The organism is Streptomyces sp. TAA040, from assembly GCF_000424845.1.
In genome coordinates this window covers 56070-171412 of sequence record NZ_KE384254.1, presented here as the reverse complement: position 1 = coordinate 171412, position 115343 = coordinate 56070, and the positions used below count along the sequence as shown (strand labels likewise).

At 72.1% G+C, this 115343-nt stretch carries 100 protein-coding genes and 9 pseudogenes (2 of these 109 cut by a window edge); 40 read left to right on the top strand and 69 right to left on the bottom strand.

Annotated elements, in window-relative coordinates:
• From cbiE to H300_RS28780, 5 genes are all read right to left on the bottom strand, one after another.
• Positions 1–1145, bottom strand: the 5' portion of a protein-coding gene (gene cbiE / locus H300_RS0122555; protein WP_028429181.1) for a precorrin-6y C5,15-methyltransferase (decarboxylating) subunit CbiE. 82 nt of this gene lie to the left of the window's left edge; only the first 1145 of its 1227 coding nucleotides appear in the window; the start codon lies at positions 1143–1145; its stop codon lies off the left edge, out of view.
• Between the two features lie 190 nt (positions 1146–1335).
• A complete protein-coding gene (locus H300_RS28785; RefSeq protein WP_037981578.1) occupies positions 1336–1980 on the bottom strand; it encodes a GNAT family N-acetyltransferase in 645 nt (214 codons plus the stop codon).
• A 115-nt stretch (positions 1981–2095) separates the two neighbouring features.
• On the bottom strand, positions 2096–2950 hold the full coding sequence (locus H300_RS0122545; protein ID WP_028429180.1) for a MetQ/NlpA family ABC transporter substrate-binding protein: 855 nt from the start codon (positions 2948–2950) through the stop codon (positions 2096–2098).
• A 68-nt stretch (positions 2951–3018) separates the two neighbouring features.
• Positions 3019–3690 carry a methionine ABC transporter permease gene (locus tag H300_RS0122540; protein ID WP_028429179.1) on the bottom strand — a complete coding sequence of 224 codons (672 nt, stop codon included), beginning with the start codon at positions 3688–3690 and terminating at the stop codon, positions 3019–3021.
• Entirely contained in the window at positions 3687–4733 is a 1047-nt protein-coding gene (locus tag H300_RS28780) for an ATP-binding cassette domain-containing protein (protein WP_051270296.1), read from the bottom strand. Before H300_RS28780 ends, H300_RS0122540 begins: the two co-directional genes overlap by 4 nt.
• A 497-nt stretch (positions 4734–5230) precedes the next feature.
• On the opposite strand from H300_RS28780, the gene H300_RS0122530 reads away from it, so the two are divergent.
• Both H300_RS0122530 and H300_RS28775 read left to right on the top strand, forming a co-directional pair.
• Complete coding sequence (locus tag H300_RS0122530) at positions 5231–5599, top strand: hypothetical protein (protein ID WP_028429178.1); 369 nt, start codon at positions 5231–5233, stop codon at positions 5597–5599.
• The gene (locus H300_RS28775) at positions 5592–6065 is read left to right on the top strand and encodes a hypothetical protein (RefSeq protein ID WP_486584012.1); all 474 of its coding nucleotides are present in this window, start codon (positions 5592–5594) and stop codon (positions 6063–6065) included. Before H300_RS0122530 ends, H300_RS28775 begins: the two co-directional genes overlap by 8 nt.
• A gap of 69 nt (positions 6066–6134) precedes the next feature.
• Here H300_RS28775 and H300_RS0122520 read toward each other — a convergent pair whose 3' ends face one another.
• The 3 genes and pseudogenes from H300_RS0122520 to H300_RS28770 form a co-directional block, all read right to left on the bottom strand.
• Positions 6135–6638, bottom strand: coding sequence for a GNAT family N-acetyltransferase (locus H300_RS0122520; protein WP_028429177.1), 504 nt, complete (start codon positions 6636–6638; stop codon positions 6135–6137).
• A 91-nt stretch (positions 6639–6729) separates the two neighbouring features.
• On the bottom strand, positions 6730–7248 hold the full coding sequence (locus tag H300_RS0122515; protein WP_028429176.1) for a sigma-70 family RNA polymerase sigma factor: 519 nt from the start codon (positions 7246–7248) through the stop codon (positions 6730–6732).
• Between the two features lie 50 nt (positions 7249–7298).
• A pseudogene (locus H300_RS28770) lies at positions 7299–8347 on the bottom strand (glycerophosphodiester phosphodiesterase family protein).
• Positions 8348–8579: 232 nt separating this feature from the next.
• On the opposite strand from H300_RS28770, the gene H300_RS0122505 reads away from it, so the two are divergent.
• Positions 8580–9296: a lysophospholipid acyltransferase family protein gene (locus tag H300_RS0122505; RefSeq protein ID WP_051270295.1), complete on the top strand. Its 717-nt coding sequence runs from the start codon at positions 8580–8582 to the stop codon at positions 9294–9296.
• Positions 9297–9362: 66 nt separating this feature from the next.
• Here H300_RS0122505 and H300_RS31690 read toward each other — a convergent pair whose 3' ends face one another.
• From H300_RS31690 to H300_RS0122435, 15 genes and pseudogenes are all read right to left on the bottom strand, one after another.
• On the bottom strand, positions 9363–9515 hold the full coding sequence (locus tag H300_RS31690; protein ID WP_158678434.1) for an aldo-keto reductase family protein: 153 nt from the start codon (positions 9513–9515) through the stop codon (positions 9363–9365).
• 61 nt (positions 9516–9576) lie between these two features.
• Positions 9577–9867 (bottom strand): aldo-keto reductase family protein, encoded by a 291-nt coding sequence (locus H300_RS31685; RefSeq protein WP_028429174.1) that lies wholly within the window; start codon positions 9865–9867, stop codon positions 9577–9579.
• Between the two features lie 61 nt (positions 9868–9928).
• Positions 9929–10219, bottom strand: coding sequence for a helix-turn-helix domain-containing protein (locus H300_RS30775; protein ID WP_158678433.1), 291 nt, complete (start codon positions 10217–10219; stop codon positions 9929–9931).
• A 259-nt stretch (positions 10220–10478) separates the two neighbouring features.
• Positions 10479–11951 (bottom strand): argininosuccinate lyase, encoded by a 1473-nt coding sequence (argH, locus tag H300_RS0122490; RefSeq protein WP_028429173.1) that lies wholly within the window; start codon positions 11949–11951, stop codon positions 10479–10481.
• 148 nt (positions 11952–12099) lie between these two features.
• Positions 12100–13296, bottom strand: coding sequence for an argininosuccinate synthase (locus H300_RS0122485; RefSeq protein WP_028429172.1), 1197 nt, complete (start codon positions 13294–13296; stop codon positions 12100–12102).
• Between the two features lie 128 nt (positions 13297–13424).
• Positions 13425–13952 carry an arginine repressor gene (locus H300_RS0122480; protein ID WP_028429171.1) on the bottom strand — a complete coding sequence of 176 codons (528 nt, stop codon included), beginning with the start codon at positions 13950–13952 and terminating at the stop codon, positions 13425–13427.
• 2 nt (positions 13953–13954) lie between these two features.
• The gene (locus H300_RS0122475; RefSeq protein ID WP_051270326.1) at positions 13955–15106 is read right to left on the bottom strand and encodes an acetylornithine transaminase; all 1152 of its coding nucleotides are present in this window, start codon (positions 15104–15106) and stop codon (positions 13955–13957) included.
• Positions 15107–15195: 89 nt separating this feature from the next.
• Positions 15196–16095 carry an acetylglutamate kinase gene (gene argB / locus H300_RS0122470; RefSeq protein WP_028429169.1) on the bottom strand — a complete coding sequence of 300 codons (900 nt, stop codon included), beginning with the start codon at positions 16093–16095 and terminating at the stop codon, positions 15196–15198.
• Positions 16092–17243 (bottom strand): bifunctional glutamate N-acetyltransferase/amino-acid acetyltransferase ArgJ, encoded by a 1152-nt coding sequence (gene argJ / locus H300_RS0122465; RefSeq protein WP_028429168.1) that lies wholly within the window; start codon positions 17241–17243, stop codon positions 16092–16094. The genes argB and argJ overlap by 4 nt, the downstream gene beginning before the upstream one ends.
• 73 nt (positions 17244–17316) lie before the next feature.
• Complete coding sequence (gene argC, locus H300_RS0122460) at positions 17317–18345, bottom strand: N-acetyl-gamma-glutamyl-phosphate reductase (RefSeq protein WP_028429167.1); 1029 nt, start codon at positions 18343–18345, stop codon at positions 17317–17319.
• Positions 18346–18688: 343 nt separating this feature from the next.
• Positions 18689–19914, bottom strand: a pseudogene (locus H300_RS32785) (iron chelate uptake ABC transporter family permease subunit); the annotation flags it as partial.
• A 333-nt stretch (positions 19915–20247) separates the two neighbouring features.
• Positions 20248–20340 (bottom strand): annotated as a pseudogene (locus H300_RS32780) (iron chelate uptake ABC transporter family permease subunit); the annotation flags it as partial.
• A 361-nt stretch (positions 20341–20701) separates the two neighbouring features.
• Positions 20702–21244, bottom strand: coding sequence for a DapH/DapD/GlmU-related protein (locus H300_RS0122445; RefSeq protein ID WP_028429166.1), 543 nt, complete (start codon positions 21242–21244; stop codon positions 20702–20704).
• A 226-nt stretch (positions 21245–21470) separates the two neighbouring features.
• Positions 21471–21629: pseudogene (locus tag H300_RS31295) on the bottom strand (helix-turn-helix domain-containing protein); the annotation flags it as partial.
• A gap of 166 nt (positions 21630–21795) precedes the next feature.
• Positions 21796–22572 carry a LysR substrate-binding domain-containing protein gene (locus H300_RS0122435; protein ID WP_028429165.1) on the bottom strand — a complete coding sequence of 259 codons (777 nt, stop codon included), beginning with the start codon at positions 22570–22572 and terminating at the stop codon, positions 21796–21798.
• A gap of 99 nt (positions 22573–22671) precedes the next feature.
• On the opposite strand from H300_RS0122435, the gene H300_RS0122430 reads away from it, so the two are divergent.
• From H300_RS0122430 to H300_RS0122405, 6 genes and pseudogenes are all read left to right on the top strand, one after another.
• Positions 22672–23076 (top strand): DUF5997 family protein, encoded by a 405-nt coding sequence (locus tag H300_RS0122430; RefSeq protein ID WP_028429164.1) that lies wholly within the window; start codon positions 22672–22674, stop codon positions 23074–23076.
• Between the two features lie 81 nt (positions 23077–23157).
• Positions 23158–23295 (top strand): annotated as a pseudogene (locus H300_RS32775) (DUF1707 domain-containing protein); the annotation flags it as partial.
• 797 nt (positions 23296–24092) lie between these two features.
• Positions 24093–24695, top strand: coding sequence for a beta-glucanase (locus H300_RS28750; RefSeq protein ID WP_051270324.1), 603 nt, complete (start codon positions 24093–24095; stop codon positions 24693–24695).
• 45 nt (positions 24696–24740) lie between these two features.
• Positions 24741–25412, top strand: coding sequence for a hypothetical protein (locus H300_RS0122415; RefSeq protein ID WP_028429162.1), 672 nt, complete (start codon positions 24741–24743; stop codon positions 25410–25412).
• Positions 25413–25751: 339 nt separating this feature from the next.
• Positions 25752–25973 (top strand): hypothetical protein, encoded by a 222-nt coding sequence (locus tag H300_RS0122410; protein ID WP_028429161.1) that lies wholly within the window; start codon positions 25752–25754, stop codon positions 25971–25973.
• An 86-nt stretch (positions 25974–26059) separates the two neighbouring features.
• A complete protein-coding gene (locus H300_RS0122405) occupies positions 26060–26266 on the top strand; it encodes a hypothetical protein (RefSeq protein ID WP_028429160.1) in 207 nt (68 codons plus the stop codon).
• Between the two features lie 140 nt (positions 26267–26406).
• Here H300_RS0122405 and H300_RS28745 read toward each other — a convergent pair whose 3' ends face one another.
• The 4 genes from H300_RS28745 to H300_RS0122385 form a co-directional block, all read right to left on the bottom strand.
• Complete coding sequence (locus H300_RS28745; protein WP_051270294.1) at positions 26407–27006, bottom strand: helix-turn-helix domain-containing protein; 600 nt, start codon at positions 27004–27006, stop codon at positions 26407–26409.
• Between the two features lie 160 nt (positions 27007–27166).
• The gene (locus tag H300_RS28740) at positions 27167–28477 is read right to left on the bottom strand and encodes an SPFH domain-containing protein (protein ID WP_051270293.1); all 1311 of its coding nucleotides are present in this window, start codon (positions 28475–28477) and stop codon (positions 27167–27169) included.
• Positions 28474–30228 (bottom strand): SPFH domain-containing protein, encoded by a 1755-nt coding sequence (locus H300_RS28735; protein ID WP_486584011.1) that lies wholly within the window; start codon positions 30226–30228, stop codon positions 28474–28476. The genes H300_RS28740 and H300_RS28735 overlap by 4 nt, the downstream gene beginning before the upstream one ends.
• Positions 30229–30382: 154 nt before the next feature.
• Positions 30383–31870: an aminotransferase-like domain-containing protein gene (locus H300_RS0122385; protein ID WP_051270292.1), complete on the bottom strand. Its 1488-nt coding sequence runs from the start codon at positions 31868–31870 to the stop codon at positions 30383–30385.
• Here H300_RS0122385 and H300_RS0122380 point away from each other — a divergent pair.
• A complete protein-coding gene (locus H300_RS0122380) occupies positions 31869–32870 on the top strand; it encodes a DMT family transporter (protein WP_028429158.1) in 1002 nt (333 codons plus the stop codon). The genes H300_RS0122385 and H300_RS0122380 overlap by 2 nt on opposite strands.
• A gap of 87 nt (positions 32871–32957) precedes the next feature.
• Here the strand turns inward: H300_RS0122380 and H300_RS0122375 are convergent, their stop codons facing one another.
• Positions 32958–34205, bottom strand: coding sequence for a family 10 glycosylhydrolase (locus H300_RS0122375; protein WP_051270291.1), 1248 nt, complete (start codon positions 34203–34205; stop codon positions 32958–32960).
• Positions 34206–34494: 289 nt separating this feature from the next.
• On the opposite strand from H300_RS0122375, the gene H300_RS0122370 reads away from it, so the two are divergent.
• From H300_RS0122370 to H300_RS28725, 7 genes are all read left to right on the top strand, one after another.
• The gene (locus H300_RS0122370) at positions 34495–35355 is read left to right on the top strand and encodes a 3-hydroxybutyryl-CoA dehydrogenase (RefSeq protein WP_028429156.1); all 861 of its coding nucleotides are present in this window, start codon (positions 34495–34497) and stop codon (positions 35353–35355) included.
• A gap of 871 nt (positions 35356–36226) precedes the next feature.
• Positions 36227–39925 carry a nitrate reductase subunit alpha gene (locus H300_RS0122365; RefSeq protein WP_028429155.1) on the top strand — a complete coding sequence of 1233 codons (3699 nt, stop codon included), beginning with the start codon at positions 36227–36229 and terminating at the stop codon, positions 39923–39925.
• 1 nt (position 39926) lies between these two features.
• Positions 39927–41471, top strand: coding sequence for a nitrate reductase subunit beta (narH, locus tag H300_RS0122360; protein WP_028429154.1), 1545 nt, complete (start codon positions 39927–39929; stop codon positions 41469–41471).
• A complete protein-coding gene (narJ, locus tag H300_RS0122355) occupies positions 41468–42259 on the top strand; it encodes a nitrate reductase molybdenum cofactor assembly chaperone (RefSeq protein ID WP_028429153.1) in 792 nt (263 codons plus the stop codon). Before narH ends, narJ begins: the two co-directional genes overlap by 4 nt.
• On the top strand, positions 42256–43041 hold the full coding sequence (gene narI / locus H300_RS28730) for a respiratory nitrate reductase subunit gamma (protein WP_051270290.1): 786 nt from the start codon (positions 42256–42258) through the stop codon (positions 43039–43041). The genes narJ and narI overlap by 4 nt, the downstream gene beginning before the upstream one ends.
• Positions 43038–43793 carry a vitamin K epoxide reductase family protein gene (locus H300_RS31680; RefSeq protein WP_486584010.1) on the top strand — a complete coding sequence of 252 codons (756 nt, stop codon included), beginning with the start codon at positions 43038–43040 and terminating at the stop codon, positions 43791–43793. The genes narI and H300_RS31680 overlap by 4 nt, the downstream gene beginning before the upstream one ends.
• Before the next feature lie 14 nt (positions 43794–43807).
• A complete protein-coding gene (locus H300_RS28725; protein WP_486584009.1) occupies positions 43808–44233 on the top strand; it encodes a GNAT family N-acetyltransferase in 426 nt (141 codons plus the stop codon).
• A gap of 204 nt (positions 44234–44437) precedes the next feature.
• Here the strand turns inward: H300_RS28725 and H300_RS28720 are convergent.
• Positions 44438–44977 (bottom strand): annotated as a pseudogene (locus H300_RS28720) (ATP-binding protein); the annotation flags it as partial.
• A gap of 698 nt (positions 44978–45675) precedes the next feature.
• Here H300_RS28720 and H300_RS28715 point away from each other — a divergent pair.
• The gene (locus H300_RS28715) at positions 45676–47463 is read left to right on the top strand and encodes a sensor histidine kinase (protein ID WP_078516233.1); all 1788 of its coding nucleotides are present in this window, start codon (positions 45676–45678) and stop codon (positions 47461–47463) included.
• An 88-nt stretch (positions 47464–47551) separates the two neighbouring features.
• Here H300_RS28715 and H300_RS30755 read toward each other — a convergent pair.
• The 3 genes and pseudogenes from H300_RS30755 to H300_RS28705 form a co-directional block, all read right to left on the bottom strand.
• Positions 47552–47908, bottom strand: a pseudogene (locus H300_RS30755) (pyridoxamine 5'-phosphate oxidase family protein); the annotation flags it as partial.
• Positions 47905–48630, bottom strand: a complete 726-nt coding sequence (locus H300_RS28710; protein ID WP_037981563.1) for a response regulator transcription factor — start codon at positions 48628–48630, stop codon at positions 47905–47907. The gene H300_RS28710 and the pseudogene H300_RS30755, both read right to left, overlap by 4 nt.
• A 205-nt stretch (positions 48631–48835) precedes the next feature.
• Positions 48836–49243, bottom strand: coding sequence for a pyridoxamine 5'-phosphate oxidase family protein (locus H300_RS28705; protein WP_037981560.1), 408 nt, complete (start codon positions 49241–49243; stop codon positions 48836–48838).
• A 358-nt stretch (positions 49244–49601) separates the two neighbouring features.
• Here H300_RS28705 and H300_RS0122310 point away from each other — a divergent pair, with 358 nt between their 5' ends.
• The 5 genes and pseudogenes from H300_RS0122310 to H300_RS30745 form a co-directional block, all read left to right on the top strand.
• Entirely contained in the window at positions 49602–50804 is a 1203-nt protein-coding gene (locus tag H300_RS0122310; protein WP_028429152.1) for a globin domain-containing protein, read from the top strand.
• A gap of 681 nt (positions 50805–51485) precedes the next feature.
• On the top strand, positions 51486–51758 hold the full coding sequence (locus H300_RS29590) for a molybdopterin-binding protein (RefSeq protein WP_028429151.1): 273 nt from the start codon (positions 51486–51488) through the stop codon (positions 51756–51758).
• A gap of 473 nt (positions 51759–52231) precedes the next feature.
• Positions 52232–53425 carry a nitrate/nitrite transporter gene (locus H300_RS0122300; RefSeq protein ID WP_199779248.1) on the top strand — a complete coding sequence of 398 codons (1194 nt, stop codon included), beginning with the start codon at positions 52232–52234 and terminating at the stop codon, positions 53423–53425.
• A gap of 13 nt (positions 53426–53438) precedes the next feature.
• The gene (locus tag H300_RS0122295) at positions 53439–53912 is read left to right on the top strand and encodes a hemerythrin domain-containing protein (protein WP_028429149.1); all 474 of its coding nucleotides are present in this window, start codon (positions 53439–53441) and stop codon (positions 53910–53912) included.
• A gap of 290 nt (positions 53913–54202) precedes the next feature.
• Positions 54203–54340, top strand: a pseudogene (locus H300_RS30745) (3-hydroxyacyl-CoA dehydrogenase family protein); the annotation flags it as partial.
• Here the strand turns inward: H300_RS30745 and H300_RS0122280 are convergent.
• The 8 genes from H300_RS0122280 to infC form a co-directional block, all read right to left on the bottom strand.
• A complete protein-coding gene (locus H300_RS0122280) occupies positions 54331–55488 on the bottom strand; it encodes a PP2C family protein-serine/threonine phosphatase (RefSeq protein ID WP_028429148.1) in 1158 nt (385 codons plus the stop codon). The pseudogene H300_RS30745 and the gene H300_RS0122280 overlap by 10 nt on opposite strands.
• Positions 55489–55709: 221 nt before the next feature.
• Complete coding sequence (gene pheT / locus H300_RS0122275; protein ID WP_028429147.1) at positions 55710–58244, bottom strand: phenylalanine--tRNA ligase subunit beta; 2535 nt, start codon at positions 58242–58244, stop codon at positions 55710–55712.
• Positions 58244–59389 (bottom strand): phenylalanine--tRNA ligase subunit alpha, encoded by a 1146-nt coding sequence (gene pheS, locus H300_RS0122270; RefSeq protein WP_028429146.1) that lies wholly within the window; start codon positions 59387–59389, stop codon positions 58244–58246. The genes pheT and pheS overlap by 1 nt, the downstream gene beginning before the upstream one ends.
• Before the next feature lie 138 nt (positions 59390–59527).
• Positions 59528–60655: an ATP-binding protein gene (locus H300_RS0122265; protein ID WP_028429145.1), complete on the bottom strand. Its 1128-nt coding sequence runs from the start codon at positions 60653–60655 to the stop codon at positions 59528–59530.
• Positions 60656–60760: 105 nt separating this feature from the next.
• Positions 60761–61624, bottom strand: a complete 864-nt coding sequence (locus H300_RS0122260) for a TrmH family RNA methyltransferase (RefSeq protein ID WP_028429144.1) — start codon at positions 61622–61624, stop codon at positions 60761–60763.
• Positions 61625–61798: 174 nt separating this feature from the next.
• Positions 61799–62182 (bottom strand): 50S ribosomal protein L20, encoded by a 384-nt coding sequence (gene rplT / locus H300_RS0122255; RefSeq protein ID WP_028429143.1) that lies wholly within the window; start codon positions 62180–62182, stop codon positions 61799–61801.
• A gap of 104 nt (positions 62183–62286) precedes the next feature.
• Positions 62287–62481 carry a 50S ribosomal protein L35 gene (gene rpmI / locus H300_RS0122250; RefSeq protein ID WP_028429142.1) on the bottom strand — a complete coding sequence of 65 codons (195 nt, stop codon included), beginning with the start codon at positions 62479–62481 and terminating at the stop codon, positions 62287–62289.
• Between the two features lie 119 nt (positions 62482–62600).
• On the bottom strand, positions 62601–63221 hold the full coding sequence (infC, locus tag H300_RS0122245) for a translation initiation factor IF-3 (RefSeq protein ID WP_078516231.1): 621 nt from the start codon (positions 63219–63221) through the stop codon (positions 62601–62603).
• Between the two features lie 421 nt (positions 63222–63642).
• Between infC and H300_RS28695 the strand changes: the two genes are divergently transcribed.
• The gene (locus H300_RS28695) at positions 63643–64101 is read left to right on the top strand and encodes a DUF1844 domain-containing protein (protein ID WP_486584008.1); all 459 of its coding nucleotides are present in this window, start codon (positions 63643–63645) and stop codon (positions 64099–64101) included.
• Positions 64102–64163: 62 nt separating this feature from the next.
• Here the strand turns inward: H300_RS28695 and H300_RS0122235 are convergent, their stop codons facing one another.
• Positions 64164–64901 carry an SseB family protein gene (locus tag H300_RS0122235; protein WP_028429140.1) on the bottom strand — a complete coding sequence of 246 codons (738 nt, stop codon included), beginning with the start codon at positions 64899–64901 and terminating at the stop codon, positions 64164–64166.
• A gap of 23 nt (positions 64902–64924) precedes the next feature.
• Between H300_RS0122235 and H300_RS28690 the strand changes: the two genes are divergently transcribed.
• A complete protein-coding gene (locus H300_RS28690) occupies positions 64925–65677 on the top strand; it encodes a serine hydrolase (protein ID WP_051270289.1) in 753 nt (250 codons plus the stop codon).
• On the opposite strand, the gene mycP is transcribed toward H300_RS28690, so the two are convergent.
• Positions 65643–66800 (bottom strand): type VII secretion-associated serine protease mycosin, encoded by a 1158-nt coding sequence (gene mycP / locus H300_RS0122225; protein WP_028429139.1) that lies wholly within the window; start codon positions 66798–66800, stop codon positions 65643–65645. The two genes, H300_RS28690 and mycP, sit on opposite strands and share 35 nt — an antisense overlap.
• A complete protein-coding gene (locus H300_RS28685; protein WP_158678430.1) occupies positions 66797–67699 on the bottom strand; it encodes a hypothetical protein in 903 nt (300 codons plus the stop codon). Before H300_RS28685 ends, mycP begins: the two co-directional genes overlap by 4 nt.
• A gap of 184 nt (positions 67700–67883) precedes the next feature.
• On the opposite strand from H300_RS28685, the gene H300_RS0122215 reads away from it, so the two are divergent.
• On the top strand, positions 67884–69098 hold the full coding sequence (locus H300_RS0122215; protein WP_028429138.1) for an alanine racemase: 1215 nt from the start codon (positions 67884–67886) through the stop codon (positions 69096–69098).
• A 108-nt stretch (positions 69099–69206) separates the two neighbouring features.
• Here H300_RS0122215 and H300_RS0122210 read toward each other — a convergent pair whose 3' ends face one another.
• The 4 genes from H300_RS0122210 to H300_RS0122195 all read right to left on the bottom strand — a co-directional run bounded on the left by H300_RS0122210 (position 69207) and on the right by H300_RS0122195 (position 73779).
• Positions 69207–69902 carry a DUF4142 domain-containing protein gene (locus tag H300_RS0122210; protein WP_051270288.1) on the bottom strand — a complete coding sequence of 232 codons (696 nt, stop codon included), beginning with the start codon at positions 69900–69902 and terminating at the stop codon, positions 69207–69209.
• Between the two features lie 141 nt (positions 69903–70043).
• Positions 70044–70799 (bottom strand): 3-oxoacyl-ACP reductase, encoded by a 756-nt coding sequence (locus tag H300_RS0122205; RefSeq protein WP_051270287.1) that lies wholly within the window; start codon positions 70797–70799, stop codon positions 70044–70046.
• A 134-nt stretch (positions 70800–70933) separates the two neighbouring features.
• On the bottom strand, positions 70934–72274 hold the full coding sequence (locus H300_RS0122200) for an aldehyde dehydrogenase family protein (protein ID WP_028429135.1): 1341 nt from the start codon (positions 72272–72274) through the stop codon (positions 70934–70936).
• A 107-nt stretch (positions 72275–72381) separates the two neighbouring features.
• The gene (locus H300_RS0122195) at positions 72382–73779 is read right to left on the bottom strand and encodes a glutamine synthetase family protein (protein WP_037981557.1); all 1398 of its coding nucleotides are present in this window, start codon (positions 73777–73779) and stop codon (positions 72382–72384) included.
• Between the two features lie 70 nt (positions 73780–73849).
• Between H300_RS0122195 and H300_RS0122190 the strand changes: the two genes are divergently transcribed.
• The 3 genes and pseudogenes from H300_RS0122190 (at position 73850) to H300_RS28675 (ending at position 76587) form a co-directional block, all read left to right on the top strand.
• Complete coding sequence (locus H300_RS0122190) at positions 73850–74596, top strand: FCD domain-containing protein (protein ID WP_028429133.1); 747 nt, start codon at positions 73850–73852, stop codon at positions 74594–74596.
• Positions 74597–74819: 223 nt separating this feature from the next.
• Positions 74820–75770: pseudogene (locus tag H300_RS28680) on the top strand (amino acid permease); the annotation flags it as partial.
• 16 nt (positions 75771–75786) lie between these two features.
• On the top strand, positions 75787–76587 hold the full coding sequence (locus H300_RS28675; protein WP_078516228.1) for a gamma-glutamyl-gamma-aminobutyrate hydrolase family protein: 801 nt from the start codon (positions 75787–75789) through the stop codon (positions 76585–76587).
• An 18-nt stretch (positions 76588–76605) separates the two neighbouring features.
• Here the strand turns inward: H300_RS28675 and H300_RS28670 are convergent, their stop codons facing one another.
• Positions 76606–78354 carry a BCCT family transporter gene (locus H300_RS28670; RefSeq protein ID WP_486584007.1) on the bottom strand — a complete coding sequence of 583 codons (1749 nt, stop codon included), beginning with the start codon at positions 78352–78354 and terminating at the stop codon, positions 76606–76608.
• A 223-nt stretch (positions 78355–78577) separates the two neighbouring features.
• Between H300_RS28670 and H300_RS0122165 the strand changes: the two genes are divergently transcribed.
• Complete coding sequence (locus H300_RS0122165; RefSeq protein ID WP_028429130.1) at positions 78578–79495, top strand: 5'-3' exonuclease; 918 nt, start codon at positions 78578–78580, stop codon at positions 79493–79495.
• Between the two features lie 50 nt (positions 79496–79545).
• Positions 79546–80430 (top strand): siderophore-interacting protein, encoded by an 885-nt coding sequence (locus tag H300_RS0122160; protein ID WP_028429129.1) that lies wholly within the window; start codon positions 79546–79548, stop codon positions 80428–80430.
• A gap of 42 nt (positions 80431–80472) precedes the next feature.
• Here the strand turns inward: H300_RS0122160 and H300_RS0122155 are convergent, their stop codons facing one another.
• The 10 genes from H300_RS0122155 to H300_RS0122110 all read right to left on the bottom strand — a co-directional run bounded on the left by H300_RS0122155 (position 80473) and on the right by H300_RS0122110 (position 91608).
• On the bottom strand, positions 80473–83289 hold the full coding sequence (locus H300_RS0122155) for a DEAD/DEAH box helicase (RefSeq protein WP_028429128.1): 2817 nt from the start codon (positions 83287–83289) through the stop codon (positions 80473–80475).
• A 102-nt stretch (positions 83290–83391) separates the two neighbouring features.
• Positions 83392–84327 carry a twin-arginine translocase subunit TatC gene (tatC, locus tag H300_RS0122150; protein ID WP_028429127.1) on the bottom strand — a complete coding sequence of 312 codons (936 nt, stop codon included), beginning with the start codon at positions 84325–84327 and terminating at the stop codon, positions 83392–83394.
• A 101-nt stretch (positions 84328–84428) separates the two neighbouring features.
• A complete protein-coding gene (tatA, locus tag H300_RS0122145) occupies positions 84429–84716 on the bottom strand; it encodes a Sec-independent protein translocase subunit TatA (RefSeq protein ID WP_028429126.1) in 288 nt (95 codons plus the stop codon).
• A gap of 169 nt (positions 84717–84885) precedes the next feature.
• Entirely contained in the window at positions 84886–85146 is a 261-nt protein-coding gene (locus H300_RS28665) for a hypothetical protein (protein WP_051270286.1), read from the bottom strand.
• Positions 85147–85204: 58 nt separating this feature from the next.
• Positions 85205–86164 carry a WYL domain-containing protein gene (locus tag H300_RS0122135; RefSeq protein WP_028429125.1) on the bottom strand — a complete coding sequence of 320 codons (960 nt, stop codon included), beginning with the start codon at positions 86162–86164 and terminating at the stop codon, positions 85205–85207.
• A gap of 15 nt (positions 86165–86179) precedes the next feature.
• Entirely contained in the window at positions 86180–87133 is a 954-nt protein-coding gene (locus H300_RS0122130; protein WP_028429124.1) for a WYL domain-containing protein, read from the bottom strand.
• 333 nt (positions 87134–87466) lie between these two features.
• Positions 87467–87838, bottom strand: coding sequence for an FKBP-type peptidyl-prolyl cis-trans isomerase (locus H300_RS0122125; protein ID WP_028429123.1), 372 nt, complete (start codon positions 87836–87838; stop codon positions 87467–87469).
• A gap of 48 nt (positions 87839–87886) precedes the next feature.
• Positions 87887–88825, bottom strand: a complete 939-nt coding sequence (locus tag H300_RS0122120) for an FKBP-type peptidyl-prolyl cis-trans isomerase (protein ID WP_051270285.1) — start codon at positions 88823–88825, stop codon at positions 87887–87889.
• A 131-nt stretch (positions 88826–88956) separates the two neighbouring features.
• Positions 88957–90318, bottom strand: coding sequence for a Pup--protein ligase (gene pafA / locus H300_RS0122115; RefSeq protein ID WP_028429121.1), 1362 nt, complete (start codon positions 90316–90318; stop codon positions 88957–88959).
• 9 nt (positions 90319–90327) lie between these two features.
• The gene (locus tag H300_RS0122110) at positions 90328–91608 is read right to left on the bottom strand and encodes an MFS transporter (protein ID WP_028429120.1); all 1281 of its coding nucleotides are present in this window, start codon (positions 91606–91608) and stop codon (positions 90328–90330) included.
• 95 nt (positions 91609–91703) lie between these two features.
• Between H300_RS0122110 and H300_RS0122105 the strand changes: the two genes are divergently transcribed.
• Complete coding sequence (locus H300_RS0122105) at positions 91704–92732, top strand: LacI family DNA-binding transcriptional regulator (RefSeq protein WP_028429119.1); 1029 nt, start codon at positions 91704–91706, stop codon at positions 92730–92732.
• Positions 92733–92903: 171 nt separating this feature from the next.
• Positions 92904–93926, top strand: coding sequence for a sodium:calcium antiporter (locus tag H300_RS0122100; protein ID WP_486584022.1), 1023 nt, complete (start codon positions 92904–92906; stop codon positions 93924–93926).
• A gap of 82 nt (positions 93927–94008) precedes the next feature.
• Here the strand turns inward: H300_RS0122100 and prcA are convergent, their stop codons facing one another.
• The 5 genes from prcA to arc form a co-directional block, all read right to left on the bottom strand.
• The gene (prcA, locus tag H300_RS0122095) at positions 94009–94803 is read right to left on the bottom strand and encodes a proteasome subunit alpha (protein ID WP_028429117.1); all 795 of its coding nucleotides are present in this window, start codon (positions 94801–94803) and stop codon (positions 94009–94011) included.
• 24 nt (positions 94804–94827) lie between these two features.
• Positions 94828–95673, bottom strand: coding sequence for a proteasome subunit beta (gene prcB, locus H300_RS0122090; protein ID WP_028429116.1), 846 nt, complete (start codon positions 95671–95673; stop codon positions 94828–94830).
• 225 nt (positions 95674–95898) lie between these two features.
• A complete protein-coding gene (locus H300_RS0122085) occupies positions 95899–96117 on the bottom strand; it encodes a ubiquitin-like protein Pup (RefSeq protein WP_028429115.1) in 219 nt (72 codons plus the stop codon).
• 237 nt (positions 96118–96354) lie between these two features.
• Complete coding sequence (gene dop / locus H300_RS0122080; RefSeq protein WP_028429114.1) at positions 96355–97866, bottom strand: depupylase/deamidase Dop; 1512 nt, start codon at positions 97864–97866, stop codon at positions 96355–96357.
• A gap of 218 nt (positions 97867–98084) precedes the next feature.
• Positions 98085–99851 (bottom strand): proteasome ATPase, encoded by a 1767-nt coding sequence (gene arc / locus H300_RS0122075; protein WP_028429113.1) that lies wholly within the window; start codon positions 99849–99851, stop codon positions 98085–98087.
• A 240-nt stretch (positions 99852–100091) separates the two neighbouring features.
• Here arc and H300_RS0122070 point away from each other — a divergent pair, with 240 nt between their 5' ends.
• Positions 100092–100394, top strand: coding sequence for a ferredoxin (locus H300_RS0122070; protein WP_028429112.1), 303 nt, complete (start codon positions 100092–100094; stop codon positions 100392–100394).
• 49 nt (positions 100395–100443) lie between these two features.
• Here H300_RS0122070 and H300_RS0122065 read toward each other — a convergent pair whose 3' ends face one another.
• The 3 genes from H300_RS0122065 to H300_RS0122055 form a co-directional block, all read right to left on the bottom strand.
• Positions 100444–101010 carry a hypothetical protein gene (locus H300_RS0122065; protein ID WP_028429111.1) on the bottom strand — a complete coding sequence of 189 codons (567 nt, stop codon included), beginning with the start codon at positions 101008–101010 and terminating at the stop codon, positions 100444–100446.
• Positions 101011–101238: 228 nt separating this feature from the next.
• Positions 101239–102144, bottom strand: coding sequence for a tRNA (adenine-N1)-methyltransferase (locus H300_RS0122060; protein ID WP_028429110.1), 906 nt, complete (start codon positions 102142–102144; stop codon positions 101239–101241).
• Between the two features lie 87 nt (positions 102145–102231).
• Entirely contained in the window at positions 102232–103461 is a 1230-nt protein-coding gene (locus tag H300_RS0122055; RefSeq protein ID WP_028429109.1) for a site-2 protease family protein, read from the bottom strand.
• A 127-nt stretch (positions 103462–103588) separates the two neighbouring features.
• Between H300_RS0122055 and H300_RS28660 the strand changes: the two genes are divergently transcribed.
• Both H300_RS28660 and H300_RS0122045 read left to right on the top strand, forming a co-directional pair.
• Positions 103589–104479, top strand: a complete 891-nt coding sequence (locus H300_RS28660; RefSeq protein ID WP_051270284.1) for a RecB family exonuclease — start codon at positions 103589–103591, stop codon at positions 104477–104479.
• 107 nt (positions 104480–104586) lie between these two features.
• Complete coding sequence (locus H300_RS0122045; protein WP_028429108.1) at positions 104587–105258, top strand: response regulator transcription factor; 672 nt, start codon at positions 104587–104589, stop codon at positions 105256–105258.
• A gap of 62 nt (positions 105259–105320) precedes the next feature.
• Here the strand turns inward: H300_RS0122045 and H300_RS0122040 are convergent, their stop codons facing one another.
• The 3 genes from H300_RS0122040 to metH form a co-directional block, all read right to left on the bottom strand.
• Positions 105321–106910 carry an ABC transporter substrate-binding protein gene (locus tag H300_RS0122040; RefSeq protein WP_028429107.1) on the bottom strand — a complete coding sequence of 530 codons (1590 nt, stop codon included), beginning with the start codon at positions 106908–106910 and terminating at the stop codon, positions 105321–105323.
• 393 nt (positions 106911–107303) lie between these two features.
• Entirely contained in the window at positions 107304–108005 is a 702-nt protein-coding gene (locus H300_RS0122035) for an HAD family hydrolase (protein ID WP_028429106.1), read from the bottom strand.
• A 96-nt stretch (positions 108006–108101) separates the two neighbouring features.
• Positions 108102–111626 carry a methionine synthase gene (gene metH, locus H300_RS0122030; protein ID WP_028429105.1) on the bottom strand — a complete coding sequence of 1175 codons (3525 nt, stop codon included), beginning with the start codon at positions 111624–111626 and terminating at the stop codon, positions 108102–108104.
• A gap of 272 nt (positions 111627–111898) precedes the next feature.
• Here metH and H300_RS0122025 point away from each other — a divergent pair, with 272 nt between their 5' ends.
• The 4 genes from H300_RS0122025 to H300_RS0122010 form a co-directional block, all read left to right on the top strand.
• Positions 111899–112663 (top strand): IclR family transcriptional regulator, encoded by a 765-nt coding sequence (locus H300_RS0122025; protein WP_028429104.1) that lies wholly within the window; start codon positions 111899–111901, stop codon positions 112661–112663.
• Positions 112664–112835: 172 nt separating this feature from the next.
• Positions 112836–113627, top strand: coding sequence for an MIP/aquaporin family protein (locus H300_RS0122020; RefSeq protein ID WP_028429103.1), 792 nt, complete (start codon positions 112836–112838; stop codon positions 113625–113627).
• 35 nt (positions 113628–113662) lie between these two features.
• Positions 113663–115225, top strand: coding sequence for a glycerol kinase GlpK (glpK, locus tag H300_RS0122015; protein WP_028429102.1), 1563 nt, complete (start codon positions 113663–113665; stop codon positions 115223–115225).
• A 5-nt stretch (positions 115226–115230) separates the two neighbouring features.
• On the top strand, positions 115231–115343 hold the beginning of the coding sequence (locus H300_RS0122010; protein WP_028429101.1) for a glycerol-3-phosphate dehydrogenase/oxidase. 1498 nt of this gene lie beyond the right edge of the window; the window shows 113 of its 1611 coding nt (coding positions 1–113); its start codon is at positions 115231–115233; the stop codon falls past the right edge of the window.

Here is a 115343-nt window from a genome sequence, read left to right as displayed (position 1 = left end):
AGCAGGGCGCATTCGACCTCGTACCCGGCCTCCCCCAGCGCGCGGCCCGTCGCCTCCGCCTCGTCGCGGGTCGTGGCGTGCGTCACGATGCGCTCCGGCCTGCGGTCGGTGCAGGCCGTCAGGGTACGGAGGCCGCCGCCGCCGATCCGTACGACGTCGGGCTCCGGAAGGTCCTCCAGGACCTGCGGCGCGCCCCCGTGCACCACTTGGACCTGCACCCCCGCGGAACGGGCCAGCGCCTCGGTGCGGGTGCAGGCCTCGGCGTTGCGGTCGACGGTGATGACGGCGGCGCCGAACCCGGCCGTCTCGACCGCCGCGGTACCGCTGCCGCTGCCGATGTCCCAGACCAGGTCGCCGATGCGCGGGCCGAGCCGGGCCAGTTGGGCGGCCCGCAGCACGGCCGACTCGCCGACGGGCTCGTCGTCCGTGGCCGACCGCGGCGCCGGGGGCAGCGCCCAGCCGCGTGGCCGATCGGGGTAGCCGGGGTGCCGGGCGGCGAGCCATCCGCTGCCCTGCGCGGTGCCGGAGGGCGCGCCGGCGCCCTGCCCGCCGACCACGATCACGACGCAGGGCTCCCGCCAGACGTGATCGGCCGCGCGGTCGGAGGTGAGCACCGTCATCCGCTCGTGCGCCGTGCCCAGCGACTCGCAGATGACGAAGGTGCGGTGCACGCCGTCGAGCAGCAACGCGAGTTCGGCCGGCCCCGCCCCCGGAGAGGTGAGCACCGCGACCTTGGTGTGGGCCCGGCAGACGTTGACGGCGCGCCGCAGGGTGCGACTGTGCGCGACGACGATCTGCGCGTCGTCCCAGGCCATTCCGGCGCGGGCGAAGGCGGCGGCGACGGAGGAGACCGCGGGCACCACCTCCACCTCCAAGCCGTGCTCGGGCGCCCGCAGAGTGCGCATGACTCCGAAGAAGCCGGGGTCGCCGTCGGCGAGCACCACGGCGGTGCCGCGGTGCCGGGCGATCCGGCGCGCGGCGAGCGAGACGCTGCCGAGCCGGACGCGTTCGGCTTCCGGCGGGACCTCCGGCAGGGCGAGGTGGTGTGCGGCGCCGGCCACCAGGGTGGCGGCACCGAGCGCCCCCCGGGCGACGTCGTTCAGCGGGGAACCGTCCCAGCCGATCACGGTCACGCGGTCGGCCATCGGCTGATTTCTCCCGGTACGTCGCAGATCGCAGGTGGGACGCCAGTGAGATTACCCGAGCGACGGGGGGTGCGCGGACCCCGGGCGGGCCGGATGGCGCCGGTGCGGCGGGAGTTGCCGCCGCACCGCGCCGCGGCCGTGCGGCGGCAGGCGCCTCGGGTCCGGAGCGGCGGGTGGGGGACTGCGGCGGTCAGCGCCGCTGCGGCCAGCCGGCGTACTCCGCGTACGCGTGGCCGGCGACGGCGTCAAGCGGTGCGTCGAAGTCCTCGGGGAGCAGGCTCCAGACGATCAGGTCTGTCCTGACGTCTGTCCAACTGCCGTCCTCCACACGGGTTCTGGCTATCCACGCGTTGCGCAGCACGCCCTCGCTGAGGCAGCCGAGCTTCTGGGCGACCTGCTGCGCGGCCGTGTTGCCGGCCGCGGTGCGCAGCTCCAGTCGTTCGAACTTCTGGTCCTCGAAGAGCCAGTTGGCGACGGCCAGCACGGCCTCGGAGGCGTAGCCCTCGCCCCGGGCCCAGGGCGCGGTCGCGTAGGCAGCGACCGAGGAGAGGTGGCGCCAGTCGGTGCTGCGCAGTTGCAGCGACCCGACCAGCTGCTGGGTGAGGAAGTCGGCGACCGCAAAGGCGATGCCGCGTCCCGAGGTCCGTTCGGCCGGCGCCCCGCGGGCGATCCACTCCCGGGCATCCGCCTCGGAGTAGGGCGCCGGGGCGCCCGTCCAGGCGACGACCAGCTCGTCGTTCATCATCTCGGTGAAGGCGGGGGCGTCCTCTTCCTGGAACGGGCGCAGTACGAGCCGCTCGGTACTGATCGAAACGTCCGGGAAGGTGGAAGTCATGTGCCGCTCCATGCCAAGGGGGTCAAGTGCCCAGCATGCAGCATCGAACGGCCGGCAGACAGCGCCGGGCTCGGATGGCGGGGCACCGGCCCGCCGCCGCCCCGCAACCACCACGTCAGGGGGCCGTCGTCCCGGAGGCCGGGACGACCGAGCCGTCGTACTCGTCCTCGATGAACGCGCTCACCTCCTCGGAGGTGAGCAGCCGGGCCAGCGTGCGCACGTCGGGGTCCTGCTCGTGTCCCTCCTTGACGGCGAGCAGGTTGGCGTAGGGGTTGTCCTCGGCGCCCTCGATCGCCAGCGCGTCGTCGGCCGGCTCCAGGTCGGCCTCGATGGCGTAGTTGCCGTTGATGACGGCCGCGTCCACCTCGTCCAGGGCCCGCGGAACGGTGGCGGCCTCCAGTTCCTCGAACTCGAGGCCCTTGCGGTCCGCGATGTCGTCGAGGGTGCCGTTCGCGCCGACGCCGTCGGCCAGTTCGATCACCCCCCGGTCGGCGAGCAGCTTCAGCGCGCGGCCCTCGTTGGTGGTGTCGCTGGGGACGGCCACCGTACCGCCGCGGGGGATGTCGCCGGCGTCCTCCAGGGAGGCGGAGTAGAGCCCGAGCGGTTCCAGGTGCACCTCGGCGACCGGTGTGAGGCGGGTGCCGTTCTTGTCGTTGAAGTCGTCCAGGTAGGGCTGGTGCTGGAAGAAGTTGGCGTCCACCTCGCCGCTCTCGGTGGCGGTGTTGGGGAGCACGTAGTCGTTGAAGACCTTGACGTCGAGGTCGAGTCCGGCGTCCTCGGCGAGGTGGTCCCGGACGTACTCCAGGATCTCGGCGTGCGGGACGGGCGAGGCGGCGACCGTCAGCGCACCGCTGCCGTCGGCGGCCCCGGTGCCGGAGCCGGGATCGGAGTCGGTGCCGCAGGAGGTCAGCGCCAGGACGAGTGCGGTGCCGGCCGCCAGGGCGGCGGTGGTCGTGAGGGAGATGCGCACGAGGAGTGTCTCTTTCGGGTGCCGGGGTGGTGTGGGGGTGCCGGGGTCGGGGAGGTGCCGGGGCGCTGTCAGGCCTCGCCGCGCTGCCGACGGGCGAGAAGCCGCACGGTGGTGTCGCCGAGGAGTTGGACGCCGGTCACCAGGACGGCCAGGACGGCGACGGTGGCCAGCATCAGCGCGGTCTCGAAGCGCTGGTAACCGTAGGTGAGGGCGAGGTTGCCGAGTCCGCCGGCACCGACGACACCGGCCATGGCCGAGTAGCCGATCAGCACGATGACCGTGGTGGTCAGCCCGGCGACGAGGGAGGGCAGCGCCTGCGGGAGGAGCGCCTTGGACACGACCGCTCGGGTGCCGCCGCCCATCGCCTGGACGGCTTCCACCAGGCCGTGGTCGACCTCTCGGACGGCGGTCTCCACAAGCCGGGCGAAGAACGGGACAGCGCCGATCGCCAGTGGGACGACGGCCGCGGTCGGACCGATGAAGGTGCCCACCAGCAGGCGGGTGAGCGGGATCAGCGCGACCAGCAGGATCACGAAGGGCAGCGACCGCCCGAGGTTCACCACCGCGCCGACCACCCGGTTGACCGGGGCGTTGCGGAGCATCCCGCCGCGGTCGGTCAGCACGAGCAGCAGTCCGATCGGGAGGCCGCCGAGCACCGCGAACAGCGTCGACCAGCCGACCATGTACAGGGTGTCGACGCTGCCCTGGAGCAGGAGCGGCTGCATCCGGTCCCAGGTCACTTCGCCACCCCCTCGACCGCGTCGGCGGTGGTGCCGGAGGCCACCGCGGTGACGTCGACGGTCAGGCCCCGCTCACGCAGGTACCCGATCGGCACCACGTTGTCCTCGAAGGTCCCCGGCAGCTCGATCCGCATCCGGCCCACCTGCCGGTCCCCGGCGGTGTCCATCGCCGCACCGAGGATCGATACGTCGATACCGTGCGTTCGGGCGAGCTGGGAGACGACGGGCCGGGCGGCGGTGTCGCCGTGGAAGGTGACGTCGACGACGGTCCGGTCCGGCCCCGAAGGGCTGCCGCCGAGCGGGAAGAGCTCCGCGGCGAGCCGGGAGCCGGGGGTGCGCAGCAGCCCGGGCACCGTGCCGGACTCCACGATCCGGCCGCCCTGCATCAGGGCCGCCGAGTCGCAGACGCTCTTGACGACCTCCACCTCGTGGGTGATCAGCAGCACGGTGAGCCCCAACTGCCGGTTGAGGTCGCGCAGCAGCCGGAGCACCGAGCGGGTGGTCTCCGGATCGAGCGCCGAGGTGGCCTCGTCGGACAGCAGCACCTTGGGGTCGCCGGCCAGGGCCCGCGCGATGCCGACGCGCTGCTTCTGACCGCCGGACAGCTGCGCCGGGTGCGCCTCGGCCCTGTCGGCGAGCCCGACGAGGTCGAGCAGTTCCCGTGCCTTGCGGGCACGGGCGTGCCGGGTCAGGCCGAGGATCTCCAGCGGCAGCTCCACGTTGCCGCGCACGGTCCTGGAGGAAAGCAGGTTGAAGTGCTGGAAGACCATGCCGGCGCCGCTGCGAGCTGCGCGCAGCGCACGTCCGGGACGGTCGCCGGTCCCGGCCAGCGCGGTCAGGTCCCGGCCGTCGACGGCGACGGTGCCCGAGGTGGGCCGTTCGAGCAGGTTCACGCAGCGGATGAGGGAGGACTTGCCGGCGCCGCTGCGTCCGACGACACCGAACACCTCCCCCTCGCGGACGTGCAGGTCGACGCCGTCCAGGGCGGTGACTTCGCGGTCACGGGTGCGGTAGACCTTGGTGAGGTCCGTGGTGGTGATCACTGGGTGTTTCCGTCACTGTTGAGTGCGCGGCGCGCAGGGCGGCGCCGAGCACAGGGCGTTGCGTGCGGTGAGCGGGGTCCGCGCGGCCGGGAACGCGTCGGCGCTCCGCGCTGCGGCGGCGGGATGCTCGCTTCGGGGCGCGAGCGTGCTCGGGAGGGACCCTCAGAGGGCGCACATTCGGCGCATCCGACACGTACCGCGGGCGACAGGCACGGTCATTGCCCGGGTCGCGCGGATTCGGATGCGTGTGGTGCTCATGCGCCCAGTCAATCAGACATACCCCGGTGCGTCCCAACAGGTGGCACACATGTCCGCATGACGGACGGCGGCACTGCTGCCCCCGGCCTCGCGCTGCTCAGCCTGGTGCGGGCCCCGGCCGCGGCCGTCGCCCCACCGGGCCGCGTACACAGCGCGCGGCACCCCGGACGGGCCGTGCGGTGCCGGGCCGGCGGGGGTCCGTCCCGGCTCGGAGGAAGGGCCGCAGTAAAGTCGCCGGCATGTTCTCCCCGCTGACGGTCGCGGTCGCCGCGACCGCCCTGCTGCTGGCGGCCTGGTGCGGGTACGCCGCCTACCGGGACCAGCCCACCAAGGACTGGCACTTCGCCGGAATGGCCGTCGTGACCGTGCTGGCACTGGCGCAGCTCGTGGTCGGCGTCGTCGCGCTCGCCCGGGGACAGGAGCCCGACCAGGGCGGGGTGATCTTCGTCTCGTACCTGCTCGGGGCCGCCGCGGCCGTCCCCGCGGTCGCCTTCCTCTCCCTGTCCGAGCGGACGCGGTGGGGATCGGCCACGGTGGCCGCGGGCGCGGTGGTGCTGGCGGTGCTGGAGGTACGACTGCACGACATCTGGGGAGGCGGCGGTGGCTGAGCGGGCACCGGAGGCGGACGGAACGGGGACGGGACGGGAGCGGGGCGACGCGGCCCGTCCCAAGGAGGGCGGCGCACAGCGCCGGACCGGGATCGGGACCGGGCCCGGACGGCTGCTCGTCTTCCTCTACGCCGTCTTCACCGTCGGCGCCGCCTCCCGGTCGGCGGTGCAGCTCTCCACCCGCTTCCACGAGGCACCGCTGGCGTACCTGCTGTCGGCGGCGGCGGCCGGGGTCTACGCGTTCATCACCCTGGCGCTCGTCCGGGGCGGCGAGCACGCCCGCCGCGCAGCACTGGTGTGCTGCGCGGCGGAGCTCGCCGGTGTGCTGGTCGTCGGCACCTGGACGGTCGTAGACCCCTCGGCCTTCCCGGACGCGACCGTCTGGTCGGACTACGGCCGGGGCTACCTCTTCCTGCCGCTGGCACTGCCGGTGACCGGACTGCTGTGGTTGCGGCGGCGCGGATGAGCCGGGCGCCGCGGCCAGGGCTCCGCCACCACCGCTGACGAGGGTTCCGCCCGGGATCCGGGCGGGTTCTCAGGCGCTGGTGACGTAGGCCTGCGCCACCGCCTCCTTCTCCAGCGTGATCACGCTGAGCTTCGGCGAGACGTGCTCGGTGGCCGCCGGTACGTAGCCGCAGCGGCGGTACAGCCGGAGGTTGCCGTCGCTGCGGTGGCCGGTGAACAGCCGGAAGCGGCGGACCTCCGCGCCACGGGACAGCCGGTTCTCCGCGGCGGCCAGCAGCCGGCCGCCGAGCCCGTGCCGCTGCATCCGCGGGTGCACGATCAGCTTGCCCAGGTGCGCGGTGCCCTCGGCGTCGACCACGCCGCGCACCGAGCCCACGACCTCCTCGCCGAGCCGGGCCACGAGGACCGTGCCGCCGGAGAGCTCCTCACGCAGGCCCTCCAGCGTCTGGGTGAGCGGTTCGATGCGGTAGTCGCCGTAGAGTTCGGCCTCGGCCTGGTAGCAGAGGTACTGGAGCTTGAGGATCTGTTCGGCGTCGTGCTCGGCCGCCGCAGAGATGGTCACGCTCATGCCCATGTGCGTACGCCTCTCGTGATGTTCGCGCCCGCCCGCGCCGGATACGAGGGTCGCGCGGAGACGGGCTGTCTGCCCTGGTGACGCCGGTTGTCTATCGCACCCTTCCCCCGAGGCCGTGGATTCCAACCTCCGCCGTCAGTATTCTGCGCAGACATCCCAGGCAACGGGAACGCATCGGCCCCAGGCTTCCTTGTGAGATACCCAACTCACCTGCGATCTCACGGTAGGTGAGGTCCCGCGGCGACAACATCGCGGTCAGCAGCCCGGGGCACCGACCGGGCAGACGGGGGACGGCGGCGCGCACCGCCCGCTCGCGCTCGGCGGCCAGCACGGCCGGTTCGACGCGCCCGGCCGGGTCCGTGGCCGGGCCGGCCTGCTCCGGGTCGCAGGGCGGTTCCCTGCGGGCCCGCAGGCGCTGCGCGAGCGCCTCGGCGGCCACCACCTCGCGGAGCCACGCCGCCGGGTCCTCCGGCGGTCCGTGCCTTCGGTCCCGTTCCAGCCAGCGCAGCCAGACCGACTGCTCCAGGTCCGCCGAGTCGGCGCCGTCCGGCTCCGACTCGGCGCGGCACTCGGCGGCCAGCAGCGGCCGGAGCCGCTCGGGTACGTCCATGCCGGGCGGAACGCGCCCGTCCGGCCCGCGGTTCGGTCCGCAGCCGAGATTCACCCGTCCGAGCGAGTGCCCTCGCGGAAGTCGACGGCGGCGAGCAGCGCGGTGTCCGGGTGGTCCGCGAAGACCGCGTCGATGCCGGTGCGGAAGTACGCGCGGTAGGCGCCGAACGCGTCGCCGTAGGCGTTCGGGTCCTCGCCGCGGCGGAACTCGGTGGGCAGGAAGGCGTTCTCGTTGCGCCTCGTGTAGGGGTGCAGCACCAGGCCGCGGGCGTGCGCGTCCCGCACCAGCGAGGTCGGCGTGCCGAGGCCGCCGTCCGCCTCGACGAAGTCCCACGGACGCGAGTCGGCCGAGCCGAGCAGCACCACGCCTGGGGTGTCCACCAGCCGGCTCAGCCGCCGGATGCTGCCGGGCTCGAAGGGCTGCAGGAAGACCGGGGCCTGTCGGCGGTGGAGCCCCGCCCGGCGCAGCAGGGCCGCCAGCGGCTCCTCCAGGCCGAGCCCCAGGCCGCGGAAGTAGCTGGGATGCTTGGTCTCGACGTGCAGCCGGACCGGTCGGCTGCGCCGCCGCTCCTCGTCCCGCGCCCAGGCGAGCACCTCGCGGAGCGAGGGGATCGTCCAGCGGCCGTCGTAGAGCGTGTTGTCCGGGCGCTGCCCGGGGATGCGCTCGGTGGCCCGCAGCGTCTTCAGTTCGGCGAGGGTGAAGTCCTCGGTGAACCAGCCCGTGTACACCCGGCCGTCCACGGTCCTCGTGGTGCGCCGGTCGGCGAACTCGGACCGGTCGGCCACGTCGGTGGTGCCGGTGATGTCGTTCTCGTGACGGCAGACGAGTTCGCCGTCCCGGGTGGGCACCAGGTCCTGTTCGATGATGTCCGCACCCATGTCCAGCGCGAGGCGGTACGCGCCGAGGGTGTGCTCCGGGCGGTAGCCGCTGGCACCCCGGTGGGCCACCACGGCGGGGACCGGGAGCCGGTCCGCACGGCCGCGGCCGTCCGCGCCCGCCGCCCGGGCCGCGGGTGCTCCGGCGAGGGGGCTGCCGCTCCCGCTCCGACCGCCGCCGCGCCGAGTACCGCACGTCTTCCAGGTCGCTGCCGTGCTCCCACGGTGCCTCCTCACTGGTCCGCACCGGTGGCCGCCGAAGCGGCGAACGGCGCCCCCGCTGTGGGCAGGTGACGGCGAGAAGCGTAGGCGCGGTGGGTCGTCCGGTGGAGGAAGACGGGCAAAACACGGCGGAAACACCCCGCAGCCGGCCTCGGGATGTCCGGTGCGGTTCCGCCCCGGCGAGCGAACAGACACGGAACGCGAGTATTGTCCTTCGCTGCGCGGCCTTGCGCGATGTTCCGTTCGAGACCGGAGGCTGAATACCCCGTGACACCGCGTTTCCTGTTCATCAAGGCGCTGCTCGGCCCGCTGCTGCGTGTCCTGTTCCGTCCCCAGGTGCAGGGAGGCGAGTCGATCCCCGGCGAGGGTCCGGTCATCCTGGCCGGGAACCACCTGACCTTCATCGACTCGATGATCCTCCCGCTCGTGAGCAGGCGGCGGGTCTTCTTCATCGGCAAGGACGAGTACGTCACCGGCACCAGCCTCAAGGGGCGGCTGATGGCCTGGTTCTTCACCGGCGCGGGCATGATCCCGGTCGACCGGGACGGCGGGCGCGGCGGGGTCGCGGCCCTGATGACCGGCCGCCGGGTCCTGGAGGAGGGCAAGGTGTTCGGCATCTACCCGGAGGGCACCCGCTCCCCCGACGGGCGCCTCTACCGCGGCCGGACCGGGATCGCGCGGTTGGCGCTGATGACCGGCGCACCGGTCGTCCCCTTCGCGATGATCGGCACCGACCGGGTGCAGCCGGGCGGGCGCGGCATGCCGCGGCTGGGCCGCGGGCACCGGATCACCGTCCGTTTCGGGACTCCGCTGGACTTCTCCCGGTACGAGGGCATGGACCGGGACCGCTACGTGCTCCGCGCGGTCACGGACGAGGTGATGAGCGAGGTCATGCGGCTCTCCGGCCAGGAGTACGTCGACATGTACGCCACGAAGGCGAAGGCCGCCTGACGCCCCCTCCCGTCCCCCGCCCGGAAGGGGGCGGCCCCGACGGGGTGAGCCGCCCCGTACGGGCCGTCAGTGCCAGCGCAGGGCGGCGCGGTACCGCCAGGAGGCGGCGGGCTCCTCGGCCGCGGCGTGCAGCTCCGCCGACCGGCCCCCGTCCAGGTCGACCGCCACCGCCCGCAGGTTGCCGAGCAGTTGCACGGTGGGGGCGGCTCCGGACAGCACGACGGACGCCCAGGGGCGGTCGGGTACCGCGAGCGCCAGCGCGTCCTGGCCGGTCTCCAGCTCACGACTGGCGCGCAGGAGAACGGGCGGCGCTTCGGGGCCGGCCGGCCGCCCGTTGGCCGCCGCCTCCTTGACGATGACCGGTCAGCCCGGCGGCGTGAGCGTCGGCGAGAGCCGGCGCCGCGGGCTGCTCCAGCAGGTTGGAGGTGCACTGCAAGGACTCGAAGAGCGCCCGTCCGGCAACCGTGATGTTCATGGCCGCGCCGACGGCCGCCGCCTGCTGCGGACCGCTCGTGGAGAAACCGACGGCGACGCCCTGCTCCCTCAGCTCCGCGAGCCGCTCGTGCAGCACCGGGTCGGTCAGCGCAGGGCTGTCGGGGGGTGACGGAGTGCACCTGGTAGACGTCGGCCGGTCACCGGGCAGTGCGGCCGTCTCCGCGCGCTGCGTGTCGAACGTGGCGACCCCGTGGTCCTTGGGCCGGGGCCTGCCCGAGGCCGCCGCCCGGTGAGCGACGTAGGGCGGGTAGCCCTCGCGGGCCCGAGTTCGCCTCGATCTCCCGCTTGACCGTACTCGCCGGCCGTCCCAGGGGCCGCCCGATCGCCCGCGGCGGCCGACCCGTCGCGTGGAGGTCGCGGACCGTCTCGCGCTCGGCAAGCGTCAGAAGCCGAGGATGGAGTTGCTTCTCCGAGGCCGTCAGGCCCACTGGGATCGCGGGTGCTGCGAGGACCGTCGGAACCCAAAACGGGCCCGCAGGGCCTCGACCGGCGGTCCGCGGGGAGGTCCCGGCCCCGGTTCAGGTCGACGTATCCGGGTCGGCCCACGGCCGCCAGCCCCAGCCCGAGGCCTGCGGTCGGGATGGGCGCGGCTCCCGGACGGTCGAACGACATCCGGTGCTCCCCCGGTGCCGGGCCGGGCCACCGGCCCGGCTGCGGAGTCCCAACGGACCCGCAGCCGGCCGCGGGTCAGCCGGCGGCCGCGGTGCCGGTCACCCGGCGGCCGCCGTCCGCCCAGGCCCGCTGCCGCTTCAGGTCGGCCCGGACCTCGTCCAGTTGCACCGCCACCGCGGCGGGCGCCGTGCCGCCCCGGCCGCTGCGGGAGGCCAGCGCGCCGGGCACGTCGAGCACCTCGCGCACCTGGGGGGTGAGGTGCGGGGAGATCGCGGCGAACTGCTCGTCGGTCAGCTCGTCCAGCTCGACGCCGGCCCGCTCGCACTCCCTGACGCACTCCCCCGCGACCTCGTGCGCCACCCGGAAGGGGACGCCCTGTCGGACCAGCCACTCGGCGACGTCGGTGGCCAGCGAGAAACCGGCCGGTGCCAGTGCGGCCATCCGGTCGGTGTGGACCGTGAGGGTCGCCATCATGCCGGTGAAAGCGGGGAGCAGGACCTCCAGTTGGTCGCAGGAGTCGATGACCGGCTCCTTGTCCTCCTGGAGGTCGCGGTTGTAGGCGAGCGGGAGCGCCTTGAGGGTCGCCATCAGGCCGGTGAGGTTCCCGATCAGGCGGCCCGACTTGCCTCGCGCCAGTTCGGCGATGTCCGGATTCTTCTTCTGCGGCATGATCGACGACCCGGTGGAGAAGGCGTCGTGCAGGGTGACGAAGGAGAACTCCTTGGTGTTCCACAGGATCACCTCCTCGGCGATCCGGGAGAGGTCGACGCCGATCATGGCGGTGACGAAGGCGAACTCCGCGGCGAAGTCGCGGGAGGCGGTGCCGTCGATGGAGTTGGCGGCCGAGCCGTGCTCGAAGCCGAGGTCGGCGGCCACCGCCTGCGGGTCCAGCCCGAGCGAGGAGCCGGCGAGCGCGCCGGAGCCGTAGGGCGAGACGGCCGTGCGGTCGTCCCACTGCCGCAGCCGCTCCGCGTCCCGGCCCAACGCCTGGGCGTGGGCGAGGACGTGGTGGGCGAAGAGCACCGGCTGCGCGTGCTGGAGGTGGGTGCGGCCCGGCATCACCGCGGCCGGGTGGGCCTCAGCCAGCCCGACCAGGGCCTCCTGGAGGTCGGCGACCAGCCCGGCGAGCGTCCGCGCGTGGTCGCGCAGGTACATCCGGAAGAGGGTGGCGACCTGGTCGTTGCGGGAGCGTCCGGCGCGGAGCTTGCCGCCCAGGTCGGCGCCGACGCGTTCCAGCAGACCGCGCTCCAGCGCGGTGTGCACGTCCTCGTCGGCGACCGTGCCCGTGAAGCCGCCGTCCGTCACGTCGGCGAGCAGCCGGTCCAGCCCGGCCAGCATCCGGTCCAGCTCGTCCCGGTTGAGCAGGCCCGCCGTGTGCAGGGCGCGGGCGTGGGCGCGGGAGCCCTCGATGTCGTAGGGGGCGAGGCACCAGTCGAAGTGCACCGAGGCGCTCAGCCTGGCCAGCGCCTCGGACGGGCCGTCCGCGAACCGGCCGCCCCACAGGCGCAGCCCGCTGTCCGGGGCCGGCTGGCGGGCTTGGTCGCTCATCGCTGTCGAACTCCTCGTGGTGGGGCTGATGGGGCTGGTGCGGTCGGCTGCGGTGCGGTGGTGTGCACTCCGGTGGACTCGGATGCGGTTCTCGGATGGCCGCGCCGAGGAGAGCGGCGCCGCGGCCCGGCGGGCCGCGGCGCGCGCGTCATCCGGCCTGGTCCCGCTTGGCGGCGATCTTGCTCGACATGCCGAAGATCTCGATGAAGCCCTTGGACAGGGACTGGTCGAAGGTGTCGCCGGAGTCGTAGGTCGCGAGGTTGAAGTCGTACAGCGACTTCTCCGACCGCCGACCGGTGACCACCGCGCGGCCCCCGTGCAGGGTCATCCGGATCTCACCGCTGACGTGCTGGTTCGCCTCGTCGATGAAGCCGTCCAGGGCGCGCTTGAGCGGTGAGAACCACAGGCCGTCGTAGACCAGCTCGGTCCAGCGCTGCTCCACCTGCCGCTTGTAGCGGGCCAGCTCGCGCTCGACGGTGACGTTCTCCAGCTCCTGGTGGGCGGCGATCAGCGCGATCCCGCCCGGGGACTCGTACACCTCGCGGGACTTGATGCCGACCAGGCGGTCCTCGACCATGTCGATCCGGCCGATGCCCTGGGCGCCGGCCCGCTCGTTGAGCTGCTGGATCGCCTCCAGGACGGTGACCGGGCGGCCGTCGATCGCGACCGGCACCCCCTGGTCGAAGGTGAGGACGACCTCGTCGGACTCCCGCGGGACGCCCGGGTCGGCGGTGTACTCGTAGACGTCCTCGATCGGGGCGTTCCAGATGTCCTCCAGGAAGCCGGTCTCCACCGCGCGCCCGAAGACGTTCTGGTCGATGGAGTAGGGCGACTTCTTGCTGGTGGCGATCGGCAGGCCCTTCTCCTCACAGAAGGCGATGGCCTTGTCCCGCGTCATCGCGTAGTCCCGCACCGGGGCGATGCACGTGAGGTCCGGGGCGAGGGAGGCGATGCCGGCCTCGAACCTGACCTGGTCGTTGCCCTTGCCGGTGCAGCCGTGCGCGACGGTGGAGGCGCCGTGCTTGCGGGCGGCGGCCACCAGGTGCCGCACGATGGTCGGCCGGGAGAGCGCCGACACCAGCGGGTAGCGGTCCATGTAGAGGGCGTTGGCCTTGATCGCCGGGAGGCAGTACTCCTCGGCGAACTCGTCCTTGGCGTCGGCGACCTCGGCCTCGACGGCCCCGCAGGCGAGCGCGCGCTTGCGGATCACTTCGAGGTCCTCGCCGCCCTGGCCGACGTCCACGGCGACGGCGACGACCTCGGCTCCGGTCTCCTCGGCGATCCAGCCGATGCAGACGGACGTGTCCAGGCCACCGGAGTAGGCGAGTACTACGCGCTCGGTCACGGGGTTCTCCTAACAATTCATACGGTGACAGGCATAAGTATGCACCGTGGCGTATGTTTCCGTCAAAACACGGCGTTCCAGCCGGTCGAAGGCCTGCGGGGCAGGTCGGCGCCCGCGGGGCGGACGGCTCAGACCGCCTTCTGGGCCAGACGGAGCAGGTGGTCGGCGAGGGCCTGACCACCGTCCGGATCGCGGCTGATCAGCAGGAGCGTGTCGTCCCCGGCGAGGGTCCCGATGATCTCGTGCAGCTCGGCCTGGTCGACCGCGGAGGCGAAGAACTGGGCCGCGCCCGGCGGAGTGCGCAGCACCACCAGATTGGCCGAGGCCTCGGCCGAGATCAGCAGCTCACCGGCGAGCCGCGCCATCCTGGCCTCGGTCGCCGACTCGCCCATCGGCGGCCTCGGGGTCCGGTCGCCGCCCTCGCCCGGCACCGCGTAGATCAACTCGCCGCCCGCGTTGCGGATCTTGACGGCGCCCAGTTCGTCCAGATCGCGGGAGAGCGTCGCCTGGGTGACCGTCAGGCCGTCGTCGGCGAGCAGTCTCGCAAGCTGGCTCTGCGAGCGCACCGGCTGCCGGTTGAGGATGTCCACGATCCGGCGGTGCCGGGCCGCTCTGGTCTGGGGCACGGCCTGGCCCCCGAACTGCTCCTCGCTCATCGTCACTCCCCCGTCCGGCGGGTCGGGTCGGCGCTGTCCAGCACGGCGGGCAGCGCCCGGACGAAGGAGTCCGCCTCCGACTCGCCGAGCACGAGCGGCGGGGCCAGCCGGACGACATCGGGCAACGGTGCGTTCACCAGGAAGCCCGCCTCCTGAGCGGCCCGCTGCACCTCGGCCGCCACCGGCTCGGTGAGCACCACGCCCAGCAGCAGCCCGGCGCCGCGGACCCGGTCGATGAGCGGGTGCCCGAGGTTCCGGATCGCCTGCCGCAGGCGGTCGCCCGTTCGGGTGACGTGGGCGAGCAGGCCCTCGGCCTCGATGGTGTCCAGAACCGCCAGGGCGGCGGCGCAGGAGACCGGGTTGCCGCCGAACGTCGACCCGTGCTGGCCGGGCCCCAGCAGTTCCGCCGCCCGGCCGAACGCCAGGGTCGCGCCGATCGGCATGCCGCCGGCCAGCCCCTTGGCGAGGGTGATCACGTCCGGTTCCACGCCCTCGGCCCGGCAGGCGAACCAGTGGCCTGTCCGGCCGATGCCGGTCTGGATCTCGTCCACGACGAGCAGGGTGCCGGTCGCCCGGGTGATCTCCCGGGCGGCGGACAGGTAGCCGTCCGGGGGCACCACCACGCCGTTCTCGCCCTGGACGGGCTCGACGATCAGCAGTGCGGTGTCCTCGGTGACGGCCGAGCGCAGCGCCTCGACGTCACCGAAGGGCACGTGGACGACTTCGCCGGGGAGCGGGAGGAACGGTTCCTGCTTCGCGGGCTGGCCGGTGAGTGCCAGCGCACCCATGGTGCGGCCGTGGAAACCGCCCCGGGTGGCGACCATCCCGGTGCGCCCGGTGCGGCGTCCGATCTTGAAGGCGGCCTCGACCGCCTCCGCGCCCGAGTTGCAGAAGTAGACCGCGCCGTCCCGGCCGGCCAGGTGCAGCAGCCGCTCGGCCAGCGCCACCGGCGGTTCGGCGATGAACAGGTTCGACACATGGCCCAGGGTGGCGACCTGGTCGGAGACCGCTCGGACGAGCGCCGGGTGCCCGGTCCCCAGCGCGTTCACCGCGATACCCCCGATCAGGTCGAGGTACTCCCGGCCGTCCGCGTCCCACAGCCGGGCGCCCTCGCCGTGCGTGAGCGGCACCCGCGGAGTGCCGTAGTTGTTCATCAACGCGCCCTGCCAGCGCCGCGTCAGACGCTCCCCGGCGGGGGCGCCTGCGGGCGCGGTCGGGGCTCCGCCGGTCCGGCCGGTGCTGCTCACGGGGTCTCCTCCTCGTCCGGCACGACCATGGTGCCGATGCCCTCGTCGGTGAAAATCTCCAGCAGGATGGAGTGCTGCACCCGGCCGTCGATGACGCGGGCGTTGCCCACCCCGTTGCGGACGGCGTGCAGGCAGCCCTCCATCTTGGGCACCATGCCGCTGGCCAGGTCCGGCAGCAGCCGCTCCAGTTCGCTGACGGTGAGCCGGCTGACGACGTCGTCGCTGCGCGGCCAGTCCGCGTAGAGCCCCTCGACGTCGGTCAGGACCATCAGGGTTTCCGCGCCCAGTGCGGCGGCCAGGGCCGCGGCCGCCGTGTCGGCGTTGATGTTGTAGACGTGCGCGTCGTCGGCGCTGCGGGCGATCGAGGAGACGACCGGGATACGGCCGTTGTCCAGCAGCGCCTCGATCGCGCCGGCGTCCACCTCGGTGATGTCGCCGACCCGGCCGAGGTCGACACGCTCGCCGTCGAGGTCGGCGTAGCGCTTGGTGGCCGTCATGGTGTGCGCGTCCTCGCCGGTCATGCCTACGGCCCACGGGCCGTGCTGGTTGAGCAGGCCGACCAGCTCGCGCTGCACCTGCCCCGCCAGCACCATCCGCACCACGTCCATGGTCTCCGGGGTGGTGACCCGCAGCCCTGCCCGGAACTCCGACGTCAGCCCGTGCCGTTCCAACTGCGCGGTGATCTGCGGTCCGCCGCCGTGCACCACGACCGGACGCAGACCGGCGTGCCGCAGGAAGACGACGTCCTGGGCGAAGGCGGCCTTGAGTTCCTCGTCCACCATGGCGTTGCCGCCGAACTTGATCACGACGGTCCGGCCGTGGTGCCGGGTGAGCCAGGGCAGCGCCTCGATGAGAGTGCGGGCCTTGGGCAGCGCGGTGTGCTTGCGGGTGCTCATGACGAGTACGCGCTGTTCTCGTGGACGTAGTCGGCGGTCAGGTCGTTCGTCCACACGACCGCAGAGCGTTCCCCGGCCGCGAGGTCGGCGGTGACGCGCACCTCCCGCGAACCCATGTCGACCAGGTCGCGGTCCTCCCCCACGGAACCCGCCCGGCACACCCAGACGTCGTTGATGGCGACCGCGAGCCGGTCCGGCTCGAATGCGGCCGCGGTGGTGCCGATGGCGGAGAGCACCCGCCCCCAGTTGGGGTCCTCGCCGTGCACCGCGCACTTGAACAGGTTGTTCCGGGCGATCGACCGGCCGACTTCGACCGCGTCGTCCTCGGTCGCGGCGCCGACCACCTCGATACGGATGTCCTTCGCGGCCCCTTCGGCGTCCCGGACCAGCCGGAGTGCCAGGTCGGCGCAGACCGCGCGGACGGTCTCGGCGAACGCGTCGGCGTCCGGGACCACGCCGGACGCACCGGAGGCCAGCAGCAGCACGGTGTCGTTGGTCGACATGCAGCCGTCGGAGTCGATCCGGTCGAAGGTCGTGCGCGTGGCGGCCCGCAGGGCGCTGTCCAGGTCGCCGGCCGGCAGGTCGGCGTCCGTGGTGAGCACCACCAGCATGGTGGCGAGGCCCGGCGCCAGCATGCCGGCGCCCTTCGCCATGCCGCCTACCGTCCAGCCGTCCCCCTCTGCCACCGCAGTCTTGTGCACGGTGTCGGTGGTCATGATGGCGACGGCCGCCTGCTCGCCGCCCTCCGGCGACAGCTCGGCCGCAGCCGTGTCGATGCCGGGAAGCAGGCGGTCCATCGGCAACCGGATGCCGATCAGCCCCGTCGAGGCCACGGCGACCTCCGCCGCGCTGTGGCCCAGCACGCCGGCCGCTTTCTCGGCGGTCGCGTGGGTGTCCTGGAAGCCCCGCGGGCCGGTACAGGCGTTGGCGCCACCCGCGTTCAGCACGACTGCCGAGACCTGGCCGCCGCCGACCACCTGCTCGGACCAGAGCACCGGCGCGGCCTTGACCCGGTTCGAGGTGAAGACACCGGCTGCCGCCAGGCGCGGCCCGCGATTGACCACCAGCGCAAGGTCCGGTCCACCGCTCTCCTTGATCCCCGCGGCGACGCCCGCCGCGGTGAACCCCTTGGCCGCTGTCACGCTCACTGTGTCTCCTCGTACGGGTGCGAGCCCGCTCCGCCGGGCGGTGCGGGCGTGGTGGTCGGTGCCGGGCCGGTGGTCACGGGGCGATGCCCGCAGCGGGGAGGCCGAGCCCCTCGGACAGACCGAGGGCGATGTTCATGCTCTGCACCGCGCCGCCGGCGGTGCCCTTCGTCAGGTTGTCGAGGGCGCCGATCACCAAGATCCGCCCGGCGGCCTCGTCCAGCGCGACCTGGAGCAGCACGTTGTTCGAGCCGTGGACGGAGGCCGTCGACGGCCACTGCCCCTCCGGGAGCAGCCGGACGAAGCGCTCGGTGTCGTAGGCCTGCCGGTAGGCGGCACGCAGGTCCGCGCCCGTGACGCCGTCCCGGGCCTTCGCGGAGCAGGTGGCGAGGATGCCGCGCGGCATCGGTGCGAGCGTCGGGGTGAAGGAGACCGTGACCGGCTCCCCCGCGGCGGCCGAGAGGTTCTGGATCATCTCCGGTGTGTGCCGGTGGACCCCGCCGACGCCGTAGGGGCTCATCGAGCCCATCACCTCGCTGCCGAGCAGGTGCGGCTTCAGCGCCTTCCCGGCGCCGGAGGTTCCGGTGGCGGCCACGACCACCGCCTCCGGCTCGGCCAGCCCGGTCGCGTACGCCGGAGCCAGGGACAGCGAGACGGCGGTGGGGTAGCAGCCGGGGACGGCGATCCGGCGGGTGCCGTACAGCCCCGTACGGGCACCGGCGAGCTCGGGCAGCCCGTACGGCCAGGTGCCAGCGTGCTCCGTCCCGTAGTACTTCGTCCAGGCAGCGGCGTCGGAGAGCCGGAAGTCGGCTCCGCAGTCGACGATCAGCGCCGCGTCGCCCAGCTGCTCCGCCACCGCGGCCGACTGGCCGTGCGGCAGGGCGAGGAAGACCACGTCGTGCCCGGACAGCACCGATGCCTCGGTCGGCTCCAGCACCCGGTCGGCCAGATCCGGCAACTGGGGCTGGAGCGCCCCCAGCCGCTGCCCGGCGTTCGAGGCGCCCGTCAGCGCCCCGATCTCGACCTCGGGATGCTGCAGCAGCAGGCGCAGGACCTCACCCCCCGCGTACCCGCTCGCTCCCGCAACCGCCGCACGTACCACCATCGGACCCTCCTCCTCGATGGCATGACTATACGAAGCAGGGAACGTTTATGCAATCAGTAGTCGACGGACACCGCCCGGCCCCGACCGATGAGCGAAGATCCCGTCGGGCTCAGGCCACGTGGATCAGCGGGTCACGGAGTACGAGGGGGATGCGTGGCTGCGGGACGGCCTGCGGCCCGGGGACGGCTGGCCGCACCCCCTGGAGATCCTGAACGGCACGCTCGGCCTCGACGCGGAGGGCGGATGCGGGCGGGTGGAGGCGGGTGGAGGCGGGTGCGGCGGCGGTCAGCGGCGGGACGGCTGCGCGGCCTCCACCGCCCCCCGCCGGAGCCGAACCCTCCCGGGCAGCCCCGGCCGGGGCTGCGGCCTCGGGACGGACGTGGTGCCTGCCGAGGGGCAGCACGAGGGGTCTGCCGGAGACCGGGTCCTCGATGATCCGGCTCTTCGGGCCGAACACCGCCGCCACCATCTCCTGGGTGAGGACCTCGCCGGGTGCACCCGAGGAGTGGATGCGCCCCGCCGCGAGGGCGACGAGGTGGTCCGCGTACCGGGCGGCGAGGTTGAGGTCGTGCAGGACCATCACGATGGTCGTCCCCCGCGCCCGGTTCAGGTCGGTGAGCAGGTCGAGCACCTCGATCTGGTGGCTGGCGTCGAGGAAGGTGATCGGCTCGTCGAGCATCAGAAGCTCGGTCTGCTGGGCCAGCGCCATGGCGATCCACACCCGCTGCCGCTGGCCGCCGGAGAGTTCGTCGACGGAGCGGCCGGCCAGCTCGGTCGTCTGCGTCACCTCCAGGGCCGACACCACGGCGGCGTCGTCCTTCCCGCTCCAACGGGTGAAGACGCCCTGGTGGGGGTGGCGGCCGCGGCCGACCAGATCGAGCACGGTGATGCCCTCGCGCGCACCCGGGGACTGCGGCAGCAGTCCCCGGGTGCGCGCGAGCTGCTTGGCGGGCAGGCGGTGCACCTGCCCGCCAGCACGACGCGGCCCTCCCGGGGCGCGAGCAGCCGGGACATCGAGCGCAGGAGTGCCGACTTCCCGCAGGCGTTGGCGCCGACGACTGCCGTGACGACGGTCTGCTCCCAGCCCGTACCGTTCAGGCGCCCGGTCAGCCAGCGCATGGCTTCCTGGAGGTCCCACTCGGCGGCCCGGGAGAGGACGTAGGACGTGACGCTGTCGAGCATCGCGGAGATCCCGATGCCGATCAGGATGAGGCGGGTGCCGACGACCCCGTCCCGGAGGGCCAGGACGTAAACCAGCAGGGCGACGGCCAGCGCGGCGGAGATGGCCAGGACGGAGACCTGCGTCTCGTCGAGCGAGAGGGTCACGATGGCGAGGGCCGCGGCGGCGCTCGCGCCCGAGCTGATGCCGATGACGTCGGGGCTGGCGAGCGGGTTGCGGAGCATGGTCTGGAAGGTGACTCCGGCCGTGCCGAAGCTGAACCCGGCCGTCACGGCGAGGACCGCGCGGGGCAGCCGCAGCCGTCCAACGGTGAACGACGCGCCCGGGACCTGGTCGCCGAGGATCACCCGGGTCACTTCCCCCGGCGGGTAGAAGGTCTGCCCGACCATCAGGGTCGCGGCGAACGCGGCGACGGTGAGCAGGGCGAGCACGAGCACGACGCGGCGGCGGGAGGCGCCCCGGATCCGGCCGCGGGTCACCGCCCGGACGGCGGCCGGCTCGGCGACGGGCGGACCCGTCGCGGACGGCTCGGCGACGGGCGCCCGGGTGGCGGTCCCCTCGGCGGCGGCCCGGCCGGTGCGGGGGGGGCCGTCGGCGGAATTGCGGGCGGTGGAGGGGGCGTTCACAGGGCGCGCACCTTCTGACGACGAACGGTGTAGATGAAGAACGGGGCCGCCGATCAGCGCCGTGACGATGCCCACGTCGACCTCGGCGGGCCGCGCCACGATGCGTCCGAGGACGTCCGCAGCGGTCAGCAGGACGGCGCCGGTGAGCGCGGAGAACGGCAGCAGCCATCGGTGGTCGATGCCCACCATCAGCCGGCACGCTCGGGGCGGGCGCGAAGGCCTCCGCGCCCAGGGCATGCCGCTGCGGGGAACAGACCGGGTCGCCTGCGGAAGCGGGGATGGGCGGCGAAGCCCGTGCGAGCGCGGAGGCGCTTGCGGGTGCGACTGCGTGGCGTCATGCCATGAAGGGTGGCGAAGACGAGACTCTTCGGATGTCCGCTACACCACGGACGTCACCCCGGAGTGCACCACTAGACGAGCGACCCCAAAGGGCCTGTGAGCGAGCGACACTCCTCTCGTTCCTGGACTGGAGCCAGTTGCTTCGTGGAGGAGTTCCTTGCTTCCGACGGGGCCATGGCTGCCCGTAGCCGGATTCGGCGTGGCTCCGCCGTCACCACTTCCGGTGCACGGTCGCCTTGCCTCCGGTCACCAGGCTTGCCGGGGGAACGTCGTCGGCCACGACTGCGCCGGCGGCGACCACGGCGTCACGACCGATGCTGACGCCGGGCATGACCGTGGCACCGGCACCGATCCACACATTCTCTGCCACGTCGATGGGCGCGCCGGTGAGGTACAGCCGCCGCTCCCCGGGGTCGACCGGGTGGCCGCCGGTGATGAACGTGACCTTCGGCCCGATCATCACGCGCTCGCCGAGTCGGATGCCGGCATAGTCCAGGAACGTGCAGTTCTGGTTGATGAAGACGCGTTCGGCGAGGTCGAGGTTCAGACCATGGTCCGTGAAGAAGGGCGGATAGATCGTGACTCTCGGCGGCAGCGACCTGCCGAGGATCTGTTCGAAGAGTTCCGCCTTGCCCGCTTCGTCTTCGAAAGGCAGGACGTTCAGGCGGGAGGTGAGCTCCGTAACCCGCAGGACCCGCTCGGCCATGGCCTGGAACTCGGCGCTGTGGATGCGCATGAGACGGTCGCTGGGCATGCCATGATCCTCTCTGTGTACCGGCACCGGAGCAAGACTCACCGGATGATCGAAGTCAGAAAGTGGCGGCGGGGGCGGCGGTCCGGCACGGCGACCACACCGGACATCCCGTCCTGCGGTCACTGACCGCCTGCGGCCACCGCCGTGGAATCGCTGTCCGGCACACCCCGTCCGCACAGGGCCGGGCCGTGCCGTCGGCCGACGCGGGCCGCGGGCGCGGCGGGGTTCAGCAGGGGCGGAAGGTGCCCGGCATCATTTCCGTCGTACGGCGGAAGGCCGCACCGAACGCACTCGCCGAGCGGTAGCCGACCTCCTCGGCGACGAGATCCACCTCCCAGCCCCGGGTGAGCAGGGCCACCGCGTACTGGGCACGCACCCCGGCGACCCCGCCCGCCCGGGCCACGCGCCCCTCCCGACCGGAGGACGGCGGCCGGTGCGGCTGTGCGCCGGATCCAGTGGTCGTCGGTACGGCGGGCCGGTCGCATGGTCCCACGGTAGCGAGGCCGGGTGCGGGACCGGCGACCCCCGGCCTGCGGGCGGCCGTACGGCGCTCAGCGGCGGCGGGACCTGCCGCGCCGCCCGCCCTTCGCCGCGCCCGGCCCGCCGCGCCCGCTCCGCCCCTTCTGCGCCCTGCCTGTCGCGTCCCCGCGCCGCTGCTCGCCTTTCGCGGGAGCCTTGTCCTGTTTCTGCGCAGGTCTCTCCGCGGACGCGGGGGCGGGGCGGCCCCGCGTGCTGTTGACGGTCCTGCCCCGCACGATTCCGATGAACTGCTCCACCAGGTCGGTGGTCTCCGCCTGCGGCCAGGACAGCGCGACCCGGGACTGGACGGCGTCCCGCACCGGGCGGTAGGTGAGGTCGCGGCGGTGGTGCAGCCGAGCGAGGGACTGCGGCACCACGAGCAGGCCCACTCCTGCGGCCACCAACTCGACGGCGTCCGCGGTGGTGGCCGGGCGCTGCTTCGCGGGGAGCCCGGGAAACAGCTCCCAGTCCAGGGGGTCGTCCAGGGGGTGCAGCACGAGGTCGTCGGCGAGGTCGTCGAGCGACACCTCCTCGGCCGCCGCCACCAGGTGGTCCCTGGGGAGCACGACCACGGTCGTCTCGGTGTAGAGCGGAATCGCGCTGAGGTCGTCGCCGCCGACCGGCATCCGGACCAGCCCTGCGTCCGCCTCGGCCGCGCGCAGCGCGGCACAGGCCTCGGCGGCGGGCTTCTGGAGGAGGGTCAGCGGCACCCCGGGGAGCCGTTCCTCCCAGATCCGCACCCACTTGGTGGGCGTCACGCCCGGGACGTAGGCGAGCCGGAACGACGGGGAGGGCGGGGTGGCGGTCACCCCGCCACGTTACCGGTCGCGGACCGTCCCGCCGCGCCCGTAACCGGCCGGCGGCGGGCGTGGTCGGCGCTGCCGCGCACGGTCGATACCCTGGACGGCATGACGACGCAGCGCACCCCCCAGACGATGAAGCCCGCGACCGCGGCGAAGAAGCTGGGTGTGTACCTCCAGGCCACGCCCGCCGAGTTCCAGGAGGGTGTCGTCTCGCGCACCGAGCTGAGCGCCCTCCAGGCAGACCCGCCCGAGTGGTTGCGGGAGCTGCGGCGCAACGGCCCGCACCCCCGTCCGGTGGTCGCTTCGAAGCTCGGCGTCTCCATCTCGGGACTCGCGCGCGGCGGGGTCACCGAGGCACTCACCACGGAGCGGATCGACGCCCTGAAGGACGAGAGCCCCGAGTGGCTCCAGCAGGAGCGCGCCACTCAGGCCGAGGTGCGCAAGGAGACCGCGCGCATCAGGGAGAAGAACGCGGCGCAGGCCGCCGAGTCGTCCCGCTCGGGTTCCTGACCCCTTTGGCGTCCCACCCCGCCTGCCGTCGGTGTGCCGGCGCGCTGTTCACGGGCGGTCGGCCTGCCTGTCATCGAGGGGATGGCCTCCGAGCTTCCCTCCCCTGCCCCCCGGAGCGAGTCGCGGGCCCCGCACGCCGACCGCAGCGCGGTGGTGGAGCGGCTCCAGGAGGCCGCGGCCGAGGGGCGGCTGGACTTCGGCGAGCTGGAGACCCGACTCGAACGGGCCCTGGGTGCCAAGACGTTCGGTGAGCTGGATCTCCTCACCGAGGATCTGCCGCCCGTGGCCGGCCCCGATCCGGACCGGCCGCTGGTGGTCAAGGGCGGCCTGCACGGCGCGAAGCGCACAGGCGCCTGGCAGGTGCCCGCACAGGTCGCGGGGCACGGCGGGATGGCGGGGGCAAGCTGGACTTCACCCGCGCCGACTGCCGCTCGTCGAGGTCGAGGTGCACGGCGAGTCCGCCGGCGTCGTCCTCGTCCTTCCCGACGACTGGGTGGCCGACACGGGGGACGTGGATGCGGGCTTCGGCGGCGTGCGGGACCGGACCAGCGCGGAGCGCCGGTCGGGCGCGCCCCCCTGCTGCGGATCACCGGCACGGCCGGAGCGGCCGGGGGCGTACGGCACCCCCACGCCTGGGAGCGCCGACGGCTGCGGCGCGAGGCCCGTGGCTGGACGAGGGGCCCTGCCGGTCCCGGCACCCACCTCCACTTTTCACTCCGTGCATCATATTCAACACACTCCGTGCCGACACGGCGCGTGCGCGGCCCGGAAGAGGGCAGAACCGTTGCGGACAGTTCTTCCACCGCAACGGGAGGAGTGAGGTGCTCAAGGAGCTTCTCGCCCGCATCGCGCAACGCACCGGGAGCCGCGGCCGTATCCCGGCGGCACGGCCGGACTCCGGTCCACCCCCGGGGGCGGACCGGGACGACCGGCCCGACGGGGACGCGGAGGCCACCGAGCCGCCCGAGCCGGGCGAGCCGGTCTTCACCGCGGACTTCGCCTCCACCACGCAGTGGGTGGCCGGCCGCACCTGGGCCTATCCGGGCAGCGGCCCGATCAACCCGGGGGACGACAAGCTGGACCACCTCGTCGAGGATCCCGATTACAGCCGCTCGGGCGTGTTCCGGGCCACCCGGCGCCGGGACGGCAGGTGGAACGCGGGTCTGCTGACCACCGAGGGCAGCTCCGAGGGGTTCATGGCCCGCACGGGCGATGTGCTGGAGGCCCGGCTCCGACTGCCCGAGGAGATCGGGGCCTGGCCGGCCATCTGGACCTGGCTGGACGGCGGCCAGGAGGTGGACGTCTTCGAGTACCACCCCGACAACCCCGACCTGCTGGAGCTGTCGAACCGGGTGCGCGGGGCCCACCACTACTACCGGGACACGGCCGTCCGGCCCGGCGGCTGGGTGGATCTCCGCGTCGAGTTCGGCGCCCGGTCAGTGGTGTGGTGGGTGAACGACGCGCGGGTGTTCGCCGACCGGCGGGGCGTGGGGCACCGGTGGCGGGCCCATCTGATCGTCAACCTCTCGGTGTGCGCGGGGCGCTACCACCCCCGTCCCGAGGCGGGGACGGACGAGATGTCCTTCGAGGTGGCCCGGCTGTGCGTCCACCGACCCTGACCGGGCCGGCCACCGCTGTCGGTGGGCTCCGGTTGAATGAGCGGCATGACCGTTCACGACCTTGCCCGACGACTCCCCGACCCTGTCGCCCTGCGCGACCTCTGCCGGGCGATCGCGATGCTGGAGGCGGTCCTCGCCCCCGGCCGCGAACGCCGCCACACCTTCCACACGGGTTGGTCCGAGACCGAGGACATCGCCTCGATGCGCAGCGGCGGCGACGAGTTCGACATCGTGTTCTCCCCCGCGGGGGTCTGGATGCGCGGCTTCGACCACGAGTCCCCGATGAGTCCCTGTGACGAGGACGTGCCGTGGCCAGGAGTGCTGGACACCGTCCCGGCCGCGTTCCGCCACTGCGTGGAGGAGCCGGCCTTCAGCGAGAACGGCATACCCTCGGTGACCTGCTGCCTGTGGCGGGAAACAGGCGACACGCAGTGGCGCGCAGGAGAGATCGAGTTCCCCGTGGACGAGGCGGACCCGGACGGCTCGGGCTGGATGTTCGGCCTGCTCACCAGCCCGGCCCCGGAGGCCTTCGCCTCGTTCGCCACGCACCACTACGGCGTCCCCGTCCCTCTCGACCCGGTGCGCCACGTGTACGCGGGCCGCCCGCTGGACTCCGCGGTGGTGGCCGCCCTCAATCCGGCGGCGTCCCCGGCCGCCCTCGCCGAGGAGGCGGCCGGCATCGGCTACCCGGCGGTCCTCGACCCGCCGGGCCCCTGACGGCCCCCGAGCGGCGCGGCCGCCCCTTCGGGTCCGGTCTCCGCGAGCCCTCCGCGGGAAGGACCGCCCATGGCAGGGAGCACCCCGGAGGCGGGCGCTGTGACGAGGGTCACTCACCGGAGGGGCGTGCGGCGAGCGGTGCCGGGACAGGTATGGCCCGGCAGCACGTCAGGCGGCCGGGGCCGGGTTTCCGGGCCGCGCGCGTCAATCTCCGAAGGAGGCCGCGGGGCGGAAATCAGCGGCGGGCAGCCGCGCACCGCGGGGGAAATCAGCGGCATGTCGCCAAGTCCCGGGGTGCGTGGGGACGTAGATCGGTCCGGCAGGCGCATACTGGTGTCGATGACAAAGCCATCCGCGCCCAAGCGCTACCTGCCGTCCAGCCCCTTCAAGGCCCCGGTCGCCCCGCCCGAGAAGCTGTTCGCCGTGGGTGACCGGGTCACGCACGACGTCCACGGTCTGGGACGCGTCACCGGCATCGAGGACGGGGTCGCGGTGCTCGTCGACTTCGGCTCGCTGCAGGCACGCGTGACCAGTCCCTACACGAAGATGACCAACCTGTAGGACCGCTGCGCCGGGCCGAGGCAGCGGACCAGCCCTCCTCGGCACCGCAGCTCTCCCCCGGCATCCCGCCTCGGGGTGCTCCCGCCTTGAAAGGCAGCCGTCTCATCGACACGACCTCGCTGTTCTCCGGCGCCGAAGCGGCGTCCCTGCACGTGGTGACCGCCGGAGCCCCGCCCCTGACAACGGGGCTCTTCCAGGCCCCACCGGCCTGCGAGGACGACACGTACGAGGACGAGACCTCGTACCCCGACTTCGAGAGCGCCGAGCGGCTCCGCCGCCCCTTCACCTCGTAGGGGCGCTCCCGCTCCGGGCACGTCCCGTGCCGAGCGGCCCGCTTCCCGGCCGGGCCGCCCGCCGTTCACGGCTGGCGGCCCGGCCGGTCGTGCGCCGCAGCACCGCGGGCGGCTCTACCCGTGCTTCCGCCCGCGACCGGTCAGGGACCGTCGGGCGTGAGCGCCTGCCCCAGGAGCGCTTCGGCCAGCACCCCCACTCCCTCGCTGATCTCGGCCGGGGCGGTGCCCGCGGCCGTCAGGTGCTCGATCAGGTCGCTGCGCACCGCGGCCAGCAGGGCGTGCGCGAGGAAATCGGCCTCGGAGCCGCGACCCGCCGCGGTCAGCTCCTCGGCGAGCAGGCCGTGCCAGAGGGAGTAGGTGTCGTGGTCGTACGGGCTCCCCCGGCCCGCGCTCTCCAGGGCGAGCATCAGGGGACGCGTCTCCAGCTTCAGCCGGAGCAGCGCGTCGAGGAGCGCGGGCAGTCTGGTCGCGGCAGGGGTGCCGGGTCCGAGCGGCGGAGGGCCGACGACGACCGCCGCGCGCAGTTCCTCGGTCCGCTCCTCGACCAGGGCCCTGACGAGTCCACCCCGGTCGCCGAAGCGCCGGAACAGCGTGCCCTTCCCGACACCGGCGGCCGCGGCGATGTCGTCCATCGAGACGTGGGCCGGCCCGCCCTGCTCGGCGAACAGCCGGGAGGCCGCTGCCAGCACGGCGCGTCGGTTGCGGGCGGCGTCGGCACGCTCCTTGCGGACGGGTGGCACGGTGCTGCTCCAGGCGACGGCGGGCGGTTCGGGTGGGCGGCGCGCGTCGACCCGACATTCGGACCGCCGGTCCGAACGGTACCGCGGCAGGGTTCCCGCGCGAGGGCCCGATGGCGGACGGGCGGCCGCCATCGGGCCCTCGTTCCGTGCGCGGAGCGGTTCAGTCCTCCTCGCCCCCGGAAGGGCGCCGGACCGGCTCGGCCGCTGCCGGGAGTGCCTTGATGCCCGGAAGGAGCTGAGCGGTCAGCAGGGTGGTCAGCGCGGAGGTGTCCCCGCTGGTCCCGTCGGTACGGACCACCACGGGCTGCGGTGCCCGGCCGGCGAGTGCCGCGCCCACCTCAAGGCGGCGGCGGGCCAGTTCGTAGTCCAGCACCGCGCGGTTGTCCCGGTAGGCCTGGGCGAGCCGCCGCTGCGCCTTGGCCTCGTTCTCGGCCGAGATCAGCCCGCTGCGCCCGCGGGTCTCGATCTCGAAGCGGACCCGCTGGGCGTTGGTCTCCTGCTCCTCCAGGAGCTGGGCGACCTTCTCGCGTGCCTTGTTGAGCGCGGCCTTGACCTCGACGAACCGCGCGTCCCTGACCTTCTTCGCCCGCTCGATGTCCATCTGGACGCTGTCGGTGCGGCGCTTGCGAGTGAGGCCCCACTCCTGGTCGTAGGCCGCGCTCTCCTTGGCGACCCGCTCCCGGGTGGAGAGGTGCTGCTGGTACTGGACGGGCAACTGCACCTCGGGGATGTTGCTGCCGGTGATGCGGACCCCGTAGCGGGAGAGTTGCCGGTTGAGCAGCTCCTGCATGTCCGCGACGTCCGAGCCGCGCAGGTCGTACGCCCGCTCGGTCTGCACCTGCCGGGCGCGCTGCCGGATCGCGTCCTGCACCGCGCTGGAGAGCACCAGGTCGAAGTTGCCCGCACCGATGGTCCGGACGAACAGCACCGCGTCGGTGATGCGGAACTTGAGGAAGAACTCGATGGACCGCAGCGGGACGTTCTCCCGCGTGGGGCAGGCCATCACCGGGGCCGAGTAGGGGATCTCGGTGGAGGTGTCGACCACGAAGTCGACGCGGGACCACGGGTGCCACAGATAGTGGCGGCCGGGGTCGAGCGTCCGGTTGACGGCGCCGTACCGGGTGAGGATGCCGGTGGTGCCCTGCTCGACCTCGACGATCGAGGAGCGCCACCACCAGAGCCCGCCGGCCAGGAGCAGCAGCACACCGCTGAAGTAGCCCAGCGTGGCCAGCGCACCGTAGGCGATGTCCGCCGCGCCGCCGGACTCCTGGAGCTTGAGCAGCACGCCCGACAGGAGCGCGAACAGCCCCAGCCAGAGCGGCGCCATCCACCACAGCCGACGCCGGTGGCGCGGGATGATGACGGGGGTGAGGGTTCCTGCCTCGCCGCCGCGGAGGAGCTGCGCGATCTCGCTCCAGGGGGCGACGGCCTCGGAGATGACCGATCTGCGGTTGGTGACCACGGGGCTCACTGCTCGTCCTCCTCGAAGCGCTCGTCGTCAGCGGCCCGCACGGCGCCGCTGGCCGGGGCCGGGGTGTCGTCGGCGGGCCCCTCGGGGTACGTGCCCGCCTCCGCGGTGTCCTCGCCGCCGCTCGTCCGCGGTCCGGTCGCGGCGGGGACGGTCGGGCGCTCGGCTTCGAGCAGCTCGGCGATCTCCGCCTCGCGTCCGGCGATCCGCTCGGACACCTCGGTGAGCCGGGAACGCACGGCGGCCATCGCGGACTCGCTGAACAGCTCCCCGCCGCGTTCGCCGACCATCTCGCGAGCCAGCTGGAGGAAGTCCACCCCGGCCGCGGCCTGCGGGTCGCCGGTGCCGCCGATCCGCACCAGTCGCGGCAGGTGGTCCGCGACCTGTTCGAGGGTGTCGAGCACCTGCTGCTGGTAGCGGTACTCCAGGATCTCCGGGGCCTCGGCCGCGGTGACCGCCCGGATGTCCAGCGCCTGCGCGTCGAGGAGTGCCGCGTTCGCCTTGGCCTCGGACTCGGCCTGCACGTAGCGCTGGCGGGCCAGTGCCTCGGCCCGGTTGGTCTCGCGCTCCACGGCGGTGTCCATCTGCGCCTGGTACTGCGCGATGTCGGCCTGGATCGCGGACAGCGTCTCGTGCCGGCTGGCGAGTTCCTTGCTGAGGTCGCCCTCGTTCTGCTCCTTGCGCAGCTGGAGGGCGTACTCGTGGGTGTACGCGTCCTTGGCCATCCGCACCATTTCGGGGGCCGCGAGGTCCATCCGGTAGGCGCGGTCGGCGGGCTCGGCGTGGGTGATGTTGGCGTTGGTCAGTTCGACCGCGGGCCGGAACTGCTGGTTGAGCTGCTCCAGCAGCCGGCCGGTGTCCTCACCGACCATGTCGTAGATGCCCGCCGCCTCCTGCTCGTAGATCAGGCTGCGGATCGTCTCGCTGACGGCGTTGTTGAGCTTCTCCTCGAAGCCGCGCACGGCGCCCAGCGTATAGACGAACTCGACCGGGTCACTGATCCGGAACTGGATGAACAGGTCGATGGACGCTTTGACGCCGCCGCGGGTCGGCGCCTCGCGCACCGGGGCGTTGAAGGGGTACTCGCGGGTGGTGTTGATCAGGTAGGAGACCCGCTTCCACGGGTTGAGCAGGATCACCCGGCCGGGGCCGACGACCTGCTCCAGTTTCCCGAACCGGGTGATCAGCGCCTGGCAGCCGTCCGGCACCATCACCATGCCCTGCCGCCACCAGACGAAGCCCACCGCGGCGAGTGAGAGGATCCAGTAGTGCAGGCCGAACAGCGGGTGCCCAAGGGTGCCGATGCCGGTGGCGGAGGAGGTGGCCGCCGCGACCGAGGTGCCGATCACGCCGATCACCAGCAGGCTCAGCACCGGCAGCATGCTCAGCAGGGACCTGCCCCTGGGGATCACCATCGGGCAGATGGCGTGCACCTGCTCTCCGCCCTCACGGCGCTGCCCGCTCTGGTTGAGAGCCTCGCCCGCCTCGTCCAGCGGGACGGTCTGCTGCTCCATGACCGTGGCGATGCTGCCGCCCTGTTCCCGGGCGGCCGGGAAGTCGGCGGGGTCCATGCCCTCCTCCTGGGGCTCGGACTCCTCGTCCGCTGCGCCGCCATCACCTGCGTCGCCGCCGGCTCCCCGCCGTCCGCCGCCGCGTCCGGTCCGGCGCCGCAGTTCGTCCTCGGCCAGGTCCCGCGGGTCGCCGCCCTCGGCGACAGCCCGCGCCACTCTCCGTACGCTCTCGGTCCGTGCCACGCTTCCCCCTTCGTGCTCCGTCGGTTCGCGCTCCTTGCGTGACCCATCCCACACCATGGACCGGCCGGACGGTCACTCGGGGGCGCGGTCGGCCCATCGGTGGGCGCCCACGACCCGCCAAACGGTCGCCGTTCGCGATTCCGGTGCGCCGGGGTCATGCGGGGGGCTGCTGCCCAGATCCGGGGCTCCGATGCGTGACTCCCAGCGACTCGCACGCGGACCGCAGCCGCCGCACGCCCTCGTCCAGGTCGGCGGTGCCCGCTGCGGAGGCGAAGCTCAGGCGAATCCGCGGGCCGGGCGGCTCGGCGGCGAAGTAGGCCCGGCCGGCGGCCACCGACACGCCCTCCCGGGCCGCTGCGGCCACCAGCGCCGCCTCGTCCGTTCCGCCGGGCAGCCGCAGCCACAGGTGGAAGCCGCCGTGCGGGGCCTCCACGGGGGCGAGGGCGGGCAGCTCCCGGCGGAGCGCGGTGAGCGCCGCGGCCCGGCGGCGGCGGAGTCCCGCGGCCACCGCGCGCAGGTGCCGCGGCCAGGAGGGCGCACCGACGAGTTCCAGTGCCGCCTCCTGGAGCGGCCGCGGAACGAAGAAGCTGTCGACCACCTGGATGGCGCGCAGCCGCTCGCGCACCGGTCCGCGAGCGGCGAGCGCGGCGACCCGCATGCTCGGAGAAGTGATCTTGGTGAGCGAGGAGATGTGCACCACCACCCCGTCGCGGTCCTCCGCGGCGAGGGTCCGCGGCAGCGGACCGGCGTCCTCGTGCGCCATCCGGCGTGCGTAGTCGTCCTCGACGACGAAGGCGCCCGCCTCGCGGGCCGCGGCCAGTACCGCCGGACGGCGCTCGGCGGCGAGCACCGCGCCGGTCGGGTTGCGGAACAGCGGCTGGCAGACGAACACACGGGAGCCGGTGGCGCGGAAGGCCTCGGTGAGCAGGTCCGGGCGCACCCCGTCGCGGTCGGCGGGCACCGGGACGGGGCGCAACCCGGACGCCCGGGCGACTGCGAGCATGCCGGGGTAGGTCGGCGACTCGACGAGGACGGGTGCACCGGGCGGTGCCAGGGCGCGCAGCGCGGTGGTGACGGCGCTCTGCCCGCCGGCGGCGATGAGCACCTCCGCGGCGGTGAGCGGCCCGCCCGGCCCGCCGATCTCGCGTGCGAACCAGGCGCGCAGCTCTGGCACTCCGTCGAGTGGCGGCAGGTCCCAGGCGCCCGGTCGGCGCCCGGCCCGCGCCAGCGCCTCGGCCAGCGCACGGTCCGGCCGCAGCGCCGCCGGCAGGTACCCGCCGTGCAGTTCGACGGAGCCGGCGGGCGGTTGGACCAGGGTGGCCAGCAGCCCGCCGTCGTCCACCGTCCTGGGCACCCGGTCACCGGACGGCTCGGCACTGAGCGACACCTCCTGCCAGGACGTGTCGCCCTTCTGCGTCCCCGCGGCGGACGGGGGCTCGGCGCGGAAGGCGCCCGCGCCGGGGCGGGTGACGACCAGTCCCTCCTCGACGAGCGCAGCGAGGGCGCGCGAGACGGTCACCGGGCTCGCCCGGAAGCGCTCGACCAGCTCCCGACTGGAGGGCAGACGGCCGCCGACCGGGTAGCGGTCGAGTTCGGAGCGCATTGAACCTGCCAGCTCTCGCACACTGCTACGGTGTTTCATGAGAGCAGAGGATAGCGCTACTCCCAAGTCTTCGATAGCGGTTCCCGCCGAGGTCGCCGTCCCCACCGGGCCGCGCGGCCCGGCCGACGGCGCGGGCGGACGTCCGTCGCGTTCCGCACCCCACGGCGGCACGGTGCTGCGCGGCACCCTGCTCGCGGCCGCCGGCGTGACGGCCTTCTCGTTGACCTTCCCCGGGACCGCGTGGGCGCTCGAGGGCCTGGGCCCCTGGTCGGTCACCTCCTTCCGGATGGCGCTGGCCGGGCTGCTGGCCCTCGGCTGGCTGCTCGTGGTGCGCGCACCACTGCCGCAGCGCCGCCACCGGCTCCCGCTCGCCGTCGTCGCGGGCGGCGTGGTGGTCGGTTTCCCGCTGCTGACCACCCTCGCTCTGGAGACGTCCAGCACCGCGCACGCCGCGGTGGTCGTGGGGCTGCTGCCGCTGACCACCGCGGCCTACGGCGCCGTACGGCACGGCACCCGGCACGCGCCGGTGTTCTGGTGGGCGGCGGGTGCCGGCGCGGCCGCGGTGGTGTCCTTCGCGGTCGTCGAGAGCGGAGGCGGACTCACCGGAGGCGACCTGCTCCTCTTCGGCGCCCTGCTGGTCTGCGCGGCCGGCTACGGGGAGGGCGGGCAGTTGGCCCGCGAGCTGTCGGGTCCGGAGGTCATCGGATGGGCGCTGGTGCTCTGCCTTCCCTTCGCGCTGGCGGCCTCGCCGGCGGCGGCCGCCGCCGAGCCGATCGACTGGAACGCCCACGCCGTGATCGGCCTCGGCTGGCTGGCGCTGGGCTCGCAGTGGCTGGGCCTGATCGCCTGGTACCGCGGGATGGGGCTGATCGGCGTCGGCCGGGCCAGCCAGCTCCAGCTCGCCCAGCCGCTGCTCACCCTGATCTGGGCGGTGCTCCTGGTCGGCGAGACACTCAGCCCGTACGCGCCGCCCACGGCGCTCGCCGTGCTGGCCTGCATCGCCGTCACCCAGCGGGCGGGCCGCGCCACCCGCCGGTGACGTCGCCGCCCGGAGCCAGTGGGCCCGCCCCGTGGCTCGGCGGCTCCCGCCGAGGGGCCGAACGGGGCGGGCCCGCCGAGCGGGGGCTCACGCGTAGTGGTCGGCGACCACCGTCGTCATCGCGCCGATCGGGTCGCCGGCCACGCCCTTCGCCGAGAAGTAGAGGTGCCCCTTCACCCGCGGGTGGTCGCGGCAGAGGTCGAGGTGCCGGGAGAGCTCCTTCGGGTCGTGCCACTGGGCGGGCTGGGCCGGGTCGGCCACCTTGTACAGCGCCTCCCCGATGTAGAGGTCCACCGAGGTGCCCTCGACGGTCCGGTCCCACCAGGAGACGAGCTCGGCGTAGTCGGCCGCGGGGAATCCGATGTGCCAGTAGACCTGCGGCGCGATGTAGTCGACCCACTCCTCGGTGACCCAGGTGCGGGTGTCCGCGTACAGGTCGTCGTAGGTCTCCACCCCGGCCGTGCTGTCGGCGCCGCGCGGGTCTGTCCGCTTGCCCCGCCACAGGGCGAAGGGGCTGACGCCGAAGGGCACGCCCGGCTTCGTCCGGCGCAGGCGGCGCGAGGTCTCGCGCACCAGCAGGTCGATGTTGTTCCGCCGCCAGTCGCCCAGGTCGGAGAAGTCGCCACCGTGCTCCCGGAAGGCCTCGGTGTCGTCGAACTCCTCACCCCCGGCGGGGTAGGGGTAGAAGTAGTCGTCCCAGTGCACGCCGTCGATGTCGTACCGCTCCACGGCGTCGAACATCGCGTCCTGGACGAACCTGCGCACTTCGGGCAGGCCGGGGTTGTAGTAGAGCTTGCCGCCGTAGGACACCGCCCACTTCGGGTTCCGGCGCGCCGGGTGGTCCCCGGTGAGCCGTTCGCGATCGGCGTGGTTGGCCACCCGGTAGGGGTTGAACCAGGCGTGCAGCCGCAGGTCGCGGGCGTGCGCCTCCCGTACGGCGAAGCCCAGCGGGTCCCAGCCCGGGTCCTTCCCCTGCTCCCCGCTGAGCCACTGCGACCACGGCTCGTGCGGGGACGGCCAGAGCGCGTCCGCCGTCGGCCGGACCTGGAACACGACAGTGTTCAGCTTCCTGCGGACCGCCAGGTCCAGTTCGGCCAGCAGTTGGGCCTGCTGGATTTCCCGGGCCAGCCCCGGGACGGTCGGCCAGTCGATGTTCGCGACGGTCGCCAGCCACATCCCCCGCATCTCCGGCGCGGTCGCCCGGCCCGAACCGGGCGACGGGTCCGGGGGCGCCCCTCCCGACGGGCCCGCGCCGACCGCCCGTCCCGTGGCCATGGTGCCGGAGAGCGTGCCGGCCGCGGCCGCGGCGAACACCCGTCGTGTCATGCGCCCCATCGGATCCCCATCCCCCGGCGCCGCCGGCGGTGTCGGTGCTCGCGGGCTCGGACGGGCCCGGCCGCGGTGCGGCGGGCGGCCTCCCGGCCCCGGTCGGTGTGTCCTGCCGACCCAGGATGCACCGGCCCACCCCTGCCTCCGAGTACTGACACGGACACGTTCGGTCACCGATCCGCAGTACACCCCGGCGCCATCCGGGTGACGGGCACGGGTAACGTCGGGCGGCGAGGCGAGGCGTCCGGTCGTTCCGGCTGCCCGCCGCCGACCGGACGACAGCGAGGGGCCTGATGTGACCGACATCGAACGCGTCGGAGTGGTGGGGTGCGGCCAGATGGGCGCCGGGATCGCCGAGGTGTGCGCACGTGCCGGGCTGGAGGTGAAGGTCGCCGAGACCACCGGCGAGGCGCTGGAGCTGGGCCGCACCCGGCTGGTGAACTCCCTCGGCAAGGCCGCCGAGCGGGGCAAGATCACCGAGGCGGAACGGGACGCGACGCTGGAGCGGCTGACGTTCACCACCGACCTGGGCGAGTTCGCCGACCGCGACCTTGTGATCGAGGCGGTGGTGGAGAACGAGCAGGTCAAGACGGAGATCTTCCAGGTGCTCGACCAGGTCGTCACCCGGGCCGACGCCGTCCTCGCCTCCAACACCTCCTCCATCCCGCTGGTGAAACTGGCGGTCGCGACCTCCCGGCCCGACCGGGTGCTCGGCATCCACTTCTTCAATCCGGCACCCGTCCAGCAGCTGGTCGAGCTGATCCCCGCGCTGACCACAAGCGAGGAGACGGTCGCCCGTGCGGAGACGGTGGTCGGCAAGACCCTCGGGAAGCACGCGATCAGGGCCCGGGACCGCTCCGGTTTCGTGGTCAACGCGCTGCTGATCCCGTACCTGCTCTCCGCCATCCGGATGTTCGAGTCGGGCACGGCCGGGCGCGAGGACATCGACAACGGGATGGAACTGGGCTGTGCGCACCCGATGGGGCCGCTGAAGCTCGCCGACCTCATCGGCCTGGACACCGTGGCCTCGGTGGCGCACTCGATGTACGAGGAGTTCAAGGAGCCCCTGTACGCCGCTCCCCCGCTGCTGCTGCGCATGGTCGACGCGGGCCGGCTGGGCCGGAAGACGGGGTCGGGTTTCTACACCTACGGCTGACCTGGGCGAACGTACTGCTCACTGAAGAACAGTGCAGTTCTCTGCACATCGCTGAAGGCCGCTCTCCGACGTTCCGGAGAGCGGCCTTCAGTGATCGTTATGGAGCCGAGGGGGTTCCGGTGGAGGCAGTAACTGTCACGTCAAACGAAATGAATGTGACGCTATGAACTCTGTTGTTCGGTTTGGCGTCGCTTGACCGGGCCGTTGATCCACGCCTGGTGGGGGATCGATGGCGGGACGGGGCGGCGGTTGAACCGTTCCGGATGTTGTTCGTAGGCGGCTGCGTGCGGCAGCAGGGAGCGGTCGCAGAAGGCCACGAGACCGGTGGATCTTCTCGGCGGCGTTCGGGTCGGCGGCCACTGCGGTGTGCAGCATCTTCACCCGTCCGGCCAGTTCCCCGGCCAGTCGGGCGTGATGCGCCTCGGCACTTTCGAGGGCTGTGGCGTCCCGGGGGTCGGAGGCGAGCGTGAGGACACTCATGACTCTCCAGCAGGTAGGTCGGCGCGACCGGCTTGTGCGGGGTGGAGCCGCGATCCGGAGGCAGCGACGGTGGGGTGGGTGCCGCGTCCGGCCGCAGGAGCGGCCGGACGCGTGACCGAACGGGGGGCGATACGAGCCGCTCGCTGTGCCTTCGCGCCAGGGACGGGGGATGGCGTGCGAGGGCATGGGATACGACCGTAGGGAGCGGGTGACCCCGATTTCGATCAGTGCCCAGCGTGCAGCGCCGGACGCACCCTTCTCCCCGGCCGACCAGGCCCGCCGCGAGGGCCATCAGGCCCTGATTTAGGCTGCCGGAAGGGGCCGGATGTCCGTCCGGCAAGGACTGCCGGCCCAGGTGGACCTGGGTCCGCGCCGCATAGCGTTCCGGGCCATGGAGAACGAACAGAGGGCACGGCGCAGGACGCCGCAGACCGGTGGAGGCTGGCCGCTGGCCACCCGGCGGCTGCTCAACCGCCGCGAGGTGTCCGCTGACGGACGCGCCGTGTTCGGCACGGGCGATGCGAAGTGGGAGGGTTTCTACCGGGACCGGTGGGCGCACGACAAGGTGGTGCGCTCCACGCACGGAGTGAACTGCACCGGTTCCTGCTCGTGGATGGTGTACGTCAAGGACGGCATCATCACCTGGGAGCACCAGGCCACCGACTATCCGTCGATCGGCACGGACTGCCCGGAGTACGAGCCGCGCGGGTGCCCCCGCGGGGCGTCTTTCTCCTGGTACACGTACTCGCCCAGCCGGGTCCGCTACCCGTATGTGCGCGGCACGCTGCTGAAGTTGTGGCGTGAGGCCTGCAAGCGGCTCGGAGATCCGGTGGCGGCTTGGGCGGAGATCACCGGCGACCCGGCGAAGGCCCGCGCCTACAAGCGGGCGCGCGGCAAGGGCGGTCTGGTGCGCGCCGGTTGGGACGAGGTGAGCGAACTGGTCGCCGCCGCCCATGTCCACACGGTCAAGGCCTACGGCCCCGACCGGGTCGCCGGCTTCTCCCCGATCCCGGCGATGTCGATGGCGTCCTTCGCGTCCGGGGCCCGCTTCATGTCGCTGATCGGCGGGACCCTGCTGTCCTTCTACGACTGGTACGCCGACCTGCCGATCGCCTCCCCGCAGGTCTTCGGCGACCAGACCGACGTCCCCGAGGCCGCGGACTGGTGGAACGCCGGCTACCTGATCATGTGGGGCTCCAACATCCCCGTCACCCGCACCCCCGACGCCCACTTCCTCACCGAGACCCGCTACAACGGCACCAAGGTCGTCGCAGTCAGCCCCGACTACGCCGACAACGTCAAGCACGCCGACGAATGGCTGGCCCCGCACCCCGGCACCGACGGCGCCCTGGCGATGGCCATGGGACATGTCGTCCTGCGCGAGTTCCTCGTCGACCGCGAAGTGCCCTACTTCCGGGACTACCTGCGCACGTTCACCGACGCGCCGTTCCTGGTCACCCTGAGCGAGCACGAGCACGGTCTCGTCCCGGACGGGTTCCTGACAGCCGCCGACCTCGGGCACGACACGGAACACGCCGATTCCAAGACCGTCCTTCTCGATTCTGCCACCGGCGAGCCGTTCGTGCCCAACGGTTCCCTCGGCTTCCGTTGGGGCGAGACCGGCCAGGGCCGCTGGAACCTCGACCTGGGCGAGACCGTGCCCGAGCTGAGCCTTTTCGCAGGAGCTGAGGACAAAGTGGCCGTGGCCCTGCCCCGCTTCGACGAGGGCAGCACCGAGGGCGGCTCGGTGATGGTGCGCGGTGTACCGGTGCGACGGGTCGGCGGGCGTGTGGTCACCACCGTCTTCGACTTGATGCTCGCCCAGTACGGGGTGAAGCGGCCGGGGCTGCCGGGCCGTTGGCCGTCCTCGTACGACGACGCCGCCCAGCCGTACACCCCGGCGTGGCAGGAGACGGTCACCTCCGTTCCGGCGGAGCAGGCGGCCCGGGTCGCCCGGGAGTTCGCCCGCAACGCCGAACGCACCAAAGGCCGTTCTATGATCGCGATGGGTGCGGGCACCAACCACTGGTTCCACTCCGACACCATCTACCGCGCCTTCCTGGCCCTGACCACGATGACCGGCTGCCAGGGTGTCAACGGAGGCGGCTGGGCACACTACGTCGGCCAAGAGAAGGTCCGCCCGCTCACCGGCTTGCAGCACTTGGCGTTCGCCTTCGACTGGCAGCGTCCCACCCGGCACATGGCCGGCACGTCGTACTGGTACCTGAACTCCGACCAGTGGCGCTACGAGGCGTTCGGTCCCGACGAGCTGGCCTCCCCACTGGGTACGGGACGCTTCGCGGGCAAGGGTTTCGCCGACTGCCTGGCGCAGGCCGTACGGCTGGGCTGGACACCCGGCCACCCGGGCTTCAACCGCAACCCCCTCGACCTGGCGGACGAGGCGAAGCGCGCGGGGCGGCCGGTCGCCGAGCACATCGTCGACGAGCTGAAGTCCGGGCGGCTGCGGTTCGCCGCCGAGGACCCCGACGACCCCGCCAGCTTCCCGCGGGTCCTGACCGTGTGGCGGGCCAACCTCCTTGGTTCCTCGGGCAAGGGCAACGAGTACTTCCTGCGGCACCTGCTGGGCACGGACGCCGCCGTGCGCTCGCAGGAGACCCCGCCCGAGTCACGCCCGAAGGACGTGGTGTGGCGGGAGGAGGCCCCCGAGGGCAAGCTCGACCTGCTGGTCACCATGGACTTCCGGATGACCTCCACCAGCCTCCTTTCCGACGTGGTGCTGCCGGCCGCGACCTGGTACGAGAAGGACGACCTGTCCAGCACGGACATGCACCCCTTCGTGCACGCCTTCACCCCGGCCATCGCCCCGCCCTGGCAGGCCCGCACCGACTACGACACGTTCCTGACCATCGCCGACAAGTTCAGCGATCTGGCAGCAGAGCACCTGGGCGAGCGCACTGACGTCCTGGCCATGCCGCTGCTGCACGACACCCCCGACGAACTCGCCCAGCCAGGCGGCGTCGTACGGGACTGGAAGACCGGCGAGTGCGAACCGGTTCCGGGCCGGAACATGCCCAAGCTTGTGGTCATCGAACGGGACTACGCCGCGACCGCACAGAAGATGCGCGCCGTCGGACCGCTCCTCGACACCCTGGGCACCACCACCAAGGGCGTCACCGTCCACCCGGACAAGGAGATCGCCGAGCTGCGCCGCCGCTGCGGCACCATGCGTGACGGAGTCGCCGCCGGGCGCCCCGCCCTGGCCACCGCCTCCGACATGTGCGAGGCGATCCTCGCCCTGTCCGGCACCACCAACGGCCGTCTGGCCACCGAGGGCTTCCGCGAACTGGAGCGTCAGACCGGAAGTGAGGGCCTGGTGGAACTCGCGGCCGAACGCGAGGCCGAGCGGGTCACCTTCGCCGACACCCGCACCCAGCCGCGATCGGTGATCACCTCCTACGAGTGGTCGGGGTCGGAGACCGGCGGGCGCCGCTACTCGCCCTTCGTCATCAACACCGAGCACAAGAAGCCCTGGCACACCCTCACCGGCCGCCAGCACTTCTTCGTCCAGCACGACTGGATGACCGAACTCGGAGAGCAACTTCCCGTCTACCGGCCCCCGCTGAACACGCCCCGGCACTACGGTGACGAACGCCTGCGCGAGGACGGCCGGGCGGAGGTCACGGTCCGCTATCTGACCCCGCACTCCAAGTGGTCCATCCACTCCAACTACCAGGACAACAAACACATGCTCGACCTGTCTCGCGGCGGACCGGTCATCTGGATGTCCCTGCAGGACGCCGAGAAGATCGGCGTCAAGGACAACGAATGGATCGAGGCGTACAACCGCAACGGCGTCGTCGCCTGCCGGGCCGTGGTCACCCACCGCATGCCCGAGGGAACCGTGTACATGTACCACGCGCAGGACCGCAACGTGAACGTGCCGAAGGCCGAGGTCAGCGGCAAGCGGGGCGGCATCCACAACTCGCTGACCCGGCTGCTACTCAAACCCACCCATCTCGCTGGCGGCTACGCCCAGTTCACCTACGCCTTCAACTACTACGGCCCGACCGGCAACCAGCGCGACGAGGTCACCGTCATCCGGCGCCGCAGCCAGCAAGTGGAGTACTGACATGCGCGTCATGGCACAGATCGCGATGGTGATGAACCTCGACAAGTGCATCGGCTGCCACACCTGCTCGGTCACTTGCAAGCAGACGTGGACCAACCGCACCGGCGTCGAGTACGCCTGGTTCAACAACGTCGAGACCAAGCCCGGCGTCGGCTACCCCCGCCGCTACGAGGACCAGGAACAGTGGAAGGGCGGCTGGATGCTCGACAAACGCGGGCGCCTCGTCCTGCGCTCCGGCGGTCGGATCAAGCGCCTGCTGTCGTTGTTCTCCAACCCCGACCTGCCCTCCCTCGAGGACTACTACGAGCCGGTCACCTACGACTACGACAACCTCGTCAGCGCCCCCGCCGGGCCCGACATGCCTGTCGCCCGGCCCCGCTCCGTCCTCACCGGCCAACCCACCGCGATCACGTGGGGTGCCAACTGGGAGGACGGGCTGGGCGGCGCACCGGAGAACGCAAGCGGCGACCCCAACCTGAGCGGCGAGTGGGCGCAGAGGGTCAAGTTCGAGTTCGAGCAGACCTTCCTGTTCCACCTGCCCCGACTGTGCGAGCACTGCCTCAACCCAGCCTGCGTCTCCGCCTGCCCGTCCGGTGCGATGTACAAGCGGGTCGAGGACGGCATCGTCCTGGTCGACCAGGACAAGTGCCGGGGCTGGCGCATGTGCGTGACCGCGTGCCCGTACAAGAAGGTGTACGTCAACCACGCCACCGGCAAGGCGGAGAAATGCACGTTCTGCTTCCCGCGCATCGAGGCCGGCCAGCCCACCGTCTGCTCCGAGACCTGCGTCGGACGCCTGCGCTACCTCGGCCTGCTGCTCTACGACGCCGACCGGGTCGGCGAGGCAGCGGCCACCCCGGACGAGAAGGACCTGCTGGACGCCCAGCGCGGGGTGTTCCTCGACCCGCACGACCCCGAAGTGATCGCCGCCGCCCGCGACTCGGGCATCCCAGAGGACTGGCTGGAGGCGGCCCGCCGCTCCCCGGTGTACGACCTGGTCATGCGCTACCAGGTGGCGCTGCCGCTGCACCCGGAGTACCGCACTCTGCCGATGGTCTGGTATGTACCCCCGCTCTCCCCGGTCCTGGACGCCGTCGACACGGCCGGCGGGAACCAGGACGACCCCGACCACGTTTTCGCCGCCGTCACCCGGCTGCGCATCCCGCTGGAGTACCTGGCAGAGCTGTTCACCGCCGGGGACACCGACGTCGTGGCCGGGGTGCTGATGAAACTCACCGCGCTGCGCTCGTACATGCGCGAACGCACCCTCGGCGAGGAAGGCGACGAGAGGGCCCTCAAGGCCGTCGGGCTCACCGCCCGCGATGCGACGGACCTGCATTGCCTCCTCGCCATCGCCAAGTACACCGATCGGTACGTCGTTCCGGCCGCGCACAAGGAGGATGCGGCCGCCCTCACCGCGATGGAGAACCGCTGCCCGGTCGAAACGCCGGACGACCCGGCGGACAACGGTGGCCGCCGCGTGATGCTCGGCATCCCCACTCTGCGCCGCCGTACGCCCGAAGCTCCTGCAGGAGGCCGGCCATGAGCCCTCTGCCCACATCGATTCCCGCCGCCGTCCGCACCCGGGTCCGGGCAGCCGTCCGCCGCCCCTTCGGGCTCACCCCCCAGGAGGCCGAGACGCGCTCCCTGCTGCTGCGGCTGTGCTCGCTGCTGCTGCAGTACCCGGACACCGAACTCGCCGCCTCCCGCCCCGTGCTGACGGCTGCCATCGAAGCGCTTCCGGCCTCGCCGGCCGCCGAGCACCTGACCGCCTTCACCCCGTGGCTTACCGGCCAGGAGCCCGACGAGCTGGAGCGCCACTACGTCGAGATGTTCGACCTGCGCCGCAAGAGCAGCCTCTACCTCACCTACTACCTGCACGGCGACACCCGACGCCGCGGCATGGCACTGCTCACCCTGAACCAGCGATACAAGGCGGCGGGCTGGGACATCGACAGCCGTGAGCTTCCCGACCACCTGCCCGTCGTCCTGGAGTTCGCCGCCCTGGCGGGTGCGGGCGGCGGAGAGGCACCGCTGCGCCAGCACCGGCGGGGGCTGGAGCTTATCCACCGCGCCCTGACCGACGCCGACTCCCCCTACCGGAACGTCCTGGCCGCGCTGCTCACCCTGCTGCCACCACCCACCGACGCGGACCGCGAGGCGGTGGCCCAACTCGTCGCCGAGGGGCCGCCGAACGAGGAGGTCGGACTCGACCCCTACGGCACATACGGAGACGGGGAGTTCGCGCCGCCGGGAACCTTCGAGCCCCCGGTGTCCGCCCCGCCGACCCGCGTGCCGACCGCCCCGACCAGCTGTACGGAAGGCCCCCGATGAACGCCGTACCCGGCCCCTTGGCCGCCGCGTCGGCAAGCGGCGCGGATCTGCTCCTGTGGGTCGCCGTCCCCTACGTCTGCCTCGCCGTGTTCGTGGTCGGACACGTGTGGCGCTACCGGCAGGACCAGTTCGGCTGGACCTCCCACACCAGCCAGCTCCTCGAACACCGGTGGCTGCGTTGGGGCAGCCCGCTCTTCCACCTGGGCGCCTTCATGGTGATCGCCGGGCATGTCGCAGGACTCGCCATTCCCGCCTCATGGACCGAGGCGGCGGGCCTCTCCGAGCACGCCTACCACAACACGGCCGTGTGGGCGGGCTCGGTGGCCGGCGTCGCCATGGTCGCGGGACTGGGCATGCTCTGCGCCCGCCGGCTCCTGACACGGACGATCCGGCTGAGCACCGACCGCAGCGACAAACTGCTCTTCCCGCTGCTGTCCGCCATTGTCCTGCTCGGCATCACCGCCACCGCCGCCCACAACGTCTTCGGCCCCGGCTACGACTACCGCTCCACGGTCTCCGTCTGGTTCCGCAGCCTGTTCGCCCTCCAGCCGCAACCGGAGGCCATCGTCGGCGCCCCCCTGCTGTTTCGACTGCACGCCCTGACCGCCTGCCTGCTCTTCGCAGCCTGGCCGTTCACCCGCCTCGTGCACGTGTGGAGCGCCCCGATCGGATACCTGGCCCGCCCCTACCTGGTCTACCGGAGGCGAGCAACACCCACGGCGGCCCCTACGAGCGGGGCAGGCCAGCCTCGGTCTGCCTACAGCTCCCGCCGAACCACATGAGTCCCAGGCCCGTAGACGCGCCGGGCGCGCCGACCACCCCGCGCACGCACGCCGCGGGGGCGAGCCGCCGGACGGGCCTGGTCATGCTCGTCACCGGTATCGTCGGATGGCTCGCCTCCTTCCAACTGACTGTGGACGACTGGCGGCTGCTGCGCGACCCTGCCTACCAACCACCGTGCAACATCAGCCCCATGGTGAGCTGCGGCAGCGTCGTGTCCAGCCAGCAGGGCAGCCTGCTCGGCTTCCCCAACATGCTGCTCGGGCTGGGCGCATTCGCCGCCGTGGCCGCCCTGGGCGTCACCGTGCTCTGCGGGGCGCGACTGCACCGCCGGCTGTGGCTCGCACTCGGTACCGAGGCGCTGGCAACGGTGGTGGCTTCGTTGATGGCTAGGGACAGCGTTTGTCGACGGTTTCCGGAGGCAGTTGCTGATCAACGAGCTCGGAGATGTCGAGGAGAAATGACGGCCCGGCCGTGTCCGCAAAGCCGACGTCAGTGCACAGGTCAACGTGTCCCGCCGGGTATAGCCGAACGCGCACAGGTCGAAGACGACGCTCAGAGAGATCTCGGTTGTCCCGCATATCGAGCGTCCACTATCGGCAGGACCCGACCGCGCCCCGTCGTACGACAGAACGTTCACCCAGGAGATGGCTGCGGTCATGACAGTTGGCGCGCCGGACAGCGGGGTTTCACTCGAGACGGGCCGCCTGCTGCTGCGACCGTGGCGGGTAGCCGAGGCTGTCGTCCAGCGTGAACGGTGGACCGAACGTGATCCACGAGTGCCGCCGCACCGCCGGATCGACACGGACGGACACCCCACGGTCGCGTGAGCTTGGGGATTCGATCCGCACCAACAAGGTTGGGTCGACCGGGTTGCTGGCGGTCGAACGGAAGGCATCTGGTGACGTCATCGGCTACTGCGGCCTCGTCGACAGCGGGCGAGAATCCGTAGGGGAACCTGAACTCGCATTCGAGCTGCTACGCCGGGTGCGGCGTCAGGGATACGCGACCGAGGCATCGTTGGCGGTCCTGGCATGGGCGAGAACACCCGGGTGTGAACGTCTGCGGGCCACGGTCTGGGACTGGAACACCGCTTCGCGCCGAGTGCTGGCCAAGGTCGGATTCACCGGGACCGATCGGAAGGAAGTGGACGCGGTGCACGGGACCACCCTGTTCACCACGAGTCGCCTCTGACGTACCCGAAGCCCGGTGAACGGGTCGGGGTCAGACAAGGCGTCGCGTCTGCCTCCGCTCGTCTCATCGTCGATCCGCACGACTCTGCCTACGGAAGCTGTACTTGGGCGTGGACGTTGACTCGGCGTGCCGATACGGGACGGTCAGCAGCCCGTCAGGGCCGGCTGACTAGGGCCGACTGACCATCGAGGCAGGCAGCGGCAGTCAGCCAGCCTTCGTGGGCTCCTCGGCTCGTGCCCGCGTACTGGCCAGGCGGTAGGAGTCGGTGCCGGTCTCGATGATGGTGCCGTTGAACGTCTGCCGACCGACGATGGCCACGCAGAGCCGCGGATCCGTGAACGTCTCCGTCCAGCCACCGAACGACTCGTTGGAAGCGATGGCAACGCTGTTCTCCTCCTCGCGTTCGGTCAGGACCTGGAAGGGGAGTTCGGCGCCGCGGCGGTCCAGTTCCATGTAGCCGAGCTCGTCGATGCAGAGGAGGTCGACCCGGCCGTAGCGGGCGATGGTCTTGTTCAGCTGCTTCTCGTCGGCCGCTTCGACCGGTTCGTTCACCGGTTTCGTGGCGAGCGTGTAGCGGACGCGGCAGCCCTTCACGGCGGCTTCGGTGCCCAGGGCGATGAGCATGTGGGACTTGCCGGTGCCGGAGTCCCCGATCAGGCAGAGCGGCTGACTCTTCTTGATCCACTCACAGCTGGCCAGAGTGTGGACGGTGGCCGCGTCGATGTTGGGGTTCGCGTCGAAGTCGGACGTCACGCCGGATCGCCGCGTACAGCTCGACCTTCGACAGCTGCGGCATGACCAGGACCTTTCACCAGGAGCATCCCGATGCTGCCCTGGCAAGAATTCCAACGCCTCCCAGACTCGTCGACAAGTGACGTCACTACTGCTCGATAAAGCCAGGCCGGTGTCCGGCACGACCGGCTCGGTGCCCTGGTAGCCGCCTCTGTCCTCCTGCTTGCCGTCGCCGGACCTGTGATCACTCGCTTCGCCGGCGCACGCCCCACCGCCCGCCGACCGCCTCACAATGCCACGGCCACGGGCCTGTCCCCTTGACGCTGTCCGCGGTGCTCCGGTCGATCGGGGCGACGTGGTGCCCCGGCAGCCCCGGCTCGCTGGCACGGACAAGATTCCGGTGGCCATCGCGGTCGGCGAGACGGCCGTCGCGGTCGATTCCTGCACCGGCGTGAACCATGCCGACGTGGGAATCCACCCAGCCTCCGAGCCCCGGTTCAGTAGCACCGTCCGCGGTCCGGCCGGCTTCTGACCGCGCGCACTGTCCAGAAGCCCGCCGTGTCGGCTCGGCCATCGCGCGCGGCAGGAGATCAGGCAAGTGCGGGCGCCTCCCGTTCCTGCCCCGAGCCCGGACCTGCTTTGGGCAACGGCTACCGTGATCCCCGGGGCACCGCGACAGGCGGGAGACCTGATCGACGAGGAGGCAACGCATGGACGGGGCCGAGAAGGCTCGGATGCCGCGGCTGCACCTGGACGAACTGCTCGACGAACTCCAAACACGCATCAACGACGTTCGCGGTACCCGTGACCGGGTGCACAGCCTGCTGGAGGCGGTCCTGGCCGTAGGCCGCGAACTGGACCTCACCAGTGTGCTGCAGCGCATCGTGGAGACCGCCGCCACCCTGGTCGATGCCCGCTACGCGGCCCTGGGTGTGATCGGCCCGGACGGCCGGTCCCTGACGCAGTTGCTGACTGTGGGGCTCTCGCCGGAGGAGATCAAGGCGATCGGCCCCTATCCCACGGGCAAGGGCATCCTGGGGGAGCTGATCCGCCGCCCCGAGTCACTGCGGCTCACCGATCTCTCGTCCCACGAAGCGTCGTACGGCTTTCCCGCCCATCATCCGCCGATGCGCACGTTCCTGGGTGTTCCGGTGCGCGTGCGGGAGACCGTGTTCGGCAACCTCTACCTCACGGACAAGCGCTGCGGCCTGGACTTCGACGCCGAGGACGAAGCGATGCTTGCCACTCTCGCGGTGGCGGCCGGCGTGGCTATCGACAATGCCCGCCTGTACGAGGAATCCCGGGAGCAGCAGGCGTGGTTGCGGGCCAGCGCGGAGATCACCCGCAGCCTGCTTTCCGGCAGTCCCCGCGGCCAGGTGCTGGAGCTGATCGCCCAGCGAGCCAGGGAGATCACCGGTGCGGAGCTGGCGGATGTGTCCGTGCCGTTGGCCAACTCCGGGCAGATGACGGTGGAACTTGCCCTCGGGGGCGACGCGCCCGCACGTTTGGGGCTTACGGTGCCGAGGGAGGGGACGCTGTCCGGGGCCGCCTGTACGGCGGGTGCCCCGGTCAGCAGCAGCGGGATTGACGATGATCCGCGTTTCACCGCCGGTCCGCGGCGTTTCCAGGGCCTCGGCCCGGCGGTCGCGGTACCTCTGTCCTCCGCCGACGATGTGGTGCAGGGCGTACTGCTACTGGCGCGCGGGGCGGGTGGGGCGGCGTTCCGTACGGACGGGATCGGCCCGCTCCTCGGCTTCGCCGATCAGGCAGCCCTGGCGCTGGAGCTGGCGGAGGTCAGGCGCGGCGCCGAGCAGCTCGCTCTGCTGGAGGAACGGGACCGGATCGCCCGTGACCTGCACGATCTGGCCATTCAGCGCTTGTTCGCCACGGGCATGACCTTGCAGAGCGCGGCGCGGTTCATCGAACACACAGGGGCCGAGGAGCGGGTCACCCGCGCGGTGAACGACCTTGACGAAACGATCAAGATCATCCGGACCACGATCTTCGGGCTGCGGGCCCGTGAGGAGGAGAGCGGGTGGATTCTACGGACCCGCGCGGCGCGCACGGTCGAGGAAGTCCAGCCGGTTCTCGGGTTCGCACCCCACCTGAGTATGGAGGGGCTGCTGGACACCGACGTGCCCCCGCCTGTGGCCGACCAGGTCATCGCGGTGCTCAGCGAAGCCCTGAGCAACGCTGCTCGGCACGCTGCCGCGAGCAGGGTACAGGTGCACCTGAAAGCCGCGAACGGACAGGTCGTCGTGGAGGTGATCGACAACGGTGTGGGTGTTCCGGCCGGCGGGCGGCGCAGCGGCCTGCGCAACCTGGCCCAGCGGGCCGAGGAACTCGGCGGCACGTTGAAACTGCAGCGGGCGGAGGGCGGCGGCGCCCACCTGGTGTGGGCGGTTCCCCTGGACTCTGCGTGCGTGAAAGGACAGCAGGCGTCCAAGGCTGGTCGGGGAATTGCAGCGGCGGGGCGGCCGGGAGCTGCCGCCCCGTGATCATTTCCGGTCGGATGAGGATGACCGTTTCGCCAAGACCCTGCCCGGCGTCGCCGGCGGGGTGCGACACGGCACCACTGGTCCGGGCACTGGCGTGCCCGGGCAGCGTCACGGTCCAGCCGCTGCCGTCGCTGTCATCGATCTCGCTTGCTTCGAAAGCGACCAGCGCGTTGTCCACCGCGCGGGTCAAGTGCGGCTGGCCGACGGTGCGAAGCATCACGCCGTCGGCCTTCGGACTGCAGCGGACGGGCAGGACGGCGGGCGGGGCATCGACCGTGTACACCAGCCGCCCCACCGGGACTCCCGCCAGCAGACGGAGCCAATGCTGCTCATGAAGGTGTTCGCCCTCGTATGTCACGAGAACGGTGTTCCTCGCGCACGGGAGTCCGCGAGGAGGGCCAGACGGCCCAACCCGGCTCGCCGGCAGGCACCCGCACCTTGTCATGCGCGGCGACGCCGGCCATCTGGTGGTACCGGCGCGCTCTCCATGGCATGGGCATTGGCCTGGGAGGCGATGACCGCCGCCTGCACACGGCGTTCCACTCCGAGCTTGGCCAGCAGGCGTGAAATGTGGTTCTTCACGGTCTTCTCCGCTAGATAGAGCCGCATCCCGATCTCGCGGTTGGTCAGGCCCTCACCGATCAGGGCGAGGATGTCGCGTTCCCGGTCCGTCAGCCCCGCCAGGGGCTCCGGTTCCTGCGTATCGCTCGTCTGCACGCGAAGACGTGCCATGAGGCGGGTGGTGGCACCCGGGTCGAGCATCGAGGCGCCGCCGGCGACAGTGCGTACCGCGGTGACCAGGTCGGTGCCGCTGATCTGCTTGAGAACGTAGCCCGAGGCTCCCGCCATGACGGCGTCCAGAAGCGCCTCCTCGTCGTCGAACGAGGTGAGCATCAGGCACGCGAGTTCCGGCATGCGTGAGCGCAGCTCGCGGCACACGCTCACGCCGTCCCCGTCCGGCAGCCTCACGTCCAGCACCGCGACCTGGGGCTGCAGGGCGGGTACCCGCGCCAGCGCCTGCTCGACGGTGCCCGCCTCCCCGACCACGCGCAACCCCTCTTCCGCCTCCAGCAGGTCACGAACACCCCGGCGCACGACCTCGTGGTCGTCCAGGAGGAAGATCGTGACAGGGCCTTTCCCCGCCGGGTCCGTACTGCCGTCCGTCATGCCCTGCTCCCTCGCTCTGGCGGCGCCATGCCGCCGATGGCCGTCTCCCCACCCCCGGGTGGCACCGGTTCATCGTCCGTACGACCGGGAGGTCTGCTCCCGACGTCCAGAGACCGGATGACGGGCACCACGGTAGGCCGGCGCAGCAGACACGCATTCACCCGGGCAGGACTCCGACGCACGGGCCTGTTCACACCGTGTGATCTCAACGGATGTGGTATCCGGTGACGATGTCGAGGCTGATGGTGACCAACTGGTCCAGGTGGTTCCCGATCCACGGTGAGAGTTGTGCCGCCAGATGATCCCGCTGTTCCGCGTCCTGTACGAGGTGAGCCACCCCGGTGACCACCACGCTCCACCCGGTGCGTCCGACGGGATCGAACGTGTCGGCCTCGTAGGCCACCACCGCACCGTCTTGAGCGGGACCGAGGAGCGCTGCACCGCTGTGGGTACGCACAGCGATCACATCGTTCACCAGGACGTGGTTGACCGGCCGGATCGCCGGCAGCGCCTGGTGGCTGAACACCACCCGGCCGATCGGCACGCTCTTCAGCAGCGCGAGCGCCTCGAAGCGGGTCATCGACCTGGCACGGTCATCATGACGCAGCGCCATCAGGCCGGCCCCTTTCCCGGGCCGAGAGGCAGCGCAGCGGCCGGAATCCCAGTGCGCCGCGAGAGTTCTGTACGGATGCGTGGCATGGGTCTCAGTCAGACATGGCACCCCCTCTGTCCGCCAGGGCTGAAGGTCCCCTCATCCACCGGGCAATTCTCATGCCCGCACACCTCACCCGAGTCCATGGGCCGTTCGACCCCTATCAGTAGCGACTTCTCGGCCGACCGGCCCCTCCTCCGGGGCCGGTGGGCCCCTGTCCGCCTTCCGGCACCGAGGCGGCGGCAGCCGCCTGCTACACAGGTGGTGGCGGCAACACAGCCGCCCCCGCTCCCCCGCCACGGTCTTCCTGAGGAGTCCCATGCTGTCCGCCGAATCGGCTGCGATGATCCGCGCCACCCTGCCCGCCGTCGGCGGGGCACTGGACGAGATCACCACCCGCTTCTACAACTCCATGTTCGCCGACCATCCCGAACTCCTGGACGGGATGTTCAACCGCGGAAACCAGGCCAGCGGCGCCCAGCGCAGAGCCCTGGCGGGCTCCATCGCCGCCTTCGCCGGGGCTCTGCTCGCCGACCCCGACACCCGCCCGGATGCTCTGCTGGCCCGTATCGCCCACAAGCATGTCGCAGTCGGCGTCACCGACGACCAGTACACCATCGTCCACAAGTACCTCTTCGCCGCCATCGTCGACGTCCTGGGAGAGGCGTTCACCCCCGAAGTGGCGGCCGCCTGGGACGAGGTGTACTGGCTGATGGCAGGGGCGCTCATCGCTCAGGAAGCCCGCCTCTACCTCGAGGCCCAGGTCCGGCCCGGGCATCCCTGGCAGCAGTGGACCGTTGCCGAACGCCGTGAAGAGACCCCGGACACGGTGTCCTTCCTGCTGCGCCCGGCGGACGGCGGCACCGCACCACCGGCCCGCGCGGGCCAGTACGTGAGCGTGCGGGTGAAGATGCCGGACGGCGTCCACCAGCTGCGCCAGTACAGCCATTCCTCCGCCCCCGAAAGCCAGACGCGGCGCATCACCGTCAAGCGAGTCCACGGCGACAACACACCCGACGGCGAGGTGTCCAGCCTCCTGCACTCCACCGTCCAGGCCGGCGACGAACTCACCCTTTCCGTGCCCTTCGGTGATGTCGTCCTCGACGACACGGACCGCCCGGTGATCCTCGCATCCGCGGGCATCGGCTGCACTCCCATGATCGGCATCCTCGAACACCTGGCGGCCACCGGATCTACCCGCCCCGTGCACGTACTGCACGCCGACCTCTCGCCCGCCGACCACGCACTGCGCGCCGACACCCACCGCCTCGTCCACCAACTGCCCAGCGCACAGGCCATGTTCTGGTACGAACAACCCGGCGCCCCGGAGCCGGAAGCCCGCAGCGGGCTCATGAACCTCGACGGCCTCAGCGTGCCGGCCGATGCCAGCGTGTACCTGTGCGGACCGCTTCCGTTCATGCGGGCGATACGCGGCCAGTTGCTCCACGCAGGAGTGCCCGCGCGGAACATCCAGTACGAGGTCTTCGGCCCCGATCTGTGGCTCGCCGACACCTCGGCCTGACTCGTACGGTGACCGGGGCGGCCCGCGTTGCCGATGCGGCGGCCGTCGGCGCGAAGGAGCACAACATGACCAGTACCCGCCCGCGGCACGGGCCGGCGCCGCACGGCACCGCCACCTGGACTGGCCGTCCGCACGATCTACCGCACACGCGGCCGCCGCACCGCTGCCCGGTGTCCCGAGGCCCCTGGTCGGGGCCGTGGGCGGTGTGCTGGCCGAGCCGGTTGCCGCCCGCGCCCCCATGCCCCCGCCGACTGCTCCGCGATGGACGGCTGGGCCGTGCACGGCAGCCCGCCCTTGCGGCTCACCGGAACCGTGCTGGCCGGCGATCCGCCCATCGGGCCCATTTCTTCGGGCACTGCCGTGGCCATCGCCACCGGGGCCGCACTGCCCACGGGACCGAAGCAGTTGTTCGCAGCGCACACGGAACAGTCGGCCCACCGGGAATGCCGCGGCCACACCCCGGCAGCAACTCTCCCCGGCCCGGCACCGACATCAGGTACAGCGGAGAGGAGGCCGCCGAAGGCGAGATTCTCCTTGCAGCGGGGCAGGCACTCTCCCACCGGCCGTAGGACCGGCCGCTGCCGGCGGCAACGACTACGTCCGAATCCACCGGCTCCCAGCGGGGAGCGTACTGGTACCGGTACCAGTACCGGTACCGGGTGACGAACTGCCACCGAAGGAGTGCCCGTTCCAGGCGGAGTCCACGACGCGTTCGGGCCGCAACTGCCGGCCTGGCTCACCGCTCTGGGCGCCGGCGGCCTGTGCTTGCAGCATCTCCCCGGCAGCCTCAGCAGTTCGCAGGCTGCGGCCGCCCGCGAACTGGCCGCCTGCGACGTGATCGTCAGTACCGGCGGTAGTGCGCGTGGTCCCGTGGACCAGGTGAGGGCCTGCATCGAAGGGCTCGGCGGGCACGTCCTCATCGATGGTGTCGCCGTACACCCGGGCATCCGATGATCCTGGCCGAACTGCCGGACAAGCGCTGGTGGGTGGCACTTCCGGGCAACCCCCTGGCCGCGTGCGCCACCCTCACAACCCTTCTCCGGCCTCTCCTGGCGGCCCTGCGGGACTCACCGCCGCCCCGCACCGGGCGGGCCCGCATGGCCGCCGGTGTGTCTGCACCACCCGGCGAGCACCGGCTCCTTCCCTACCGCCACTGGAATGCGTGGAGGCACCCTCGCGACGGCACCAGCGCCTGCCCTCCTGGTCCCGGTCGGCCGGACGGAGAAGGCCGAATGGCCCTGCTGCCCGCTCGGCCAGTAGCCGAATCTGAGGATCGAGCCGCTGATGGAGGCCGGGGGATGCCCGTGCCGGACCGTGCGGCCGTGAGTGAGACGGAGAGGGAGGCCATGCGCCAGACGAAAGAAGCGGCGACCGAGGAGCGGCCGGATGCGGGTGGGCCGATCCCGCCCGGTGCCCGGCCGGTGGTGATGCTGGCGCTGGCCACACTGGGATTCGCGATCAACTTCTGGGCATGGGCCCTGCTCAGTCCGCTGGGGCCGCAGTTCAAGGACACGCTGCTGCTCAGCTCCTTCGAGCAGTCGCTGCTGGTCGCCGTGCCGGTCGTGGTGGGATCTCTCGGCCGGATTCCCGTGGGCGCCCTGACCGACCGGTTCGGCGGGCGGGTGATGTTCCCGCTGGTGTCGGCCGCGACGGTGATTCCGGTGCTGTTCCTGGGCCTGGCCGGCCACTCTTCCTTCGCCGCGCTGCTGGTAGGCGGATTCTTCCTCGGTATCGGCGGCACGGCGTTCGCCGTCGGCGTGCCCTTCGTGAGCGCCTGGTTCCCGCCCGAGCGGCGCGGCCTGGCCATCGGGATCTTCGGAGCGGGAATGGGCGGCACCGCGATCAGCGCGCTCACCACGGTGAAGCTAGTCGACGCCCACGGCACAGCCAACCCCTTCCTGATCACCGCCGCCGCGCTGGCCGCTTACGCGGTGCTGGCCGCCGTCATGCTGCGGGACGCCCCGGGACGCACCGCGCCGACCGAGCCGCTCGGCCACCGGCTGGCCACCGCCGCCCGCCTGGCCATCACCTGGCAGGCATCCGCCCTGTATGCGGTCGCGTTCGGTGGCTATGTGGCGTTCTCGGTGTACCTGCCGACCTACCTGAAGACCGGCTACGGACTCGGTCAGGCGGACGCGGCGAACCGTATGGCGGGATTCGTGCTGCTGGCGGTCGCGATGCGGCCGGTGGGCGGCTGGCTGTCGGACCGTGTGGGACCGACACGCGTGCTCACCGCGTCCATGGTGGTCGTGGTCATCGGCGCGGCCGTGCAGGCCACCACCCCGTCGCTGGCCCCGGCGGGCACCATCGCGTTCCTGGCCATGGCCGCCACCCTGGGCGCCGGCAGCGGTGCCACATTCGCCCTGGTCGCCCTGCTTTCCCCGGCGAACAAGGTCGGATCGGTCACCGGGATGGTCGGCGCGGCCGGCGGGCTGGGCGGATTCATCCCACCCCTGGTCATGGGCACCATCTACGGCGCCACCGCCTCCTACGCCCTGGGACTGGCCCTGCTGGCTGTCGTGGCGGCAGCCGCACTGGCCTACACCGTCACCGGCGTACGCCGGGCAACAGCCCGTGCCGCAACGCCCGACACCGCACCCGCACCCGCACCCGTGCGGTGAAGGAGGAAGCCTCATGTGTGAGTACTGCGGGTGCCAGTCGATCAAGGCCATCGCCGAACTGACCGCCGAGCACGACAGCGTGGTCAACCTGATCAGCAACGTGCGGGCCGCCCACCGCAGCGGCGACACCGCGGAGATGGCCCGGATGGCACGCCTGATCACGGCGCTCCTCCTCCCGCACACCCAAGTGGAAGAGCACGGCCTCTTCCCTCCCATGGCGGACGAGTTCCCCGAGCAGACCGCCGCGCTGGAGGACGAACACCGCCGAATCGAGACAGTACTGAGCGAGGCCACCGAAGGAATCCCGACCGACCCCGGCTGGCCCGGTCGGCTGATGGACGCACTGGCCCTGCTGCGCGAGCACATACTCAAGGAACAGGACGGCGTGTTCCCCGCGGCACTGGCGAACCTCGGCCCCGAGCAGTGGGACAGGGTGGACGCGGTACGCGCCCGCGTCACCGAGGCGGCCTCCACTCCAACCCAGTAGGACGCATTGTCTGCAGCACGCACTGGCCAACCAGCAGCGAGACGCTGGCCGCCCCGGCGTGGGCCGCCGCGCCCCATCATGGGCCCCGGGACGCCACGAAGAGACCCGCCATGGCCTGCGACACCACCGGAGACGAGGAGGAAGTGGAGCAGACCTGGCGCCTGGCCGAGGGCGTCATCTTCTGCGACCTGTCCGAACACGTGAGGTCCCGAGCGAAAGACACTGGAACATCGGGAAACACCAAGAAACACGCTCTGGTCCTGGTCACAGCCCCATAAGAAGATCGCACCACAGTTCAAGCCCGCGCCTTCTCGATGTACGGGGAGTTCAAGGAGCCGCTGTACGCCGCTCCCCCGCTGCCGCTGCGCATGGTGGACGCGGGTCGGCTCGGCCGGAAGTCCGGAGCCGGCTTCTACCCCTACGGCTGACGTCCGCCCGCCGCGGCGGGCAGCGGTCCCGCGCGGCCACCGCGCGCGGGGGCGGCAGCGGACGGCCAGGCGAGGCCGAGCAGCGCCACATCGTCGCTGAACCGGCCCCCGGTGTGGGCTTCGAGCGCCGCCCGCACCGACGGAACGGTGCCCGGCCCCGAACTGCTGCGCAGCAGCTCCTCATGCAGCGGGAAGGCCCGCCCACGCCTGCCGCGCACGTCCTGGGCGCCGTCGGTGTGCAGGAACAGCGTGTCGCCGGGGCCCAGGCGCAGACGGACGGGCGACGGCAGTAGCCCCGGGAGCGGGAAGGAACCGAGCGGCGGCAGCGGCACGGAACCGCTGACGGGCTCCGCCTCTCCTGCCCGGCCCGGCAGCAGCCAGGGCCACGGGTGTCCGCAGTTGCGCAGCTCGACCACCCCGTCCGACCGGATCTCGGCGAGCAGCAGGGTGGCGAAATGCTCGCACTCCTCGGTGCCCGGCTCGCGGTGGGGCGAGGACGTCCGCGGGCCGGCCCGGACGAGGGCGCGCTCCATCCGGCGCAGCAGCGCTTCGAGCGTCTCCGCCTCGTGCGCCGCCTCCCGGAAGCAGCCCAGAAGGGCGGAGACGGTGCCGACCGCGGCCAGACCGTGCCCGCGGACGTCCCCCATGACGACGCGCACTCCGTGCTCCGTCTCGACCGCGTCGTAGAGGTCGCCACCGATCACGGCACCGCGGGTCGCGGAGACGTGCGCGGCCTCCACCGCGAGGGGCCCGACCCGGGCGGGCAGCGGACCCAGCAGGGCGTCCTGCACCGCCGTGGCGATCGTGCGGCTGCGCTCCAGTTCCCGCAGCAGCAGCCGGCGACGGCCGGCTGTCACGTATCCGGCGGCGGCCACCGCCAGGAGTGTGGCGCAGGCGACGAGCCGGTCGGCCGGCTTCCCCTGCCCGCCGGCCCCCGCGGGCAGCAGGAGCAGCAGGGTGCACACGGCGCCCCCGAGCACGACGCAGAGCCGGCGGCCGGTGGCCGCGCAGGCCAGGGCCGGTGCCGCCGCCAGCAGCGGCAGGAGCGGGGTCCCGCCCGGGTCGCGGGCGTCCCACAGGAGCACACCGAGTATCCAGCCACCGGGAAGGGCGAAGGGCAGTACGCGCCGCGCTCCGGTCACGACCATGCCGTCAGCTCCCTCGCGCAGGCTCCGGTGGGGGCCGTCGGTGTCAGACAGGGGTCGGCCCCGGGGTGGCTGCATTCTGGCGAGCGAGAGCGGCGCTCCGGCGCACTCCCCACACTCCTCACCCGAACGAGTGATGAGGAGCCGATCGCGGCGAACGGCCGCCGCGACGGGTGCGGGGTGCTGCGACCGCGCTCGGCCACAGCACCCCGCACCGGCCGGGCTCAGGCGCCGCGCAGCTCCGCGGCGGTGTCCCGAACGGCGGCGGCGACGGCGGTGTCGCGGGCGGCGCTCGCCTCCTCCGCGGTCAGCGTCCGGTCGGGGGCCCGGAACCGCAGGGCGTACGCCAGCGACTTCCGACCGCCGCCGAGTTGCTCCCCGGTGAAGACGTCGAACAGCCGCACGGACTCCACGAGCTCCCCGGCGCCCCGGCGCAGCGCGGCCTCCACCTCGGCCGCGGGCACCGCGCCGTCCACCACGAGGGCGACGTCCCGGGTGGCGACCGGGAACGTGGACACCCGCGGTGCGGGGACCGGACCGGTGCCGGCGCGCTCGACCAGGTCGAGGTCGAGCTCCATGGCACCGGAGCGCTCCGGCAGCTGAAAGGCCCGGATCACCCTGGGGTGCAGCTCCCCCGCGTGCCCGACGTGCCGCCGCTCTCCGTCGATCTCGACGGAGAGCACCGCGCACCGGCCCGGGTGCCACGGCCCGAAGGCGCCGCGCTCGACCCGCAGCTCCGCGCCCGCGGCCCGGGCGACCGTACGGGCCGCCTCCACCGCGTCGGCCCACTCCGCCGGGCGCCCGGCCCCCCACCAGCCGCTCGGCTCGCGGGGCCCCGCCAGCACGGCGGCGGCATGCCGCGGCTGGTCGGGCAGGACGGCGTCCAGCGCGGCCAGCTGCGCGTCGTCCGGCCTGTGGTCGACCGGCAGGTGCACCGGCGCGGTGGTGCCCTCACGGCCGAGGAAGACCAGTCCGGTCTCGTACAGGGCCAGCCCGGCACCCGCCTGGCTGCCCCGGCCGTCGTTGCGCCGCAGGGCGGCGAGCAGGCCCGGCAGCAGCGTGGTGCGCAGCGCCGGCTCCTCGTCGGAGAGCGGATTGACGAGCCGGACGACCCGGCGGCGGTGGTCGTCCGGGGGCAGCCGGAGCCGGTCGAGGACCTCCTCACCGAGGAAGGGGTAGTTCAGGCTCTCGACGTACCCGGCGGCGGCCAGGGCGCGGCCCACCCGGCGATGCGTGCGCTGCCGGTCGGTGAGCCCCCGCCCGGCAGGCGGCTTCGGCAGGGTGGAGGGGAGTTGCTCGTAGCCCTCCAGCCGGACGACCTCCTCCGCGAGGTCGTTCGGGTCACGGAGGTCGGGGCGCCAGCTCGGCACGGTGACCGTCAGCTCGTCGGAGCCGTAGACATCGCAGCCGACCTGCTGGAGGCGGCGCACGACCGTCTCGCGTCCGTAGGACATCCCGGCCACCCGGTCGGGGTGCCCGGCCGGGAGCAGCACGGTGTGCGGGGCGCCGGGGGCCACCACCTCGGTGACGCCGGCCTCGGCGGTGCCGCCGGCGAGCAGCACCAGCAGGTCCACCGTCCGCTGAGCGGCGGCCGAGGTGGCCTCCGGGTCGGCGCCCCGCTCGAAGCGGCGGGACGCCTCCGAGCCGAGCCGGTGCCGGCGCGCGGTGCGGGCGACGGTGACGGGGTCGAAGTGGGCGGCCTCGACGACGATCTCACGGGTGCCCTCGACCTCGCCGGTGGCGCCGTCCACGACCGCGTCCGCGATCTCGGTGTGGGCACCGCCCATGAGCCCGGCGAGCCCGATCGGCCCGGAGTCGTCGGTGATCACCAGGTCCTCGGGGTCGAGCACCCGCTGGGTGCCGTCCAGAGTGGTGAGCGTCTCGCCCCGCTCCGCGCGGCGCACGCCGATCGGACCGTCGATCCGGGAGCGGTCATAGGCGTGCAGCGGCTGGCCGAGTTCCAGCATCACGTAGTTGGTGATGTCCACGGCGAGTGAGACGGGCCGCATGCCGGCCTTCTCCAGCCGCCGCCGGAGCCAGATCGGGGACCGCGCGTCCGGGCGGACACCGGTCACCGACCGGGCGGTGAAGCGGTCGCAGGCGACCGGGTCGGCGACCTCGACGTGCGGTCCGTGGCCGTTCGGCGGAGGGGCGTCGATGAGCGCCGGGTCACGCAGCGGAACGCCGTAGGCGATCGCCGCCTCCCGGGCGATGCCGCGGATCGACAGGCAGTAGCCGCGGTCCGGGGTGACGGCGATGTCGAGGACCTCGTCGACGAGCTGGAGCAGTTCGATCGCGTCGGTGCCGACCTCGTGCTCCGGCGGCAGCACGATGATGCCGTCGTGGTCGTCGGAGATGCCCAGCTCGGCCGCCGAGCAGATCATGCCCTCGGAGACGCGGCCGTAGGTCTTGCGGGCGGAGATCGCGAAGCCGCCGGGCAGCACTGCGCCGGGGAGCACCACGACGACCTTGTCGCCGACCTCGAAGTTCCGCGCACCGCAGATCAGGTTCTGCGGCTCACCGGTGCCGTTGGCGTCGCCGACGTCCACCTGGCAGTACCGGATCGGCTTCCTGAACTCGGTGAGCTCCTCGACGGCGAGGACCTCACCGACGACCAGCGGGCCCTTGAGCCCCGTGCCGAGGCGGTCGACGGTCTCGACCTCCAGCCCGGCGGCGATGAGTTTCGCTGCGACGTCCCGGCCGGTCTCCGCGGCCGGCACCTCGACGTACTCCCGCAGCCAGGAAAGCGGGGCCCGCATCAGATCTCCATCCCGAACGGCCGGGTGAAACGGACGTCTCCCTCGACCATGTCTCGCATGTCCTCGACGTTGTGGCGGAACATCAGCATCCGCTCGATGCCGAAACCGAAGGCGAAGCCGCTGTACTTCCGCGGGTCCACGCCGCAGGCGGTGAGCACCCGGGGGTTGACCATTCCGCAGCCCCCGAGCTCGATCCAGCCCTCGCTGGAGCAGGTCCGGCAGGGCCGGTCCGGGTCGCCGACGGACGCGCCCCGGCAGGCGAAGCAGACCATGTCCATCTCGGCGGAGGGCTCGGTGAACGGGAAGTACGAGGGGCGCAGCCGGGTACCGAGGCCCTCGCCGAACAGTGCCCGGACCATGTGGTCCAGGGTGCCCTTGAGGTCCGCCATGGTCAGTCCCTCGTCCACGGCCAGCAGCTCGACCTGGTGGAAGACGGGAGTGTGGGTGGCGTCCAGTTCGTCGGTGCGGAACACCTTGCCCGGGCACACCACGTAGACGGGCGGCTCGCGGTCCAGGAGCGAGCGGATCTGCACCGGCGAGGTGTGGGTGCGCAGCACCACGCCGGACTCGCCCGCGGCGGACCCGGCGTCGCCGCCGGAGCCGTCGCCGCCCTGGAGGAAGAAGGTGTCCTGCATGGTGCGGGCGGGGTGGTCGGCGGCGATGTTGAGGGCGTCGAAGTTGAACCACTCCGCCTCGACCTCGGGCCCCTCGGCCACCTCGTAGCCCATCGCGACGAAGGTGTCCTCGACACGCTCCATCAGGGTGGTGAGCGGGTGGCGCGCGCCCGCGGGCTGCCGGTCGTAGGGCAGTGTGACGTCCACCGCCTCCTCGACCAGCACCCTCTCGTCGCGCTCGGCCTCCAGCTCCTCCTGGCGGGCCTTGAGCGCCTTGTTGACCGCGCCGCGGGCGGTGCCGACGCGTTTGCCCGCGTCCGCCTTCGCCTGCGGCGGCAGTGCGCCGATCTCGCGGTTGGCCAGGGCGAGGGGGGACCGGTCACCGGCGTGCGCGGCCTTGGCCTCGCGCAGCTCGTCGAGATCGCCGGCCGCCGAGATCGCGGCGAGCGCCGCGTCCCTGGCCCGGTCGATCGCTTCCGGTTTCAGTGCCTCGACCTCGACAGGGTCGTACGACTTGTTGGGTGCCGACATCTCTTCCCGTGCTTCCGGTTGGCTGGCTGCGCGCCCTGCCCCACGACGTGTGGCGCCAAAGGTGCCAAAGGTCGAGTCTAAGGGGAGAAGCGCCGTGTCAGGGACGTGGAGGAGCCCGGGACGGTTCCCGGGCCCGGATCAGGCCAGGGCGGGGGGCAGGCCCACGGGCAGGGTGAATCGGAACTCGGCTCCGCCGCCGGCCGAGCGTCCCACCGTGATGGTGCCGCCGTGCGCCTCGACGATCCCCTTCACGATGTAGAGGCCCAGTCCGGTGCCACCGCGCTTGCTGCCCCGCCAGAAGCGGGTGAAGACGCGGCTGAGGGACTCCGCGGGGATTCCGGGACCCTCGTCGCTCACGGTGACCGTGGTTCCTTCCGGGTGGACGGCGGTGGGCGCGGCGGGCGCCACGTCGATCGTGACAGTTCCGGCACCGTGCCGCACCGCGTTTTCCAGCAGGTTGCCGAGCACCTGGTCGATCTTGTCCGGGTCGGCCCACAGGGCGGGCAGCCCGGTGGCCACCCGTGCGCTGAACCGCTCGGCGGGGGCGCCGGCGGCGATGTGGCTCCCCACATGGTGGTGGACGGCCGCCGGCAGGTCCACCGGCTGCTTGCGCAGCTCCAGCCGGCCCGAGTCGATGCGGGAGATGTCGAGCAGTTCGGCGATCAGCCGCGTCACCCGGTTGGCGTCGGACTCCACCGTTTCCAGCATGAGCCGCTTCTGGTCGTCGGTGAAGCGCTCCCACTTGGCGAGCAGGGTGGCGGTGAAGCCCTTCACGGAGGTCAGCGGGGAGCGCAGTTCGTGCGCGACGGTGGCGATCAGCTCGGCATGCCCCCGCTCGGTCCTGCGGCGGGCCTCCGTGCCGCGCAGCGCGACCACCAGCCGGTGGACCGGGCCGGTGGGAAAGGTGCGGACGTACCGGGCGGACACCAGGACCTCGCGGCCGCCGGGGAGCAGCAGGTTCCGTTCCGGTTGGCCGCGGCGGGTGGCGAGGCCGCCGTAGGGGTCGGTGAGCCGCCACCAGCGGTGGCCCTCCAGGTCCTCCAGCGGGAGCACCCGCTCGACCGGCCTGCCCAGGGCGTCCTCCGGGCGGAGGGCGGTGATCCGGGCGGCGGCGGCGTTGAAGCAGATCACCCGTCCCGTGCTGTCGGCCACCACGAGGCCGTCGGGGAGGTCGTCGGGGTCCAGGGCGGCCCCCGTCGGGGAGAGCGCAAGACCCGCGGGGCCGCCTCCCGCCCGGTCAGCGCCCTCGGAGGTGTGGACGTCCATGCCCGGCTGCACTCCTCGTCCCCCCCCTCGCGCGCCCTCGGCACCGTGGCAGGCGCGGCGTGTCGGTCCTTCCGGCCGCACCGGCCCGCAGATCAGCTCACCCTACTAGCTGGGAGTCACCGAGCGGCACCCTCCGGATGCACGCTGCGCACGGGCCGAGGCGTAGAGGCACACCGCGGCGGCGGTCGCCAGGTTGAGGCTCTCCGCCCGGCCGTGGATCGGCACCCGCACCACCGCGTCGGCCAGCGCCCGGGTCCCGGGCGGCAGTCCCCATGCCTCGTTGCCGAAGACCCAGGCGGTCGCACCGGCCATCGCACCGGCGTCGAGCTCCCCGTCGAGGTCCCGGTCACCGGCGCCGTCGGCCGCGAGCACCCGCACCCCGGCGGCGCGCAACCCGGCCAGGGCCTCGCCGACCGGGACTCCGACGGATACCGGCAGGTGGAAGTGCGAGCCGACGGACGCGCGCACCGCCTTGGGGTTGTAGAGGTCCACCGAGGCGTCGGTGAGGATCACCGCGTCGGCGCCGGCGGCGTCCGCGCAGCGCAGCACCGTTCCGGCGTTGCCGGGATCGCGGACGTGGGCGAGTACCGCGACCAGCCGCGGCCGGCCGGCCAGGACGCGGTCCAGCGGCAGGTCCAGGAAGCGGCAGACGCCGATCAGGCCCTGCGGGGTCACGGTCTGCGCGATATCGGCCAGAGTGGCGTCCGAGGCCAGTCGGACCGGCACGCCCGCCCCGGCGGCCGCGTCCACGATGTCGGCGTGGCGTTCGGCGGCCTCGGCCGTCGCGAAGAGCTCGACCAGGGTGGGCGGCTGCCCGTCGTCCGCCGGGCGGTGCGCGACCGCTTCCCGGACGGCCTGCGGTCCCTCGGCGAGGAAGCGCCGCTCCTTGGCGCGGGCGTTGCGGCGGGCCAGCCGGCGGGCGGCGGCGACCCTGGGGTTGTGCGGGGAGATCAGCTCGGCAGTGCCCATGCGGCGCGTACTCGCTTCTGGTGGTCCGGTCCGGGGCGTCGCGGCCGTTCCGCAGCGGGACGGCCGGCCTCCCGCGTGCGCGGCGGCCGGATGCGCCTGCGGCGGGGGCGGGACGCACCGGACCCGCAGGCGGTTGCCGCCTGCGGGTCCGGTTGCGCGCGGTGCGGGAGCGGGTCAGGCCGCCTTCGGGGCGTTGACGTCGCTCGGAAGGGCCTTCTGGGCCACCTCGACGAGGGCGGCGAAGGCGTTCGGGTCGTTGACCGCGAGCTCCGCCAGCATCTTGCGGTCCACCACGACCTCAGCGGCCTTCAGGCCCTGGATGAAGCGGTTGTAGGTGATGCCGTTGGCCCGGGCAGCGGCGTTGATGCGCTGGATCCAGAGCTGGCGGAAGTCGCCCTTGCGCTTCTTGCGGTCGTTGTAGTTGTAGACGAACGAGTGGGTGACCTGCTCCTTCGCCTTGCGGTACAGGCGCGAGCGCTGCCCGCGGTAGCCGCTGGCCTGGTCGAGGATCGCCCGGCGCTTCTTGTGGGCGTTGACCGCCCGCTTGACGCGTGCCACGTGTTAACTCCTTGCAGCGGGGCCGAGGGGTTCCACTCGGCCCGGAAATCGATGGGGTCCCGGTCCGGTCAGGTCCCGTCCTCGCGTGGGGACGGGACACCGACTCACTTGCCGAGAAGCTTCTTGATCTTCTTGGCGTCGCCCGGAGCCATCTGGGAGGTGCCCGCGAGGCGACGGGTCAGCGTCGACGGCTTGTGCTCAAGGTAGTGGCGGCGACCCGCGCGCTGACGCATCACCTTGCCGGTGCCGGTGATCTTGAAGCGCTTGCTCGCACCGCTGTGCGTCTTGTTCTTCGGCATGTCGCCGTACTCTCCTCGTCGGTGGCGCTCCGCCGCGGGCCGGCCCGGTGGCGTGGACCGGCAGGCGGAAACGTCCTGTGTGTCGGTTGTGGGTCCGGAACCGGTGTTCCGGGCGAAGCTCAGGCCTCGGCGGGCTCTTCGACCGGCTCCTCGACCTCGGCGGCACCCGGCTGGCGAGCGGCCTTGCGGGCGGCCTGTGCCTCGCGGGCCTCGGCCATCGCCTCGGTCTTCTTCTTGTGCGGACCGAGGACCATGATCATGTTTCGGCCGTCCTGCTTGGGCGCGGACTCGACGAAGCCCAGGTCCTGGACGTCCTCGGCGAGCCGCTGGAGCAGACGGCGACCCAGCTCGGGGCGCGACTGCTCGCGACCGCGGAACATGATCGTGATCTTTACCTTGTCCCCCTGCTTGAGGAACCGGACGACGTGACCCTTCTTGGTGTCGTAGTCGTGCGGGTCGATCTTCGGCCGGAGCTTCATCTCCTTGATGACCGTGTGCGCCTGGTTCTTGCGCGCCTCACGGGCCTTCATGGCCGACTCGTACTTGAACTTCCCGTAGTCCATGAGCTTGCACACCGGCGGGCGTGCGGTCGCAGCGACCTCGACCAGGTCCAGGTCGTACTCCTGCGCGAGCTCCAGTGCCTTGGCAAGCGGCACGATGCCGACCTGTTCACCACTGGGACCGACGAGTCGCACCTCGGGGACACGGATCCGGTCGTTGATGCGGGGCTCGGCGCTGATGGGGCCTCCTCGGTTGCACTACGCGATTGTCTGGCGGACAACCACGTCAATGTCAGTTTCGGTGTGACCACCCGACGAGAGGAAGCGCAAAGAAGAAACGCCCCGGACGGGACACAGGCGGGGCTCCTCACACAGACCGGGAGCACCGCCACGATTCACCGCGGGGCGCAGCCTGACCGTTGACCCGCCGGCCGAACCGGTCAGGTGGGAGATCGGAGCCTCCACTTGCGGGTCGGACACACAGATGTCCGACCGGTCGCCGTCCATGTTACACGACGTGCACGGCGGGCGATCCCGCCCGGACGCCGCCGGTCGGGCGGCGGCCCGGCCCGTAGGCTGGCGGCAGCACCGACCCCGGCCGCACGGCCGCCCCCGGCCCGTCCGACTCCGACGGGCCCCGACGGACAGAGCAAAGAGAGCCATGACCGACGCCACACCCCAGCCGGACGACGACCTGCCGGCCGCCGGACAGGACGCCACCCCTCTCGACAACCGCCCCGAGGACGACGGTGCCGCGGCCCCGCAGTCGACGTCCACGGCTCCGGGCCCCGACTTCGACTCCCTGACCCGCGACATCGCCGACGTGCCGGCGGTCGAGGTCATCACCACCGTGGCCGTGCACCTGATGAGCTCGGCCGCGGTCAACCTCGGCCTGGCCGAGGAGGGCGAGCAGCACAAGGACCTGGACGAGGCACGGAAGCTGATCCAGGCGCTCGCCGGGTTGATCACCGCGGCGGCGACCGAGATCGGCACGTACCACGCCGCCCCGCTGCGCGACGGGCTGAAGTCGCTGCAGCTCGCCTTCCGGGAAGCCTCCGCGGTGCCCGACGAGCCCGGCCAGGGGCCCGGCGAGAAGTACACCGGCCCGCTCCACGGCTGAGCACCCCCGAGAGGGCCGGTGCCTTGCCGTACCGTGCGGTGACGAGGGGGGAACTGGAGCGTTCAGCGGCGGTAGAACGGAACCCCGGGCGGGCTGCCGCCGGGCGGGAGCAGGGCGAGGTCCAGACCGGCGACCAGGTGCTCGCGGAGCACCGGGTCCCGGGCCAGCGCCGCCGCGACCCGGCCCGCCACCGCGCGGGCCGGCGCATCCGGGTCGAGTTCGAGGGCGAGCGTGCCGTCGGCCTCTCCCCCGCCGGCCAGCCGGGCCGTCCGCACCGCCGGTTCGACGGCCAGGACGGCCCGTACGGCGTCGGTGACGGCCCCGTCCGACAGCGGACGGGGCGGTTTCGTACGGCCCTCGGCGAGGTCTCGCAGCGCGCGGCCGGTGAGCTGGTAGGTCACCGGGCCGGCCATGTCGAGGACGACCGTGCCGGCCTGCTCCTGCGCGGCGGCCTGCAGGGCCTGCGGCAGCCGGACCGCCACCGGCCGTGCGTCCGGACGCCACCGGGCGAGTGCGCCGGTGGACGTGAACGCGGGCAGGGCACGCCGGCCGTCCGGTGCGGTGAGGGTCGGCACGGCCATGTCGCTGGTCTTGTCCCTGCGGAGCCCGTCCGGCCCGGTCTCGGCCTCGCCGAGCATGGCGACCACGGGGACGAGCAACCGGGCGCCGGGCAGCGCGGCGAGCACCCGCGGTTCGGCACCCCGGTCCTGCGACCAGGCGGTGAGTGCCTCGGCGAGCACGGGGTCGGCCGCCCCGTCGTCCTCGGCGAACGCGGAGTCGGGGATGTTCTTGAGCGCCACCCGTCGAGGGTAGCCTCTGCCCGGTGAGCGGCACTCCCCGGCTGTCCGTCTCCGCCTGCGACCCGGCGGGCGGTGTGCTGCTGCACCGCGGCGGCGGCCGGTTCCCGACCGCCAGCGTGGTGAAGGTGCAAATCACCGCCGCCCTGCTGCTGGCCGCGCAGGATGCGGGCCGTCCGCCCAGCCGGGCGGAGCGGGTGCTGGCCGGGGCGATGATCCGTGAGAGCGACAACGCCGCCGCCACCGCCCTGTGGCACGGCATCGGCGGGGCGCGGGGGCTGGAGGCCGCAGGTCGGCGCCTGGGTCTGGCGGCCACGACCGGCGGGGCGGACGGCTACTGGGGTTTGACCCGCACCACCGCCGCCGACCAGCTCGCCCTGCTCTCCGCTGTCTACGGCGGTGCCTCTCCGCTGCACGGGGGCTCCCGCGCGTGGCTGACCGCCCTGCTCCGCTCGGTCACCCCGCCCCAGCGCTGGGGTGTCTCCGCGGCCGGGGGCGTGGCCGCCGCGGGGGACGGCCCCTCCTGCGGGGGCGGCGGTCCGGCGACCGGGGTGAAGAACGGCTGGATGCCGCGGAGCGCCACCGGACGGTGGACCGTCAACAGCATCGGCCGGGTCGAGACGGCGGGGCGGACACTGCTGATCGCGGTGCTGTCCGAGGGACACCCGGACCTGGCGGCGGGGATCGCCGCCGTGGAGGCCGCGGCGTGCGGGGCTGCGGCCTCCCTCCTCCCTGCGGCGGCGTTCAGCCCCCGGGCGGGCGTCCGCGGTACAGGGTGACCGCTCCGGCGAGGAGCAGAACGCCGAGCGCCCCGGCGGCCAGCGGCAGCCAGTCGGCCGGGGAGACCCCCTCCGAGGGCGGACCACCGCCGAAGTGCTCGGTCCCGAAAGGCTCCGCCACGGGACTCTGCGGCTCGGGGGCGATGTTCCCGCCCACCTCGATCGCGGCGGCGGCGTTGACCACTCCGGTGCCGAGTGCGTCGTTGCGGCCCCCGGCCGGAGTGTTGTCCGCGGTGTCCGCGAGCAGGCGCTTCACCTGGGCGGGGCTGAGGTCCGGGTGGGCGGACCGCACCAGGGCGGCGGCTCCGGAGACCATCGCCGCGGCGGCGCTCGTCCCCCAGCCCGAGTAGTAGGTGCCGTCCGGGTCCGCTATCACGATGTCCTTGCCCGGGGCGCTGACCGTGGTGTACCAGCGCCGGGTGGAGAACGAGGCGCGGGCTCCGTAGCGGTCGACCGCGGTGACCGCGATCACGCCCGGGTAGGCGGCCGGATACGAGGCCCGGTCGCCTTCCTCGCCGCCGTTGCCCGCCGAGGCCACTACGACCGCGCCCTTGCGCAGCGCGTAGCGGACGGCGGCGTCCTCCCGCGGATCGGGGTGCGCCGACTCGCTGTCGTCCCCCAGCGAGAGGTTGACGACGTCCGCCCCGTTGTCGACGGCCCAGCGGATTCCCTCGGCCAGTGCCCCGCTGCGGGAGCTGCGGGCCCGGCTGCGCTCGGGGTCGCCGTCCTCCAGCAGGACCCGCACCGGAAGCACCTCCGCCTCGGGCGCGACGCCCAGGACACCGTCCTCGCCGCCGGGCCCGTGTCCGCGGCCGGCAATGATGCCCGCCATCGCGGTCCCGTGCCGGGCCCAGGCGCGATCACCGCGGGACGCGCCGAAACCCACCACGTCCTTGCCCGGCAGCGTCGCGCCCTTCAGGTCCGGATGCCGGTCGTCGACACCGGTGTCGAGCACCGCGACGGTGACGCCGGCCCCCTTGGTGGTCTCCCAGGCGACGCGCGCGCCGACGCTCTCCAGCGGCCACTGCTGCTCCCTGATGGTGTCCGCGGCGGCGGGGGCGGCGGCGGCGAACAGCATCAGTACGGCGGCGATCAGAGCCGCCGCACGGCGGGCGGGGGTCATCGGGCCTCCTCGTCGCTGTTCTGCGGTGCGGGCCGGACGGCCCGTTCGACCCGGTCGGCGATGCCGCGCGCGTCGTGGCCCAGACCGGCCTGGGCGGCGGCGCTCGTCACGCCCTCGGCGGTGGCCGACGCCACCGGCTGCGGGTCGCTCACCGTCCGCCCGTCGGCGAACCCGGTCACCGCGTAGACGACGACCGGGACGTCCTCGCGAATCCGTATCGTCCACGCGGCCCGCTGGGCGTCGCCGAACTCGGCTGCTGGAGTGCCCCGTTCGGCATAGGCCCGGGGCATCAGATCGGTCCGCTCGCCGAGCTCCTCCTCGGCGAAGCGGCTCCGGAGCGCGCGCATCCCGCCGGGGCCGCTGTCGGTGAAGAGCAGGCCGACGGTGGTGACGCTGGTCGCGGTCTCGTCGACGTACGTCGCCCTTACCAGGCGGTGGCACCCCACCGGAGCCAGCGCCTTGGCGAGGAGTTCGTCGAAGGCCCGGGCGCAGCCGCTGTCGCGCGCGACAGCGACCCGCGCCCAGCGGCGGTCCGCGGCGCCCGGCCCGGCCCCCTCCCCCTCCAGCGCGGGCGGGAAGATCTCGTCCACCGGAGTCGTGCGCCACAGCTCGCGCGCCTCGGTGAAGACGGCCTCCGGCCCGGTGCGGTCCGGGGCTCGCGTGAGCCAGCCGCCGACCCCCGCACCACCGAGCAGTCCGATACCCAGCACCAGGCAGGCCGCGGCGGCGACGGTACGGGAGCGACCGGTGGCGACGCGGATGCGGCTCTCGGCCGCGTGCCCGCGGACGGTCGCGGTCCGCAGAGCGGCCGGTGGGGGGCCGGGCGGCGGGGGCGGGCCAGCGGGCCGCGGCGGCGGAGGTGGTGCGGGCACTCTCGACGGGTCCGCCTCTGTGCTCACCGGCACCCCCTCGTTCTCGGTACGGCCCGGACTCCGTTCACGGGCAGGCCGGTTGCCGACCCGACGACGCGCGTGGTCCGGCCGGTCACAGTGTGTGCGTCACTCTACGGTGGGCTGCCACCCGTGCGGCAACCCGCTCCCGGGAGGGCTGGGTCTCGGCGGGCGGCTCTGGCAAGCTGCCCGGGTGTTCCCCAGCGACGCGCAACCCGCAGCCGACCGGGCCCGCTACGACCGGGCCACCGCTCACCTCGACGCCCCGCTGGCCGTCGTCGACCTGGACGCCTTCGACGCCAACGCCCGGGACCTGGCGCGGCGTGCGGCGGGCACCCCGATCCGGGTCGCCAGCAAGTCCGTCCGCTGCCGGCACCTGCTCGAACGGGTCCTGGCCGCGGACGGGTTCGCCGGTGTCATGAGCTTCACCCTCGCCGAGTCGCTCTGGCTGGCCCGCTGCGGTCTCGACGACATCCTGCTGGCCTACCCGTCCGCGGACCGCGCCGGCTTCGCGCAGCTCGCGGCCGACCCGGCACTCGCCGCCGCCGTCACCGTGACGGTGGACGACCCGGCGCAGCTCGCCCTGATCGAGCTGGCCAGGGACGGCGGAACTGAGGAGATCAGGATCTGCCTGGAGCTGGACACCTCGCTCCGGCTGCTCGGCAGCCGGGTGCGGGTCGGCGCCCGGCGTTCCCCGGTCCACTCCCCCGAGCAGCTCGCCGACCTGGCCCGGACCGTGGCCGACCGGCCGGGGTTCCGGCTGGTCGGCCTGATGGCCTATGAGGGGCACGTGGCGGGGGTGGGCGACGCCGTCCCCGGGCGACCCGTCCGTTCCCGGGCGGTGCGGCTGATGCAGCGCGCGGCGCGGCGCGAACTCGCCGCCCGGCGCGCGGCGGCGGTGCGGGCCGTCCGGTTGGCGCAGCCGGACCTGGAGTTCGTCAACGGCGGCGGCACGGGCAGCGTCCAGTACACCGCTGCGGAGGCCGCCGTGACCGAGGTCGCAGCGGGGTCGGGGCTGTTCCTGCCGAGGCTGTTCGACCACTACACCTCCTTCTCCGGCCGTCCGGGCGCGCTGTTCGCCATGCCGGTGGTGCGGCGGCCCGGCGTCGGCGTGGTGACGGTACTGGGCGGGGGCTATCCGGCCTCCGGAGCGGCGGGGCGGGACCGGTGGCCCGTCGCGGTGCTGCCCGAAGGGCTGCGCTACGACTCCCGGGAGGGTCCCGGCGAGGTGCAGACGCCACTGCTGGGCCCGGCGGCCGACGACCTGCTGCTGGGCGACAAGGTGTGGTTCCGCCACGCCAAGGCCGGAGAGCTCAGCGAGCGCTTCGCGGAGCTGCATCTGGTGGAGGGCGACCGGGTCACCGCGACGGTGCCGACCTACCGGGGCGAGGGCCACACGTTCCTCTGATCCCTTCCGGTGCGGGCCCGAACCCGTCCCGGGCGGGCCGCGCCGGCCGGGTTCCGCGCGGGGGCCACCGCCGTCACAGGACGCCTCCCGTGACGGCCGGGGGGCGGTTCACGGGGCGACGGCCTCCTCGACCTCCGCGAATGTCTCGGGGTCGACCAGGCCGGTGTCCTCCAGCACTTCGAGGTGGTCGAGCACGGTCTGGTTGGCCTGCCGGGCGTGCCGGCGGATCAAATCGTTCTGGGTGGCGCCGCGCACCTCGCCGATGGTCGCGAAGATCTTCCCGTGCGAGGCGCGCAGCAGGTTCGCGAAGAGCTTGTCGAACTCCTCGCCCTCCGCGTCCCGGAGCTGCTCGACCCACCCCTGCTGCTCGGCGGTGGCCTCGTCCGGTATCTGCACGTTCAGGATTCTCGCGTCCTCGCGCACCAGTTGGTCGAGCTTGGCGTGGCCGTCGATCAGGTGCAGGCCGGCCCGCTTGACCGCTTCGCTGGAGCCGTTCGTCTGGGCCAGCCGGCCGGCCGGGATCTCCCACAGGCCCGCCTGGCGCACCGCGACGAGGAACTTCTCGTCGATGGGGGTGACCGGTCCGGCGTTGCTCTGCGCGTCCTGCGCCGCGCCCTGCGGCTGTGTCCCGTCCTGGAACTCCCCGGAGCCCGCGGGCGTGGCGCCGCCGACGTCGGCCTGACTGTTCTGGCCCTGCAGGGTCAGCAGGACGGCGGCCACCGCGATCAGCACCGCCGCCGCGACAGTGACCGCGGTGAGCCTGGGTGGCACCGAACGGGGTGCCAGTCGTCGCCTCAGTGGCATGCGTCCTCCTTGGTCGCTCTGGTCCCTTGGTACGCACGCCGCCCGCCCGGTGCTCACTCACCGGCGGGAAACTTGCGCGGGACCGGCCGAGGACGCCCCGTCCGGTGGCGGCCACCGGTGCCGACGGCCGCCACCGGACCGCTACACGGGCGTCACGTAGGCGCCGGCGATGCCGCCGTCGACCAGGAACTCGGCGGCGTTGACGAAGGACGCGTCGTCGCTGGCGAGGAAGGCGACCGCGGCGGCGATCTCCTCGGGCTCCGCGAACCGGCCCACCGGCACGTGGACCATCCGTCGCTGCGCCCGCTCCGGGTCCTTGGCGAACAACTCCCGCAACAGCGGGGTGTTGACGGGCCCGGGGCACAGCGCGTTGACGCGGATGCCCTCCCGGGCGAACTGCACGCCGAGCTCCCGGGACATCGCCAGCACGCCGCCCTTGGAGGCGGTGTAGCTGATCTGGGAGGTGGCCGCGCCCATCACCGCGACGAAGGAGGCGGTGTTGATGATGGAACCGCGGCTCTGGCGCCGCATGTACGGGATGACGTGCTTGCAGCAGAGGTACACCGAGGTGAGGTTGACGTGCTGGACCCGCTGCCAGGCGTCGAGGCCGGTGGTGAGGATCGAGTCGTCGTCGGGGGGCGAGATGCCGGCGTTGTTGAAGGCGACGTCCACGGAGCCGTAGGTGGCGTGCGCGGTCCGGTACAGCTCCTCGACCTGGTCGGACTCGGTGACGTCGATCGGCACGAACAGTCCGCCGGTCTCCTGTGCGGCGGCCTTGCCCCGTTCGGTGTCCACGTCGGCGCACACCACGTGGGCTCCCTCGGAGGCCAGCCTGCGGGCGGCGGCCAGCCCGATGCCGCTGCCGGCTCCGGTGACCACGGCCGTACGGCCCACCATCCGGCGGCACACTGGTTCTTCGGGCACTCTCTTCCTCCTGGGTCGAGCGGTCGTACGGGTCGAGCGGTCGAGCGGGACCGGTCGGGGTCCGTCGGGTCGGGAGAGGGGCGGCCGGGCAGTCCGGTGCGGCCGGGTCAGAGGCCGATGAAGACGTTCTTGGTCTCGGTGAAGGCACCGAGCGCGTCCGGACCCAGCTCCCGGCCGAGGCCGGACTGCTTGTAGCCCCCGAACGGCGTCCAGTAGCGCACGCTGCTGTGCGAGTTGACGGAGAGGTTGCCCGCGGCGACCGCCTGCGCCACGCGCAGCGCCCGGGAGACGTCCCGGGTCCAGAGGGAGCCGGAGAGGCCGTACTCGGTGGCGTTCGCGAGCCGGACCGCGTCCGCCTCGTCCTCGAACGGGAGCACTACGGCGACCGGACCGAAGATCTCCTCCACCGCGGCGCGCTCGCCCGGATCGGCCTCCAGAACCGTGGCGGGGTACCAGAAGCCGGGCCCGTCGGGGGTGCCTCCCCGGATCGCGGCCGGCACGTCTTCCGCGACGTAGGAACGCACCCGCTCGCGGTGGGAGGCGGAGACGAGCGGGCCCATGTCGGTGCCGGGGTCGGCCGGGTCGCCGCAGGTGAACGCCTGCACTGCGGGCTCCAGGAGCGCCATGAAGCGGTCGAGCACCGAGGTCTGCACGAGAATCCGGCTGCGGGCGCAGCAGTCCTGACCGGCGTTGTCGAGGAACGAGCCCGGCGCCGCGGCGGCGGCCGCTTCCAGATCGGCGTCGGCGAAGACGATGTTCGGGCTCTTGCCGCCGAGTTCGAGCGTCACCGGCTTCACCCGGGCGGCGCAGCGCGCCATCAGCTCCCGCCCCACCGCCGTCGACCCGGTGAACACCACCTTGGCCACCCCGGGATGGTCGGCCAGCGCGCGGCCCACGACCGGGCCGGCCCCGGGGAGAACCTGGAGAAGTCCCTCGGGCAGCCCCGCCTCCAGCGACAGCTCGGCCAGCCGCAGTGCGGTGAGCGGAGTGGTCTCGGCCGGCTTGAGCAGGACGGCGTTGCCCGCCGCGAGGGCGGGAGCCGTGCCCCAGGCGGCGACCGGCATCGGGAAGTTCCACGGGGCGATGACCGCGACCGTGCCGAGCGGCTCCCGCAGCGTGATGTTCAGCCCGCCGGGTACCGGGATCTGGCTCCCCAGCAGCCGCTCCACTCCCCCGGACGCGTAGTCCAGCAGGTCGCGGACGTTGCCCGCCTCCCAGCGGGCGGCGCCGATCGGGTGCCCGGCCTCGCGCATCTCCAGGAGGGCGAGTTCCTCCAGGTGCTCGTCCACCACGGCCGCGAACCGGCGCAGCAGCCGCGCGCGGTCGCCGGGTGTCAGGGCGGCCCAGCCGTGCTGGGCGGAGTTCGCCCGGACGACGGCGGCGTCCACGTCCGGGCCGGTACGGGCCGGGACGGTGGCGATCAGTTCCTCGGTGGCGGGGTTGACCACGTGGTGCTCGTACGCGGCGGCCGAGCCCTCGTCCTCGGCGGTGCCGGGGGTGGAGGGCTCGGAGGGCCGGAAGGCCGGGGAGGGGGAAGCGGGCACTGCGGGGTTCCTCACATGCGTTCGAAGGAGCGGAAGCGCTCCCAGTCGGTCACGGCTGCGTCGTAGGCGTCCTGTTCCACCCGTGCCATGTGGGCGTAGTGGTCCACCACCTCGTCGTCGAAGGCGGAGCGGGCGAGTGACCCGGCGGACCACAGCTCGGCGGCTTCCCGCAGGGACGCGGGCACATGCGCGGCGTCACTCGTATAGGCGTTGCCGCAGCACGGTTCGGGCAGTTCGAGCTGCTGCTCCACACCGTGCAGGCCGGCGGCGATCATCCCGGCGACGGCGAGGTAGGGGTTGACGTCACCTCCCGGCAGCCGGTTCTCCATCCGGTGACCCGCGCCGTGCCCGACGACGCGGTAGGCGCAGGTGCGGTTGTCCCGGCCCCAGGCCACCGCGGTCGGGGCGAAGGAACCAGGGCGGAAGCGCTTGTAGGAGTTGATGTTCGGCGCGTACAGCAGGGTGAACTCGCGCAGGGCGGCGAGCTGACCGGCGAGGAAGTGCCGCATGGTGGCGGACATGCCGTCCGGCCGTTCGTCGGCCGCGAGCACCGGGCGGCCCTCCTCGTCGACGAGCGAGAGGTGGATGTGACAGGAGTTGCCCTCGCGCTCGTCGTACTTGGACATGAAGGTCAGCGACAGGCCCTCCTGGGCGGCGATCTCCTTGGCCCCGGTCTTGTAGACGGAGTGCTGGTCGCAGGTCGTGAGCGCGTCGTCGTAGCGGAAGGTGATCTCGTGCTGCCCGAGGTTGCATTCGCCCTTGGCCGCCTCCACCACCATGCCGGCGGCGCCCATCTCGTTGCGGATTCTGCGCAGCAGCGGCTCGACCCGGCCGGTGCCGAGCACCGAGTAGTCGATGTTGTACTGGTTGACGGGGGTCATGCCGCGGTAGCCGCTGTTCCAGGCCGACTCGTAGCTGTCCCGGAAGACCATGAACTCCAGCTCGGTGCCCGCCAGGGCACGCCAGCCGTGCGCGGCGAGCCGGTCGAGCTGCCGGCGGAGGATCTGCCGGGGCGAGGCGGCGACCGGGGTCCCGTCGTTCCAGGCCAGATCCGCGGTGAGCAGGGCGGTGCCCGGGTTCCAGGGGGTGCGCCGCAGGGTGTGCGGATCACCGTGCATGGCGAAGTCGCCGTAACCGCGCTCCCAGGAGGACATCGCGTAGCCCTCGACGGTGTTGAGGTCCACGTCGACGGCGAGCAGGTAGCTGCAGCTCTCGGTGCCGTGCTCGAGGACCTCGTCCAGGAAGTGCCGGGCCGCGAAGCGCTTGCCCTGGAGCCGGCCCTGCATGTCGGTGAACGCGAGCACGACGGTGTCGATCTCGCCCGTCTCCACCAGCGCGCGGAGCTCCGCGACGCTCAGCGGCGGGGTGCGGCCGGAATCCGCCGGGCGCGGGTGGGTGGGTGTCGACACGGGGGCCTCCTGGCCGAGTCGTCGGGCCCCTAAGGTAGTCATGGATACCTTTGGAAAGGAAGGACCCCCGATGGAGCACAACCGACCGGCGGACGGGACGGCTGCGGACCGATTGGCTCCGGTGCTGCGCCCGGTGCGGGCGGGCAACGGCTTCGAGGAGGCGCTGGAGCAGATACTCCAGGTCCTCCGCCTCGGCCTGGTGGCTGCCGGCGAGCGGTTGCCCGCCGAGCGGGAGCTGGCCGAGCGGCTCGGCGTCAGCCGGGTGACCCTGCGCGAGGCGCTGCGGGTCCTGACCGGGCAGGGACTCCTGGAGAGCCGCCGGGGGCGCTACGGGGGCACCTTCGTACTCCCGCGCGCGCAGCCGGGACCGGACGGCCCGCGGGAACTGCGCCGGCGGGTGGCGGCCGCGGACATCAAGGACACCCTCGTGCTGCGCGAGGTGCTGGAGTCGGGTGCGGCCGAGGTCTGCGCCGGACGCGGACTGACCGCCCCGCAGGCCGAGCGGCTGCGGACCGCACTGGCGGCCATCGGGGACGCCTCCCCGGAGGACTACCGGCGGCAGGACACGCTGTTCCATCTCACCCTCGCGGAACTGGCCGGCTCGCCCTCGCTCACCACGCACTACGCCGCGGTGCGGGCGGGCCTGAACGACCTGCTCGACGCCATTCCGCTGCTGGTGCGCAACCTGGAGCACGCCCAGGCACAGCACGTCGCCCTCGTCGAGGCGGTCCTCGCCGGGGACGCCGGGAGGGCGCGGCACGCGGCGCGGGAGCACTGCGCGGGGACAGCCGCACTGCTGCGCGGCTTCCTGGGCTGAGCCCCCGGGACCCGGGCCTCGGGGCGCCGAGCGCCCACCGGTTCCGGCGGCCCGACGCTTCTCCGTTCCGCGGCCCGGCGAGACGGTTTCCTGGCACACCGGGGGTTGCGCCGGACCCGGCGGCAGCACAAAGGTACGGCCTCACACCAATGCACCGGCAAGGGCAGGAGCTGCTGATGGCCGAGGGAACCGGCGTGCCCGCCGCGAAAGCCGGCGGCACCGCTGCTTCGCCGTCTTCGTCGGAGTCCACCTGTGGGGCGTCGGTGAGGCGCTGCGGTTCAGCTTCGTGGTGACGGGCATCGCCGTCATCGCGCTGGTGGTCTTCTCGGTCGGTGCCCTCACCCACTTCGACGCCGGCTCGCTGAACGACATCCAGGTCGACGGCCAGGCGTTCGGCGCGAACTCCTGGCTGCCCTACGGCCTGCTCGGCATCTGGGCGGCCTTCCCCTTCGGGATGTGGTTCTTCCTCGGCATCGAGGGCGTGCCGCTGGCGGCTGAGGAGACCCGGGACCCGGTCCGCACGATGCCGAGGGCGATGGCCGCCGCGATCGGCGTCCTGCTGCTGCTCGCCCTGCTGCCCGCCGTGGGCGCGGCCGGTTCCGACGCGATCAAAGGCGCCGACCACCCGCTGGTCGCCGCGCTGGAGGCGGCCACCGGCGGCGATCCGACGGTGCTCAGCCGCCTGAACTACGCCGGGTCACGCCGGCTCTTCGCCCTGTCCCGGGCCGACTACCTGCCGCGTTTCCTCTCCCTGACCAGCCGCCGCAAGGCCCCCTACCTCGGCCTGGTGGCCCCGGCGCGACCGGCTTCCCGCTCGCCGCGGCTGCCGGCGACGGCGCCCGGCTGCTGCACATCGCCGTTTTCGGGGCGGCGGTGTCGTACGTGCTGATTGATGTCGCTGTCGCACCTCGTGCTGCGCCGGCGGGAGCCGGAGCTGCACCGGCCGTACCGCACTCCGGGCGGGACGCTGACCTCCTCGGTCGCCTTCGTCCTCGCCTGCACTGCGGTGGTGGCCACCTTCCTGGTGGATCCGGCGGCCGCCTGCATCGCGTGCGTGCTCTGCCTCGTCGCGGTCGTCCACTTCACCTTCTGCTCCCGGCACCGGCTGGTGGCCGCCGCGCCGGAGGAGCAGTTCGCCGCCCTGGCGGCGGCCGAGGCAGAGTTGAGGGACTGACCCGAAAGGTGCTCCCGTGTCCGTACCCCTCATCGGCATCACCAGCTATCTGGAGGCCGAAACCCGCTGGGGCGTGTGGGAGCTGCCCGCCGCGGTACTGCCCGCCGGCTACCACCGGCTGGTGCAGCGCTCCGGCGGTCTCGCCGCCCTGCTCCCGCCCGACGCCCGGAGCGGCGCGGCCGACGAGGCGGTGGCCCGGCTCGACGGCCTGGTGGTCGCCGGCGGGCCGGACGTGGCGCCCGCCCGGTACAGCGCCGCACCGGACCCCAGGACGGGGCCGCCGGCCCTCGAACGGGACGTCTGGGAAATCGCGCTGATCGAGGCGGCGCTGGCCGCGGAGCTGCCGCTGCTGGGCGTCTGCCGGGGCATGCAGCTGCTGAACGTGGCGCTGGGCGGCACCCTGGTGCAGCACCTCGACGGGCACGCCGGGCCCCCCGGGGTGTTCCACTCGCACCCGGTGCGGACGCTGCCGGGCACCGCGCTGCGCGGTCTGCTGGGCGAACACGTCGAGGTCCCCACCTACCACCACCAGGCGGTCGACCGCCCGGGTCGCGGGCTGGTGGTGAGCGCCCGGGCCGAGGACGGCACCCCGGAGGCCGTCGAGCTGCCCGGTGCGGGGGGCTTCGTCCTCGGGGTGCAGTGGCATCCGGAGGCCGGGGCGGACCTGCGGCTCATGCGGGCGCTGGTCGCCGCGGGTTCCGGCCCGGCCGTGCGTGCCCGGGGCCGCCGGGGGCGCCCCGGAGCGGGCCCGGGCACGCGTCGGGCCCCGGAGGGCGGACCGTGCGGACCGGCCCTCCGGGGCCCGGCGGTGACCTGACGGGTCACCGCTTCGACGCTAGGGCTTCTTCGGCTCCGCGTCCTGCGGCGGCTTGCCGCCGCCGTGGGAACCGTTCGAACCGTTCGAGTCGGGGATGGTGCCGTTCTCCATCCCCTCCTCGATCGCGGCGACGGTCTTGTCGATCAGCCGGTCCTGCTGCCGCTTGCGCCTGGCCGCGAGGTAGGCCTGACGCTCCTCGTGGAAGCACTTCAGCGTCGCTGCCGCCATGGCGATCATCACGAAGCTGAACGGCAGCGCGATGATGATGGCGACCGTCTGCAGCGTCGTGAGGGAGTCGCCCCCGCTGCCGCTGGCGACCAGCAGGGCGATGGCCACCGCACCCTCGGCGCAGGCCCAGAAGACCCTGCTCCAGGTGGGCGGGTTCGGGTCGCCGCCGGAGGCCAGCATGTCCACCACGTACGATCCGGAGTCGGACGAGGTGACGAAGAAGAGCACGATCAGCAGGATCGCCACCCCCGCGACGAAGGTTCCGCCGGGCAGGGTGTCGAGGAGCTGGAAGAGCGCGCTGTCGGTACTGACCGCGCCTTCGTCGTCGATGATCCCGCCGTCGCCGAAGATCTCGCGGTAGAGACCGGCGCCGCCGAAGACCGAGAACCAGAAGAAGGTCAGCAGGGTCGGGACGAGCATCACGCCGCAGACGAACTCGCGGACGGTGCGGCCGCGGGAGATCCGGGCGATGAAGATGCCCACGAACGGCGCCCAGGAGATCCACCAGCCCCAGTAGAAGACCGTCCAGCCGTTGACCCAGTCGGTGCCCTCGTCGCCCTGGGCTGCACCGGTGTCGAAGCTGAGCGCCAGGATGTTCTGGAGGTATTCGCCCAGGTTCTGGACGAAGCCGTTCATCAGGAACAGGGTCGGGCCCGCGATCAGCACGAACAGCATCAGTCCGGCCGCGAGGCCCATGTTGATGTTCGACAGGTAGCGGATGCCCTTGCCGATGCCGGTGACGACGGAGATCGTGGCGATCAGGGTGATGCCGATGATCAGGGAGACCTGGACGGCGTTGCCCGGGTCCTCGACCCATCCGACGAACTCCATGCCCGCGGCGACCTGCATCACGCCGAAGCCCAGCGAGGTGGCGACACCGAACAGCGTGCCGACCACGGCGATCACGTCGACGACGTCGCCCCAGGCGCCCTTGATCCGGTCGCCCAGCAGCGGCTCCAGCGCCCACCGGATGGAGACCGGGCGTCCCTTGCGGTGCACCGCGTACGCCACCGCGAGTCCGACGACCACGTAGATCGCCCACGGGTGGATGCCCCAGTGCAGGAAGGTCTGCACCATGGAGAACTCGGCACGCTCCGCCGGGCTCTCACCGGTACCCGGCTTGGGCGCGCCGTAGAAGTTCAGCGGCTCGGCGACACCCCAGAACACGAGGCCGATGCCCATGCCGGCGGCGAAGAGCATCGCCAGCCAGGAGCCCATCCCGAACTCGGCCTTCTCGTCGTCCTTGCCGAGTTTGATGTCACCGAACCGACCGATGCCGACCCACAGGGCAAAGATCACGAACAGCGATACCAGCGCGATGTAGTACCAGCTCAGTCCCCCGATGACTTCGCTGTTGACTGTTGCGACGAAGTCCTGTGCCGACTGCTGGAAAACCACAGCCCACAGAACGAATGCGACGATGATGAGCGCGGAGGGGTAGAAGACGCGCGGCGCGATCGACGCCTTGCGCACGGTCGTCTCCGGTGGTGCGGACTCCTGATCGTCGTTCGGTGGTTTTCCCGTCTTCTGCGCGGCCACGTGTGCGTTCCTTCTGTCGTGGTTCGTGTCGTCGTTCCGACGTCTCGTCGTGTCGGGCTTGTGCAGGTCGGAGGCTTCTGCCCTTCCGACCCGGAGCGCCTGCCCGGAAAGTGCGCTGCCAAGCATCACGAAACCGCATCCCCCCGGCAACGACCCGGTACCCCGTACGTGCGTTCACCGCAGGTCAGTGCGGCATCATCAAGGGGTGACCACACGACGCCTGATGCTCCTCGACACCGCCTCGCTGTACTTCCGCGCCTACTTCGGGGTCCCCGAATCCGTCAGGGCACCCGACGGCACCCCGGTGAACGCGGTGCGCGGCCTCCTCGACTTCGTGACCCGACTCGTACGGGACCATCATCCCGACGACCTCGTGGCCTGCACGGACGCCGACTGGCGGCCGGCGTGGCGGGTGGCGCTGATCCCCTCGTACAAGGCCCACCGGGTGTCCGAGGAGCGCCCCGGCGCGGCGGACGCCGAGCAGGTCCCGGACACGCTCGCCCCGCAGGTGCCGGTGATCGAGGCGGTGCTGGACGCGGTGGGCGTCGCCCGGGTCGGCGTGCCGGAGTACGAGGCCGACGACGTGATCGGCACCCTGTGCCGACGGGCCGCTGGTCCTGTGGACGTGGTCACCGGCGACCGCGACCTCTTCCAGCTCGTCGACGACGAGCGGCAGGCGCGGGTGCTGTACCCGGTGAAGGGCGTCGGCACTCTGGCGGTCTTCGACACAGCAGCCCTGCGGGACAAGTACGCGGTCGACGGCGCGGGATACGTCGACCTGGCCCTGCTGCGCGGGGATCCCAGCGACGGACTGCCCGGAGTCCCGGGGATCGGCGAGAAGACCGCCGCGAAGCTGATCGCCGCCCACGGCGACCTGGCAGGCATCATGGCCGCGGCCGAGGACCCGGCAGGCGGACTCACCCCCACCCAGCGTCGGCGGCTGGACGAGGCGCGGCCCTACCTCGCGGTGGCCCCGCGCGTCGTCCGCGTGGCGGACGACCTCGTCCTGCCGGAACACGATCCGGTACTCCCCACCCGCCCACGTGACCCGCAGGCGCTCGACGCGCTCGCCCGGCGGTGGGGCCTGGGCGGCTCGCTGGAACGCCTGCTGGACGCCCTCGCCGACCGGACAAACCGATGAACTGTTAGGTTAGCCTCACCTAAATCTGTCCTCACTTCGCAGGAGGCACCGTGACCCGTCGCCCGGCCCGTCCCCAGCCACAGGTCCGCAGGGCCGCCGTGCTCCGTACCGAGGAACTCGCCCCGCACATGGTCCGGGTCGTACTGGGAGGCCCGGAACTCGACGGGCTCCCCGTGGGGTCCTGCACCGACCACTACGTCAAGCTCCTGTTCCCCGCTCCGGGAACAACCCTGCCGCGTCCCTTCGACCTGGCGCAGATCAGGGCCGAGCGGCCCCGTGGCCAGTGGCCGGTGAGCCGCACCTACACCGTGCGCCGCTGGGACGCGGCGGCAGGCGAACTCACCCTCGACTTCGTGGTACACGGGGACCGGGGACTCGCGGGGCCCTGGGCGGCACGGGCGCAGCCCGGCGAGGAGATCCTGCTGCTCGGGCCGGGCGGCGCCTACGCCCCCGACCCGGAGGCCGACTGGCACCTGCTGGCCGGGGACGAGTCCGCGCTGCCGGCCATCGCCGCCTCCGTGGAGCGGCTGCCCGCCGGGGCGACGGCCCACGTCCTCGTGGAGGTGGCCGGCCCCGAGGAGGAGCAGCCGCTCCTCGTGCCCCCCGGGGCGCACCTGGAGTGGCTCCACCGGGGCTCGGCACCGGTCGGCTCCCTGCTCGTGGCGGCCGTGCGGAACCTCGCCTTCCCCGAGGGCAGGGCCCATGCCTTCGTCCACGGAGAGGCGGGTTTCGTGAAGGAGCTCCGCCGCCATCTGCGCGTCGAGCGGGAGATCCCGCGGGAGGCACTGTCCGTCTCGGGCTACTGGCGGCTCGGCCACGACGAGGACGGCTGGCAGGCCGCCAAGCCCGCGTGGAACGCGGAGGTGGAGTCCGAGCAGGAGCAGGGCGGAACGTCGGCCACCGACGCCCCGGCCCCGGCGGCTCGGGCCCGCTGACCGGTGCGCCCCCGCACCGCCCGGTTCCGAGCGGTGCGGGGATCAGCCGATCGAGGAGTAGGCCACGACGCCGCGGCGCATGCCGTCGACCGCCTTCCTCGCGTTGCGCCCCACCGTCCCCTCCGCCGGGGCCGCCACCGCCAACTGACCGAGCACGTCGATGACCTGCTTGCACCAGCGCACGAAATCACCGGCGGGCATGTCGGCCTCGCGGAGCACCGCGTCGAGTTCGTGGCCATCCGCCCACCGATGGGCTGCTCGGGCGAAGCCGAGGTCCGGCTCGCGCTGGCCCACTCCCTCCGCCTGGTTGATCCGGTGCTCCTCCTCCAGGGCGTCGAGGCGGCCCCAGATGTGCACCATCTCCGCCAGCGCCGCCTTGCTGCGCCCGCCCGGCAGCTCCGGCGGCATGGAGTCGTCGGCCGCCCGCGACTCGTAGACGAGTGCGGAGGCGCAGGCCGCGAGCTCGGCGGGCGGCAAGCCCTCCAGGACGCCCTCGCGCAGGCACTCGGCCGCGAGCAGGTCGAGCTCGCCGTAGAGCCTGGCGAGACGCCGGCCGTCCTCGGTGACCTTGTCGCCGTCGAGGTACTCGAGCGAGCTGAGCAGTGCGTAGACGCGGTCGAAGGTGCGGGCGATGGTGTTGGTGCGCCCCTCGATGCGGCGCTCCAACTGGCGGGTGTCCCGGGTGAGCCGGTGGTACCGCTCCGCCCATCGGGCGTGGTCCTCGCGGTCGTTGCAGCCGTGGCAGGGGTGCGCCCTGATCTCGGCGCGCAGCCGGGAGATCTCGGCGTCCTCAGCGGCCTCGGTGCGCTGCTTGCGCCGGCGGTGCGGCGCCTGCGGGAGCTCCCGGTCCCCGACCCGGGCCCGCAGCGCAGAGGCCAGGTCCCGGCGCGACTGGGGGCTGCGCGCGTTGAAGGACTTGGGCACCCGCATCCGGTCCAGGGCCTCGACGGGGACCGGGAAGTCGATCCCGGCCAGCCGCTTCACCTGGCGCTGCGCGGTGAGCACCAGCGGACGCGGGCCCTCCTGGTGGTCGGGGCCGCGGTGCCCGGGGCTGCGCCCGGCGGGGAGCCCCGGCTCCAGCACCAGGGCGAGTCCGGCGTACTTGCCGGTCGGCACCTGGATGACGTCGCCGGGCCGGAGCTTCTCCAGCGAGGCGGCGGCCTGGGCGCGGCGCTGGTTCGCCCCCTGCTTCGCGAGCTGGGTCTCCCGGTCGCCGAGGGCCCGCCGCAGCCGGGCGTACTCGGTGAAGTCGCCCAGGTGGCAGGTCATCGCCTCCCGGTACCCCTCGAGCCCCTCCTCGTTCTTCCGCACCTGGCGGGAGATGCCGACGACCGCGCGGTCCGCCTGGAACTGGGCGAAGGAGGTCTCCAGCAGTTCCCTGGAGCGGTGCCGGCCGAACTGGCCCACCAGATTCACGGCCATGTTGTAGGACGGCCTGAACGAGGAGCGCAGCGGATAGGTGCGGGTGCCGGCCAGCCCGGCCAGCGCGCCGGGGTCCATCCCCCGCTGCCAGAGCACGACCGCGTGGCCCTCGATGTCGATGCCGCGGCGGCCCGCGCGCCCCGTCAACTGGGTGAACTCGCCCGGGGTGATGTCGGCGTGCTGCTCGCCGTTCCACTTGACCAGCTTCTCCAGCACCACCGAGCGGGCTGGCATGTTGATGCCCAGGGCGAGGGTCTCGGTGGCGAACACGGCCTTGACCAGACCGGCCGAGAACAACTCCTCGACCACTTCCTTGAACCGGGGCAGCATCCCGGCGTGGTGCGCCGCCACGCCGCGCTCCAGACCCTCCAGCCACTCGAAGTACCCCAGGACGTGCAGGTCCTCGTCCGGGATGGCGGCCGTGCGGCGCTCGGTGATCTCGCGCACCCGGTCCCGCTCGGCCGCGGTGTTCAGCCGCAGACCGGCGTACAGGCACTGCTGCACCGCCGCCTCGCAGCCCGCCCGGCTGAAGATGAACGTGATGGCGGGCAGGAGCCCCCCGGAGTCGAGCCGGTCGATCACCTCGGGACGGCTCGGTGTCCACAACCGGTTGCGCTGCCGGCGCTCCCGCTCCCGGTCGGCCTCGCGCGCCGGACGCCCGCGCCGCCGGTCCCGCGGACCGGACACCCGGCTGTTCTCAGTCCGGGCCATCCGCACGAGGTCCGGGTTGACCTCCCGTTTGCCGCCCTTCTCCTCGAACAGGTCGTACATCCGGCGGCCGATGAGCACGTGCTGCCAGAGCGGGACGGGCCGGTGCTCGGAGACCACCACGCGGGTGTCGCCGCGCACGGTGTCCAGCCAGTCCCCGAACTCCTCGGCGTTGGAGACGGTCGCCGACAGGGACACCAGGGTCACGGACTCCGGGAGGTGGATGATCACTTCCTCCCAGACGGCGCCGCGGAACCGGTCCGAGAGGTAGTGCACCTCGTCCATCACCACGTAGCCCAGACCGTCGAGGGCCTGGGAGCCCGCGTAGAGCATGTTGCGCAGCACCTCGGTGGTCATCACGATCACCGGGGCGTCGGCGTTGACGCTGTTGTCGCCGGTGAGCAGGCCCACGTCGCGGGCGCCGTAGCGCTTCACCAGGTCGTTGAACTTCTGGTTGGAGAGGGCCTTGATGGGCGTGGTGTAGAAGCACTTGCGCCCGCGGGCGAGGGCCAGGTGCACGGCGAACTCGCCCACGATGGTCTTCCCGGAACCGGTGGGCGCCGCCACCAGCACCCCGTCGCCGGCCTCCAGGGCCTTGCACGACTCGACCTGGAACGGGTCGAGCGGGAAGTCGTACATCTCGCGGAATGCCGCGAGTTCGGTTGCCTGCTCGGCAGCGCGTTGACGAGCGGCGGCGTATCGGTCGGCAGGGGGCATGTCCTCGGTCATCGTGCGGTCGAGCCTACCGGCCGACTCCGACAACGCACGCGATCTTTTACCCGGCGTCCCCGGCCCCGGGCGGCGGGGAGCCCCGGGCCCCGGCCGGGGGCGTCAGGTGGCGTCGTCGAGACCGTTCCGGCGCGGCGGCCCGTCGTCCCCGCTGCCGTCTGACTGCTCCGGCAGCATGGGGCTGGAGCCGACGGCCTCGGGGGTGAGATCCAGGTCCGAGGCCTCGTCGTCGGACAGGTCGGCCTCGGTGTCGCGGGCGGCCCGGCGACGGTCGTTGAACAGGGAGAAGATGACCGCGCCGAAGTAGAGGGCGGTGATCGGCACCGCGAGGGCAAGCATCGACAACGGGTCGGTCGGCGTCACGATCGCGGAGAAGACGGCGATCCCCATGATCATCGCCCGCCACCAGCTGAGCATCCGCCGTCCGGTCAGCACCCCGCCCAGGTTGAGCAGCACCAGGACGAGGGGGAGCTGGAACGCGAGGCCGAAGGCCAGCACCAGTTTGACCGAGATGTCGATCATGTCGTCGACGGTGATCAGGTTGGTGGAGCCGTCCAGGCTGAAGCTGAGGAGCACCGGGACGGCGTGCGGCAGAATCCACCAGGCGAGGTAGGCGCCCACGGCGAAGAGGGGGGTGCCGAACGCGACGGTGGACATCGCGTACTTCTTCTCGTGCCGGTGCAGCCCGGGCGCGAGGAAGGCCCACATCTGGTACAGCCAGACCGGCGCCGCGGCCACCAGGGAGGTGATGAGCGCCACCTTGATGTAGGTGGCGAACGGCGAGGTGAGCCCGACCTGGGACAGCGTGGCGCAGCGCTCGCCGCCCTGGGTGACCGTGAACTGGCCGGGGCAGCGGGGCACCGGGTCGGTGATGAAGTCGCCGATGTCCTTGGCGAAGAACATCGCCACGATCATCAGCGGCACGATGGCCAGCAGCGCCTTGACCAGCCGGTTGCGCAGCTCGCGCAAGTGTTCGACCAGCGGCATCCGGCCCTCTGGATCCCTGGCCTCGGGCTTCTTGCGCGCGGACTTGAGCAACGCACGTCCTCAACTCATGCGGCTGCCGACGGCGCGGCGACCCGCTTCATCCGACAGAAGGCGATCGATCCGGGAACCGGATCAGGAAACCGGCGGTCCGGTCAGCCCTGCGTGGTGCGCTTCGGCTCCTCGACGGGGCGCGAGCTGGTGACGTCGCCGGGGGCTGCCTGGATGGTGCGGGGCGGGCTGCTCTCCTCGTCGGAGGCGGTCTTCCCGCTGTCCGAGGCGTTCTTGTCGCCGTCGTTCTTCATCGCGGCGGTCTCGCTCTTGAGGATGCGCAGCGACTTGCCGAGCGCCCGTGCGGTGTCCGGGAGACGCTTGGCGCCGAAGATCAGCACAATGAGACCGATGATGATGACGAGCTGCCAGATTCCGATCTGACCGGGCATGAGTGCCTACCTTCTCACCGAGGCCAACTGAGTGTTCCTTGGTGCGACTGTGCGGAGAGGTGCCCGACTGCCGCCCGAGCGGCAATCGTAACTCCCAGGGGTGAACGCAGGGCAATGCCCGCGCGTGCTCCTCCTCGCCGCCACCCGAGCGGTGGCCGCTCCGTGAAGCCTACCGCTCCCCCGTACGCGACCGGCCGGAGGCGCCGCTGCGCTCCCGACGCACCCCCGGGACGTCCGCGGTGCGCGAGGCGCTCGCGGCGTGCGCCCCGGCGGCACGTTCCAGGTCCTCGGCTGCCAGGGTGATCCGCTCCGAACTGTCGCCCACCGCACGCGACAGCCGGCGCACCTCCAGGCCGACGCGGACGGCGAGCACCCCGAGCACCGCGGTGCCGCAGAAGGCGAGGGTGAGGAAGAACATCGGCCAGAGCATGCCGGTGAGCCTAGTGGACCGCGCCCGGCTCCCGGGACCCGCCCGGACGGCGCGCCCGTCAGTCCCCGTACGCCGTCAGCGCGGCACGGGCCGCCTGCTGCGCCGCGTCTGCCAGCTCCCGCGGCTCGGTGATCCGGCCGTCCCTGCCCAGCCGCAGCGCGAGCCGGCGCAGCGAGCCCGGGTCCGGGGTGCGCAGGGTGATCCGCAGACCGCCGTCCGGCAGCTCCTCCGCAGCGTCGTGCGGGTAGTACTCCGCCACCCAGCGTCCACCGGGGCCGACCTCGACCACTACCTCCGGGTCCTCGGCCGCCGGCTGGACCAGGCCCTCCGAGAGGTCCCGCGGCGTGACCGGCGGCGGGTCGGAGGGCTCGTCCAGCAGCCGGATCTCGGCGACCCGGTCCAGCCGGAAGGTGCGCCGCGCTTCGGAGAGCCGGCACCAGGCCTCCATGTAGGTGTGACCGAGCACGAACAACCGCACCGGGTCCACCTCGCGCTCGGTGAGCTCGTCGCGGGCCGGCGAGTAGTAGCGCAGCCACAGCCTGCGGCGCTCGGCGATCGCCCGGTCCACGTCGGCGAAGACGCCGCCCTCGGACTCGAAGCTGACCGACAGGCGCGCGCTGGCGCCCGCGTTCTCCCCCGCCGCGGCCTCCAGCTTGGCCGTGGCCCGCAGCAGGGCGTCCCGGTCGCCCTCGCGCAGTCCCGGCAGCGTCGCCACGGCCCGGGCCGCGACGAGCAGGGCGGTGGCCTCGTCGGCGGCGAGCCGGAGCGGCTCACCGCCCGAGTCCACGGCCTCGGCGTTGTGCCACCAGATGTGCTCGCCGTCGGTGTCGATGTCCAGCAGATCGCCGCCGCGGAAGCTCGTGCCGCACATCGGCAGCACGTGCAGATCGGAGATCAGCTCGTCCGTGCTGATACCGAAGGCCCGGGCGACCTCGTCCACCCGGGCGCCGGGGCGCTCGCGCAGGTAGGTCACCAGGGACAGCATCCGCCGGGTCCGGTCGATGGCGTTGGAGGCCATGTCGGTGCGTTCCTCTCAGCCCTTGGCCACGGCGCGCAGCCGGTCCACCACGTCGGCCCGGAGTTCGGCCGGCTCCAGCACGACCACCTCGGGACCGAACTCCACGAGCCAGGCGTCCAGTCCGTGCCCGTACGGAATCTCCAGCTCCTCCCAGCCCCCGCCGAGGTCGCGGACCTCGGTTGCCCGGGCCCGCAGCGGGTAACCCGCGCCCTGCCGCAGCCTGATCCGGGCGCTCGTGGTGGCGCTCTCCCCGGCCCAGCGCTCGACCGTCTCCCGCACCCGCACCTGGTCCGGCACCGGACGGGTGCAGGAAGCGGACCGGGAGCGGACCGGTCCGGTGATCCTGGACAGCCGGAAGACGCGTTCCGCCCCGCGGTCCCGGTCCCAGCCGGCGAGGTACCAGTGCCCGCGCCAGCACTCCAGGATCCACGGCTCGACCTGGCGCCGCTCGGCCTGGGCGGCGTTGGACCTGCGGTAGTCGAAGACCACCGGTCTGCGGTCACGGCAGGCCACCATCAGAGGCTCGAAGGCGGCCTCCCGGGCGGGGATGCGCGGCTCCAGGCTGCCGTACGGCTCGTACGGGTCCTCCTCCACCGGCATGCCGGCCGCGCGGAGCTTCTGGAGCGCCCCGCTGGCGGCGCCGGCCAGCCTGGCCTGCTGCCAGACCTTCGCCGCCAGGCCGAGCGCAGCGGCCTCCGCGGCGTCCAAGGACAGCGGAGGCAGCCGGTTCAGGTCGCGGCGGGCGTGGTAGGCGGCCTCCCCCTCCAGGTTCTCGACGGTGTCGATCACCAGACCGAGTTCCCGGAGATCGTCCTTGTCGCGCTCGAACATCCGGTTGAACGCCTCGTCCCCGGCCGCCTCCAGATAGGCCTCGATGGAGGAGCGCAACTCCCGCTTCGTGAGCGGGCGCCGGGTTCCCAGCAGGCACAGCGCAAGATTCATCAACCGCTCGGCCTTGGCGATTGCCATCGAACGCCCTCTCCTCGTGCTGGTGCCGCGACAGCCGGGCACGCTCGCCGGTGGCGCCCCGGTGACGGCCCCGGACCACTGTCCGCCGGACAGCACCGCGGCCGACGGTGCGAGCCTACTCCGGCAGCCGCCGCAGTACGCCGGAAAGCCGGGCGGGCGCGCTTCGTTGGCCGCGACGCGTCCCCCCGCGACGACCTTCGGTGGGAGTTGACCGTACCGCCGGTGGGAGTCCCCTCCAAAACGCCGCGGTGGACGGGAACGACGACCGGGGTCCCGCACCGCGACGGTGCGGGACCCCGGCCCCGGTGCCGCGTGCCGCGGCGTGCCGCTTGATCAGACCGCGACCAGGTCGCAGACGAAGATCAGCGTCTCGTTGGGCTTGATCACACCGCCGGCACCCTGCTCACCGTAGGCGAGGTGGGCGGGGACGGTCAGCCGGCGGCGTCCGCCGACCCGCATGCCCTGGACGCCCTGGTCCCAGCCGGCGATGACCTGGCCGGCGCCGAGCTGGAACTGGAGCGGCTTGCCGCGGTTCCACGAGGCGTCGAACTCCTCGCCGGTGCTGAAGGAGACGCCGACGTAGTGGACAGAGACAGTGTTCCCCGCCTCCGCGACGGAGCCGTCCCCCTCCCAGACGTCCTTGATCTCCAGATCGGCCGGCGGCTCGCCCTCGGGAAAGTCAACCTCGGGCTTGTCGATGCTCACGAAAATGCTCCTACCAAGGATTGCGGACAACCCGCCCAGTCTCGCACGTCAGGACTCGTCGACGGTGAGGATGTCGACCGAGAAGACCACCGCGGATTCGAACTCCTTGCGCTGTTCCTCGGTCAGTTCTTCCTCGGGGACGACGACCATCACGCGGCTGCCGGCCTTCTCGCCTTCCAGGCCCTCGGCCCAGCCGGGGATCCCGGGCTGGTCCTCGGTGCCGGCCACCGGGAGCTCCTGCGGGCCACCCTGCTGCCAGGTGTCGCCCACGAGCTTGCCGTCGTTCCACAGGACCGCGGTGTAGTGGGCCGAGATGGTGCTCTTCGGCCCGATCTCCTTGCCGTCACCCTCGACCACCGTCTGGCTGGTGACGCCGTCAGGCGCGTCCTCACCCTCGGGCACCTTGATCTCCGGTGCCTTGTCACCGACCTCGCTGTCGACCGCGGGCAAGGCGTCGTCCTGCTCCTCCACGGGCTTGCCGTCGATCTTGGTGGGGACGGTCTTGTTCACGTCGACCACGAACACCAGGGTGGAGTCGGCGGGGATGGTGGGAGGGGAGCCCTCCTCGCCGTATCCCTTCTCCGGCGGGATGACGACCTCGATACGGCTGCCGAGCTTCTGCCCCGCAACGGCCTCGTCCCAGCCCTCGATCACCTTCCCGGCCCCCACCTCGAAGGTGAAGGCACTGCCGCGGTCGTAGCTGTTGTCGAAGACCTCGCCGTCCCACAGCTGACCGAGGTAGTCGACGTTGACGGTGTCACCCTCGGCGACCTTCTCGCCCTTGCCCTCTTCGAGGACCTTGATCTTCAGCTCCTCGGGAGGGTCGCCGTCCCCCTCGGCGACCTCGGGCTTCTCGCCCGCCTTGCCCGTCACCGCGGGAAAGCCGTCGGAATCTCCGCCGTCACTGCCGCAGGCCGCCGCGGAGACGACCAGCATGGGAACGACCAGCGCCGCGGCGATCCGGCGCACTGCCTTCTTCGGATTCATCAGCCCAACTCGCGGTATCGGGGGTATGTGGGGTAGTCCCTCGACACCTTACGGCTTCCCTCCACTGCCCCGGCACTCCCGGCGCAACTTCCGCCCCTGCGGGCCCAGGGCGCTGCCGGGAGTGCCCGCGCTCACATCCCCGCGATCAATTTCTCCACCCGTTCGTCGACCGAACGGAACGGGTCCTTGCACAGCACCGTGCGCTGCGCCTGGTCGTTCAACTTGAGATGGACCCAGTCGACCGTGAAATCCCGACGCTGCTCCTGCGCGCGCCGGATGAAGTCGCCGCGCAGTCTCGCCCGGGTGGTCTGCGGCGGCAGCGACTTGCCCTCGAAGATCTTGAGGTCGTTGCAGATCCGCTTGGCCTGCCCCTTCCGCTCCAGCAGGTAGTACAGGCCCCGCCTACGGTGGATGTCGTGATACGCGAGGTCCAGTTGCGCGACCCGGGGGTGGGACATCGTGATGTTGTTCTTGGCTCGGTACCGCTCGATGAGCTGGTGCTTCATCACCCAGTCGATCTCGGTGGAGATCCGGTCCAGCTCCTGGGCCCGGATCGCCTCCAGGGTGCGGCCCCACAGCTCCAGCACCTGCTCGACGGTGCCGGATCGGATGCCGCGGCGCTCACAGAAGTCCACGGCCTTGTCGTAGTACTCCTGCTGGACCTCCAGGGCGGAGGCCTCCCGACCGTTGGCCAGGCGGACCTTGCGCTGGCCGGTGGTGTCGTGGCTGACCTCACGGATGGCCCGGATCGGGTTCTCCAGCGTGAGGTCCCGCATCACCGTGCCCGCCTCGATCATGCGCAGCACGAGGTCGGTGGCACCCACCTTCAGCAGCATCGTCGTCTCGGACATGTTCGAGTCGCCCACGATGACGTGCAGCCGGCGGTAGCGCTCGGCGTCGGCGTGCGGCTCGTCCCGGGTGTTGATGATCGGACGCGAACGGGTGGTGGCCGAGCTGACGCCCTCCCAGATGTGCTCGGCCCGCTGGCTTACGCAGAACACCGCGCCGCGGGGGGTCTGGAGCACCTTGCCGGCACCGCAGATGAGTTGACGGGTGACCAGGAAGGGGATCAGGACGTCCGCGAGGCGGGAGAACTCCCCGTGCCGGGCGACCAGGTAGTTCTCGTGGCAGCCGTAAGAGTTGCCTGCCGAGTCGGTGTTGTTCTTGAAGAGGTACACATCACCGGCGATTCCCTCCTCGTGCAGTCGGCGCTCCGCGTCGACGAGCAGCCCTTCGAGTATCCGCTCGCCCGCCTTGTCGTGCGTCACCAGTTCGGTGACGTTGTCGCATTCCGGAGTCGCGTACTCCGGGTGCGAACCGACGTCCAAGTAGAGGCGGGCGCCGTTGCGCAGGAAGACGTTGCTGCTTCGGCCCCATGACACGACACGGCGGAAGAGGTACCGCGCCACCTCGTCAGGGGACAGCCGCCGCTGTCCCCGAAACGTGCATGTGACGCCGTACTCGTTCTCCAGCCCGAAGATTCGGCGATCCATGTGTGAACATTACGCCTGATGCCCGGTTCTGAAACCGGGTTCGGGCGCGCCGTTTCGATCATTTTCCGGCACCGGCCGCCCGGAGTCCGCATCCGCCCCGCCCCGCCCGGCGCGCAGCGGGGTGTCCAGCACCCTGCGGGAGAGCAGCAGCACCAGCAGGGCGGCGACACCGGACGCACCGGGCACCAGGAAGCCGCCGGACGCGCCGCGCCACTCGATCATCGGGCCCACCACGGCGGTCCCCAGGGCGGCACCGACCCCGAAGGTCGTGACCAGCCAGGAGAACGCCTCGGTCACGGTGCCACGCGGTGCCTGCCGATCGACCACGACGAAGGCGCAGCTCAGCGAGGGTGCCAGGAAGAGGCCGGCCAGGGTGGCCAGTGCCGTCATCGCGGCCGCCCCGGGGACGAGGGCCAGCGGCAGGTATCCGACCGCGAGCAGCGCGATCAGCAGCCGCAGCCGGGGCTCTGGACGGCCGGCCCACTGCTGCGCCCCGTAGGCCAGCCCACCGACCAGCGCGCCGAGCCCGATGCCCGACATCAGCAGGGCGTACACCAGGTCGCCGCCGTTGCGGTCCGCGTAGGCCACCGCGGCCACCGTGATGGAGCCCAGGGCGATGCCGACGAACAGGAAGGAGCCGAGCAGCGCGACCAGACCGGGCGAGCGCAGGGCGCCCAGCCAGTGGGCCTCGCGCGGAGCGCTCCGCCAGGCCCGCGAAGGAGGCGAGACCACCACGGAGAGCGCGCCGAGCACCCCGATCAGGTTGATCACCAGCAGCGCCCCCGCCTCCGACCACAGCGCCACCGTCAGGGTCACCAGCAGCGGCCCCACGGTGAACATGACCTCCTGGGCCACCGAGTCCAGCGCGTAGGCGGTGTGCACCCGGTCCTCGCCCTTGAGGACGCTGGGCCACAGAGCGCGCAGTCCGCCCTCCAGTGGCGGGGTGAAGAGCCCGGCCAGCAGCACCGCCCCGGCGGCGACCGGCAGCGGAGCGATTCCGGTGAGGGCGAACCAGACCATGCCCAGGGCGGAGAGGACCGCGGCGGGCAGCATCACGCGCAGTTGCCCGAACAGGTCGACCGCACGTCCCAGGAGCGGCTGGCCGACTGCGGTCGCCAGCCCGTAGACGGTGGCCAGCACCCCCGCGAGCGTGTAACTGCCGCCCTCAGCCCGCACGAAGAGGACGATGGCGATGTGCCCGGTGGCGTTGGGCAGCCGTCCCACCAGTGTGCCGGCCAGCAGCCGCACCGCGTGCCTCGCCCGCAGCAGTTCCGCGTAGCCCGTCGCCATCCGGCGGCACCTTCCGAAGTTTTACGTATAACGTCGCGGCTCATACGTACCATGTCGGCAATCCACAGGTCCATCCAGCAGCCGGAGCCAGCGCCGTGACCACCACACCCCGCAGGCCCACCAGTCGCGACGTCGCCCGCACCGCCGGGGTCTCGCAGGCCACCGTCTCGCTCGTCCTGCGGGACAAGTGGGCGGGCCGCGTCTCCGCCGCGACCGCCCGAACGGTCCGGGACGCCGCCCGGCAGTTGGGCTACCAACCGAACGTGGCGGCCCGCACCCTGCGCACCGGACTGACCCGGACGGCCCTGCTGGTGGTACCCGCACTCAGCAACGAGTTCTTCGCCCGCGTGCACGCCGGCGCGGCAGCCGCGGCCGCCGAGCACGACTTCGGCGTGGTCCTGTACCCCTCCCCCCAGGGCATCGGCCCGGCCCGCGATCCCTTCGGCTCCGCCCACACCGCCCTGGACGGGGTCATCGCCTCCTCGATGGCCGCTGAAGCGCTCACCGCGCTGCGCGAGGGCGGGCTTCCGCTGGTGATGCTGGACAGCGACCCCGAGCGCACCGACGCGGCCGCCACCGTCAACCTGGACCTGGCCGACGGAATGCGGCAGACGGCCGCGCACCTGCTGGAGCTGGGCCACCGCCGGATCGTCCACCTGGCCGCCGGAATACCCAGTTGGACCTTCGCCCTGCGGGCCGACTCGCTCGCCGCCGAGCTCGCACCCTGCGCGGAGGCACGGCTGGCCCGGGTCGAGGCCACCGAACTCAGCGTCACCGGCGGCCTGGACGCGGCCCTGCGCGCCCTGGCGGCGAAGCCCGGGACGACGGCGCTGGTGTGCGACGACGACCTGCTCGCCGCAGGAGCCTGCAAGGCCGTGCGCAGGCTGGGGCTGCGCGTTCCCGACGACGTCTCCGTGACCGGATTCGACGACCTCGCGCTGGCGCGCGCCACGGACCCCGAGCTCACCACCGTCCGACTACCCGCCGAGGCGATGGGCGAGGCGGGCGTGCGCGCCCTGCTGGCGGTCCTCGACAGGGGCCGGCCGCGGCCGGCCGCCCTTCCCGTGCGGCTGATCGCCCGCGGCTCCTCCGCGGCGGCCCCCACCGGCGCGCGGCCGGCCTGAGCCGCCGACCGCCCCGGTCGACCACCGACCGGCCGGCCGCTGCCGCTCCGGGACCTGTGCCACGGCGCACTCGGGGCATCGGGCCTGTGGGTAAGGGGTACTTCGGCGCCGCGGTCCGACCGAGGACCGCATCCGCGAAACACCCGAGGAACAGGAGACCGTGCCGTGTCGATCCCGGACTGGCCACTGAGTGCGACGATCGGCCTCTTCGGCCTCGCGGCGCTGCTGACGGTGGTGTGCACGGTGCGGTTGGTGTCGCTTGGGGACGCACTGGCCGACCGGACGGGCTGGGGCGAAGCCCTGTTCGGCGCGGTCTTCTTCGGAGCCGCCACCTCGCTCTCCGGAATCGTCATGACCGGCACCAGCGCCGCCGCCGGCCAACCCGAACTCGCCTACAGCAACGCGGTCGGCGGCATCGCCCTGCAGACACTGGCGGTCGTGGCCGCCGACGCCACCTACTGGCGCGCCAACCTGGAGCACGCCGCCGCCTCGGTCCAGAACCTGCTGTTCGGATGCCTGCTCATCGTGCTGCTGAGTGTCGCCCTCCTGGCCGCCTTCAGCCCGCAGGTGACCGTGTTCGGCGTCCACCCCGCCTCGGCGCTGCTGGTCGGCCTCTACCTCGGCGGGCTCCGCCTCGTGCACAAGCAGCACCGGCCGCTGTGGGAAGCCGTCGAGACGCGCGAGACGCGCGTCGACGTGCCGACCGACCACGGGCGGCTGTCCCGGCGCCGGGCGGGGGCGGTGTGGGCGGAGTTCGCCGCCCTCGCCGGTGCCGTGGTGGTGGCCGGCTGGGCGGTCGCCCAGGCCGCGGAGCGGCTGACGGCCCTCACCGGCCTCCAGGCCGGTTTCGTCGGCGGCGTACTGATGGGGGCGGTGAACGCACTGCCGGAGACGGTGACCGCGATAGCCGCCGTGCGCCGCGGCGCCCTCACCCTTGCGGTGGCCGCCATCATCGGCGGGAACTGCCTGGACGCCCTCAACCTCGTCGTCGGCGATGTCGCGTTCCGTGACGGCTCGCTCTTCCACACCGCCGCGAACGACTCGCTGTTCCTCACCGCGTCCGCGCTGCTCATGACGACCGTGCTACTGGGCGGCCTGCTGGTGCGGCAGCGGCGCGGCTGGATGCGGCTCGGGTTCGACGGCTTCCTGCTCCTCGGCGTCTACGCCACGACCGTGCTCACCCTGGCGTTCTGACACACGCCCGGGGGCGGGGAAGGCTTCGCGCCCTCCCCGCCCCCGGGTGAACCGCCGTACCGCGGCGCCGGTCCCGCCGGGTCTACTCCTTCGGCGGGTCGTCCGTGCCGGACTCGGACGACCCGGAGGATTCGGACGGACCGGGGGTGTCCTCGGCGTCCGCGCCGCCGGAGGACGGCGAGTCCTCCAGCAGGCGGGAGAGCTGCCGACCGAGCAGCCGCCGGAACTTGCGCTGCTGGGGGCGGCTGCGGTCAAGCACCGCCACCTCCAACTGCTCGGCGGTGAGTGTGCGCTCCCCGCCGTTGTTGTCCCGGGCCAGGGCTTCCAGCGCGAGCTTCAGCACCTCGCCCAGCGTCATGTCGTCCCGGTGGCGCTCCTCCAGGTAGGTGCCGATCTGGTCGGAGTTGCCGCCGACCGCGACGGAACCGTGCTCGTCCACGATCGAGCCGTCGTGCGGCAGCCGGTAGATCTGGTCGTCCTCGGCCGCGTCGCCGACCTCCGCGACGATCAGCTCCACCTCGTAGGGCTTCTCCCCCACTCCGGAGAAGATGGTGCCGAGCGTCTGGGCGTAGACGTTGGCCAACCCGCGGGCGGTGACGTCGTCCCGGTCGTAGGTGAAGCCCCGGAGATCGGCGTACCGCACGCCGCCGATCCGCAGGTTCTCGAACTCGTTGTACTTGCCGACCGCGGCGAAGGCGATCCGGTCGTAGATCTCGCTTACCTTGTGCAGGGCCCGCGACGGGTTCTCCGCGACGAAGGCGATCCCGTCGGTGTACTGGAGCACGACGACGCTGCGTCCGCGCGCGATGCCCTTGCGGGCGTACTCCGCGCGGTCGGCCATGGCCTGCTGGGGTGAGACATAGAACGGCGTGGACACCGGCTTTCCCGTCCCTTCCTGTGTCTAGAGAACCGGGGCCTGGGGCCCGTTGGGGAGCTGGAGGCGGCCTTCGTGGACGGCGCGGGAGATCTCGGAGACCTCCGTCTCGGTCAGGCGGTGGTAGCCGTCCTCGCCGATCACCGACACCACCGGGTAGATCCGCCGTGCCATGTCGGGGCCGCCGGTCGCGGAGTCGTCGTCGGCGGCGTCGAACAGCGCCTGCACCACGACCGTCGCCGCCTGCTGCCGCGTCAGGTCGTTCCGGTGGAGCTTCTTCATCGAGCCGCGGGCGAAGACCGAGCCGGAGCCCACTGCGGCGAAGCCGTGCTCCTCGGAACGGCCGCCGGTGACGTCGTAGGAGAAGATCCGGCCCTTCCCCCGGACCACGTCGTACCCCGCGAACAGGGGCACCACGGCCAGTCCCTGCATCGCCATGCCCAGGTTGCTGCGGATCATCGTGGACAGGCGGTTCGCCTTGCCCTCCAGCGAGAGCTGCGCGCCCTCCACCTTCTCGAAGTGCTCGAGCTCCAGTTGGAAGAGCTTGACCATCTCCACCGCAAGGCCCGCGGTGCCGGCGATCCCGACCGCGGAGTACTCGTCGGCCGGGAAGACCTTCTCGATGTCGCGCTGGGCGATCATGTTCCCCATCGTGGCGCGACGGTCCCCGGCGAGGATCACCCCGCCGGAGAAGGTCACCCCGACGATGGTGGTGCCGTGCGGGGCCTCGACGGCGCCCTGGACGGGAGGCAGCGGCCGGTTCCCCGGCAACTGCTCGGGCGCGTGCTCGGCCAGGAAATCCATGAACGAGGACGAGCCGGGCGTCAGGAAGGCGGCCGGCAGACGCCCGGTGCTACGAGTGTTGGCTTCCACGCGTTTCCTTCCACGTAGGCGATCTCCCGACGCAGCGCGCCGGTGTCGTTTCTCGATGTGCCCGGCTTCGAACCGAAGTTGCTGCCCGGCACCTCAGGGACCTTACCCGCCACTGCGCCGTGATCCACATGAACGGAGCGAGAGGTCCGGACCGATTGCCGCCGCGGCGCCCGCCGGGGCGGCGCTCGCATGCGCCGCCCCGACTCACGCCGGTGTCCGCGGGGGTTATTCGCCGCCCTTCTGGACGAAGGAACGCACGAAGTCCTCGGCGTTCTCCTCCAGCACGTCGTCGATTTCGTCCAGCACGGAATCGACGTCCTCGGAGAGCTCTTCCTGGCGCTCCTTGAGGTCCTCCGATACCTGTGCTTCCTCGGTCTGCTCCTCGGTCTCCTCTGTGGACCGGGTCGCCTTCTGCTGTCCGCCGCCGGTGTCCTTGGTCGCCATCTACCTCACCCCGCTCGGATTCGAAGTACAAGATCAGACCCTACAAGGAGGGGCTGACATCGGCTCTTCTTTTGCTCCAACGCCCACGGACGGGCCTTCTGATTCCCGACCGGGAAACTTTTCGGACAGGAAAGCCTCAGATCCCCTTTCTCCGCGCTGCGGGCCGGGCCCGGCGGGGCCGTGCTGCGGCCCCACCGGGAGCCCGGAAGCGGTGGACCGGCCCCGGTGACCGGCGACTCAGTCCCCGGAGAGCACCCGGACGAGTTCCTCCGCGGTGCGGCAGCGGTCGAGGAGGCCCTCGACGTGCTCACGGGTGCCGCGCAGCGGTTCCAGGGTGGGCACCCGCTGGAGCGAGTCCCGTCCGGGAAGGTCGAAGATCACCGAGTCCCAGGAGGCTGCCGCGACGTCGTCGGCGTACTGCGCCAGGCACCGGCCGCGGAAGTAGGCCCTGGTGTCCTCGGGCGGACGGGTCCGCGCCCGCCCGACCTCGGACTCGTCCAGCAGGCGACCGATGCGCCCGCGGTCGGCCAGCCGGTTGTAGAGGCCCTTGTCGGGCCGCACATCGGCGTACTGGAGGTCGACCAGGTGCAGACGCGGAGCGTCCCACTGCAGGCCGTCCCGGCGGCGGTACCCCTCCATCAGCTCGTGCTTGGCGACCCAGTCCAGTTCACCTGCCAGGCTCGTCGGGTCCGTCTCCAGCCGGCAGAGCACGTCCTCCCAGCGAACGAGCACGTCGCGCGTCTGCTCGTCGGCGTCCGCGCCCCAGCGTTCGTCGACGTACTTGCGGGCCAGCTCGAAGTACTCCATCTGGAGCTGGACCGCGGTCAGGGTGCGGCCGCTGCGCAGGGTGACGAGTTGACGCAGGTCCGGGTCGTGGCTGACCTGGTGCAGGGTCCGGACCGGCTGGTCCACGGCCAGGTCGACGGCGATGAAACCGTCCTCGATCATGGAGAGCACCAGCGAGGTGGTGCCCAGCTTGAGGTAGGTGGACAGCTCCGAGAGGTTCGCGTCCCCGATGATCACGTGCAGCCGGCGGTACTTCTCCGCGTCGGCGTGCGGCTCGTCCCGGGTGTTGATGATCGGGCGCTTGAGGGTCGTCTCCAGACCGACCTCAACCTCGAAGTAGTCGGCGCGCTGGCTGATCTGGAAGCCGTGCTCGCCGCCGTCCTGCCCGATGCCGACCCGGCCGGCCCCGCAGACCACCTGCCGGGAGACGAAGAAGGGGGTCAGGTGGCGCACGATGTCCGTGAACGGGGTCTCCCGCCTCATCAGGTAGTTCTCGTGCGTGCCGTAGGAGGCGCCCTTGTTGTCGGTGTTGTTCTTGTAGAGGTGGATCGGCTGCGCCCCGGGGACCTCCGCCGCCCGCCGGGCGGCCTCGGCCATGATGCGCTCACCGGCCTTGTCCCAGAGCACCGCGTCCCTCGGGTTGGTGACCTCGGGGGCGCTGTACTCGGGGTGTGCGTGGTCGACGTAGAGCCGGGCGCCGTTGGTGAGGATCACGTTGGCCAGGCCGATGTCCTCGTCGGTCAGCTGGCTGGAGTCGGCGGACTCTCTCGCGAGGTCGAAGCCGCGGGCGTCCCGGAGGGGATTCTCCTCCTCGAAGTCCCACCGCGCACGACGGGCGCGCTGCATCGCCGCCGCGTAGGCGTTCACGATCTGGGACGAGGTGAGCATGGCATTGGCATTGGGGTGACCGGGGACGGAGATGCCGTACTCGGTCTCGATGCCCATTACTCGCCGTACGGTCATGCGGCCCTCCTTGCCCTGCAGCGGCCCGGCATCGGGCCCCTGCTCAAGTCCCGCTGCGCATCCGTCCCGTGTGCGGTGTCCGGCTCCGCACTGCGCCGGTCGGCATCCACGACGAGCCTACGGCGCACCGGGTCGCGGTGGGGAGATCACCGGGACTTCCGACGAAAGGATCGGCTGCGGCCGCCCCGACGGGCGACCGCAGCCGGACGGTGCCTGCCTTACAAGTACTGACCGGTGTTGGCCACCGTGTCGATGGAGCGTCCGGTGTCCGCGCCCTGCTTGCCGGTGACGAGCGTGCGGATGAACACGATCCGCTCGCCCTTCTTGCCGGAGATCCGGGCCCAGTCGTCCGGGTTCGTGGTGTTGGGGAGGTCCTCGTTCTCCTTGAACTCGTCCACGCAGGCGGCGAGCAGGTGCGCCACCCGCAGCCCCTTCTGGTGGTGGTCCAGGAAGTCCTTGATCGCCATCTTCTTGGCCCGGTCCACGATGTTCTGGATCATGGCTCCGGAGTTGAAGTCCTTGAAGTAGAGGACCTCCTTGTCCCCGTTGGCGTAGGTGACCTCCAGGAAGCGGTTCTCCTCCGACTCGGCGTACATCTGCTCGACCACCGACTGGATCATGCCGGCGGCCGCCGCCTCGCGGTTCCCGTTGTTCTCCCCGAGGTCGTCGGTGTGGATCGGGAGGTTGGCCGTGAGGTACTTCGAGAAGATGTCCTTGGCCGCCTCGGCGTCGGGACGCTCGATCTTGATCTTCACGTCCAGCCGGCCGGGCCGCAGGATAGCCGGGTCGATCATGTCCTCACGGTTGGAGGCGCCGATGACGATGACGTTCTCCAGGCCCTCCACGCCGTCGATCTCGGAGAGCAGCTGCGGGACGATGGTGTTCTCCACGTCCGAACTGACCCCGGAGCCGCGGGTGCGGAAGAGGGAGTCCATCTCGTCGAAGAAGACGATGACGGGGGTGCCCTCGCTCGCCTTCTCCCGCGCGCGCTGGAAGACGAGCCGGATGTGCCGCTCGGTCTCGCCGACGTACTTGTTGAGGAGCTCGGGGCCCTTGATATTGAGGAAGAAGCTCTTCCCCGCGGGCTTGCCGGTGACCTCGGCGACCTTCTTGGCGAGCGAGTTCGCGACGGCCTTGGCGATGAGCGTCTTGCCGCAGCCGGGCGGGCCGTAGAGCAGCACGCCCTTCGGCGGCCGTAGCTCGTGCTCCTTGAAGAGGTCCGGGTAGAGGTAGGGGAGCTCGACGGCGTCCCGGATGAGTTCGATCTGGCCACCGAGTCCGCCGATCTTGGCGTAGTCGATGTCCGGGACCTCCTCCAGGACGAGTTCCTCGACCTCGCTCTTCGGGATGACCTCGTAGACGTAGCCGGAACGGGGCTCCAGGAGCAGGGCGTCCCCGGCCCGGATGGTGGTGCTCAGCAGGGGCTCGGCGAGCCGGACCACCCGTTCCTCGTCGGTGTGGCCGATCACCAGGGCCCGCTCACCGTCCTCCAGGACCTCCTTGAGGGTGACGATGTCACCGGCGCGCTCGAACTCCATGGCCTCGACCACGTTGAGCGCCTCGTTGAGCATCAGCTCCTGGCCGCGCCGCAGCTCGTCGAGCTGGACGTCCGGGCTGACGTTCACCCGCAGTTTGCGGCCGCCGGTGAAGATGTCGGCGGTGCCGTCCTCGTTGGCGTGCAGGAAGACACCGAAACCGGCGGGCGGCTGAGCGAGGCGGTCGACCTCCTCCTTGAGCGCGACGATCTGGTCGCGTGCCTCACGGAGAGTGTTGGCCAACCGTTCGTTCTGCGCGGACACGCCGGCCAGGCTGGTCTGCAGCTCGACGATCCGCTCCTCGAGAATCCGAGTGTGCCGCGGAGAGTCGGCGAGCTTGCGGCGCAGGACGGCGATCTCCTGCTCAAGATGGGCAACCTGGCCGGCCGGGTCTTCGGAACCCCGACCAGGCCGGGTGCCGTGGTTCGTGTCGTCGTCGTGGGCTGCCACGGTCCTCACCTCCTCCAGGGGGAGCTGGACGCTTCCTGACCCTACCTGGGCCCGCAACGGTTGAAACCCCTAGATCACAAAGACTGTCGGGGTGTGCTGATCTTCACCCTTGCGCACTCCCTCACCTCAGGGGGATACCCACCCGGCACCGCCGGGAAGCGGCCGGTTGTATCGTCGGGTGGGTCAACACCCTTCGGGGCTGGCTCCAATCGGCTCAGGCAGGCAGGAACGGCAGGCGACATGACCGTGCAGAACGATGCAGCTACCGACGAGCTGGAGGTCTGGATCGACCAGGACCTCTGCACCGGTGACGGCATCTGCGCCCAGTACGCCCCCGAGGTCTTCGAGCTCGACATCGACGGCCTCGCCTACGTGAAGGCCGGGCGGGAGGAGGAGCTGCGCACCGACGCCGGTGCCACCGCGCCCGTCCCTCTGCCGCTGCTCAACGACGTCGTGGACTCGGCCAGGGAGTGCCCGGGCGAGTGCATCCACGTCCGCCGGGCGTCGGACAGCGTGGAGGTGTACGGGCCGGACTCGGACTGAGCCGCGCGGGGCACCGCGCCCCCGGCACACCGCGCGGCCCGGCTCAAGCTCAGACGCCCCGGAGGCCGCCGACCGCCGGCGCCGCGCGCAGTTCGAAGGCGCCGTCCCGCCAGCCCCAGCTCACTTCACGCTCCTGGTCGGGGCAGCAGCGCGGCACGCTCTGCGAGGAGTAGCCGTGCAGCGTGGCCGCGATCCTCCCGTCGCGCACCGCGAACCGCGAGACGCTCATCCGCTCGCCCGGGTCGACCAGGGTCTGCGCTATCCGGGGCGCTCCCCCGCCCGAGGCGGCGGCCAGTATGAACATGCCGCTCGGCGGGGTACCGGAGCCGGTCCGGCAGCGCACGACCGCCACCGTCTCCGGTCGGCCGTCGCGGTCGAAGTCGACCGCGTCCTGCTCGACGACGTCGATCTCCCACGGCCCGCAGTCCACCGGGTACTCGGCCGCGGCCGGGTCGGGGGCTTCGCCGGCCGGGCGGGCCGGGGCGGTCGCGGCCGCCCCGCCCGGATGCAGTAGGGCCGTGGCGCCGCAGACCGCGAGGACGGCCGCGGCGGTGATCAGCCAGTGGGCCGCACCGGGGCGGGTGTGCGCGAGTTCCGGGCCTGCCGAGGGCTGCACGCGGGGTGTCTCCTGTGACTGCCGTGACTGCCGTGCTGAGTGGATGGCCAGCATCGTGCCACAGGCCACACCCGGGGGGAACGCCGGGGACGGGCTTTTCACCGGACGACACAGAACGTCCCCGGCGGCCCCGCGCGGTGCCCCCAGCTACTGGAGGGCACTCCTGCGCGGCCGCCGTGCACCCCCTCCCCCGCCCTCCGGAGCGCGGCGGGCAAAGGAGGGGGCGGGTCAGCGACCCGCCGCGCCCTTGCCGGCCCCCGGACCGGTGTAGTCGTCGCCGTACGCGCCCTTGGAGGGCCGACGGCGGCGCAGCGGCGGCTCGACGCCGTCGGCGAGGCGGCGGGCGGTGAGGAGGAAGCCGGTGTGGCCGATCATGCGGTGGTCGGGCCGTACCGCGAGTCCCTCCACGTGCCAGTTGCGCACCATGGTCTCCCAGGCCGCCGGCTCGTTGAACGTGCCGTGCTCCCGGATCGACTCGACGGTGCGGGCGAGCTGGGTGGTGGTCGCCACGTAGGCGCAGAGGATACCCCCGGGCACCAGGGCCTTCGAGACGCCGTCCAGGCACTCCCAGGGGGCGAGCATGTCCAGGATGACGCGATCGACGTCGGTGTCCGAGAGGTTGTCCTGGAGATCGCCGACCGTGAGCTGCCAGGCCGGGTGCTCGCTGCCGAAGTAGCGCTCCACGTTCGCTCTGGCGATCTCGGCGAAGTCGGCGCGGCGCTCGTAGGAGTGCAGCATGCCGCGGTCGCCGAGGGCACGCAACAGGAAGGTGCTGAGCGAGCCCGACCCGACCCCGGCCTCCACCACCCTCGCGCCGGGGAAGATGTCGGCCATCGCCAGGATCTGGCCGGCGTCCTTGGGGTAGACGACGGCGGCGCCTCGTGGCATGGACAGGACGTAGTCGGGGAGCAGGGGGCGCAGCGCGAGATAGGCGACGTTTCCGGTGGTACGGACGACACTGCCTTCGGGAGCACCGATCAGCTCGTCGTGAGGGAAGGCACCCTTGTGGGTGTGGAAGCTCTTCCCGGCCTCGAGCGTGAAGGTGTAGTGGCGTCCCTTGGGATCGGTGAGCTGGACCTGGTCCCCGACCTGGAAGGGCCCGCGACGGCGGGCGGCACCGGTCGGTTCGGACATGGACGTCACCCTAGTCGAGCGGGGGCCGCGGACCGAATCGGGGATGCCGCGGCGCCGGTCGGCGCCCCGCCGGGGCGAGCGGCGGGTTCAGTCCGCGGGCTTGGCCATCGCGTGGACGAAGGCCCGCTCGACGTCGCCGGTGGAGAGGACCCCGTAGATCTCTCCGGCCTCCTCCACCACCAGGTACTCGGTGGTGGGCTCCGCCTTCAGATGCTCGATCAGCTCCTCACCGGCCAGCTCGGCGGAGATGCGCATGCCCTCGGTGAGGTCGTGGGCAAGGGTACTGACGGCCACCCACGGCCTGCGGTGCTCCGGCACCGAGACGATGCCCGCCTCCCGCACGATGCCAGTCGGGGCGCCCTGCCCGTCGACCAGCACCATCGCCCGTGCTCCGGCCTCGTTGGCGCGGCGCAGCGCCTCGGACAGCGGCGTCTCCCCGGTGACCGGGACGGCCCGCCGGGTGAGGGCGCGGGCCCGCAGCTCGGGGAGCCTGGCCCGCAGCCTGGCCATCCGCAGGCTGTTCCCGGCGCCCGTCCAGATGATCGCGGCCAGGATGGCGGCGAGCAGCGCGTCGGTGAGCGAGTCCACGCTGCCGACGCTCGCACCGTCGGAGAGGCCGCCCGCGTGGGTCGCGAGCGGAAGCCCGATGAGCACCACCACGGCCAGCGCCCGGCCACTCCACGCGGCGGCGACCGTACCCGTCATGGGCTTGCCGCTGAGCTTCCACACGACGGCCCGGAGCATCCGCCCGCCGTCCAGCGGCAGACCGGGCAGCAGATTGAAGGCGGCGACGATGAGGTTGGAGATCATCAGCCCCGCCATCAGCACGCCGGGGACGCTCCGCGGCTCGACGGCGTACATCCCGAGGTAGAACAGCCCGGCCAGGACCAGGGAGAGCAGCGGGCCGACGAAGGCCAGCACGAACTCGCGTCCGGGTGTCTCGGACTCCTTCTCGATCTCCGAGACGCCGCCGAAGAACTGGAGCTGGATTCGGCGCACCGGCAGGCGGAACCGCAGGGCGGCGACGGTGTGGGCCAGTTCGTGCACCAGGACGGAGGCGTAGAAGGCCACCGCGAAGAACAGGGCGATGAGGTAGCGCAGGGGTCCCAGGTCCGGCAGGATGCGATCCAGCTGGCCGCCGAAGACCCAGGTGATGAGCGCGGCGACGAGGAACCAGCTCGGGGCCACATAGACGGGCACACCGAACGGACGGCCCATCAGGATGCCGCCGCCGCTGCCCGGCCGCCGGGACCTGCCGCCGGGTTTGCCGCCCCCGTCCTCGGCGGGCGGCGTGCCGCTGTTGTCCGTGTCTCCCACGGGCTCCCCTTTTTCACTGCTGTGACCGCACCCGCTCCAGCGATCCCCGCGGTCGTGCGGGACTCCGGGATGCTGCCGTCGATGGTATGTGCCCGGATGTCAGTCTCGGGCCTTAGGGTCTTCCTCCATGGGAACCTCGACCGATCGGCCTGCCGCGCCACCGAACTCGCTCTCTCCCTCCCGGGCGGCCGATTTCCAGCAGTGCCCCCTGCTGTACCGCTTCCGCGTGATCGACCGCATCCCGGAGAGGCCCAGTGTCGCCGCGGCCCGCGGCACGGTGGTGCACTCGGTGCTGGAACGGCTGTTCGACGCGCCGGCCGCCGAACGCAGCGTGCCCAGGGCGCGCGGCATGGTGGCGGGCGAGTGGGAGCGCCTGCTGGCCAGGCGCCCGGAGCTCGCGGAGCTTTTCGCCGAGGACACCGCGGACCGCACCGAGCTGGCCGGCTGGCTGGCAGAGGCCGAGTCGCTGGTCGAACGCTGGTTCTCGCTGGAGGACCCGACCCGGCTGGAGCCCGCCGAGCGGGAGTTGTCCGTGGAGACCCGGCTGGACTCGGGACTGATGCTGCGCGGCATCATCGACCGGGTGGACGTCGCACCGACCGGTGACGTGCGCATCGTGGACTACAAGACCGGCAAGGCCCCGCGTCCGGAGTACGCGGATGGGCCGTTGTTCCAGATGAAGTTCTACGCGCTGGTGCTGTGGCGGCTGCGCGGTGCCGTGCCGAGGCGGCTGCAACTGGTCTACCTGGGCAGCGGTGACGTGCTTACCTACGACCCGGACGAGTCGGACCTGGCCGGCGTGGAGCGCAAGCTGCTGGCCCTGTGGGAAGCCATCGAGCGCGCGGTCGAGACGGGCGACTGGCGGCCGAAGCGCAGCCGGCTGTGCGACTGGTGCGACCACCGGCAGCGCTGCCCCGAGTTCGGCGGGACCCCGCCGCCCTACCCGCTGGTGATCCAGCCGCGCCTCCCCCTGGACCACGCCCGGGAGAGCCCGCAGGCGTCCCCTCGCCCCTCCTGAGCCCGGGGCGGGCCGCCGCCGCGCCCACCGGACCGCCGGGGGGCGCGGCGGCGGCTTGCGCCACAATGGGGCCGATCGGTCCCACCCGGGCGTACGAAGGAGTTCCTGTGACGATCCGTGTCCTGCTGGTGGACGACCAGCCCCTGCTGCGCACCGGTTTCCGGATGATCCTGGAGGCCGAGCAGGACATCGCGGTCGTCGGCGAGGCCGGGGACGGCCTGCAGGCGCTGGACCAGGTCCGGGCCCTGCAGCCCGACGTGGTGCTGATGGACATCAGGATGCCGCGGGTGGACGGCGTGGAGTCGACCCGGCGGATCACCGGCCGGGCCAAGGACGGCCCCGCCAAGGTGCTGGTGCTGACGACCTTCGACCTGGACGAGTACGTGGTGGAGGCGCTCCGCGCCGGGGCGAGCGGGTTTCTGCTCAAGGACGCGCCGGCCCAGGAGCTGGTCCAGGCGATCCGGGTGGTCGCGGCGGGCGACGCCATGCTCGCGCCGAGCATCACCCGGCGGCTGCTGGACAAGTACGCGGGGAAGCTGCCGACCGGGGAGGAGCAGGTTCCCGACACGCTGCACACCCTCACCGAACGCGAGGTCGAGGTGCTCAAGCTGGTCGCCCGCGGGCTGTCGAACGCGGAGATCGCGGCCGAGCTGTTCGTCAGCGAGACCACGGTCAAGACCCACGTCGGGCACGTGCTGACGAAACTGGGGCTGCGGGACCGGGTGCAGGCGGCGGTGTACGCCTACGAGAGCGGCCTGGTGCGCCCCGGCGGACAGTGAACCGGCCGACGCCCCCGCACCCCTTTGCCGGGTGCGGAGGCGTCGGCGCGCGCCTGACGGGGTCACTCCAGAGTGGCGCCCCGGCCGAGCTCCCACAGCTGGAGGACGGACGAGGAGTTCAGCGCCCACTCGACGCCGGTGATCTCCTCCTTGGCCACCACGTACTGCTTGCTCTGCCACAGCGGCAGCACCGGGACCTCTTCGGCCACGATGTCCTGGATCTTGATGAAGTCCTCGTTGGCCGCGGTGCGCTCGGTGCGGGTGCGACTGAGCGGCAGCAGGTCGTCGATGATCTCGGAGCTGCGGTAGGGGCTGTTGAGGAAGTTGTTCTCGCCGAAGAACGGCGCGATGAAGTTCTCCGCGTCCGGGAAGTCCGGGAACCAGCCCATGCCGTAGACCTCGTACTTGCGGTCCGTGGCGTTCGGGCGGTAGGTCTGCCAGGGCTCGCCCTTCACCGTGACCTCGAAGAGACCGGACCGGTTGAGCTGGTCGCGGATCATCTCGAACTCGCCCTTGGTGGCCGAGCCGTAGTAGTCCGAGGTGTAGGTGAACTCCAGCTCGACGGGGGTCTGGATGCCCGCGTTCTCCAGCAGTTCCTGGGCCTCGCCCTTGTCGGGCTCGCCGTAGCTGTTGAAGAAGGAGTTCCGGTGGCCGGGGAGGCCGCCGGGGACGATGGAGTAGAGCGGCTCGGCGGTGCGGTCGTAGACGTCCCGCACGAGAGCCTGGCGGTCGACGAGCTGGGCCACCGCCTTCCGCACGGCCTCGTCCTCGACGGCCGGCTTGTCGGTGTTGAAGACCAGGTAGCGGATGCCCTGGCTCGGCAGCCCCTGCACGTTGATGCCGTCGACGCTCTCAAGCTTCCTGACCTGCTCCGGGGCGAGGGTGCGATTGACGACGTCGACCTCGCCCTCCCGTAGAGCGGCCTCCAGCTTGTCGCCGTCCGGGAAGAACCGCATCTCGATCTTCTCGTTGTTGAAGTCCACCTTGCCGCGGTACCCGGCGTTCTTCACGAAGGTCGCCTTCTCCTCCTCGAAGGAGTCCAGCGCGTACGGACCGGAGGCGGCGATCTCGGTGCCCTCGTAGAGCCCGTCAGCGGGGTAGACCTCGTCATCGACGATGGCGACGGCGGGGGTGGCCACCTTGTAGGGGAAGGTGGCGTCCGGCTTCTTGAGGTGGAAGACGACCTCGGTGTCCGACGGGGCCTCGACCCTGTCCAGGTTGCTGAGCAGCGACGCCGGACCGTTGGGGTCGTCGATCGCCACCATCCGCTTGACGGAGAACTCCACGTCCTTGGCGTCCAGCTTGTTGCCGTTGGAGAACGTGAGGTCGTCGCGGACCGTGCACCGGAACTGCTCGTTGTTGGAGTCGGTGAAAGAGCACTGCTCGGCTGCCTCCGGCTCCGGCTCGGTACCGGAGCGGGGCAGCCGCAGCAGCGTCTGGTAGGTGTTTCGGAGCACGTTCCAGGAGGCGACGCTGTACGAGGCCGCCGGGTCGAAGGGGGCCGGGGTCTCCTTGGTCACCTCGAAGTGGTCCGTGGTGCCCACCACGATGGCCTCAGCGTCCGCGGAGGAGTCCTGGTCACCACCACATCCGGCGACGGCGACGGCGAGCACACCCGTGAGAGCGGGCAGCACAAGTGTCTTGCGGTTCATCTTGGTGGTCTCCCTCAACCGGCGCCCGGATGGCTCCTCGAATAAGTGGTGCCGGTAGGCAGACATTAGTAGTTGGGAAAGCCGCACCCCGTACGGGGAGCGATACCAACGAGGTTGCGACCCGATCACAACCAGCCATCGTCCGTTATCCGGACGGAGGCACACAGAGGGCGAGACGCCACCAATCAGGACACTTGACCACCGGAATGGAACGCAGCAGTCCGGGAGGACCACGCCCGGCGGCCACTGTCGAGGCCCGCACCAGTGAGAAAGATCACTGATCGAGAACTCTCCCGGGGCAATGCGATTCGGCCAGTCCGTAAGTCACGGAAAATGAGCACACCGGCGCTCAGAGTTCTCTTCCCATTCCTTCCGGCGTGTTCCGGTGCACCCTCAGTGCGCGGGCGTGATCAGAGAGCGCAGAAATGCCAGATCGACCTGTTCCAGGGACTCCACGACGGTACGGCCGCGACTGCCCTCGATCGGGGTGACCGAGGGCACGGCCACGACCCGGCAACCCGCCTGCTCGGCGGCGGCCACCCCGGTCTGGGTGTCCTCGACCACCGCGCACCGCGCCGGGTCCGCGCCCAGGAGGCGGGCCGCGGTCAGGTAGGGCTCCGGGTGCGGCTTGGTGCGTTCGACCTCGTCCCCGGCCACCGACAGTGCGAAGTTGCGGTGGCCGAGGGAGTGGAGCATCCGGTCGATGATCGTCCGGTGGGAGGCGGAGACCAGCGCCGTCGGCACCCGGTGCCGCCGCAGCTCCGCCAGCAGCCGACGGGCCCCCGGCATCAGGGTGACGCCGCGCTCGATGCGAGCGGCGAAGCCGGCGTTCAGCAGCCCGGTGAGCTCCTCCATCGGCACGTCTGCGCCGGTCACGTCGATCAGGTACGCGGCGCTGCGGCTCATCGGTCCGCCGACCACCACCTCCCGGTGCTCGTCGCCGAGGGTGTGCCCGAGGCGGGCGAAGACCTCCACCTCGGCGTCCCACCAGAACCCCTCGGTGTCCACGAGTGTGCCGTCCATGTCGAGCAGCACGGCTTCCAGTGCCGACCCGTCGGCCGAACGGGGGGCAAGGGCGGGAATCGAGCTCGTCATCCGCTGACACCTCTCGCAGGAGCAGGAAGGCCGGTCGGCCACCGACCCGCGGTGGACGACCGGCCTGTACCGGACAGATCAGTGTACGACCGTCGGCTACCTGGCGTTGAAGTATTTCGCCTCGGGGTGGTGGAGCACGAGGGCGTCGGTGGACTGCTCCGGGTGGAGCTGGAACTCCTCGGACAGCTTCACCCCGATGCGCTCCGGCTGGAGCAACTCGGCGATCTTGGCCCGGTCGGACAGCTCGGGGCAGGCACCGTAGCCGAGCGAGAACCTGGCGCCGCGGTACTTCAGCGCGAACATGTCCTCCATCTCGTTTGGATCCTCACCGGCGAAACCCAGCTCCGCCCGGGTCCGGGCGTGCCAGTACTCGGCCAGGGCCTCGGCGAGCTGGACCGACAGCCCGTGGAGTTCGAGGTAGTCCCGGTAGGCGTCCCGGGCGAAGAGGTCCGCGGTCGCCTCCCCGATGCGGGAGCCCACCGTCACCACCTGGAAGCCGACCACGTCGATCTCGCCACTGCCCTTTGGCCGAAAGTAGTCGGCCAGGCAGAGCCGGCGCCCCCGGCGCTGGCGCGGGAAGGTGAACCGCGTGCGCTCCCGCCCGTCCTCGGTCAGCAGGACGAGGTCGTTGCCCTCCGAGTGGCACGGGAAGTAGCCGTGCACCACGGCCGCCTCCAGCATGTTCTCGGTGTGCAGCCGCTCCAGCCAGCCGCGCAGCCGCGGCAGGCCCTCGCTCTCCACGAGTTCCTCGTAGCCCGGTCCCTCACCGGTGCGGGACTGCTTCAGGCCCCACTGGCCCTTGAAGAGCGCGCCCTCGTCCAACCAGGAGGCGTACTCCTTCAGCTGGATGCCCTTGACGACCCTGGTGCCCCAGAACGGAGGCTCGGGCACCGGGTTGTCGGCCGACACGTCGGAGCGCCGGGTGTCGATCTCCACCGGCTCCTCCGCGACGTTGTCCCGGCGGGCGACGCGGCGCTGCTTCAGCTCGGGGAGCCTGGCACCCGGCACGCCACGCTTGACCCCGATGAGGGCGTCCATCAGGCGCAGGCCCTCGAAGGCGTCCCTGGCGTAGCGGACCTCCCCGTCGTAGATCTCGTGCAGGTCCTGCTCGACGAAGGCGCGGGTCAACGCGGCGCCGCCGAGGATGACGGGATAGTCGGCGGCCATCTCCCGGCTGTTCAGCTCCTGGAGGTTCTCCTTCATGATGACCGTCGACTTCACCAGGAGGCCGGACATCCCGATCACGTCGGCCCGGTGCTCCTTGGCCGCCTCGAGGATCGCGCCGACCGGCTGCTTGATGCCCAGGTTGACGACGGTGTAGCCGTTGTTGGACAGGATGATGTCGACCAGGTTCTTGCCGATGTCGTGCACGTCACCGCGGACGGTGGCCAGCACGATCGTGCCCTTGCCGTCGTCGTCGGTCTTCTCCATGTGCGGTTCCAGGTGGGCCACCGCGGTCTTCATCACCTCGGCGGACTGGAGCACGAAGGGCAGCTGCATCTGCCCCGACCCGAAGAGTTCGCCGACCACCTTCATTCCGGCGAGCAGGGTGTCGTTGACGATCTCCAGCGCCGGCCGCCCGGTCAGTGCCTCGTCCAGGTCGGCCTCCAGGCCGTTGCGTTCGCCGTCGATGATGCGCCGCTCCAGCCGCTCCCCCAGTGGCAGCGCCGCCAGCTCCTGGGCCCGGGTCGCCCGGACGGAGGTGGCGTCCACTCCCTCGAAGAGCTCCAGCAGCCGCTGCAGGGGGTCGTAGCCCTCGCGGCGCCGGTCGTGGATCAGGTCGAGGGCGGCCTCGACCTGCTCGTCCTCCAGTCGGGCGATGGGCATGATCTTCGACGCGTGGACGATCGCCGAGTCCAGCCCGGCCTTGACGCACTCGTCCAGGAACACGCTGTTCAGCACGACCCGGGCGGCCGGGTTGAGGCCGAAGGAGATGTTCGACAGGCCCAGCGTGGTCTGCACCCGCGGGTGGCGGGCCTTCAGCTCCCGGATCGCCCCGATGGTGGCGATGCCGTCCCGACGCGACTCCTCCTGGCCGGTGCAGATGGTGAAGGTGAGGCAGTCGATGAGGATGTCCTCCTCGCGGATGCCCCAGTTGCCGGTGAGGTCGGCGATCAGCCGTTCGGCGACGGCGACCTTGTGCTCGACGGTACGCGCCTGGCCCTCCTCGTCGATGGTGAGCGCGATCAGTGCGGCTCCGTGCTCCGCCGCCAGCCGGGTCACCCTGGCGAAGCGGGAGTCCGGGCCGTCACCGTCCTCGTAGTTGACGGAGTTCAGCACCGCGCGGCCGCCGAGCTTCTCCAGGCCCGCCTCCAGCACGGGGACCTCGGTGGAGTCCAGCACGATCGGCAGGGTGGAGGCGGTGGCGAACCGGCCGGCGATCTCCGTCATGTCCGCGGCACCGTCCCTCCCGACGTAGTCCACGCACACATCCAGCATGTGGGCGCCCTCGCGGATCTGGTCCCGGGCCATCTCGACGCAGTCGTCCCAGCGCTCCTCCAGCATGGCGGTGCGGAACTTCTTGCTGCCGTTGGCGTTGGTGCGCTCGCCGATGGCCAGGTAGGCGGTGTCCTGCCGGAACGCGACCGACTGGTACAGCGAGGCCGCGCCAGGCTCCGGACGGGGGTCCCGGGTGGTCGGGACCGCCCCGTGCACCCGCTCCACGACCTGGCGCAGGTGCTCCGGCGTCGTGCCGCAGCAGCCGCCGATCAGCGAGAGGCCGTAGTCGGCGACGAAGCCCTCCTGGGCGTCGGCGAGCTCCGGCGGCGTCAGGGGGTAGTGCGCGCCGTCCTTGCCGAGGACCGGCAGGCCCGCGTTCGGCATGCACAGCAGCGGCACCCGGCTGTGCCGCGCCAGATAGCGCAGGTGCTCGCTCATCTCGGCCGGGCCGGTGGCGCAGTTCATCCCCATCATGTCGATGCCCAGCGGCTCCAGCGCCGTCAGCGCCGCCCCGATCTCCGAGCCGAGCAGCATCGTGCCGGTGGTCTCCACCGTGACCGAGACGATCAGCGGCAGGTCCGTGCCGGGGCCCGCCGCGGCGAGGGCCCGGCGGGCGCCGATCGCCGCCGCCTTCGTCTGCAGAAGGTCCTGGGTGGTCTCCACCAGCAGCGCGTCCGCGCCGCCGGCGATCAGGCCCTCCGCGTTCGCCTGATAGGCGTCGCGGAGCACCGCGTAGGGGGCGTGGCCCAGGGTGGGGAGCTTGGTGCCCGGCCCCATCGATCCGAGGACCCAGCGGGGGCGGCCGTCGCCCGCGGTGAATCCGTCCGCTACCTCGCGGGCGAGCGCGGCGCCGGACTCGGACAGCTCGTGGACCCGCTCGGGGATGTCGTACTCGGAGAGGGCCGCGTGGTTCGCGCCGAACGTGTTGGTCTCCACGCAGTCCACGCCGACGGCGAAGTACGCCTCGTGCACGGAGCGCACGATGTCGGGCCGGGTGATGTTGAGGATCTCGTTGCAGCCCTCCAACTGCTGGAAGTCCTCCATCGACGGGTTCTGGTCCTGGAGCATCGTTCCCATCGCGCCGTCCGCCACCACCACCCGGGAGGCCAGGGCCCCGCGCAGCGAGCGGTCGGGGACGTCCGGGGTGCCGGGGGTGTGGTTCGGCGGGACCGGTGAGGACATGAAAGTGCTCCCTGTGGTGCGACGGCTGTCGGCTTTGCGCCCTGGGTGGGGACGGACGCACGCACCCAGACTATCGGCAGGCCCGCTCCCGCCCAGAGGGCGTTTCGCTGCGTGGACGGTCGTAGACCCGGCGCGATTGACAAGCAATCGGCATCATCCGATAGCGTTCGACATTGCCGACCAAGGGGGACCGGCATCGTCGCCTCGTGCCGCGCGGCGCCGCCCGGGAAGCCGCACGGGAGCGTCGGCCTCGCCAGAAGAGAGGTTGTCCGATGGCCCGGAGCATCCAGTCACTGGAGCGGGCAGCCGCGGTGCTGCGGCTCCTCGCGGGCGGGGAGCGGCGTCTGGGGCTCTCCGACATCGCCTCCACCCTCGGCCTGGCCAAGGGCACCGCGCACGGCCTGCTGCGCACCCTCCAGCAGGAGGGGTTCGTCGAGCAGGAGGACGCGTCCGGGCGCTACCAGCTCGGGGCGGAGCTGCTCCGGCTCGGCAACAGCTATCTGGACGTGCACGAGCTGCGGGCGCGAGCGCTGGTCTGGTCGGACGACCTGGCCCGCTCCAGCGGGGAGGCGGTCTACCTCGGCGTCCTGCACCAGCAGGGCGTCCTGGTGGTGCACCACGTCTTCCGGCCCGACGACAGCCGGCAGGTGCTGGAGATCGGTGCCATGCAGCCGCTGCACAGCACCGCACTGGGCAAGGTACTGGCCGCCTACGACCCGGTCGCGCACAGCGAACTCATGGACACCGAGCTGCGGGCGCACACCGAGCGCACGGTGTCCGTCCCGGCGGAGCTGGAGGAGTGCCTCGACCTGACGCGCGCCCGCGGCTGGGCCTCCGACCTGGAGGAGACCTGGGAGGGCGTGGCCTCGCTGGCGGCCCCCATCCACGACCGGCGCCGGCTGCCGGTCGGCGCGGTGGGCATCACCGGCGCGGTGGAACGGCTGTGCGACGGCGACGGGATACGCCAGGAACTGATCGCCTCGGTGCGGGCCTGCGCCCGCTCCGTCTCCCGCGACCTGGGAGCCAGCCGCTTCTAGCGATCCGCCGCACGGTCCGGCACAGAAGCCACGATTGGGACACGTTCCGTTTCCCTGGTGCCCGCCTCTTGACGCCACTGACCAGGAGGAGAAAACTGCCGTGCGGCGGTCGACATTGTCGAACACCGGACGGGACCCGGCCCGCCACCCCCTGTGAACAAAGGAGTCGCGGGTGTCCAGCTCCGACATTTTCTTCGGCGAGGTCATCGGCACCGCCGTCCTCATCCTGCTCGGCGGCGGTGTCTGCGCCGCCGTCACCTTCAAGAACTCGAAGGCGTACAACGCCGGCTGGGTGGCCATCTCGTTCGGGTGGGGCATGGCGGTGCTCAGCGGCGCGTACATCGCCGCCGGCGTCTCCGGCGCCCACCTGAACCCGGCGGTCACGCTGGGCCTCGCCATCCAGGGCGGCACGGAGTGGAGCGACGTCCCGCTCTACCTCTTCTCGGAGACGCTCGGCGCGATGATCGGTGCCGCGCTGGTGTGGATCGCCTACTACGGGCAGTTCCAGGCGCATCTGACCGACCCGGAGGTCGTCGGGACCCCGGAGCGCGAGGACGGGACGTCGGCCGACCCGCGGAGCGCGGGCCCCGGACCGGTGCTGGGCATCTTCTCCACCGGCCCCGAGATCCGGAAGTCCTGGCAGAACCTGGCCACCGAGGTCATCGCCACAGTGGTCCTGGTGCTGGCGATCCTCACCCAGGGGCTGAATCAGGAGGGCAACGGCCTGGGACCGCTCGGCGTGCTCGTCACGGCACTGGTGGTGCTCGGTATCGGCCTCTCGCTCGGCGGCCCGACCGGCTACGCCATCAACCCGGCGCGCGACCTCGGTCCGCGCATGGTGCACGCGCTGCTCCCGCTGCCCAACAAGGGCAGCTCGGACTGGGCCTACGCCTGGGTCCCGGTCGCCGGCCCCCTGCTCGGCGGCGCGATAGCCGGCGGCATCTACCAGCTCGCCTTCGCCTGAGGTCTCCCACCCACCACGCTTACGGAGCAGACGACATGACCGACAACGCTTCCGCCCCCGCCACCGCCGAGACCGGCACGACCGCGCCGCACCCCGGCTACATCGCCGCCATCGACCAGGGCACCACCTCCAGCCGCTGCATCGTCTTCGACACCGACGGCCGTATCGTCGCGGTGGAGCAGAAAGAGCACGAGCAGATCTTTCCCAGGCCGGGCTGGGTCGAGCACGACGCCACGGAGATCTGGAACAACGTCCAGGAGGTCGTGGACGGCGCCTTCCGCAAGGCGGAGATCAGCCGTGACGAGGTCAAGGCGATCGGGATCACCAACCAGCGCGAGACCACCCTGCTCTGGGACAGGGCCACCGGCGAGCCGGTGCACAACGCGCTCGTCTGGCAGGACACCCGCACGGATGCACTGTGCAAGGAACTCGGCCGCAACGTCGGGCAGGACCGCTTCCGCAGGGAGACCGGCCTCCCGCTGGCGGCCTACTTCGCCGGTCCGAAGATCCGCTGGCTGCTGGACAACGTCGAGGGGCTGCGCGAGCGCGCCGAGCGCGGCGAGATCCTCTTCGGAACCATGGACTCCTGGGTGATCTGGAACCTCACCGGCGGAACCGACGGCGGTGTGCACGTCACGGACGTCACCAACGCCTCCCGGACCATGCTGATGAACCTGCACACCATGAGCTGGGACGAGAAGATCTGCCAGTCGATGCAGATCCCGACGGCCGTGCTGCCGGAGATCCGCTCCTCCGCCGAGGTGTACGGACTGGCCAAGGGCGGGGCGCTGGACGGCGTTCCGGTGGCCTCCGCGCTGGGCGACCAGCAGGCCGCCCTCTTCGGCCAGACCTGCTACGCACCCGGCGAGGGCAAGTCCACCTACGGCACCGGCACCTTCCTGCTGATGAACACCGGCCACCAGCCGATCAACTCGTACAACGGCCTGCTCACCACCGTGGGCTACCGGATCGGCGACCAGGAGCCGGTGTACGCCCTGGAGGGCTCGATCGCCGTGACCGGGTCGCTGGTCCAGTGGATGCGCGACCAGATGGGCCTGATCAGCACCGCCGCGGAGATCGAGACGCTCGCCAGCACGGTCGAGGACAACGGCGGCGCCTACTTCGTGCCGGCCTTCTCCGGACTGTTCGCCCCCTACTGGCGCTCCGACGCCCGGGGCGTCATCGCCGGACTGACCCGGTACGTCACCAAGGCGCACCTGGCCAGGGCGGTGCTGGAGGCCACCGCCTGGCAGACCCGCGAGATCGTCGACGCGATGGCCAAGGACTCCGGCGTGGACCTCACCGCGCTGCGCGTCGACGGTGGCATGACCTCCAACAACCTGCTGATGCAGACCATCTCGGACTTCGTGGACGCCCCCGTGGTGCGCCCGATGGTCGCCGAGACGACCTGCCTCGGCGCCGCCTACGCCGCCGGCCTCGCCGTCGGCTTCTGGCCCGACACCGACGCCCTGCGCGCCAACTGGCGCCGGGCGGCCGAATGGACCCCCCGCATGGACGCGGAGGCCCGCGACCGTGAGTACAAGAGCTGGCTCAAGGCCGTCGAGCGGACCATGGGCTGGATCGAAGAGGAGAACTGATCGCAATGAACACCCTGCAGAGCGTCCCCACCCTCGGGGCGCACCCGGTTGCCGGTCCCAACCCGGGCCGCGCCGAGACCAGAGAGATGCTCGCCCGCGCGACATACGACCTGCTGGT

Coding starts and splice junctions, on each gene's coding strand:
- H300_RS0122505 (WP_051270295.1), top strand. CDS start 8,580: ATGTTCCGTTCGAGACCGGAGGCTGAATACCCCGTGACACCGCGTTTC.
- H300_RS0122155 (WP_028429128.1), bottom strand. CDS start 83,289: ATGACCGAGGACATGCCCCCTGCCGACCGATACGCCGCCGCTCGTCAA.
- H300_RS0122190 (WP_028429133.1), top strand. CDS start 73,850: ATGGAGCACAACCGACCGGCGGACGGGACGGCTGCGGACCGATTGGCT.
- H300_RS0122365 (WP_028429155.1), top strand. CDS start 36,227: ATGGAGAACGAACAGAGGGCACGGCGCAGGACGCCGCAGACCGGTGGA.
- H300_RS28660 (WP_051270284.1), top strand. CDS start 103,589: ATGGGAACCTCGACCGATCGGCCTGCCGCGCCACCGAACTCGCTCTCT.
- H300_RS0122280 (WP_028429148.1), bottom strand. CDS start 55,488: ATGGTCGTGACCGGAGCGCGGCGCGTACTGCCCTTCGCCCTTCCCGGT.
- tatA (WP_028429126.1), bottom strand. CDS start 84,716: ATGCCCGGTCAGATCGGAATCTGGCAGCTCGTCATCATCATCGGTCTC.
- pheT (WP_028429147.1), bottom strand. CDS start 58,244: ATGCGGGCCCCGCTTTCCTGGCTGCGGGAGTACGTCGAGGTGCCGGCC.
- H300_RS0122520 (WP_028429177.1), bottom strand. CDS start 6,638: ATGGGCATGAGCGTGACCATCTCTGCGGCGGCCGAGCACGACGCCGAA.
- rpmI (WP_028429142.1), bottom strand. CDS start 62,481: ATGCCGAAGAACAAGACGCACAGCGGTGCGAGCAAGCGCTTCAAGATC.
- H300_RS28710 (WP_037981563.1), bottom strand. CDS start 48,630: ATGACGGACGGCAGTACGGACCCGGCGGGGAAAGGCCCTGTCACGATC.
- H300_RS0122375 (WP_051270291.1), bottom strand. CDS start 34,205: ATGGGGCGCATGACACGACGGGTGTTCGCCGCGGCCGCGGCCGGCACG.
- H300_RS31680 (WP_486584010.1), top strand. CDS start 43,038: ATGAGTCCCAGGCCCGTAGACGCGCCGGGCGCGCCGACCACCCCGCGC.
- narH (WP_028429154.1), top strand. CDS start 39,927: ATGCGCGTCATGGCACAGATCGCGATGGTGATGAACCTCGACAAGTGC.
- H300_RS0122385 (WP_051270292.1), bottom strand. CDS start 31,870: ATGAAACACCGTAGCAGTGTGCGAGAGCTGGCAGGTTCAATGCGCTCC.
- narI (WP_051270290.1), top strand. CDS start 42,256: ATGAACGCCGTACCCGGCCCCTTGGCCGCCGCGTCGGCAAGCGGCGCG.
- H300_RS28715 (WP_078516233.1), top strand. CDS start 45,676: ATGGACGGGGCCGAGAAGGCTCGGATGCCGCGGCTGCACCTGGACGAA.
- H300_RS0122310 (WP_028429152.1), top strand. CDS start 49,602: ATGCTGTCCGCCGAATCGGCTGCGATGATCCGCGCCACCCTGCCCGCC.
- H300_RS0122515 (WP_028429176.1), bottom strand. CDS start 7,248: ATGGACGTACCCGAGCGGCTCCGGCCGCTGCTGGCCGCCGAGTGCCGC.
- H300_RS0122380 (WP_028429158.1), top strand. CDS start 31,869: ATGAGAGCAGAGGATAGCGCTACTCCCAAGTCTTCGATAGCGGTTCCC.
- H300_RS0122415 (WP_028429162.1), top strand. CDS start 24,741: ATGACCGTTCACGACCTTGCCCGACGACTCCCCGACCCTGTCGCCCTG.
- H300_RS0122135 (WP_028429125.1), bottom strand. CDS start 86,164: ATGGCCTCCAACGCCATCGACCGGACCCGGCGGATGCTGTCCCTGGTG.
- H300_RS0122070 (WP_028429112.1), top strand. CDS start 100,092: ATGACCGTGCAGAACGATGCAGCTACCGACGAGCTGGAGGTCTGGATC.
- H300_RS0122040 (WP_028429107.1), bottom strand. CDS start 106,910: ATGAACCGCAAGACACTTGTGCTGCCCGCTCTCACGGGTGTGCTCGCC.
- argH (WP_028429173.1), bottom strand. CDS start 11,951: ATGAGCGACCAAGCCCGCCAGCCGGCCCCGGACAGCGGGCTGCGCCTG.
- pafA (WP_028429121.1), bottom strand. CDS start 90,318: ATGGATCGCCGAATCTTCGGGCTGGAGAACGAGTACGGCGTCACATGC.
- H300_RS0122430 (WP_028429164.1), top strand. CDS start 22,672: ATGACGACGCAGCGCACCCCCCAGACGATGAAGCCCGCGACCGCGGCG.
- metH (WP_028429105.1), bottom strand. CDS start 111,626: ATGTCCTCACCGGTCCCGCCGAACCACACCCCCGGCACCCCGGACGTC.
- H300_RS0122025 (WP_028429104.1), top strand. CDS start 111,899: ATGGCCCGGAGCATCCAGTCACTGGAGCGGGCAGCCGCGGTGCTGCGG.
- H300_RS0122130 (WP_028429124.1), bottom strand. CDS start 87,133: ATGGCAATCGCCAAGGCCGAGCGGTTGATGAATCTTGCGCTGTGCCTG.
- H300_RS28785 (WP_037981578.1), bottom strand. CDS start 1,980: ATGACTTCCACCTTCCCGGACGTTTCGATCAGTACCGAGCGGCTCGTA.
- H300_RS0122165 (WP_028429130.1), top strand. CDS start 78,578: ATGCTCCTCGACACCGCCTCGCTGTACTTCCGCGCCTACTTCGGGGTC.
- H300_RS0122260 (WP_028429144.1), bottom strand. CDS start 61,624: ATGGGCACTGCCGAGCTGATCTCCCCGCACAACCCCAGGGTCGCCGCC.
- pheS (WP_028429146.1), bottom strand. CDS start 59,389: ATGTCGGCACCCAACAAGTCGTACGACCCTGTCGAGGTCGAGGCACTG.
- H300_RS0122295 (WP_028429149.1), top strand. CDS start 53,439: ATGTGTGAGTACTGCGGGTGCCAGTCGATCAAGGCCATCGCCGAACTG.
- H300_RS0122210 (WP_051270288.1), bottom strand. CDS start 69,902: ATGCCACTGAGGCGACGACTGGCACCCCGTTCGGTGCCACCCAGGCTC.
- H300_RS0122265 (WP_028429145.1), bottom strand. CDS start 60,655: ATGGACGTCCACACCTCCGAGGGCGCTGACCGGGCGGGAGGCGGCCCC.
- argC (WP_028429167.1), bottom strand. CDS start 18,345: ATGGTGGTACGTGCGGCGGTTGCGGGAGCGAGCGGGTACGCGGGGGGT.
- H300_RS0122110 (WP_028429120.1), bottom strand. CDS start 91,608: ATGGCGACGGGCTACGCGGAACTGCTGCGGGCGAGGCACGCGGTGCGG.
- argB (WP_028429169.1), bottom strand. CDS start 16,095: ATGAGCACCCGCAAGCACACCGCGCTGCCCAAGGCCCGCACTCTCATC.
- H300_RS0122085 (WP_028429115.1), bottom strand. CDS start 96,117: ATGGCGACCAAGGACACCGGCGGCGGACAGCAGAAGGCGACCCGGTCC.
- mycP (WP_028429139.1), bottom strand. CDS start 66,800: ATGACCCCCGCCCGCCGTGCGGCGGCTCTGATCGCCGCCGTACTGATG.
- H300_RS0122475 (WP_051270326.1), bottom strand. CDS start 15,106: ATGAACAACTACGGCACTCCGCGGGTGCCGCTCACGCACGGCGAGGGC.
- narJ (WP_028429153.1), top strand. CDS start 41,468: ATGAGCCCTCTGCCCACATCGATTCCCGCCGCCGTCCGCACCCGGGTC.
- H300_RS0122205 (WP_051270287.1), bottom strand. CDS start 70,799: ATGGTGGGCCGTACGGCCGTGGTCACCGGAGCCGGCAGCGGCATCGGG.
- H300_RS28665 (WP_051270286.1), bottom strand. CDS start 85,146: ATGCTCTGGCCGATGTTCTTCCTCACCCTCGCCTTCTGCGGCACCGCG.
- H300_RS0122300 (WP_199779248.1), top strand. CDS start 52,232: ATGCTGGCGCTGGCCACACTGGGATTCGCGATCAACTTCTGGGCATGG.
- H300_RS0122410 (WP_028429161.1), top strand. CDS start 25,752: ATGACAAAGCCATCCGCGCCCAAGCGCTACCTGCCGTCCAGCCCCTTC.
- H300_RS0122445 (WP_028429166.1), bottom strand. CDS start 21,244: ATGCCCAGCGACCGTCTCATGCGCATCCACAGCGCCGAGTTCCAGGCC.
- H300_RS0122035 (WP_028429106.1), bottom strand. CDS start 108,005: ATGACGAGCTCGATTCCCGCCCTTGCCCCCCGTTCGGCCGACGGGTCG.
- glpK (WP_028429102.1), top strand. CDS start 113,663: ATGACCGACAACGCTTCCGCCCCCGCCACCGCCGAGACCGGCACGACC.
- H300_RS0122530 (WP_028429178.1), top strand. CDS start 5,231: ATGTTCTCCCCGCTGACGGTCGCGGTCGCCGCGACCGCCCTGCTGCTG.
- H300_RS0122060 (WP_028429110.1), bottom strand. CDS start 102,144: ATGTCCGAACCGACCGGTGCCGCCCGCCGTCGCGGGCCCTTCCAGGTC.
- dop (WP_028429114.1), bottom strand. CDS start 97,866: ATGACCGTACGGCGAGTAATGGGCATCGAGACCGAGTACGGCATCTCC.
- H300_RS0122480 (WP_028429171.1), bottom strand. CDS start 13,952: ATGAGCGAGGAGCAGTTCGGGGGCCAGGCCGTGCCCCAGACCAGAGCG.
- H300_RS28695 (WP_486584008.1), top strand. CDS start 63,643: ATGACCGACGCCACACCCCAGCCGGACGACGACCTGCCGGCCGCCGGA.
- H300_RS0122120 (WP_051270285.1), bottom strand. CDS start 88,825: ATGAATCCGAAGAAGGCAGTGCGCCGGATCGCCGCGGCGCTGGTCGTT.
- H300_RS28705 (WP_037981560.1), bottom strand. CDS start 49,243: ATGGCGCTGCGTCATGATGACCGTGCCAGGTCGATGACCCGCTTCGAG.